The sequence below is a fragment of the Flavobacteriales bacterium genome (assembly GCA_016699575.1).
GTDB lineage: Bacteria > Bacteroidota > Bacteroidia > Flavobacteriales_F > PHOS-HE28 > PHOS-HE28.
In genome coordinates, this window is sequence record CP064979.1 from 172,019 (window position 1) to 287,361 (window position 115,343).

Sequence of the window (115,343 nt, forward strand, 5' to 3'; positions counted from 1 at the left end):
CGCTCGAACCGGGTGCTTCCGGTCATGAAGGCCTCCCGCTGCACGAAAACGATATCGAACTCCTTGAAGCGCTTGGCCTGGCCGACCCGCTTGCGCCAACTGCGCAGGAAGAACAAAGCCTTCTTGAGCAAGTGGCCGCGCTTGTAGAACCAGGTGTCGTCCTCTGCTTCGATGAGCCAGGCATGCTCATGCTGCCAGCCATGGGCGTTCCAGTAAGGAACGAACTGCTCCATGCGGTAACGCTGGCTGGGCGAGCGACCGGGCCGGTGCGCGGCGACGAACAGGATGCGGGGCATGCGCCGCAAATATGCCCACGCCCGTGCGGCCGGGCAGGCCGATACCTTCGCGCGCCATGGTCGGCAAGCGCTATATCCCCCGTTGGGCCATCCTGGTCATCGACCTGGTGATGTGCGCGGCAGCGCTGCTGGGCGCCTACCAACTCCGGTTCAACTTCAACGTACCAGCGCGCGAGTACGACCTATTGTGGCCGGTGCTGCCGGTTTTCATGTTGGTCCGCATCACATCGCTTTGGGGTGCCCGGATCCACATGGGATTGGTGAAGCACACCAGCACCGAGGACGCGAAGCGCATTTTCCTCACGGTGCTGATAGGCTCCCTGGTGATGGGCGCCATGGGCGTGGCGCGCTACTTCCTGCTCGACGGGGTGTATTTCCTTCCCACTTCCGTCCTCATCATTGACTTCATGGGCACGGCCATGTTGCTCATTACGGCGCGCATAGCCTGGAAACTGCTTTACCTCCGTGCCAAAGGCAGCGGCAAGGACGAGGTGCGGGTGGTGCTCTACGGGGCCGGTGCTGCCGGGCTCATCACCAAGCGCGCCTTGGAGCGTGATGGTGCACGCAAGCACGTCGTGGAGGCTTTTGTTGATGACGACATCCGCAGATCAGGACAACGGCTGGAAGGAGTGGCCATCGAGCACACCTCCAAACTTCCTTCACTTCTGGCCGATGGCGATATCGACCAGGTGATCATCACCGTTCAAAAGCCGGACGCGGAGAACCGACGCAAAGTGGTGGATGCCGCCATGGCCGCCAAGACGCATGTGCTCAGCGTACCACCGGTCACGGATTGGATCGGCGGTCAGCTCAGCAGCGGACAGATCCGCGAAGTGCGCATCGAAGATCTCCTGGGACGTGCTCCGATCAATCTGGACGATGCTGTGGTGCGCGAACACTTCGCCGGGAAGCGGGTCTTGGTGACCGGTGCCGCTGGGAGCATCGGGAGCGAGATCGCCAGGCAGGTCATTGCTCTGGGCGCCACTCACACCACGCTGGTGGACACGGCTGAGAGCGCCCTCTACGACGTTCAAATGGAACTGGTCGGCCGGAGTGCGAAGGGCTTCTCACCGGTGATCGGCGATGTGCGGGATGCACGTGCCATGGAAGCGCTGCTGGCAGCTGCTGAGCCCGACGTCGTATTCCACGCGGCGGCCTACAAACATGTGCCGCTCATGGAGGAACAGCCCGACCAAGCCGCGCGGACCAACGTAATGGGCACCACCATCATGGCCGAACTGTGCGGCCGCGCGGGTGTGGGCACCTTCGTGCTGATCAGCTCCGACAAGGCCGTGAACCCGACCAGCGTGATGGGCGCCAGCAAACGGACCGCGGAGATCGCCGTGCAGGGCATTGCCCAACGGAACCCGGGCACCGTGTTCATCACCACCCGGTTCGGCAACGTGCTGGGCAGCAACGGCAGCGTGATCCCGCTGTTCCGCAAGCAGATCGCCCAAGGAGGACCGGTTACGGTAACCGACCCTGAGGTGACGCGGTTCTTCATGACGATCCCCGAGGCGTGCAGGCTGGTGCTGGAAGCCGCCACCATGGGAAAGGGCGGCGAGATCTACGTCTTCGACATGGGGCAGCCGGTGCGCATAGCCGACCTTGCCGACAAGATGATCAGACTGAGCGGCAAGGAACCCGGAAGGGACATCGAAGTGGTGTACACCGGTCTGCGCCCAGGCGAAAAGCGCTTCGAGGAACTGCTCGCCACCGACGAGAACACGCAGCCCACCCATCATCCGCGCATCCTCATCGGCCGAACGCGCGCCACGGACCCCGGCACCGCGCAGGGACTGCTCGATGCCCTTGCCGGTGCGGCCGAACGGAACGACGGCGAAGCCTGCGTGCGCCTGATGAAACAACTGGTACCCGAATACAAGAGCGAACACTCGCCGCACGCGCTGTTCGACCGACACCCATCACAGACATGACCAAGGACAAGAACCTGGAGACCGCACGCCTGCAGAAAGAGATCGGTGGCTACATCGGCCTTGGGCCCGACAGTCTCGTGTTCAATTACGACGAGAAGGGCCATCGCACCAAGCTGCACCTCATCACCCTCAACCCCAACCACAACCAGAGCTTTCTCTTCCACGCCACCGAGGGCAGCGACAAACAAGACGCCTTGGAGGCGATGCTGGACTACGTGCGCACCTACAAGGACGCCACCAGCAGCTACACCATCCAATGGAGCGCCCGGGGCGAGAACATCCTCAACACGTCGTACTTCCGGGCGAAGAACATCCTCGAAGCACTGGACAAGCTCTTCTACGACCGTGACCCGAACAGCATCACCGTCTTCAGCGTGATGTTGAACCCGATCTCGTAAGGGCGATGCGCACCGCCATCCAGATCAGGTTCGGCGACGTGGACATGGCCCACCATGTGCACAATGCGGCGTACCTCCACTATTTCGAATTGGCGCGCATGGCGCTGCTCTCGGCCTTCATCAGCAAAGACCATGACTGGCGCAAGCAAGGGCTCATCCTGGCGCGCAACGAAATGGACTACCGCAAGCCTGTCCATCTCTCGGACCGCATCGAGGTGGACTGTTGGTGCAGCGACCTTGGCAACAAGAGCTTCACCCTGAGCTATGCGGTCGAACGGATCGCCCGCGCCGGACGTGAGCGATGCGCCGACGGTAAAAGCGTTCTGGTGTGCATGGACTACGACGCCGGAACTACGATCGGCCTGCCGCTAGCTTGGCGGGCGGCACTCGAACAACATCGAACGCCCACCGCATGAAGCTCAACATCACCATTGCAGTAGCCCTGCTCCTAGTGTTCGCGGGGTGCAGTACCCAAGACCTAACGAAAGTCCTGGAAGCCGCCGGACAAACCACCACCGGCACGGATCCGCTTACCAACGCCGAAGTGATCAACGGGTTGCGGGAAGCCTTGCGCACTGGTACTGAACGCTCGGTCCAACTCACATCGGCCGCTGACGGCTTCTGGAACAATACCCGTATCCGAGTGCCCTTTCCTGCGGAGGCCCTGAAGGTTAAAACAACCTTGGAGGACATCGGCATGAGGAAGCCGGTGGAGGACTTCGAGCGCACGCTGAACAAGGCTGCCGAAGAAGCCACCAAAGAGGCGGTACCCGTCTTCGTGGATGCCATCACGAGCATGAGCATCAGCGACGGCTTTGCCATCCTGAACGGGGGCGAACAGGCGGCCACCACCTTCCTGAAAGAGAAAACCACGGCAGCGCTGATGGCGAAGTTCAAGCCCGTGGTCGCGAAGGCGACGCAGAAAGTGGCGCTGACGAACTACTGGAAGCCACTGGCCAGCGCGTACAACACCGCTGGTCTGCTTACCGGGGCCAAAGCGGTCGATCCGGACCTGGACCAATACGTGACGCAGAAAGCCATCGACGGCCTTTTCGTGATGCTGGCCGATGAAGAGAAAAAGATCCGCAAGGATCCACTGGCCCGCACAACGGACCTGCTCCGCCGGGTGTTCGGTCAGCAGTGAACCAACGATCACCACATTTGCTGCTCACCCCTTTCTTGAGGCTTGGGCCTTGAGCCTTGGGACTTGAAGCTTGTTCTCCAATGCGCCCCATCACCCTAACCGAGCCCGGCACACCACTCGCACCCAGCGAGCTCATCCTGAACCCGGACGGCAGCGTTTACCATATTGCCCTGAAGCCCGAACAATTGGGCGACCTGGTCCTGGTCGTGGGCGACCCCGGGCGTGTCGCGCTCATCAGCAAGCGTTTCGACCGCGTGGAACACCAGGGGCAGAACCGCGAGTTCGTGGCACACACCGGTACGCTCCGTGGGAAACGCATAACGGCGCTGGCCACAGGTATCGGTACCGACAATATCGATATCGTGCTCACGGAACTGGATGCGTTGGTGAACATCGACCTGCAGGAACGCACACCGCGCAAACAGCAGCGATCGCTCACCATTGTCCGGATGGGTACTTGCGGCTCGTTACAGGAGCATATCCCGGTGGACAATTTCATCGTCAGCCACAGCGGTCTGGGCCTGGACAATGTGCTGCATTACTATGCCCACGAAAACGACGATCTCGAACACCGGTTGTTGCACGCCATCCTCCGCCATTGCGAGTGGCCCGACAACCTGCCTATCCCATACCTCGCCATGGGCCACGCACCACTGGTGCAACGGCTCGGCGAAGACAACCACGTGGGCATAACTGCGACTTCCGGCGGCTTCTATGGCCCACAGGGACGGCAAGTACGCGCGGTCCCCAGCGTTGAAGGATTGAACGAGGCCTTCACCGCCTTCCGCAGTGAAGTGGACGGTGCGATGGACCTCCGCATCACCAACTATGAGATGGAGACCAGCGCGCTCTACGGTCTGGCAGGATTGCTTGGGCACCGGGCGGCCACCGTCTGCACCGTGGTCGCCAACCGCCTGCGCGGCGAATACAGCAAAGACCACCATTCCGCCGTTGAACGGATGATCGACCAGGTGTTGGAGCGCTTGGCGTAGCACTCCGCTGTCTTCAACACGCAATTGCTTGGAACTGGGCCCTGCATGTCCGCAAGGACTTCCGCCCCCCGGTAGTTTTGGCTGGCCGTAACCCACAGGCGGCGCACACCAGCGTGTCGGACAGCGAGATCTCCGCGCTCATCAGCCTCATCGACGATCCCGACGAGGCCATTTACAGCCATGTGAAGGAACGCCTGATGGAGATCGGCGGGAAGGTGATCCCCGCGCTGGAGCGGGCCTGGGAAACCGACGAGCTCGGAGACCTGAGCCGAACACGTATTGAAGACCTCCTGCACGTGATCCATTTGGGCACCGTGCGCAAAGGGTTGGAGGCATGGGCCCAGGCCGGTGGCAACGACCTGCTCGAAGGCGCCATGCTGGTCGCGCGCTACCGCTATCCTGAACTGGAAGAGCACCGCATCAAAAGCAAGTTGGCCGCCATCCGTCAGGACATCTGGTTGGAACTGAACGACAACCTCACCGCCTTCGAAAAGGTCCGCGTGTTCAACCACATCCTCTTCCAAGTGCACGGGTTCAAGGGGAACAAACACAACTACCATGCGCCGCAGAACAGCTTCATCAACGATGTACTGGAAAGCCGCAAGGGCAACCCCCTCAGCCTGGCGATCATTTACCAAGTGCTTGCCGAAGACCTGGACCTGCCGTTGCGCGGCGTGAACTTGCCGAACCACTTCGTGCTGGCCTTCCTGGGTGGGCACGATGCTGCCGCAGTCGACGAACGCAACGTGCTCTTTTATGTGAACGCCTTCAGCCAAGGCGACATTCTCGGCCGGAGCGAGATCGATGAATTCCTGGAGAAGATCAAAGTGCCGCCCCAGCCTTCCTTCTACCAGCCCTGCACCAATGTGGATATCATCCGGCGCGTGCTGAACAACCTGGCCAATAGCTACGCCAAGCAGGGCGACCCGGATCGTGCATCCGACCTGGAACAATTAAGAACGGCATTGGGGCGGATGGGGTGATCATTCTCTCGGTCGGGATGGCTTTGATGCGATCTTCACCACTATGGAGCACTCTCATCTGATCGACCAGCTCGCAGGCCATGCCCCGCTGTTCGCACGTCTTTTCGGTTGCACTCACCGAACGGAACACCTTCACCGCGCCGCACCTGACAAGTGGTGCTTGCTGGAAGCCGCTTGCCACCTTCGGGATGAGGAAAAGGAGGACTTCCGCGCACGCGTGAAGCACGTGCTCGAAACACCGGACCAACCCATGCCGAAGATCGACCCTCAGGCATGGATCACTGAGCGGAAGTACCTGGAACAGGACTACACCGCGGTGCTCAACGACTTCCTTGCGGAGCGCGGGAAGTCGGTGGCCTGGCTTCGCGGCTTGCACGAACCCGCTTGGAAGAACTTCTACTTGCATCCCAAGGTGGGACCGATCACTGCCGAGTTCCTGCTGGCCAATTGGGTGGCGCACGATCTTCACCACATCCGCCAGGTGAACGCCATGCGCTACGCCTACCTGAAGGCCAGCTGTGGCGTTGGCCTCGACTACGCCGGACAGTGGTGAGCTTCAAGCAACGTTCACCGAGCATGGATGGTGGAAGCCGCATGATCCGACCACGGCAACGCACCGTTGTCGGCTGATGCCCACCTTTGTTCCATGCGCTTGTTCGTGCTCGCGTCCGCTTGCTTGATCACACCGCTCGTGGTCAGCCAAACCGTGGTGAGCGATCGAGCGGCCAAGGACGCAGTGTACCGCATCGTTCGGCACAGCGGATTGCCACCGAACTTCACGGTGCGTGAAGGGTCCGGTGTGCGGACAGCGATCGCCTATATCAAGGACAAGCAACGTGTCATCGCGTACAACCCGGCCTTCATTGCGCGCATCGTCGATTCAAGCGCCACCGATTGGAGCGCAGTGAGCGTGCTGGCCCACGAGGTAGGCCACCATTTGATGGGCCACACGCTCGACCCGGATGCGGTGCATCCCGGGGATGAACTCTCTTGCGACCGGTATTCGGGGTTCATCCTGGCCGCCATGGGCGTCAGCCTCCAAGATAGCCGCGCCGCCATGGCAGTGGCCGGGGATCCGCACGGTACCGAACGCCACCCTCCGCGCCACGCCCGTCTGGCCGCCATTGAGCAAGGCTGGAACGAGTGGCACCGGTTGCGCAATGCCACTGCACCGGGATCTTTCACGTTGCAGGACTCGTTGCACTATGTCGTGACGTTCCACGGCGACGACAACACCTACTACGTTGATGCCAGTGGCGAGGTGCTTTGGTACGATGAACGTGCCGCGCCCATCGCATTCGGGCGCTTCGGTCCCAGCCAGGACAAGAGCTACGCGTACGAGCTGCTGTGGAGCAACGAAGCCTACTTCGTGGACTCCAGGCTCACCATCTGGAAGCGCGCCGAAACGGGCATGGCCCTGCAAGTGGGCCGCATGCGCGCCTTCAGTGCTCCCTGACCTCCGTTCGGTCGGTTACTTTTCCGACAAACTTCCATCCGCATGACCCATCACACCTCCCTGATAATTGCAAGCCTTGCGATCAGCGCCTGTGTGCTCACCCCATTGGCCGCACAAGCGCAGTGCACCGCTACGGACAACCTGACGACGCTCTATGCCGAGACCAATGGCCTGGACGGTGCCATGTTCGACATCGTGGCCTCATCGGCCATCACCATCGAGTGCTTCGATGCCAACTTCGATGCAGGCACCATGGGCGTCGATATCTGGTACAAGATGGGTACGCATGTCGGCTTCGAAAGCGATAGCACGGCATGGACCTTCGTGGGCGCCGTTGACGGCATCACTTCCGCCGGACCCGACAATCCGACCATTATCCCGATCGACGTGGACGTGAACATCCCGGCTGGTGCCACCTATGCCTTCTACATCTCGAACCTGAACACCACCGACCCCAACGTCAAATACACCGACGGCACCACCTTGGGCGCCACACTTGCCTCGGATGCCAACCTTCAAGTGCTGGAAGGTTCGGGCGTGTTCATGCAGTTCGGAACAACGTTCTTCTCGCCCCGCCAATTCAACGGCACGGTGCACTACAGCGTGGGCGGCGTGGGGCTTGTGGAGCGCACAGCCAACAACGTGGCGGTGTTCCCCACCAACACCTCCGACGTTCTGAACATCGTTTACGCGTCAGTTTCCGGGCTGGTGGATGCCACCGCAGTGGATGCGACCGGTCGCGCAGTGCTCGTGCAACGCATCAATGGATCGGGCACGAGCGTTCTCGACGTTTCATCGTTGAGCGCCGGTGCGTACACGCTCATCCTGAACGGGGCCACCAGCTCGGTGCACCGCTTCGTGAAACATTGACACGCTCGGGCGGTTGCATGCGCGCTGAACGCTTCCTTTGAAGCCACTTCAAAGCGCATGCAACTCTTCCGCAATTTCAAGTCCGTCACCAAGACCTGCTACGGCCGCGGCAGCTTCGGCAAGCTGGCCGAGATCCTCGGTCCGCACCGAAAAACGGGCAAGGGGTTCGTGGTCTTCCTGGTGGACCACTACTTCGAGGGCAAGGCCGATTTCCTCGCGCGCATCCCCAAGCAAGAAGGGGACGAGTTGGTCTTCTGCAGCACGAAAAAGGAACCGAGCACCGAGCAGATCGATGGCCTGCGCGACGACATCCTGGCGCGCCGCGGGCTGCCCGCCGGCGTGGTGGGCATCGGCGGTGGCAACGTGATGGACGTGGCGAAGGCGCTCAGCCTCATGTTCACCAACGAAGGAAGCAGCGTGCAGTACCAGGGCCTCAACCTGATCAAGAAGCCCGGCATCTACCACTGCGGGGTGCCCACCATCAGCGGCACCGGCGCGGAGGTGAGCATGACCGCCGTGCTCACCGGACCCGTGAAGAAGCTCGGCCTCAAGTGCGACTGGACCGTCTTCGACCAGATCGTCCTCGACCCTGATCTGATCGCCACTGTGCCCACCGACCAATGGTTCTATACCGGTATGGACACTTACATCCACAGCGTGGAGGCCATCACCGGCACCAAGAAGAACACTTTTGCCGAGGCCTATAGCGAGAAGGCGCTCGACCTATGCCGCGAGGTGTACCTGAAGCGTGAACGCAGCGACCCCAAGAGCGACGAGCTGCTGATGGTGGCCAGCTACATGGGCGGCCTCAGCCTCACCTACAGTGAGGTGGGCGTGTGCCACGCGCTGAGCTACGGATTGGGCAAGGTGCTGGAGATGCACCACTGCTTCGCGAACTGCGTGGCCTTCAACCAGCTGGAGGACGTGTACGGCGCGTACGTGCAGGAGTTCAAGCACATGGTGAAGGAGCGCGGCGTGAACATCCCCGCCAACCTCGCCAAGGACTGGGACGAGACCACCCTTGATGCCATGGCCGAGGTGGCCTACAACCTGCCTCACATGTGGGACCATGCCTTCGGCCCCGACTGGCAGCAGGTACTGGACCGCGCGCGGATCAAGGGGTGGTACAGGAGGATGTGATGAAAAGTACGCGCCATACGTTCCTACTACTTCAGGTAGCGCTGTTGTTCGCCTGCGGGTCAGGCCTTCGTTTTAACCGCGAAGGATGGAAGGAACGCGGAGACCATGGGCAACACTTGTATAGGGAAAGGATGTTGGACGACCTGCTGGATAACCATCGATTGGATGGTGCATCGCAAGCGGAGATCTTGGAATTACTTGGAGCTCCAAACGGTTACGACAGGGATGAAATGTGGTACTTGGTGACGGTGAAGGTTATGGGTGGCGATACCAATGAACTCAGCAATCTGGTACTTTTCATGGATGCCGATTCGGTAATATTGAGCCACGAGGTTCGGACGTGGCATCGCTGATGATTTCGATCAACTCAAGAACTCCCCATCCACCACGATCAGCTTCACTGGCCCGTTCGTCCTCGAGCGGTGCGAACTGAGCCCATCGCTCACGTGGTAGGACATGCCGGGCTTCAGCACGTTCACCGTTCCATCCGCGTGCTCATTGATCAATTCGCCTTCGAGCACGAAGACCAGATGCCCCAACTGGCACCAATGGTCGGCGAGGTAGTTGGCTGAATACTCGACCATGCGCATGCGCAGGCCTTCGTGCTGGACGATGCGCATGGTGGCCTTACCGGTCGTGCCGTTCACGGTGGTGGCCGGCAGCTGCGACCAGTCGATGGTCTCGAAGGGGATCTTCATGGTTGAGCGATGGGTTCGGCAATGGCCAGCACGTGACCGTCCGGATCGGCGAAGTAGGCCACGCGGTGCCCCCAGTCCCTAGCCAGAAGAGAAGAGACCTCGATGGCATCGGCGGCTTGGAACCGCCCAATGAACTCTTCAGCGTTCGCCACGAGCAAGTAGAGTTCACACCGCGGAACGCCCTGGGATCGGCTTGGATGTGGCAGCGCAGGTGTGATGATGCGCGCGATACCGGCTTCGGGCATCAGTCCAAGTTTGCAGCCGCCCAGATCGAACTCCGTCATGCCGGGCACATCGAGCGTTGGCTCCGTGGCCAGCACGGTCCGGTAGAAGTCGCGGCTGCGGGCTTGGTCGGCAACGTAGAGGATGAACTCGGCTTGCATCTGCCGAAGATGCGATGTTCAATCGGCGAACCGATCGAAATCCCTTAGGTGCTCCGCCGCTCGCTGGGCCACGATGGCCATCAGTTGAGCACGCACGGGCTGTCCGCGCTGCACTTCCTTGCGCAAGGCCGTCACTTGCTGCGCCACGTGGATGCGGCCGGTAGAAGCATCAATGAGCGAGACGCGCAGATCGATGCGGTCGTCGTTCAGCACGAGCACTTCGCCGGTGAGCACGAACTGGGCACCGAGCAATTGGCCTGCTTGGGCGGCCGTGCCCTCCTGAACGCCGCCGTTCAAGGCGCGCAACTGCTCGGCCAGCAACGCTTCGGTGTGCTTGCGATCGATCAGCTTCACCAAGGGGTCCTTCAACTCCACGATGGCCTCTTCCATCGCACCGGCCAAAAGCAGTTCATCCTGACTGGGCTTCACCACACGCTTCTCGTTCCAGCGGCTGGGTTTCGCGCCGGGCACCACCAGGTAAACCAGGGTGTAACCGGCTTTTTCCTTGGCCGACTGGAGCAGCCGCGCACTGTCCTTGTAATTGGGGTCGAGCACGGCCACTTCGCGCAGGACACGGTAAGCCTGCCCGAAATTGCCTAGTTCATAAGCCCGCTTGCCATCCCTGTACTTCGGTTCGCAGCGCGCCATGCGCAGCAAGTGTTGCGCTTGTGAGCGCTCGGGGTCGTGCTGTAGAACGCGCCCCGCAAGATCCGCGGCCTCGCTGAAGCGATCGTCCTTGAACGCCTGCTCCGCTTTCATGTAAAGATCACCAAGCCACTCCGCACGTGCCTCTGTGCGCCGCATGGAGAAGAACCCGCTCCACTCCACGATCAATCCTTCGCGCGCGCACTCCTCCTTGAAGGCTTCAGCATCGATGCGCGCCTGTTCCCCTCCTGGGTAATCACCTGCCAAGTAGTAGGCCGAAGCCGCATCTTCCATCCGGTCGAACACCCGCTGCGCTGCAGACTGCATGCCCGCACGTACATCCGGTCTTCCAGGCCGACGTAGATCGATGGCTTTGTAGGCCGCCAAGGCTTCGCGCACGGCGCCGCGCTGGTTCAGTGCTTCGGCCTCGCGCACTTGAGTACGCACACCGGCGCAACCGTTGAGCAGCGCGAACAGGAGCATAAGGGCGAGGAGGCGGGACACCATCGGGTGGGCGAAGGAACGAGGCGCAAGACAAACCCCGCGCCACACGGTGAGGCCCCGTCTATGTTTGTCCGGTGAGCAAGCGGAAGACCTTGGTGGTGGCCTTACTGGCGGTGCTTGCGCTGCTGCTGTGCTTCGGCGACCTCTTGGTAGGCACCACAACCATCCCGGCCGGTGAAGTTCTTGGAGCCCTCTTCGGCAGTGCCTCTTCCCGGCAGCACGAGCTGATCGTGAACGGCGTGCGACTTCCACAGGCACTTACGGCCCTGCTTGCCGGCGGCGGACTTGCCTTGTGCGGCCTGATGATGCAGACGCTATTCCGCAATCCGCTGGCTGGTCCCAGCGTACTGGGGGTCACGAGCGGCGCGGGGTTGGGCGTAGCGGTGTTCATGCTGGCCGGTGGGGCCGTGGGCGGCATGTTCCTGGAAGCTGGTCTTGTGGGCGCTGCCTTCGTCGGAGCAATGGTGGTGTTGCTGTTGATCGCCCTAGCGGACCGCAGGATCGGGGATGGAGTGACACTGCTCATCGTGGGTTTGATGATCGGCTACCTGTGCGGAGCGCTCGTGAGCGTGCTGGAGGTGTATGGTACGTCCAGCGCGGTGAAAGGCTTCGTGCTCTGGGGCATGGGCTCCTTCAGCGGAACAACCACCAACGACCTGTTCTGGCTGGGGCCGCTGGTGGTCTTCTGTTCAGTGCTGGCTTTGTTCCAAGGGAAAGCTCTGAACGCCTTGCTGGCTGGCGAAGAACAGGCCGCTACGTTCGGGGTACGCGTTCGCCGTGTTCGGACATGGACCATTGTGCTGTGCGGCCTGCTTGCGAGCACAATCACGGCCTTCTGCGGACCGGTAGCCTTCATCGGTTTGGTGACCCCGCACATTGCGCGTGGCATCCTGCGCACTACCGATCATCTCGTGTTGCTGCCCGCATGCTTGCTGATCGGCTCTTCGTTGGCGTTGATGTGCGATCTGCTCACCCGCCTTCCGGGCGTGAGCGGGAACCTTCCACTGAACGCCGTCACCTCGTTGTTGGGCGCCCCCGTGGTGCTTTGGGTGCTTCTGCAAGGCCGCAACTTCTACCGCAGCGCATGAGCACCGTACTCTCCACCAGCGGGCTTGTCATCGGCTTCGGACATCGACGGCTGATCCATGCGCTCGACATGCACCTGAGAGCTGGCGAACTGGTGAGCATTCTCGGCCGCAACGGGAGCGGCAAGAGCACGCTGCTGCGCACATTGGTCGGGGCACTGGAACCGTTGGAGGGCAACATCCGGATCGTTGACCAAGACCTCACAGGGCTTTCGGCGCACCAGCGTGCGATGCTCGTTGCAGCAGTTTTCCCCGGACGGACAACGGCCGGACAGGTGACCGTGCACGAAGCACTGGCCATGGCGCGCTACGCCCGCACCGGATGGCGCGGCCAATTGAACAACGCGGACGAACAAGCCCTGCTCGTTGCAAGCCGCTCCACAGGCATCGACGGGTGGCAGCACCGCCCACTGAACACCTTGAGCGATGGCGAGTACCAGCGTGTTATGATCGCGCGGGCCATCGCACAGGAGACACCGTTGGTCTTGTTCGATGAACCCACGGCATTCCTTGACCTGTCGGCGCGGGTCTCCATCATGGGGGCCTTCTCTAAACTGACCAGGAACTTGGGCAAAGCCGTGCTCATTACTACCCACGATCTGGACAGTGCGCTCGGCCAAAGCGACCGCTTGCTCATCGTCCGCTCCGACGGAACATGTTGGCTCGGCACTCCCCGCGAAGCTCTGGTAAGCGGCATTATTGCCAGGGAGTTCAAGACCGACGGTGTCGTCTTCGACCCCGCGCGCCGCGCCTTCCGCCCGGAATGAACGAGGGCCGCCTTGCGGGCAGCCCTCATCCCTATCGGTGTCAGCTTTACTTCTTCAGGGCATCGCGGATCTCCATCAGGAGCTTCTCCTCGTTGCTGGGGCCAGCAGGCGGCGGAGCGGCTTCCGCTTTCTTCATCCTGTTCACGCCTTTGATGACCATGAACATGACGAAGGCCACGATGATGAAGTCTATCAGGGCGGTCAGGAACATACCGTGGGTGATAGCCACCTTGGCAGTGGTTACCGCACCTGCAGCATCCTTTACTTCTTCACGAAGGACCCACTCCATTTCATCGAATTTGAACTTCTCGGTGAGCAGGCTGATCAGCGGAGCAACGATTCCACCTGTGAAGGCGTTCACGACTTTGGTGAATGCAGCACCCATCACGAAGCCGACTGCAATGTCAACGAGGTTGCCCTTCATGGCAAACTCCTTGAACTCTTTCATCATTCCCATGGGAGGTAGGTTTTGGTTTTGAAGGCAGCGAAGCTAACCGGGTATCCGAATGATCCCCGTCAGCGACCGCTCTTTACGGGCAACAGCACTTCGTTGCTGAGCCCAACAAGGCGGATGTGCACAACCGGCACACCCGTACCACTGAAGGGCAGTTCGATCTCCTGCTCGATGAGCGGCGTGTCGCGCGAGCGGGGAGGCAACAACACAGGGCCGCAAGGAACAGCTTGGGCATTGCGTATTCCGATGGCGACGACTTCCACCGGAAGCGCGTGAAGGTTAGCGACGGCCAACCGGATGGTGCCCTCTCCCCTGCCCAGCACACCCGCGCTGATGTAGTTCGCAGGACGGAGGGTTTGCCGGGCCACGGTGCGACAATGCACGAACACATTGGTATCGACGCCTGCATTGGGGAACTCGTGCGTGATGAGTTCATCCTCAACCCTGAGTTCCGGCCCGACCGTGCCCAGGAAGTCTTCGAGCCATCCCTTTGTGGTGAATGTGTCCAGGTGCGCGATGTAGGCCTCGTGGAACCCGCGGTCGCTCCACAGGCGACCATAGAACGTCCGCAGGTGGGTTTCATCGAAGGTGATCGGTGGTTGCTCGCGCAACGCGCGGATGGCCTGGATGGGCTCGCCAGCGTTGGCATCGAAGGCGATGGGAACCAGCTTGCCGGTGGCCGCGTTCATCGCGAACCGCAGGTTGCGCCAATCATTGCAGTGCTGCGCACCGAAGACATCGCTCAAGGCGAACAGCTTGGCCAAAACGTCCGCATCGAACACTTCATGCGTTCGGAGCTGCCCGGCACGGAAACGTGTCAGCCGGTCCTTCAGCCGTGTGAAGCGCGCTGCCTTGGCGCTATCGGCCAGTACGTTGTCGAGCTGGAAAGCGGTGATGGGTGCGCTGAGCCACTCCCCTTGCAACGGCGCCTCGCTGTCGAAAGTGCGTTGGCCCATTTCAGCCAGCGTTGCAATGCGCAACTCATCATCGAACTTCATGACAGGCCCAACAAGGCCCATCGGTGCGAGCCGTTGTAACAGCGCATCGTCGAAGTGCTGTTCCACGGCATAGAGCCCACGGTTGTTCGTGTTGATGCGTACGCCCACAAAAGCGTAATGCAACGTCGGCAAACCTGCATACGCCACGGCCCGGTGGAACAACCATTCGTTGCCGAAGTTGCGCGTGTTGGGGTGCTGCAGGCTGAAGACCGTCATGCCCATCAACGTGTCTCCTTTGTCCAACTGCACACGGAAGCTCCATTTGTTGGTGCGCAGATGATCCGTCAGTCCACCCTTCAGGCGAAGACGCCCACTGAGCGTATCACCATCGAACACGAGCAAAGTCGGGAACCATGTGTCCTTGCCCTCGTTGAGCACCCCGGCTTTCAGGGCACGACCTCGAATGGCTGCCATACTGTCCATGGCCACTGTGCCGATGAGCAGGTCCAATTGAGGTGCTTCGGGTCCGTTGCCGCGAAAGGCGTTGAGCACGGGCAGTACGACGCTCTTGAGCCCTGGGTCGAGGACTTCCCTGACGAACCCGGTGCGCTCGCTATGGATGCCGAGGTAGAACACCCCTCCCAACAGTGCGAACAGGATGAATGGCCGCACCCAGCGCAACACCTTCAGGCCAACGCTGCGCAACCGCTCTTTCATTCGGCGGCCAGCGTGCCCTTCCTTGGGACGAAATCGAAACGGGCCTCACGCTCCATGTTCTTCTCCTTGCCGCTGACCACGGCGGTCCATCCGGTTGCCGTGCGCGTGTAGGCTATGGTTTGTGGCCAATCGTGCGTGGGGTTCTCGAAGATGAGGTTCCCCTCATCGCAACAGCCCTTGCGCAGCGTGAAATGCACTTGTTCGTTGCCGTTCTGCGATGGTGTTCGTACGGTGTAGGTCGGGATGCCGTCCCAATCCAGGGAGAGATGCTCAACGAACACCGTGTCGGGCCCGGTCATCACATATCCAATGCCCTTGAGCGAATGCTCCCCGGCCCGCTCCCATTGTTCATTGAAAACGGTGCGGCCGCTGTCCTGCACGCTTTCCCATTTGCCCAGCAATCCTTCAGCGCTCGTTCCCACGTGCGCCTCGGTGATCCGGACTGCGTCGAGGCGATCGGCGGTGGCCACATCGGCCAACGCGCGTTCCAAGTGATCGGAACCACCTGAGCAGGCCGCAACGGCGCTTGCAAAGAAGATGAAGAACAGTTGTTTCATGGTTCGATGCTGATCGTGGAGGACTGGACCCGCTCGATACGCTCGCGCACCGAGGCCGGTACGGGCGTCTTGGCGTTGGTATTGTAGTCGAACATCACTTGAACGCTCACGGCTGTCGCTGCCAGGCCAACGGCTTCGCTATGCACCTCATAGCGCATGCGGAAGCTGGTGTTGCCGATGTGGTCCAAGCCGGTGCGCACCGTTACCGTGTCCGGAAAGTGGAGCGGCTTCAGAAAGGTGCACGTCGTTTCCGCGAGCAGCAGGCCCAAGCCGTTCTGATCGTCGGGATGGGTGATGCCGATGGCGCGCAGGTAGTGCATGCGTGCGGTCTCCAACCAGCGGAAGTAAGCGACGTTGTTCACGTGGCCGAAGGCATCCATCTCGCCCCAGTGGAAGGGGAACCGGGCACTGAGGACCAGGTCGCCGAGGGCCATCTCAAGCGCCGGGCTTCGCCTCTTCCGCCGCTGGTGCGCGCAGTTCGGCCATCAGCACCTTGTGCTCTCCCTTCATGCGTTCCACGTCCTTCTTCATGCGCTCCACGTTCTTTTCCATCTCCTTGCGCATGGCTTCGCCCGCGGCGCTCTTGAAGTTGAACATGCCCATGTTGCGCTCCATCTGCTGAAGCTCCGCCACCTTCTCCTCGATCTTCCGCTTCAAGAAGCGGCTCTCGCGGTCAAGTTCGAACTTGCCGTCATCGCTGCCTTTCAAGGTGGAGATGTGCTCCTTGAACTGCATTTGGCGCCTTTCGGTCTGCGCAACGTCCAAACGGTTGTAGTGCCCGTCCAGCAGTGCCTTGTACTTGTCCCAAAGCAGTTGGTGCTGGGCTGGGTGCACGCGCCCGATGGCCATCCAGCGCTGGCTGAAATGGCGCAAGGCCTCCAGGTCCTGGCCCTTGTTGCCGGTGTGCTGGTACGCTTCGATCTCGGCAAGCAGCTCGTCCTTCTGCTTCTTGTTCACGTCCTGTGCGGCGTCCTTCTCGGCGAAGTGCTCCTTGCGCTTCGCGAAGAAACCGTCGCAGGCTTCCCGGAACTTCATCCACAGTTTGTGGTCATCGCGTGGACCGGCGAAAGCGCTTTCCTTCCACTGCTGTTGAAGGGTCTTCAGCTTGTCGGCCGCTTGTTTCCACTCGGTACTGTCCTTCAGCTTCAGCGCCTGTTCAACCAATGACTTCTTGGCCTCGAGCCCGGCCTTGTACTGCTCCTTGATCTGTGTGAAGTGGTCGCGCTTGGCGTTGAAGAACAGGTTGCACGCCTCGCGGAACTCCTTCCATATGCGCTCATTGTCTTTGCGGCTGGCGTAACCGATGGACTTCCATGCGGTCTGTGCCTCCAACACTTTGTTGGTCAGATCCTGCCACTCTTTGCCAGCGGCCAGCTTGGCCTGTTCAACCAGCTCAAGGACACGGTTCACCATGTCCTTCTTCGCCTGCAGGTTGGTGTCCTGCTCGGCCTTGCGGGCTTTGTAGTGCTCTTGGATCCGCTCGTACACCACCCGTGTTGCGCCCCAGAAACGGTCGCGGATGCTCTCCCACTCCTCCTTGATCACCGGGCCGACCTGGTGCCACTGCTCCTGGTATTGCTTCACCAGCAGTTCGGCCTCGCGCACGCTGTCCACGCGGCTCACCGCTTCCATGTCCGCGATGAGCGCCTGTTTGAGCGCAGTGTTCTTCTTCAGATCATGTTCGCGCAGCTCCTTGTAGATGCGCATGTGGTAGAAGAACTCATCGCGCAGGTGGCTGTAATCGCTCTGTAGTTCACGATAAGCGTGCTGGGGCACGTTGCCGATGCTCTTCCACTTCTCGTTGAGCTCGCTGAACCGCTGGAACGCACTTCCGATGTTCTCCTCGTGAGCGACCATCTGGCGCAACTCCTCCATCACGGCCTTCTTCGCCTCCAAGTTGTCCGCCTCATCCTTCTGGCGCCTGCGGTGCAGCTCGTTCACCTTGGTGTTGTAAGCGTCCACCAATTGCTTGAAGCGCTTGTCCTCCTCGCTCTGGGGGGCGAGGTTCTCCACCCCCTGCGGCTGCGGCTGGCCTTCTTCCGGCTGGCCCTCTTCGGGCTGAGCGGCTTCGGCAGCAGCGCGCTCCTCCGCCATCAGGGCCTCGTAGGTTTCCTTGATGTGGTCCACCGCTTCCGCGGCGAGTTCCGGATCGGGTTGTTCGATGATCGCTTCAAGCTTCGCGATCAAGTCCTGCTTACTGGCCATGCATTGATTCCCGCCAGCGTTCGTCACCCTGCGGAACGGCCAAATATAGACGGGGCTTCCGAGCGGAAAGCGGCCCTCTTCAGACCTGCAGACCCAGCACGCACACGTCGTCCACTTGTTCTTCGGGGCCTTTCCAAGCGGTGAAGGTCTCTTCGAAGCGCTCTTTCTGCATGCGCATGTCCAAGCCTTGATGCTCCAGCAACATACTGTTGAACCGCGCGATCATGAACTTCTTGCGGTCCGGCCCACCGAACTGGTCCGCGTAACCATCGCTGAAAAGGTAGATCCGGTCACCGGGGGCGTACACGATACGGTGTGTGCTGAACTTGCGCTCTGCGTCGTGGTGGTTGCCTCCAATTGGCTTGCGGTCGCCGTTGATGATGTTCAGTTCGCCGCCGTGCACCCAGTACATGGGCCTGTATGCCCCGGCGAAAAGTACTTCGCGTTGCTCGCGATCGATGCGGCACAGGGCGATGTCCATGCCGTCGCCGGCCCCTTTGCGCTGGCCGCTTTGGTGCATGGTGCGCGTAAGGCGTTCGCTCAATTGCGAAAGGATCGAGGCCGGGTCAGCTTCAGGCTGTTGCTGCACCACATCGTTGAGGATACTGCAACCGATCGCCGCCATCATGGCACCGGGCAAACCGTGGCCTGTGCAGTCGGCAGCGGCCACCCAGCAAACCTGTTCGCCAGCGCGGTGGAACCAATGGAAATCGCCGCTCACGGTATCCTTGGGCCGGTTCAGCACGAAGAAGTGCTCGAAGAGTTCACCGAACACCTCGGGGCTCGGGATCAGAGCATTCTGGATCTTGCCCGCATAGGCTATGCTGTCGGTGATACCTGCGTGCTTGCGGGCAAGTTCCATGCGATCGGCCTCAGCCTGCTTTATCCACTTCACTGCGCTTCGGAAGAGCACCAACGCCGCCAAAGCGAACACCGCCAGCATGATGGTGAGGTTGCCCCAGAGACCAGCGCGCGCCACCTCCTCGATCTCGGTCTTCGGTCGTTGGGCGAGCACAAGGCCGCTGATCTCGCCATGGCGATCGATGAGCGGTGCGGCCGACGAGAGATGTTCGCTCTCCCCACCAGTGTTGTGCGCAAGGCCCGGCACCAACATGGCCTCCACGAGTCCAGTAGGCTCACGGAACGGCGCCCTGTATTCCGGCATCGGGTCGCTGGTGACGATCACCTGCACCTGCTTGCGTGCATCATCGTAGGCGAGGATGCGCACCGGCGCGGTCAAATGATTCGCCTCCGCAACACGGGCCAATGAGCGCTGTGCAACGTAGTACCACGCATCCTGCGTGTTGCGGATGACGAGCCCGGGGTCGCGGTATTTCTGTGTGAGCATGGCGATGTGGTCCCCATCGGTCTGCGCCGCCAACAGCGCCGTTATGTTGCTGAGCTGGCTTGCGGTCTCGCGGTAGAGCTCCTGCCGCTGCTCGTAGTGCTGCCAACCGATCAACCCGGCGCATGCCAGGAATAGGGTGCCGTACATGGCGAGCAGCACCTTGTGCAAGGGACTGAACTGAGGCCGTTTGAGGAAGTGGGACACCCGCTATGGAATTGCGTGCGTTCCTACGGGATCAGGGTTCCCAATGTTCCGAGGAGGATTTACGGCCCTTCGAATACCGTGCACTTCCCGATGCCAGCGATCCGTTACCGAAGTTTGTCGGCAGCCGGACCACCGGCCCGCAACGATGCAAGACGGATATGTGAACCTCACCTCGACCGGCGGCGTGGCCACGGTCACCTTCCACCACCCCAAAAGCAACAGCCTGCCCGGGCATGTGCTACGCGGCATGGCGGAAGCCGTCCACAAAGCAGGACAGGACAAGGCCTCGCGAGTGATCGTGCTACGCAGCGATGGCGACAAAGCCTTCTGCGCGGGTGCAAGCTTCGATGAACTGCTGTCCATCGACAACATGGAGAAGGGCACCGCCTTTTTCAGCGGCTTTGCGGGTGTGATCAATGCGATCCGCACCTCGCCCTGCTTCGTCATCGGCCGCATCCACAGCAAAGCCGTTGGTGGCGGTGTCGGTTTGGCCGCAGCGTGCGACGCGAGCTATGCGCACTCAAGCAGTTCGGCACGGCTCAGCGAACTGGCCATCGGCATAGGGCCGTTCGTCGTGGGCCCTGCCGTGGAGCGCAAAGTGGGCACAAGCGCGTTCGGGCTCATGACCTTCACACCGGCTGCTTGGCGCGATGCCGAATGGTGCCGCGAGAAAGGTCTGTACAGCAGCGTGCACCCGACCTTGGAGGACCTGGATGCCGCGGTGAACGCGCATGCCGCGGAGCTGGCCGGTTACAGTCCTGAAGCCATGGCCGAACTCAAGCGCATCCTCTGGCAAGGGACCGAGCAATGGGATGCACTGCTCACGGAACGCGCGGCAATGAGCGGCCGTTTGGTGCTGAGCGAATTCACGGTGAACGCCATCAATAAATTCAAAACGGGCAAGTGAACTTGTCGCCTTCACTATGAACACAACACCGAACGCTCCTTCAGCACCTTCCATCGGCCAACGCTTCAAACGCATTGCCGTGCGCGCGGGGCTTATCATCCTCGGGCTCTTCGTGGCCTGGGTGCTTTTTCTCTACTACGCTTCGTATAGCGAGGGCACGCGTGCAGGCATGGTCATCAAACTGAGCAAGCGCGGCGTGGTGTTCAAGACGTGGGAGGGCCAGCTGAACCTGCAAACGTTCGGCGCGGTGACACCGAACGGCAACGCTTTGAACGAGGTGTTCAACTTCAGCGTCGAGAACGGTGAAGATTCCCTCTACCGCGTTCTTGAAGAAGCATCGCTCACCGGTGAACGCGTGAACCTCCATTACGTGGAACGCTACGCCAGGTTGCCTTGGCGGGGTGAAACGAAGTACTTCATCACCGCCGTGGAGCGCAGCGGCATCCCATCGAAGGACCAACGGCAGCCTACGTCACATTAGCGCGCGTGACCGACCGCCGCTCCTTCATCCAGCAAACCGCTGCGCTGCTCGGTGGTCTTGCATTCCACAAGTCATTGGACGCTGCGTTCCCGGAATTGCTTCCCGTCGCCGGCCCCGGCGGCAACGATGAGGACTTCTGGCGGCAGATCCGCGCAGCCTTCGCTTGCAGCCCAACGCTCATCAACCTGAACAATGGCGGCGTGAGTCCTACGCCGCGCGCGGCCATGGAGGCGTTGGACCACTACAACCGTATGTGCAACGAGGCGCCGAGCTATTACATGTGGCGCATCCTGGACCAGGACCGTGAGCCATTGCGGATGAACCTGGCGGCGTTGGCCGGTGTGCCGCACGATGAACTCGCCATTTGCCGCAACGCCACTGAGGCGCTCAACACCATCATTTTCGGATTACCACTGAAGGCCGGCGATGAAGTGGTCGTGAGCACATACGACTATCCCAACATGGCCAACGCATGGAAACAGAGGGCCTTGCGCGATGGGATAAAGCTGGTGCATGCCGATGCGCAATTGCCGAGCGAGGACGAGGAAGCCATGGCCCAGACGTTCATCAGCAGGTTCACGGAAAGGACCAAGCTGGTGCACATCACGCACATCGTGAACTGGAACGGGCAGATCCTCCCGGTCCGCCGTATTGCCGACGCAGCGCACGCGCGGGGCATTGAGGTGCTCGTGGATGCCGCACACTCTTTCGCGTTGCTCGACTACAAGATCCCCGACCTCGGTGCCGACTATTGGGGCACCAGCCTGCACAAGTTCCTCTGCGCGCCCTTCGGCAACGGGCTCATGTGGGTGAAAAAGGAGAAGATCGGCAAGGTGTGGCCGCTGTTGAGCAACGACAAGCCTCAGGGCGGGGACATCCGCAAATTCGAGACGCTCGGCACGCGGAGCTTCCCGATAGAGATGGCCACCGGCTACTCACTGGACCTGCACAACTTCATTGGCTCCGGCCGGAAGCAGGCACGCATCCACGAACTGAAGAACTACTGGATGGACCAGGCGGCCACCTTGCCCGGTGTCACGCTCAGGACCTCCACCGATCCCCGGTTCGGGTGCGCCATCGGGGTCTTCAGCATCGACGGCAAAAAGGCCACCGCCATCAGCGAGGAGCTCTTCGCGAAATGGAAGGTGCACACGGTTGCGATCGAACGCGAGGGCGCGCCGGGGGCAGAAGCGGGCTTCAATCACGTGCGTGTGACACCGAACGTGTACACGACCTTGGACGAACTCGACCGCCTGCTCGAAGGCGTTACCGCCATTGCAAAAGGCTGATCGGACGGGGGACTTGTCAAGCGTTCGGCCATGCACCTATGTTCGCGCCGCGCACGCCCTGACCTGACCCGCGCGCAGCTGATCGAATGGCCATCAACGGCAGTGGGACGAAGCTTGATCCCTGGGTACTGAAGACCGCGTCCGGCTCATCGGAGTACCAAGCCTACAAAGACCCCGAAGCGGTACCACCGCAATTGGTGTTCTTGGTTTCCAGCCATAAGATCACTTACCACATGCGCGCGGTTGAGGACCTTTACAACATGCTGCGCCGGCACCGCGATTGGATGGATCTGGGCGAGTGCGATGAAGACAAGAAGCCGAAGCCCAACACGGTGGAGGCATGGGGACGCGACACCCTCAATCCGATGAGGGGGTGGTACGGGCTGAAGCCGGGCGTGCGCGGGCGGTTCGCGGTATACCTGCCCCCATTGCTCGAGGCGCTCGGTATGGCTGAGTTGACGCATGAACCGCGGGGGAACCGCATGCGGGCGATCGTGGAGTGAGTGCTTTGGCGGTATATAAGTGCGCACGGTCCACGGATCTCCCAACACCCCACAGCCCGAAGGCTCGTGCTCACGTTAACCGATCATCAGCAGTTCCAGACCGCTGTTCCTGGAATCCAGCTACTTACTCTGTGGAGACTTGCTCCGTACGAACTGACCCGACGATGGTTGCCTCCCGTGGTGAAAACTTTTCCTGACCCTGACCGTGTTGTACTTCCTTACAATTGCAACGCACCTGTGCGATGCGCTACCGCATCAAAGTTTCCTATCGGATGCCAACAACACGATCCTGAAGAGCCGCTGAACAGGTTCCACACCCATCGACAAACCCAACACCAACACCTCAGCATGATGAAACGCATTACAACCGCGTTAGCGCTGGCCTTGGCATTCTGTTCCGGCGTCAGCGCGCAAACCGTTTCGCTGTACGCATACAGCCAATCGGTCGGGACCTATACGCCAATATCAGGCGGTTCCGTTCTAGGTACCGAAACGAACGGCGCCCAGAAGTTCGTTGATCCGGGCGTGCCTGCCGGTGGAACAACAAGCACGGGTGTAGGCTTGCCCATCGGTTTCGATTTCACGTTCCGCGGGGTGACGTTCGATCGGTTCGCTGTAAGCACTGATGGCTGGATCTCTTTGGGCCAATCAGCACTTGGTGCCACAGCGGTCAATATGCCGACGACAACGGTTCCTTTGAGCACCACAACGGCCGTTACTCCGGCACAGTTGCGGAGCCGCATTGCGGCGCTTGGACGCGACATTCGTGGCAAAGGTGTGGGCAGTGGTTCGGATCTGCGGTACCAGACCATAGGGTCCGCCCCCAACCGGACACTGGTGGTGCAATGGTCGAACTACGAGAGGGCCTCCGGCACGGTCGGGGCCAACGGGGACATCATCAACTTCCAGATCCGCCTCAATGAGACAACGAACGTCGTTGATGTGGTGTGGGGTTCCAACTTCTTCAGCCCTACGGTGGCCAGCACGGTTTACGCCCAAGTGGGACTAGGGGGGCATGCTGCTACCGATTTCAACAACCGGACCACCACCACGGATTGGAACAACACGACAGCTGGTACGCTGAACACCAATACATGCGCAATGGCGAACACTGCGCTTACCGGTGTCATCACACCTGCCAACGGCTTTACCATGACATGGACCGGCCCGAACTGCGCTCCGCCGGCAGCAACCGCAAGTACCACACTGGATTGTGCGAACGGTCAGTTCTCGGTAGTGGTGGACGTTACGGCGCTGGGAACGGGCAATACAAGTGTTGACCTTGTGCACACCGTGGGCGGCACGCCGACAACGCAATATTCCGGAGTTGTTGCTCCGGGCATGTTCGCTATGGGACCCTTTGCATTGGCCACAACTGCGACCATCACCATCGTCACCTCCCCTGATAACATCTGCACGCTGAACTTGGGGAACTTTACCCAAGCAGTTGCCAACTGCCCAATAACAAGCTATCCGTATTGCCAGACGTTCAACGCCTTTACGGATGGTACCGCCAGTACCAGTTGCACTTTCGTGCAGCCTTTGGAAGAAGGTTGGACCAACACCAGCACACCGGGGTGGTTGGTGGAAACGAGCGGCACGGCGAACAGCCTGAACACCGGCCCCGACACGGACAACCCGAACGGGCCAAGCACCGGCACTGGACGATATTTGTACATAGAGGCCTCTGGCAACTGCACGGAGCGCATTGCGGTCAGCAACACCTATGATATCAGTTCCATCACTGCCGGGAACGGAGCGGAGATGTCACTCTGGTACCACATGTTCGGTGCGCAGATCGGCACCTTCACCGTGGAGGTGGAAGACCTTACGAACAGCCCGGGCACCTACACCACACTGTTCACCCAGACGGGGACACAGGGCAACATTTGGTTGCACACTGGGTGGTTGGATGTTGACGCGGTTGTGGCTGGCCCTTTGGTCAGGTTCCGGGTGCGGGCGACCCAGAACGGCACGTTCGAGGGTGACGCCGCATTCGATGATTTCTGCGTGCGCGAAGCTTTGGCTTGTGTGCCACCAGTCGCTACGGCGCAGGTGAGCGGCTCCAGTTGTGCCAACAACGAGTACTTCGTGACGGTCGATCTGACCTTATTGGGCGACGCTGCTTCAGTGGATCTGGTTCCCTCGGCCGGCACACCGATCACTGGTGTTACGGCACCCGGGACTTATGTCCTTGGACCATTCACCATTGGCAGCCCGGTTTCGGTTACCGTGGTGCATGCAGGCGACCCGGCTTGCAACATTTCCCTGGGCAATTTCAACAGCACGCTTACCTGCGGAGCACACAACACCTGCGCTTTGGGCATTGCCGTTCCCGACAACGGATGCGCCACGCAGAACAATTTGAACCTGGGTGTGGTGGTAACAGCACCAGGTACCGCTCTCGGTACCGATGTTAACCTCCAGTCGGTTGAACTGATCACCTCCCACACGTTCAACAGCGACCTGCGCCTGACACTGATCAGTCCGGATGGCGATCAAGCCGCTCTGATCAGCACCGGGGTTTTCGGTGGAGGCGATAACCTTGGAGATCCGTTGAATTGCCCAACGGCTGTCTTCCGCTTGCAGGACGGTGGCACTGCCATGACCACTACCTTAACGAACAACGTCACGGGAACATTCAACCCGCACACGCCGATCAGCAACTTGAACAATGGCGGTCCAGCAAGTGGAACATGGATCTTCCGGTTCTGTGATGCCGCCAATGGCGACATCCCGACGATCCAATTCGTGAAGTTGAACTTCATCACCTGCACCCAATCCGCAGCTACGGCATCGGTCGTTCCGGCTTGTGCAACCAGCCAGTTCAACGTGGACGTTAACCTCACTGCATTGGGCAACTTGGCGACGGATGTGGATATCGTGGCCAGTGTGGACGGTGGTGTTCCTACCGTTTACCACGATAACGTTTCCGCCATCCAGGTTTATTCCGTTGGCCCTTTCAACTCAGGCGAAAACGTGGTGGTGTCCGTTCTGCACAACCAGGACCCCACCTGTGATCTTGCCCTGCCGGCCGTTACGTACAACTGCCCTATCAGCAGCTTTCCGGCTTGCGAGGACTTCGATACATGGACGAATTGTTCTACGTCAAGCACATGCACCACAGGATGCACGCTTGAAGAAGGGTGGTCGAACATCACCACTAGCACCTGGCGTACTTGGACCGGTTCGCGGCCTAGCTCGAACACGGGTCCGATCTTCGACCACACAAGCGGTACCGGCAAGTGGCTCTACATCGAAACGTCTACTGTGTGCCCTGACCGCATCGCCGAGACCCCACTGTACGATATCTCCAGCTTGAACGCCGGCAACGGTGCCGAGGTGTCCGTTTGGTACCACATGTGGGACAACGCGACCGGGGATATGGGTACCTTCTCCGTGGCGGTGGAGGATGTGACCAATGCTCCTGGGGTCTACAACACCATCTTCACCCAAACTGGTGATCAGGGTGATGTGTGGAACCACACGGGTTGGTTGAACCTGGATGCCTTCCCCGGACCGATCGTCAGGTTCCGCATTACCGGAACCAATACACTGACCTTCCAAGGCGACATGGCCATGGACGACTTCTGTGTGCGCGAGCAATTGCCCTGCGTACCGGTGGTGGCCACGGGCGCTGACGTGAGCGATTGCGCAACCAACACGTTCAGCGTGAATGTTGACCTCACCAGCCTTGGCGATGCCGCCACAGTTGATATTGTTGAGATCGTGAACGGGGGTGCCCCGACGGTGGTGCACGACGACGTCGCCGCATTGCAGGTCTATACCGTTGGCCCCTATGCCAACACTGCAAGCGTGCAGGTGCTGGTGGTACACCCCGCTTTCACCCAATGCACGGCCGACCTTGGGATCTTCACCTTCAACAACAGCCTCACGTGCGTACAATGTTCGCCGAGCGTACCCGTCAGCGAAACATATTGTTACGTGGCCAGCGATAACCAAGCGTGGACGTACGCTACCCAAGGTGCAGGTATCCTCCGTTTGCAGTTCGCCCGTGGAACCGTTGAATCAAGCTCATTCGACGACCTGATCATCTACGACGGCCCGGACAGTAATTCTCCGGTGCTGTTCGCCAACCCGGCCAACACTGGTAACCTGGGCCCGGCTGGTAGTGCCATTCTGAGCACCGACCCGGATTTCTTCAATGTGGACGTCTTCAGTTCGGGCGGCTTCATCCACATGGCCTTTACGTCTGACGGATCGGTGCAATGTGCCACAGCTACCAATTACGATCAATGGGAGTGGACCGTAACATGCATTGATTGTGTATCGCCCGTTGCAAGCACTTCCCAGAACCTGAACTGCGCCACGGGCGATTTCACGGTGGATGTGGACCTGACGAGCCTGGGCAACTCGGCCACGGTTGATATTGTTGAAGTGGTGAACGGCGGCGCGGCCAACGTGGTCCACAATGACGTCAGCGCACTTCAGACCTATCCCATGGGGCCCTACCTCGGTACCGATGTGGTTGACCTGTCGATCATACACGCCACGAACAGCAACTGCGATGTGGACTTGGGCACCTTCAGTGCGGACGTGGATTGCATTCTATGCGGTGCACCCGCAGAAAGCAGCACCTATTGCTATGTTGCAAACGACAACCAAAGCTGGACCTACTTCGCCAGTGGAACAGGCACGTTGCGCCTGCGTTTCTTGCGCGGAACACTGGAAACGAACTCGTTCGACGACCTGACCATTTATGACGGCCCGGACAACACCTACCCGATCCTCTTTGCCAACCCGGCCAACACCGGTAACCTTGGTCCGGCGGGCAGTGGCATTCTGACCACTGACCCTGACTTCTTCGCTGTGGACGTGCTTGCCACTGGGCAATATCTGCACATGACGTTCACCTCCGACGGTTCGGTGCAGTGTGCGACCTCCACCACCTACGATCCTTGGTTGTGGGAGGTTTTCTGCTTCGATTGCACGGCGCCTACGGCCACAGCCACCGTCGTGGAGGATTGCAACAATTATCAGTACTCCGTATCGGTTGACATCACCAGCCTCGGTGATGCAACGGATGTGGACATCGTTGGCTCGGTGAACGGCGGCGCACCTACAGTACTCGTTGACAATGTGAGCACCACGGGTGTTGTAACAGTTGGTCCGTTCGCAAGTGCAGCATCGGTGGCTCTGAACGTGGTGCACAATCAGGATGCTTTGTGCAATACTTCACTCGGCACTTTGTCGTTCGTCTGCCCGCCCACAGTGCAGTGCGGTGTTTACTCGAACGGTACCGTGACCGCGATACCGGATGCCGGTAACGTAATGAGCACCATTGTCACCGGACCGATGATGGGCGAACGGATCACCGATCTGGACTTGGTGATCAAGATCAACCACACGGATCTGGCCGATCTGGACATTACGCTTACCAGCCCGGGCGGCACGGTGATCGACATCATGAACGACCAGTGCGCGAGCAAGGACAGCATTAATGTCCGGTTCTCGGACGAGGCCGCTTCGACCATAGTGTGCGGGGCCGTCACCACGGTTCCGTTGATCGGTGAGTACCGGACCAGTGGAACACTGGCCGATGCGCTGAGCGGGTTCGATACCCAATTGTTCGAGGGGACATGGACCCTTAGCGTGACCGACGACGCCACAACCGACGTGGGGTCTCTTGTCCAGTGGTGCCTGATACCGACCCTGGTCACACCGGATTGCCCGGATGTACCAACGGGCTTGGCCGTTGCGTCGAACACGTTCAACAGCGTAACGTTGAACTGGACCCCTGGCGCGACCAACACAGGCTACGAGATCGAATACGGTCCAGTTGGATTCACACAGGGCACAGGCACTGTAGTATCCGGCGCACTGCCCCCACCAGCGGTGGTTGGTGGTTTGGCCAGTGGGGAGAGCTTCCAGTTCTATTTGACGGAAACCTGCCCGGCCGGCGACGCCGTGGCGGTTGGTCCGGTGACCGGGTCAACGCTCCTGTTGGTGAACAGCTACCCGTACTGCAACGATCTGGAGGGCTATACCACTAGTGGTGTTACCTGTGCTACCGTGAACACCCTTGCGCCGGCATTGGGCTGGTTCAACGTGAACGAAGGTGCTTCGGGGACGGACTGGCTCACGGATGAAAATGGTACCGGAAGTACGATTACCGGACCGAGCATTGACTATTTCCCTGGTACGACCACCGGCAATTACCTCTACATCGAAGCTTCAACTTGCGCCAGCCGCGAAGCCGAGTTGTACAGCCCTGCCTTTGATTTCAGCACATTGGCCAACCAGCCCGTGGTGTCCTTCTGGTACCACATGTGCGGGAACGATGGCGCAATGGGCACGCTGACCTTGGAGATGGAGTCTCCTGTGGGGGCAGGCAACTGGACCACCTTGTTCAGCCGGAGCGGCGAAGATCCCGACCAAACAACCGAGGCGAGCCCATGGAAGGAAGTGAGGGTAACGCTCACGAACCTTCCGGCCACCACCGGTAGCTTCCGGATAACCGGAACGACCGAGGCCACCGGCTTTGAAGGCGACATGGCGATCGATTACTTCTGTGTCACTGAAGCGCCATGCTTCATACCTCAGGCAACCGTTTCGCACACATGCCTCGACCTGTTCAACTTCTCCGTTGACGTGACCGTAACCAACATCGGATCGCACACCGGAGTGGACATCAGTGATGGGTTGGGGAACAACGTGCTGAACGTTGGGCCGGGTACCTACACCTTGGGGACCTACCCGAATGGAACCAACCTCAGTATCAGCCTCACAAGCGTGAATGACGGCAGTTGCGTTAACACTTACGCTTACACGGCAACTTGCATCGTTCCCACGGATGATTGCTCCCAAGCCCAACTGTTGGGCTGCGGCACAACTGTGCAAGGCAACACTTCAGGCATGGCCAACACCCTGCCCGTTAATGCCTGCCCGTTCCTGGGTGCCCCTTCTCTGGGTGGCGTCAACTGGTGGAAGTTCAGTTCGCCTGTTGACCAGGAGGTGAAGCTCAGCACATGCAACGTCGCTTCGTACAACACACGGATCTCCGTGTTCGAAGGGCCTGATTGCAACAACCTGAGCTGTATGACCTTCAATGATGACCTGGCCGGTTGCAGTGCGAACTCCTCCGAGGTTGACTTCCTCGCGTTGGCCAATGTGGAGTACTACATAGCCGTCCACGGTTCAGGAGCAGCATCAGGTGTTTACACACTTTCCATCATATGCACCGCTCCTTGCACACCGGTCACAGTGAACGATCGTTGCGCGGACGCGACCACGTTGGTCCCCGTTTTGAACGATGGCTTGAGCGTTCCAACAGCGGGCGACAACACATGCGCATTCACGGATGTCAACCCGACGTGCAACCTTGTCGGGACCGTCCAGGGCGTTTGGTACACGTTCAACAGCGGGGTGAATGCCACGGCCTACTTGAGCTTGTTGAACGATGATTTCGGTTACACCGCCCCCACTCTGAACTACGTGCTATACGACGGTGCATGCACACCGTTGGGAGCCACGAACGAGGTGGCGTGCGCTACTTCGGCTGAGGGCGAGGACCTCCTGTTGCCCGCACTTACACCGAACACGGACTACCGATTGCTTGTTTACAATGCCGGTGGAATCGGTACGGAAGGCACGTTCGGCGTTGAGGTCACCGTACCGGCACAGAACGATGCAGGCATAGACAGTGTGCATTACCCGAACGACCTGGTCTGCACATCGAACATTGCCGCCGTGGTTGAGATCAAGAACCATGGCGCAGCGCCGTTGACCACCGTTGACATTGTTTTCAGCTTCGATGGTGGTGCCCCGCAGACCTATGAGTGGACGGGGAACCTGGCTTTCAACGCAACAGAACTGGTCGAATTACCGGCGACTTTGCTTGCCCAGGGTCCGCATACATTGGACGTAGCAACCGCTAATCCCAATAGCTTACCTGATGAGATCCCGGCGAATGACGCTGATGGTTCCAGCTTCGATGCCTCCGGCGAGGCTGTCTCGATCCACATATTCCAAGACCGTTGGGGGTCGGAGACCACATGGGAGATCTACGATGCGCTCGAGATCGCAGCAATAGCCTCAGGAGGCCCATACAACGACTTGGCGGCCACCGGCACTTTACAAACGGTTGAACAGGCCTGCTTGCCAGTAACGTTCGGCAACTGCTTTACCTTGAGGATTTACGACGCGTTCGGGGATGGTATGTGCTGCCTCTACGGTGAAGGGCGCTGGGAAGTGAGGACACCCGGAGGTGCATTGCTGCTGCGCGATAATTTCCACGGTAGCGGAACACTGACGGGGTCGGCGATCTACGATGGTGACCAATCGCCTGCTGTTGGTGCGAACCCGACCTATGGTGGTCATGAATTCTGCTTGCCACAAGGCCCCTCGAACATTGAAAGCAGTGAGTGCGGTGTGTTCAACAACACGCTGTCGAACAAGGTGTTCACCACCTCCACACCCGGTACAGGTCTGTACATGTTCGAATTCGTGAACCCTGACCAAGCCTATCGCCGACGCATCACGGTTTCCAATCGTTTCGTGAAACTGAGCCAGCTGCAAACAAGTCCGCTCGTTGCCGGTGTCCACTATTTCGTTCGTGCCCGTCGCGATGCGGCCAACGATGGCTTCTTCAATGACAATTGGGGCAGCGGTTGCGAAATGGCGCTGGACGTCACTGTCGGACAGGGTTGTGTTCAGTTGATCGACGATACGGACCTTCCCACGCATAGCTGTGGTGTTACCCGTTCGTTCGGCTACAGCGACAAGGTTTGGGCTACTCCGGTGCTTGGTGCAACCCAGTACAGGTTCAAGTTCACAGGGGCCCTTGATCCTGATGGCCCCAATGGCCCCCTGGCTCCAGTCGTTGGCGATCGGGTGATCACCCAAACAAGCTACGTCCGCGTGTTGAATTGGGCCAGTTACACGCTGCTCGACGGCGAGACTTACAACGTCCAGGTCGAAGTGTTCGTGAACGGGGTATGGAGCGGATATTGCGGAAACATCTGCACCGTGACGATCGACAACCCGGCATTCGCCGGCAATAACCTGAACGTCACATTCGACCGCTCTCAGGAAGGTGTGGTGCTCTACCCGAACCCGGTTCGCGATGGTATTGTCAACCTATCGATCACTGGACTCTCGGGAACAGAACATGATGTCGAGATCGACGTGTACGACATGTTCGGCAAACGCGTCCACTCCCGTTCCATCGGCACCGAAGGCGCTACCGAGCTTCGTGCGGTCCTTGACCTGGGCAACTCACTGGCCAGCGGAATGTACATGGTGGACATCACCATGGGCGACCGCCACAGCGTGCAGCGCCTGAGCATCCAGTAAGCACTCCGGCATACCAAGGCGAAGGCCGATCCGAAAGGGTCGGCCTTCGTCATTCCCGGCTGCCGAAAGCGTAGGGCGCTCAGCAGGATCGTCAGGTGATTAACGCCCTTTAACGGGATCAGCGCACGGCACGGTCTTTTCAAAGCGTCTTCCATAAAAACGTAGGACCATGCCCCGCAAGAAGAAGCCCCTCATCCTCACCCAACAGGTGAAGGAGGGCCTGAAAGCGATCAAAGTGCAGTTGGATGCGCGCACGACCGTGACACTGGCCAGCCTCAAGGCGCTGGAGTTCTGGAAGCAACGCTATCCCAACGCCAAAGTGATCGGCTGATCAGGCGTTCCGGTATTCCGGTGGAACGGCCCGGTCCGAAGCGTGTTGCGCCGAAGGATCGGGCCGTGGTGCTTCCTTTGGACATCAAATCACCACATGCCCTCTTTCGACATCATCAGCAAGGTGGACGTCCAGACGCTGGACAACGCCATCAACACGGCCAAGCGCGAAGTGGAAACCCGCTACGACCTGCGCGGTTCCAATAGCAGCATCGAGTTCGATCGGAAGACCCTGGCCATCAAGCTCAGCACTGAGGACAACATGAAGCTCGATGCGATCGAGAAGATCGTATTGGAGCGGGCCACCAAGCAACGGATCGATGTTCAGGCGTTCGACCTGAGCAAGGAACCGCAGCCCAGCGGAAAACTGGTCATCAAGACCATTGCTGTTCAGCAAGGCATTGAACGTGAGAAGGCCAAGAAGATCGTGAAGGCCATCAAAGACAGCGGCTTGAAGGTGCAGCCCCAGATCATGGACGATATGATACGGGTCACAGCCAAGAAGATCGACGACCTTCAGGATGTCATCGCGTTGTGCAAGCAGAGCAACTTCGAAGTGCCGCTGCAGTACGAGAACATGAAAAGCTGATCGAGCGGGGCAGCACACCCGGCCCGGTCTGCGTCATCTTGGCAACAGATACGCACCATGCGACTACCGATCCTCCTCACCGGCCTGTTCACCGCCGGCACGCTGGCCTCCCAGACCTACTTCTACGTGGACAACATCGTTATATCGCCGACTTTTCCGAACACGACGGACAACATCTCCATCAGCTTGGTGGGGGGGCTTTCCAGTACGGGGGCGTACGTGGTGAGCGCGAACGCATCGATCCTTGGCAGTTCCGTCGAACTGACGGTGAACTGCGCCGACCCGGGCGGGTTGGCGGTGATCGTACCGCACAACGAGGTGATCCCGATCGGCCAGTTGCCTGCGGGAACATACACGATCAGTCTGAACGGGACCGGTCTTGGCGACTTCGCGCCAGCACCGGAGCATGTCTTTACCGTAAGCGGCGGCGGTAGCCCTTGTGACTCGCTGTTCATCATGGAACTCCAATACGGGGCGTTCGATGATTCAACCGTGAACGTGACGGTTGAGAATTACAGCAGCGCGCTGTTCGACTACCCGGGGTTCATACTGTTGGACGACAACGGCGATACCATTGCCATCGAAACCGTGAACTACTTCGGCATCGGGGTGGGTCCACAGCTCCATACGTTGTCCGTTCAGCCGGGGGCAATGCTCCCCACGGGCACCGTCATCGGCACGCTGCAACTGTGGACCGGTTTCTACACGGCTGAGGCATGTGCCTTCCCGGTGGATCAATCACTCTGCCCCCCCGGACCTTGCTCTCCACTCTCCATTTCCATAGGTAACATGGGCGGCGCAATGGTGAACTCCACATTCGCATGGGAAGTTCTGGACTCGCTGGGCGCCACAAGCTTGGGATCCGGGCAGATGACGCTTGGAGCGGCGCAGATGGACACGGCGAACCTCTGTCTCCCGCCAGGCATGTACCAACTGCAAATGAGCCAACCAGCACCCAGCGGGGGACAGCTGGTCATGGGCGCGGCTGATCAACCGTATGACACCCCGTCCCTTTCGCAGGCCTTTGTTCAAGGCACCACGAACACCTTGGCTTTGCCGTTCTACCCTCTTTGTGCGGACTTCTCCAATTCGATACCTGAGACCACGCCGGGCTCTGAGCTTACCGTTGTGCTGCGCGATAACCAATTGCTCGTTTCCGCTGGGGCTCACTTGGGCCGCTTGACAGTGCATGACATGCAGGGACGTGCTCTCATGAATGCCCAAGCCAACAACACGAGCCACTTGCTGGACATAAGCGGTCTAGCAGCCGGCGCTTACCTGCTGTGGTCGTCCTCTGGCGTGAATGCCCGGCAATTCGTGAAACCGTAAGTTCGGGCTTCGCGCCCGTGCCACATCAACGGACCTTCGGTCTCGACCTGCTTCGTGCGGTGGCCATTGCTTTGGTCATGTACGAGCATGGATATTTCTTCTTCGACCAGCTCGTCGACGAAGAACTCTGGCGTGCACCGATGCTTGTTGATGGGGTAACGCTCTTCTTCACGTTGAGCGGGTTCCTCATCGGCCGGATCTTGTTCGACCTCATCGAGCGCGGAAAGCTCAGCACCATCGGCAACCTATTATTGTTCTGGCGTAGGCGTTGGTGGCGTACGGTCCCGAACTACCTCCTGGTCCTTTCCATTGTCCTGTTCTGGCATTGGTCCAACGGGGCGCGCATACCAGATCACTGGTGGTCGTACTACCTGTTTTCCCAGAACCTCTTCCAACCCCAGGACAAGTTTTTCGCGGAAGCTTGGAGCCTTGGCGTAGAGGAATGGTTCTATGTGCTCCTGCCGATCGCTTTCCTGATCTGCCTGCGCATGCGTCGCGATGCCCGGACGACTGCTATGTGGCCCGTTCTACTGTTTTTCCTGGCCATACCAGCCATCTTGAGGGCCTGGAAGCTCCACCACGGCATCGACGTTCCGCACATCGATGCGCACGCACGCCGGATGGTATGTATGCGCTTGGACAATATCATCATCGGTGCTACGGCTGCTTGGTTGGCGTACGTGCGGCCTGCCTGGTGGCGATCGAACCGCAGGTGGCTGGCTGTTGCTGGCGTGGCGCTGCTGATCGCGTTCAAACTTCAGTTGGTGGTGCGGGGTGATTCCACCGCACGCGCAATGCTGTTCGAACACAACCTGGAGGCCATCGGCTGCGCCCTGCTCCTGCCGCTTCTATCCGGGTGGAACCCCGTCAAGCCACGCTGGCTTGTCGCCCCGGTGCAACAACTGGCCCGATTGTCCTATGCCATGTATTTGTTGAACCTCACGATCGTCTTGTTCAGCGTAATGCCCCTCCTGTCTGCTCCGTTCAGCGGGGCCGTTCAGGAGAGTTGGAGGATGTCGTTCCTGCCCCTTGCCGTGCATTGGATCCTCACCGTGGCCCTGGCGTTCCTTCTTTACCATGGATTCGAAAAGCACATGACCGCAATGCGGGAAAGGAAAGGGCTTGGGTCCGCCTGAAAAGCGGAAGCGCGCCTTACGGGGCGCGCTTCCGGTGGTGTTCCTGGTACTGGCTTACGGGCCGGCTCGGGACTTTCAGTGCCTGTTGGCGCTATCCCTCCAGGTGCTTCTTGAGATGAGGCCTTACGGGGCCTCGTGAACATTTCAACGCAAGCCTATCGGCTGATGTTACATGCATCACCAAAAAAGATGGCATCTTGAGCCAGTGACGCGACTGCTCGCATGGTTCTTCGGCACGGTGTTGTCCTGTTCGTGTGCTGCACAGCCCTATCTGGATGTGGGTGCGGCTTCGTTCACGCACAGTCCGGCCCGTCTTGATCGGGCCGAGCTCGCCCTCGCTCTTCCCCTTTCACTGGGCAAGGGGAAGATCATCCTGAGCCCGCTCTGGGAGAACTGGCAAGCTCAACTTCCGCAGCGGACCGCATTCCCCGAGAAGACCACGGAAAGCCTCACCGGCTTCATACTACCGGTGACGTGGCTCACGCCCATGCGCAACGCACGTTGGAAGTTCCTGCTGACCGGCTTGGTACGCTACAACACGCTGGACAACATGGAGCGCAGCAGTTTGCAACCCGGCGGGGCATTGCTCTTAACCTACGGCAAGAAACCATCGCTCACCTGGAAGGCAGGCTTCTATGCGAACCGCGATGCCTTCGGGATCTTCTGGCTGCCGCTCTTGGGCATCGATTGGCGGGTCGGGCCAAAGCTGAACGTATGGGGGATACTGCCAGGAAGCATGCACGCCGAACACAAGGTGCTGCGGTGGTTGCATTGGGGGTTCGTCTTCAAGGCCTTCACCAATAGCTATGGGGAACGCGGAGGCTTCTTCGCCCGGACCGACGAGAACCAGGTCGGTCTGTTCACCGATACGTACTTGATGGGCGCACGCGCGGTTCTTCGCCTGGAGGGCGGCCACACCGCCTTCAGCCAGTACCAAGGAGGGCCGGGCCATCCGCGCTACTCGTTCCATGGAAGCGATGGGTATGTGGACCACGAACTGGGCGACGGTCCGTACTTCAAGGTAATGCTTGCCTACCGCGTGCGGCTCGACGGGCAACACGGCCCCAACTAGCACCGCTCCTAGAAGACGCTGCCGCTCTTGAGGAAGAGGACGAAAACGAACGTCATCAGGAAGTGGTGGAACAACAACAGCACGGCGGCCAAGGTGAGCACACGCCTACCTTGGGTGTGAAGCTCCGGGAAGAGCTTTTTGTTGTTCATGGCAATGATGGGCAGCGGTATAGTTGCGAGGAGGAAAGTCACGGCAAGGGCCTTGAAAATGAATTCGTTGTTCAATACGCCCAAGAACAGGTGGGCGTAGTAGAAAATGAGGCCAACGAACGACAACAGGCCCAACCGAACGAAGAGACGTGCTTCAGCGACCATTTTGGAGCGTGGGTTCATGGCCAAGACGCCCGCTTCAACGCTTGGTGGTCCGCCCGGGTTACGGATTTTGTGAACGATCTCTGGATAGAACGACCTGGGCAACCGCAGGCCCCAAAGCCCGTCGCCCGGTGAGGGTGATGCCTACGACTGCGAGCGTAGTGCCTACGATGAACAGGGGCCAGGAGAATGCCGCTTCGAGGCCGGTTTCCTGAAGCCGGTATGCCGGTCCGTCGCTGAGGGTGTTGATGCCTTGATCAAGCGCATGCACGATATGAGCGCCCATGAACGACCACAATACCGCACCCGCACCTATCGCACAAAGGAACCATTCACCCCACTGCATACCGAACCGGCCATGGCGTTCCGCACCGACCAGCAGGAAGACGCCCAAGCAGATGATACCAAGAGAAACGAGGCTTGGCGCCAGGACGGGACCTACCCACGGCACGGGTACCAGAAAGAGGATATCCATGGCAAGAAGGGACTCCGGCCAGCCCAGCAGCACCTTCAACCACACGTAATAGAAAATGTCCCATACACCGAAGGCGATGAGAAACCAAGCGAACCGCTGCATACGCCGCCCAGCGAGCATGGCCGCTGGTGCGAGCAGCATGAGGATCGTCGCTGCCTCCCGCCCGATCTCTGTGCCGATGATGAGCGGTTGCAACGGCGGCAACGGAAAACTGAAACCGTTGGGGAAAAGCAGCGCCCGCAGGTAGACGACAACAGCGCTCTCCAGGTAAGCCATGCTCACTCCGAAAAGTGAAAGCCAGATCAGCTTGCTGCGGAGTTCTGCGCTCATCGTTCGTTCCAATGGAGGTCGGCAACCAACGCCTTATGGTCTGATCCCGGCAAGTGCTTCGTGGTCGTTGCGCCAACGCGCAGTTGCTTGGTGGAATAGATATGATCGATCGGGATCAGCGCCAGCCCGAACACACTGGGAAAGGTGGCGGGCTCGTACGCAGGCGCACCGGCCAGGCCTGTTTGCTGACGGAACCGAACAAGCGCATGATCCCATTCCACGGCGTTCAGGTCCCCGACGACGACCTGCGGCCCGCTCGCCTTCAGTATCCGAGATGCCAGTCTGTTCAACTGCGCGTTGCGCTTCAAGTAGGCCACATGCGGCAATGGTGAACGCGCGTGCACGGAAGTGAGCGTTACGATACCGGAAGGGGTTTTCACTCGAGCCTCGATAGCGGGAGCACCTAATAGGTCCACCTCCTCGAAATGCACTATTGGAAGCCGGCTAAAAACCGCTATGCCGTAACAATCCGTGCGTGGCACCACACGATGGAACGGATATGCTTCCGCAAGAGCGCAGGTAAGGATCGTCGCCCACGCCGGATCGACTTCCTGGAAGGAAAGAACGTCGGCATCCGAAGCATGCACGGCATCCAGCACACCAATGTTGCTTCTGTTCGGCTGTAGTACGTTGAATTGTGCCACCCGGAGCGCTTGTTGCGCCGTTGCTGGCACCTCGGGTCCCGCAGGCAGCCACGGGACCTGCAACGCAACCACAATGGTGGCGCCCATTGCGGCTGCCGCTTCGAACCACTGCCTGCGCCAGGCGAAGAGCACCACGAGCACCAGCACGACCAAAGCCCACTGCCGCATGAACGACCGCGCCAACATCAGCAGGAACCCTTCGTCACCCAGGACGAGCACAGCCGGGAGCGCGGCTAACCCGACGACCACCAAGGTGCGCACCGGTGCTGTTCGAGGCAGGCCTATGCTCATGCGCGCTCGAGTTTCCTGATATCGCGCAGCACGAGCCACAACGGCACGGCTCCGACAATACCGAAGGAAGCATCCACCATGCACCAGAAGAACGGGATGCCCCGCACCGGTGCCCAGGCGAAAGCAAGCACCAGGACGAGAGCACAGCACCAAAGCCCCCACTCGATCACCCATTTGTTGCGCACCGGATCGCGCAATGGCCCTACGAACGCCAACCCGATGACCACATGCGCGAACGCCAACCAATCCGTACCGTAGAACAGGAACGGGTACTTGGCACCGACTTCCGCGATCGCCGAAGCCACGGTCCGGGCCCACGAAAACAGTTCACCTCCCAATGGCTCCGTCCACTGGGCCAGCATTTCGGTGCCCCATTGCAAAGGCACAGCTGTGAGCCCGCTCAGAACGAGCATGATGATGAAAAAGATGATCCATCTGCGGATCCTTCGTCGTTCACGTTCCATGATCATGGTTTGTTCGGCGCGGCCAGTCCCACGAGTTCGTCGTAGGTGCGCTGTTCCGCCAGGGTCCAGCTTTGCCATCCGTTCGTTTGCCAGCGCCCCAGGAAGATGCGCGTCTTGGCGGCAAGCGCTTCATTGAAGACCAGAGGATCCTGCGTATCCGTCCAGCGGACATGGTTCGTCGCATGCTTGGCCATCTGTCGTTCCACATCGGCACGGTGCAGATGGAGCAAGGGCAGCACTTTGTCGCTCAATGCGAGGTAGTGGTCGGTGTCGATCTCCGCGGGGTTCGGGTGTCCGAGGTTGTACTTCACGATGACCCTGTCCCAATTGAAACATGAGAGCATTGTGAGCACGGCAACAGCCGCCCATGCGTTGACGCGCCAGAGGAAGAACGTGCTTCGCCGCGCGTGGATCTTCCACGCCAACGTTGCCAAGCCCGCCACGACGAGCGCGAGGAACACGATGACACCGATGCGCTTGTAGGCCAGCCCATGAAAACCGATGTAATGCATGTTCCGCAGGAAGACGCTCACCGCCAGCACGGCGTTCTGCGCAAGCCAAAGGAGCGCAAGGCGTTTCAACCAGAAGGCGCGTGGATGGAAGTTGAGATTGCGCCGGAACAACCGCAATAGGATGGCCATGCTCAGAAGAATACTGATGATGAGCAGCCAAGTGCCTTGGTGGACGAACTGCTTCAGGCTGAACCCCTCTTCCACCTGGAAACCGAACCATACCCAATCGATGTCGATCTTGTTCACGAGCAACAACAGGGCATTCACGAGCACAAGAAGGAGGAGACCGATGCGCCTCTCGCGCTCAAGGGCGTTCATGGGAAGCGGCGATTTCCAATGCGGTCGCTTGAGGCGAAGCCGCACCATGGCATCCGTGAGCCTCGCCTCAGCGGCGGCCACCGTGCCAGGAGCAAGCTTCAGCAAGAGCGCCCCGGAAGCGACAGCGCTCAGCAGCAAGAAAAGTGCATGGGCCGTGAAGAGCCCACGGACCAATGCATCGATGAAGTCCGCCAAGCGCACCATGATACCCTCGGTCATTGCACTGAACTTGGGATTGGCCGCGCGGTAGATCCAGTAGTACGCCATGAGCACCAACACAGGCAACAGGGACAGCTTCAACCAACTGAACCCCTTGCGGGAGGCGCCCTTTTCCGGCACCGCCTGCGCAAGCCCCTCCGCGAACGCGAGAGGCACGCTGGCGAGATTGTGCAGGGCTTGCCCGGTAGCACTGAGCACGTTGCGCAAGCCCGGGGCCAACATGAACCCGCTGAACACAACGAGCCAGAGGATGGTGAGCGTGATCGCCAGTGAGCTGCCGTGCACCACGATCATTGCGCTGCAAACAGCCATGGCCACGAGCATGGCCTTGGCCTCCATGGCGATGGCACCACCCGTGCGAACGAGCAATGCCGTTGTTATGGCCGCCGTGGCAATGACCACGTTAACGCCCAGTGCATGCTGCCAGAAGAGCGCGTCGCTCAGCACGGCCAGGGAAGCCAGCAACGCTGCGTTGCGCCAGATGAAGGGAGTTGCGAACTGTCGCAGGGACAACGTGATGGTGTTCATGGTCTCAGGTCTTTATTGAGCAATCGTTCAAGTGCGTCCAAGTGTGCTTGGAACGCCCGTTTGCCTACCGTAGTGCATTTGTAACTGGTGTTCGGGCGACGGCCCACAAAGCGCTTCCGGACTTCCACATAGGCAGCCTTCTCCAGTGCAGCAAGGTGGCTGGCCAGGTTGCCGTCAGTGACATTGAGCAGATCGCGCATCTGCGCATGGTCCACCCATGTGTTCACTGCAAGCACCGCCATGATGCCGATGCGCACGCGGCTCTCGAAGGTTTTGTCCAGATCGCCGATCATCGCTGCTCGTGGCGCAGGTACATCAACGTGCCGTATCCTATGTGGAGCACACCGAACCCGAGTGCCCAGCACAGGAGGCCGTGGCCCGGAAAGAATGTGGCGAACAGACCGATGGCCAATTGGCTCATGCCGAGCCAACGCACTTCCTCCAAGGTGAACTTCGATGCGTTCACCAGGGCAAGACCATAGAAAACGAGCGTGGCCGGCGCGACAAGTCCCGGAAGGCCGTGTGCCAAGAGCGCCAGACAGAACAGACCACCAACAACCAATGGAACCATCAAATGCAGCATCATCCTCGTCGCGGCACCATCCCACATGTGCTGCCCGGTGCGGCGCGCCCGGCGCCACGTGAACCACCATGCCGATGTGATGGCAATAGTGGCCGACGCCACCCCGAGCAACAACAGGGTAACGACCCTGTCCCACAACAAGGCGCCATCCCGACCCGGGGCTTGCAACGGCGAATAGGGGTCATCGCCCTGAACACCGAAAGAGCCCAGCCAAGCATGTGCGATGAAAGCGGTCGCCAATGCAACCACCCCTGCCGCCACACCGCTCAATCCGCTGAGGGACAAGAACCGCTGACTGCGGTCCATGATGCCCCTGATGCGCGCGAGTTCCTCCAATGATGGCACAGGGTCGGCTGAGTGCAGTGGTTGCGGCATGCTCAAAGTACTTTGTGCTACAAAGTAAATGAACGCTTGTTTATTGCACAAGCCCGAAAAGAAAGATCAGTGCACCATGGCAAGGGCCAACAAACAGCCGACCAGTACCGCAGCGAAGCGCGACCGATCGATGCGATGCTCCTTGCTGCTCTCGAAGATGATGGTGGTCGCGATGTGCAGGAACATCCCCAACGCCACGCCGAGTGCGGCAGAAAGCGCCTCCTCAAAGTGAGGGCCTATGAACATGCCGAAAGCGATCCCGGCGGGAGCAGCAGCACCAAAAACGGCCAAGTAGCCCCAGGTCATCGGCCCACCGGCATTTGCCGAACGCAGGACCAAAGCCAGGGCTATGGCCACCGGGAAGTGATGCAGCATGACACCCAGTGCGAAAGGCATATCGTTGGCAACCTCCGGCTCGGCGAAGGGCACACCCTCGATGAAGGCGTGCAAGCAGAGACTTACAAGAACAGCAGCGGGCAGCCGACTTCCAGCACCCAGGTGCATGTGCCCGTGCTCCAATCCGCGACTGAAGAACTCGAGAATGACCTGTAACAGGAAACCGGCCAACAACCAAACCCCGGCCTCCTCCCCTGCTTCAAGGATCAGCTCCGGGAGCATGTGCAGCAACGCCACGGCCAGCAGGAACGCTCCACTGAACGAAAGGCTCAGTTTCAGCAGTGCTCCCTGGGGACGCACCCAGAACATCAGCGCTCCGGCCAGCAATGGCACTGCAAAAAGTCCGATGGCGATCCAGGCGGTCATTCAAGTGGTCGTTGGGCCCACAGGATGGCCCGTTCAGAAGTTTCCGGCTCATAGGGTCCACCATCGAAATCGCCGAACACGCCCCGAAGATGAAAGCCTTCCTGTTCGAGAAGGTCCCTGATCTCCGCTGGTGTGAGGGCGATCACGCGCTCCATGAAATGCCGACGGGCATCTTCGTCCTCAACGCGTATGCTCTTTTCAATGAAGCCGTCGTGCACACGTCGGTTGATGACGAAGCGTGTATGGCCAATGGTGCACTCCTCACTTGCCACCAGCGCGCTGATGACCCGTGGCGTGTTCATGAAGTCGATGACCAGGGATCCTCCGGGGCGCAGCGCTTGGAACATGTTATGGACCGCGGCCGTGTCGTCACTTCTCTCATCGAAGTATCCGAAACTGGTAAAGAGGTTCACCACGAGGTCGAAGTCAGCACGGCCAAAGGCCTGACGCATGTCGTGCACTTTGAAAAGCGCCGTCGGAACACGCTCTGCTGCCTCCGCAACGGCCTCAGGGCATATGTCCAAACCCACGGTCACGAGCCCGTTCCCACTGAACCAATGGGCATGACGACCGCGGCCGCACCCTACGTCCAAAACCGCAGCACCTCGCGGCGTTCCGGTCAATCTCAAGATGGCCTCGACCTGGCGCCGGGCCTCACCCTCGTCACGCCGACCATACAGCATCGTGTAGTACGGCGTGCCGAACCAATCGTTGAACCAACCCTTGCGCATCGGGACCGCGAATGTAGGCGCGCACTGCCGAGGTACTTTTGCGCCATGCGCACATTGCTTTGTTGCTTGTTTGCCGGCTTGGTCATCGGTTGCGAGAACGATGATCAAACACCGCTCGCCGAGGATGTGTCCATGGTGGTGGACCATTCCGTGGTCAGTGCACCAGTGGTGTCGGTGTACCCGCTGCTGCGTGCCTTGCGCGCGGGGGAACTGCCGTGGGACTCGCTCCAGGCACATACCTGCGCCACGATCGACAGTATTACCGGCGATACGGCTGCTTTCCCGACCAACGGGCCGATTTCGCTGCATTTGCGCTATCCCGACGGGGGGTGCCTGGATATTGATGGTCGCGATCGCGCCGGCGCACTCACGATCACATTGGAGGAAGTCCTTGGAGAGGCTGCTGGGGCGTTCACTGCTTCGAGCAGTGGTCTTACGGTCACCGGGACCAAGATCCGGTTCGCGATGTCGGGTAATTCGTCCGGGGCCGGTCAAGCGGTGGAACTCGACAGCTGTTTCGTGTGGATCAGCGGCGCGTGGGCACTAAAGACCCAGGGTCTGCTTTCCTACACCATGACGGCAGGCAACACCACCACCGATCACACGGATGACGCATACGTGGTCAACCGCTCCGGCAATGGCCTTGACCGGGACGGCCGCGCTTATTCGGTCAGCACGTCCACGCCGTTGCGCTACGCGCTCGACTGCCCATGGGTGACCGAAGGCAAAGAACTGATCATGCCCAGTGGGCTCGAGCAGCGTGTCCTCGACCACGGCGCAGGCGCTTGTGATGGTTATTCGGGCATCATCCTGAACGGGGACACCATCGGGTTGACAATTCCGTGAATAACTGCCCGCACCCACGTCCAAGGCCCACCTCCCTCACGAGCCTAGCTTTACCCATTGCAAGCGGTATCCAGAAAACCGCCTTTCCATGACGCCCATCCAACTCGAAGGCACCCCGAAAACCCCGACCGTGAACTTCGATGCATCATCGGGTGAATTGGAGATCAGGGGGCGTTCCATCCCTGAGAACAGTCTCGAGTTCTACAAACCACTGATCGATTGGATCGACAAGTACGCCAAGAGCGCCCAGTCGAAAACAACGCTGCGGGTACAACTCGAGTACTTCAATACCAGTAGCAGCAAGTGCATCCTGGACGTCTTCAAGAAGCTGGAGCAGGTGCGTGCTGCCGGCAATGACGTATCCGTCCTTTGGCACTATGAAGCCGACGACGAAGACATGTTGGAAGCCGGCGAGGATTATCAGGCCATCATCAACATCCCCTTCAAGATGATCCAGATCGAGGAAGTGGATGACAAGTCTTGACTACGCCCCGTGCATTCCGGGGCTGCTGAACCGTTTGAGCAACTTGGGGAACAGGTCGGCTTGGAGGGCGGCGAAGAACAGCAGTGTCATCCCCCAAAGCACGAGGACGTTCGCGGCCAACGTGTTGATGCGCCAGCCCAGCAGCAGCTTGGTGGGTGCGTAGAAATGAGCCGAGAACAAGCCGTCTTCCCGGGGGTCTTGGTAGATCGGATCGCTCTTTTGCACCAGCCTTCCCTCAGATTCCACGATCACGTTCACCTCGTTCTTATTGGTCACCGCGTCCGCTAGGCTTTCGTTGCGATAGGAGTCCATCAGCGCGAAATAGGACGACCGCGCCTGTGGGGTTGAGGTCATTTCATGGATACGGCTCTCCTTGGCCCTTTCGGAGGTTTGGTACACGTGCCGGTAATGGCTCGTCAAGGTATTGAGCGCATCATCTACGGCGTCCAGGACGGCTAGGTCAACCCGACCTGGCTGGAGCCGATCCAGTTCAGGGATCTCGAAACCGCTCAACAGGCGTTGCTCCTGCTCCAATTCGCGATGCAGCAATCCAACGCTGTACGCGAGGTCCGTGGTTGATCCCTGCCCCTTCAGCTCCCGGCGGACCTCCTCCACATGGTTCCGCAGTTCGCGTACCCACAGGTCCTTCTTCCAATTGGCGTTCTTCATGCGCTGATCGAACGGGTAGAAATTGCGCTCGTAGTCGTTCACCGTGAACTGCGCCACGGCCATTGCTTCGTAAGCCCACCGACTGGCCATGATGTTACCTATCCAGGGCACGCTCCGTTCGTTGGAGAACCATGGGTGGAGCTTGTCGTACTTTACGATGATCCCGCTGAAGAGCAACTGCGGGATGATGAGCACGGGTATAAGGATGTAGATGACCTTCGCGCTGTTGAAGCTCGCGCTTACGTTCAGGCCAAGGACGTTCGCGAAACATGATGCACTGAAGAGCACCGCCCAGTGCACCAGCGTCATGCCTTGCACACCAAGGATGGTGTTGCCCACGAGCACGAAGAGCAGCGTCTGTATGGCGCTTATGCCGAACATGATGCCCACCTTGCTGAGGATGTAACTGGCACGGCTGAGGCTGAGGAAGCGCTCGCGTTGCAGGATACGCCTGTCCCGGATGATCTCCTCGGCGCTTACGGTAAGGCCGAGGAACAGCGCAACGATCACGGAAATGAACAGGTACTGCGGCAGATTGTCGTTGTGGCGGAACACGAACTCCCCTGCCGATGCATGGTCAGTGCGGAAATACCGAAGGAAGAAGGCCATTACGAAGGCGAGCACGGGCGCCTCCAACAGATTGATGAGAACGTACTGGCGGTTCGCGAGCTTGCTCAACACGTCGCGCTTCCAGAATACGCTGAACTGCTTCATCCATCCCGGTGGTGCGAAGGTGCTCTTGGGAACCTGTGGATTGTCCCTGATGGCCACGGCGTGCGCATCCACTTGCGCTCGGAAAACCTCGTTCCAAGCCTCCGGTCCGATGCGGCGCTGGTCCGTTTCATTGCCGTACTCATCCACCATGCGTGCTTCCAGGATGTCGAAGATCTGCTCCGGGTTCACGTTGCCGCAGACCGCGCATTGGCCTTCGTCGCTGTTCACTTGGCCGGTGACCCGCTTGAAGTACACGACGGCATCCACCGGATCGCCATAGTACACCGGATAGCCTTCCTGGTCCACCATCAACAGACGATCGAACAGTTTGAAGATGTCCGATGAAGGTTGGTGGATGACCACGAAGATCAAGCGGCCCTTCAGCGCAAGCTCCTTCAGAAGGTCCATGATGTTCTCACTATCGCGCGAGCTCAGGCCACTGGTTGGTTCGTCCACAAAAAGGACACTGGGCTCACGGATCAGCTCCAGGGCAATGTTCAGACGCTTGCGTTGTCCGCCGCTGATCGTCTTTTCAAGTGGATTGCCCACCTTCAGGTCTTTCGTGTCGTACAGCCCCAACGTGTGCAGCAGGCGATGCACGCGTTCGCTGACCTGGCCATCATGGAGATCGCCGAAACAGAGCTTGGCGTTGTAGAACAAGTTCTGGAACACGGTGAGTTCCTCGATCAGAAGGTCGTCCTGGCTGACATGGCCGATAACACCTCGGATCTTCTCGCGTTCTCCGTGCACGTCGACACCATTGATGGTGACTTTCCCCGACGACGGTTTCAGGCTCCCATTGAGGACACTGAGCAATGTGCTTTTGCCGCTTCCGCTCCCACCCATGATACCGATGAGCTTACCGCTCGTTTCGGCCAGGTGCAGGTTGTGCAGGCCTTTGCGCCCGTTCGGGAAGGCATAGTCGATGCCTTGGGCCTTGAACGTTATGGAAGGAAGGTCACCGTCCTCCATGAACGAGCCCAGGATATCGCTGTAGTAGATGGGCTTGCCGTGCGGGGGCCGGATGGAAGAACCATTGCCGAGCACATAGTGGTGTTCCCGGCCCATCAGTTGTCCGTTCAGCAGCATGCGGCTTTCGCCGTCGTAGCGGGCCAAGTACAACCCGACGCTCGGCAGGTTCAGGACGCGGAGTTCCCCGTCGATGCCATGGGCGTGGAGATGACGGGCCTTTCTTTCGGCCTTCCCGTGGCTACCATCGATGTACAGCAGCTGCGATTGGTCCTCCGATGCAGCACTGCTGCCTTCAACGAAGGCCGTACAGCGCACATAGTCCTCGTTGGCGATGGTGAAGGCATCGGCCACCGTGCTAACGAACTCCCGCTCCTGTTCTCCCACCTCCCCACCGGCATGTATGAACTCGATGAGGTGCACGAGCACAACGAACTTCTGACGGCGCTCGAGTTCCTCGTTCACCTGGGCGCAGATCTTGAGCACCTTAACGCTGTTGAGCGATGTGCGCTTACGACCGTTGCGGCTTTCACCTCCGCTGGACCGGTAGGCCTGGAAATAGGCGTCGAAACGAGCAAGATGGCCCGCTGCCACATCAGAACTGAACTGCTGCTTCAGGAAGCGCTCCACGATGCTCCGCCCGCTCACCCCGGCAGCAGAGGTACCCTCCACCTTGGCGATGATCGCGAACAGCTGCAGTAAAGCCTTGAGTATCTTCTCGCTCATACAGGACACCGCCGCGAACAGCACGCGGAAAGCGCCCTCTGTACGAAGGCTTCCAAGGAAAGTTCCGGGGCGCCTACTTCTTGAACCCGATCATGAGAACCGCACATCCGCTGCCTGCTTTGGCAGGGTCCAATTGTGCTTCAACGCTGACATCAATGGTATTCGCCACCGCAAGGTCCCAATACGGTTCGTTGGCGTGGTCGCGATTGCTGAACAGCACATTCCCCTTCTTGTCCACCACGGTGAAGACAAGGTTCCCATCGCCGGTCCCGCTGCAACCTGCCACCCGGTAGGTGGTGCCGCCGAACAAAGTCAGGTCGAATTCAGCGGTCTCGTCGCCATTGAGCAAAGTCCGATAGAACTGACCATCGGGTATGTACTGCTCAGTAATGTGCCGTTGGCAGTTCAAAGCAATGGGGTCGCAGATGGCCCCGGTCTGGGCTGAAGCTCCGAGGAGCAGCGCGGAAGCGGCAACTGTTAGGGTCGTGCGCATGTTCAAGCAAGCATGGTGTTCCGAAGTTGCGTCACCTTGGTCGCGATAGCGTTCAGCTGCTCACCGGTGATGGTAACGGTCCGGGTGGAATTGATGTAAGTGGTTCTCGCGGCCGCATCCGTCACTGGCTCAGCGTATTCATAGGTCAACGTGATCCCGGCGAACATTTCCTGGAGTTCTTTCAGCCCGGTAAGCAAGGTGCCGACTTCCTGTTGACCATCGATCGCACCGATGAGGTCCACCAGGTTGTTCAACGTGGTCTTTTGCTCCCCGATCCGATCGGCGATCCCTTGGTCCTTGAGGGCACCCGGGCTGGCCGTGGACAGATAAAGCGATTCGATGAAGCCACCCGTGAGCACCAGCACACTAATGTCGTCACTAGCATTGTTCTTCAGGTACTGATCCGCCGACCGATAGGCCGCGCTGCCTAACACCAACAAGCTATCCTCGTTGTTCAGGTTGTCCTTGAACCGTTTCAAAAGTGGTTGATCGAAGGCATTGCCCACATTGAGCGAACGGCCCAAGGTTTCAATGGCTTGGAGCGTGCTCACAGCCCGCTGGGCGTCCTTATATGTGGTCACATACGCGAGATCGGCACCGAAGACACCCATTGCCAAGGCCTTGCCTGACCGCGTGGCAACCTGCTGCGCCTTCTCCAACGGCATGGCGAGCCCTTGATCGTAGGGCAGTTCGAGCTTCCTGATCAACAACGCGGACTGCACCGGGCTAGGAACGCTGAACAGCTTTCCGTTCACCTTCAGCACGCTGGATACGGAATTGGTATCCACTGACAATGAATCAGAGCCCCCGATGTTTCCATTTGTCGGTCCGGGGTCACCGCAACCCGCCAAGGCAAACGGCAAGGCAACAGCAGCGCATTTCAGGTAAGGATGCAATGTCATGTGGAGGGGCTTTCCTTCGACGTTCGGCGACGAAAGTACCCGCCCCTATGCCCGTTACTGACACGGTATCCCGGCCGCGATCCACAGGGTTATCCACAACTCCCTACCAGTTCAGGGCCTTCTTGTAGTAACGAGGAAAGCGCACTGTTGCACGCAAGCGGTGGTAGTACAGCTGCCACCGCGGGGTGGAAAGGTCATATACCTCTTCAGGCAACTCAGTGGCCCTCGCCGGCGCCGGGGGGGTCTTGCTCTGCTTACTGGCCATGGTCAGTGGTATTGCCTTAATGACAATACCAAGCCGTTCGGCGCTGCCCAGCATCAGAACGAAAAGTACAATGCCCTATACGGGTCAGGCACTATCGCAGCAGGGTCACATGGCCCAGATGCTCCTGCACCTCACCACTGATCCCTTGCACGCGGAACCAATAGGTGTAAACCCCTTCGGGTGCTTCCACTCCTCCTGCCGTGCCGTCCCACTTGCCGAAGAGTTCATCGGTGTCATGAACCAGTTCGCCCCAGCGGTTGAAGATCCGCATGTGGTAAGTGGCAAAACCCACACCGGCACCGAAAAACGCCTCGTTCGTGCCATCACCATCGGGGGTGAATGCGTTGGGCGCGTAGAAATGCAGTTCAGGATCAATGAGGATGCTGCGGTAGGTCGTGTCCACACAACCCAGATCGTCGACGATGGCCAACATCACTTCGTACATGCCCGCAGCAGGGTACACAACAAGCGGGTTCTGCTCCGCACTGACCAGGTCGGGGTACTCGAAATCCCAGGACCATGCAGTCGCGCCCACGCTCTCATCAAGGAATTGCACGGGGAAGTTCTCCACATAAACGCTACCGGTGTAGCTGAAGGCCGCAACGGGCGCATTCACTCCAACGGTGACATCGTCGCTGGCACTGATACCGCATCCATCGGTGGCGATGACCGTGTACGAACCGTTGCCCGACGGAGCGATGGGGTTTTCCGGGCCAATGACCGTATTGTCCCAGATGTACGTATAGGCTCCTGTGCCGAACGATGCCAAGGCGCTCAAGAACGCCGTATCACCGCGACAGGTGCTCGTATCTGCGCTGGTTACGACCACAATGGTGTCGTATTGCACCACCACGCTTACATCGTCATTGGCGACAAGCCCGCAATTGTCAGTAACGACCACGGTCCATGATTGGGTAGTTGGCGGGGCCACGCTGACAGTTGGATCCGTGCCAAGGCCGCCGCTCCACATGTAGCTGTAGGGTACCGTTCCACCCGTGGTCGTTGTGCTCAGGTCCACGGGGCTTTCAGGGCAGAAAACCGTCGTATCAGGGGTGATAACCACCACCAATGGGTCCGGAACTGGCACGGTTACCGTCGCATCCCCGATCACAGTATGCACGCCACAAGCATCAGTAACCGTGAGCGTGTACGTGGTGGTGGCCGGTGGCGCTACCCAATCACCCGTTGTGCCGTCTGCAATGGTCTGGCCCCAATCGAGCATCAGCGCTCCAAAACCACCCGAGGCCACACCACTGACGAACACACTGTCGTTGCAGGGCAGTGTCGTGTCGTTGCTCATCACCAAATTGATGGGCGGCGCGTCGTCGATGTAGAAGTAAAGGAAGGTGCTATCCACCCCACAATTGCCGTTCGCGATAGCGATCAACTCAACAAGTTCGGGGCCTTCGGTGACGGCATCAAGCGTTGCGGTGATCACGACCAACAGGCTGTCTTCACCTGGCAGGAAGGTGAACTGGTTGGCCACGTTGTTGTAATCCGTGCCTTCAATTGCCGCTCCGCCCGTGATGAATTGAACATCTTCCTGCTGGGAAAGGTCACCAGCACGGGTGAGGTACAAGGTAGCTTGACCACAGCCTTCGTAAATGGTACTGTCCTGGCCACCGGCGTCGATCTGGGTGCTCAGGCTCACCGCGTTGCTCTGAAAGCTGCCAGCTTCAAGGAAAACTGCGCTGTCCCACCCCGTGTCACCTACGTCTGCAATGGCCAATTTGATGTGATAGGTCTGCCCGCATTGCACTTGAGCCTGCGCTGAAAGCACCACCGTGAACCCATCGTACTGAACCGTAGGCCCAATAGGGTTGTTCTGAACATAGTAGCTGCTGTTTGCCGTCCAGTTCGGGTCAAACGCATCACAATTGGTGGATGTGTACAAGCCGCCCGGCACGCCGATATTCACTGTGTTGATGGCCACGGGAACGTTGGTCCCTGGGACTAGTGCAATGTTGGCCGCGTTGTTGGAGTACGGTCCACTGATGCCTGGTCCGCTCAAAAAGAAAGCGAACACATCCGTGACGGTGCCGCACACGTACTCGTCGTACTCCTCACTGGCGAGCACGAAATTGAACGCGAGAGAATCACCCGTTGGAACGAAATCAAACTCAAGAATGGCCCGGTCGTGAGTGGTCCCTGGAACGGGAAGGATCGCGACAATACTGTCCAGGTCGGGGTCACCGATACCCCAATTCCCCCCACCCAATGTCATCCCGCCCGCATTGTTCGGGCCAGGAGCCACCGTGATACTGCCCGATGCCATGATCATCCCAGCACCCATTCCGATATTGCTCGCCGCACCATTGAAGGTGCCAAGTTGGTCGGGGTCGCCTAGAAAGGTGATGTTGCTTGCTGTTACCCCAGGGCCGAGCAACACGGTCTGCACGATCTGTTGGGGAGTGAGCGTGTTGTTGACGGTGAGCTGGGCACTGCCGACGGTGGTGACCACCAAGGCGGTCGAAACGAGGAATGGCCTGAGGGTCTGCTTGTTCACCGGCGGTGAATTTAGGCCGTGGGCCATGCAGTGGGAAACTGGTTCTCCACAAGCTTGCCAACCTAACGGCGTGCGCAGGACGCACTTCCGCCTTCCTTCGTGGCCCCGCCCATGAACCGGACGCCCCAAAGCCAGCAGGAACAGTTGTTCGCAGAGGTCGTACTGCCGCTACCGTTCGCGGGTGCGCTCACCTATTCCGTACCTGCAGATCTTGCATCGAAGGTTGCGACCGGGCACCGGTTGGTGGTGCCCTTCGGCAAAGGCGAGGGCCGTTTGCTAACTGGCGTCGTGCTGCGCACCCACCAGCAAGCGCCGGTGGGCCACCGTCCTCGCGCTGCCTTGGCCGCTCCTGACGACACGCCGCTTGTGCTCAGTGGTCAATTGAAGCACTGGTTCGACCTCGCCGATTACTACATGTGCAGCTTGGGCGAAGTGATGATGGCCGCCATACCGTCGGTGTTCATGATCAGTAGTGAAACGCGGATCACCACCACGGGCCGCCAACCGAACGAATTGGCGCTCAGCAACCACGCATTGCGGGCGTTGGACATGCTGGGGCAGCAACCGCTCACCACCCTCGACGCATTGCGCGATAGCCTTGGGCCAGCGCTCGCCGCTGCTGCCGTGAACGAATTGGTGCTTGCGGGGGCCGCCACCGTTGACGAAGAATTGAAGGACCGGTCGGCCAAACGCACCGAGCACTACTTGGAGCGCGGCGCACGTGCAGCTGAAGAGAGCACCCTGCACGAGTGGTTCACCGTGCTGGAGAAGAAGGGACTTGACGCGCAATTGCGGGCGCTGATGAAATTCGTTGAGCTGAGCGCATGTTTCACCCCACGTGAGCGTCCGGTGCGGCGAGGCGAACTGCAACGATCCAGTGGTACCGATGCAACCATAGTGAAGCAGCTTGTGGGCAAGGGTGTATTGCGTCTGGTGGAAAAGGAACCGGAGGAGACCGTGAAAGGCCAGGCACTTGAACCGCGTTTGGCCTTTTCCGGGACGCAACAGAAAGCGCTGAACGACCTGCGCGCGGCCTTGCGGGAACATCCTGTTTCGCTCCTGCACGGCGTAACGGCATCCGGCAAAACAGAGCTGTACGTTGAGCTGATGGCCGAAGCCATAGCGAAAGGCGGTCAGGTTCTTTATCTGCTGCCTGAGATCGCGTTGACCACCCAGATCATCGGTCGTTTGAAGAAGCACTTCGGTGAGCGCGTAGCGGTTTACCACTCGCGCCTATCCATGACGGAGCGGGCGGCGATCTGGCGACGGATGGTGGACTCTCCCGACCAAGTGCCCATCGTGCTTGGCGCCCGAAGTGCGGTGTTCCTTCCCTTCCACAACCTGCAATTGGTGGTGGTGGACGAGGAACACGAACCGAGCTACAAGCAACAGGACCCTGCACCACGCTACCACGCGAGGGAAACGGCCATCATGCTCGCGCACAACAGCGGAGGGCGCGTTGTGCTCGGCAGTGCCACGCCCAGTATGGAAAGCCTGTTCAATGCGAAGAACGGCAAGTACGGTTTCGCCGCACTGCTGGAGCGCTTCGGCGATGCCCCTCTGCCGACGATCAAGGTGGTGGACCTTGCCGAGGCCCGGCGCAAGCACCAACTCCGCGGCAGCTTCAGCGTGGATCTCTGCGAGGCCATCGAGGCATCGACCAAAGCGCGCGAGCAGACCATCCTGTTCCAGAACCGCAGGGGCTACGTTCCATTGTGGCAGTGCGAAACCTGCGATTGGACCCCGCAATGCGAGCGCTGCGATGTGAGCCTTACCTATCACAAACGCCGGCACCGGCTGAGCTGCCACTACTGCGGCCGCGAATACGAACCGCCCACGGCCTGCGCCAAATGCGGCAGCCGCCGATTGCGCATGCTGGGCTTGGGAACGGAGAAGGTGGAAGAAGAACTGGCACTTCTCTTCCCTGAGGCCCGCATTGCCCGCATGGACCAGGACACCACGCGCGGCAAACACACCTACCACAAGCTCCTGCGCGATCTGGAAGAAGGTGCGGTGGACGTGCTGGTGGGCACACAGATGGTGACCAAAGGGCTGGACTTCGACCACGTGAACCTTGTGGCCGTTGTGAGCGCCGATGCGCTACTGAAGTTCCCCGATCTACGGGCCCACGAAAGAGCGTTTCAGTTGATGGCGCAAGTGGCGGGCCGTGCAGGACGCCGGAACCGGTCTGGGTTGGTGATGCTCCAGACATTCGACCCCGGGCATCCGGTACTTGGCTTTGTGAAGAACCACGACGTGCTCGGATTCTACGAGCGCGAACTGGAACAGCGGCGCAAGCACCACTACCCGCCCTTCAGCCGCTTGGTGCGCATGACATTGAAACACGCCAAGGAGGACCGGGTGGCCAGCACTGCCGCAGCACTGATGGAAGCGCTGCGCCCGGTGTTCGGGGAGATGGTGATAGGGCCGGAAGTACCGGCCGTTGCGTGGGTGCGCAACCTGCACCTGCGCAACATCATGGTGAAACTGGGTCGTGGATCGCACAAGACCGGCAAAGATGCCCTGCGCGATGCCATCGACAGGGTGTTCGCCGATCGCAAGCACTCACCCGTGCGCATCACCATAGACGTGGATCCGATGTGATCCGAACCGGACCGGGAAGAGTTCACCTTTCTGGAACGTCGCTACCGGCCACGTCGAGCAACGCCTTCCACAAAGCCGTGGCTGGTGCAGGTGCTTCCACCGAAATGACCTTGCCAGAAACGGGATGCTCAAAGGAAAGTGAGCGCGCATGCAGGCCAATGCTCCTGTCCGGTTCTCCGCGCCGCGCGCCGTACTTAACGTCGCCCTTGATGGGAAAACCCGCTGCCGAGCACTGGGCCCGTAGTTGATGGAACATGCCGCCTAACGGTTGAAGGGCCAGCAATGCGTAGCGATCACCCTGGGCCAACTTCCGGTACAGCACGCGAACCTCGCGGCCTGCCGACGGTGCACACGGAACAGCCTTGTGCTTAACAGCATCCTGCTTGAAACGATGTAACCACTCTCCTCGCTCCGGCGGAACTCCGTGCACCACAGCCCAGTACTCCTTCCGAACTGAGCCGGAGGCGAAAGCACCGCTCAATCCGGTCAAGGCCTGCGGGGTCAGAGCAAGAAGCATCACTCCTGAAACGGGCCGGTCCAATCGATGAGGAAGCCCGATCTCCTGCGGTTGCGATGCAAAGCCGGGGACCTTTCCGACAAGTTCCAGAACTGAAGTGTCGCCTGTCTTGTCCGGCTGGGATGGTACACCCGCAGGTTTGAGCACTGCGGCCACATGATCATCGCGCCATAGCACCTCCAAGGGCTTCTCAGTACTGCTCATCCTTGCTTGGGAAGCTACCTGAGCGTACGTCCTCTATGTAGCCGGAAACTGCTCCTGTTATCGTGGTGTGCAGGTCAGCATAGCGCCTCAGGAAGCGAGGATTGAACTCCTTGTTGATGCCGAGCATGTCATGAAGCACGAGCACCTGACCATCAACGCCATTGCCTGCGCCGATGCCAATGATCGGAATACTGACCGAAGCAGCTACTTCCTTGGCGAGTACCGCCGGGATCTTCTCCAGGACAATGGCGAAACAGCCCGCCTCCTCCAACAGCTTGGCATCCTCCTTCAACCGCATGGCCTCGGCTTCTTCCTTGGCACGCACCACGTACGTCCCGAACTTGTAAATGCTCTGTGGAGTAAGCCCCAAATGCCCCATCACCGGGATCCCGGCCGTGAGGATCCTCTCTATTGAACCGATCACCTCACGCCCGCCTTCGAGCTTCACGGCATGTGCACCGCTCTCTTTCATGATGCGGATGGCACTGCTCAGCGCAAGTTTCGTGTTGCCTTGGTAGGTACCGAACGGCAGGTCCACAACGATGAGCGCCCGCTCGCAGCCCCGCACAACAGCGCTCGCGTGGTAGATCATCTGGTCCAGCGTTATGGGAAGTGTGGTCTCGTGGCCAGCCATCACGTTGCTCGCGCTGTCGCCAACCAAGATGACATCGATACCGGCGGCATCCACCAGCCGGGCCAACGAGTAGTCGTAAGCCGTCAGCATGGATATTCGCTTCCCGGCGGACTTCATCTCCAGCAGGACATGGGTGGTGACCCGTTTGGCTTCCTTGTGCGTGCTCATTCTTCCGATTGGGTGCCCAAAGCTATCCGAGGCAAGGCGCACTGCTCATCCCCGCGGGTACAGGAACGGTACAATAGCGACCATGTGCGGCACCTCAACCTATGGGCCCGCGCCTACTTTTGGCCACCTGCTCATGAACCGAATGAAGAAGCACCTTGTGTTGGGCCTATTGGTGGTTGGTAGCCTTGGCTGCAGTACGGAACTGGACGTGTTCGCACCCTACAAGGAGATCCCGATTGTATATGCCACGCTCAGTGTCTCCAAGAACGATCGGCCCACGACAGACCCTTGCCTCGGTACCCAGTTCGAGCCGGAGACGACGCACTACGTAAAGATCAACCGGGCCTTCCAAGGTGATGGGAATGCATTGGCTTACGCCGCCATCCCGGACAGCAACGAGTACAACGACGACCAGTTGATCGATGCCCGGGTTGAACGGTGGTTGAACGGCAGCTTGGTCCATACCTACCAATTGAGAGATACAACGATCCCTGATCGACTGCCAGGTACCTTTCACTACCCCGACCAAAAAGTATACTACTTCAACACGTTCCCACCCGACAAGCTCGATGAAAACAGCGAGTACCGATTTGCGGCAATGATCAAAGGGGTGGAAGTGAGTGCCTCAACTCCAATAGTCAACAACTTCGCAGTGTCCAGCAACGTGCAAAGCGGAACGTTCCGGCCACGGTTCCACAATGGAACGGCCTATCAGGACTATGAATTGATATGGACCAGCGCGCCCGACGGACGTCGCTACGAGGCTTACTACACCTTCTACTACAATGAAGTGCGCAACGGAGTCGGTGAGGTGAAGCAATTCACCAAGAAGATCGGTACGGAGATCACCACGAACACCAACGGGAGCGAGGAACTGGTGGTGACCGTTGTAGGTGAGGACTTCTACCGGACGGTAAAGGACAATGTGCCCGTGGATGCCGGGGTTGAACGTCGCGAGATCTTGGGCGTCCGGTTCCACTGGGCAGTAGCCAGCGACGACTTCCACACCTTTCTGCAGCTGAACGAACCCATTACAGGCATTGTGGAGGACCGCCCGGACTTCACCAACATTACCAACGGTTATGGCATGTTCGTAAGCCGCTACTTCGAGTGGGCCCCAGGCAGTTCGGACAACATTGTTCCGGGCTGTGGCTATCGCCTGCTTCACGACAACAGCCTTGAGGAGTTGGCGTTCGGGCAATACACAGGGGGGCTGGGATTCTGTTCAGCTTACAACGTGAGCGACGGAACACCCTACGAGTGTCCCTAAGCGGTTCTGGCACCGACGGCTGCCGATCTCACTGACCTTCTGGCAGATTTTCGGGGGCCTTCCAAGCAGGTTCTAGCTGTTCTGGCATGGATGTGCGCGTAGCAACCTAACGGCATAGGGGTTGACAACGGCGCTCGCCTGCGGAAAGGCACAACCAGACAACCCTGAACAATGAGCAAGATCATCGGTATCGACTTGGGCACCACCAATAGCTGCGTAGCCGTAATGGAAGGCAGTGAACCCGTGGTGATCGCCAACAGCGAGGGCAAGCGCACCACCCCCAGCATCGTGGCGTTCATCGAAGGCGGTGAGCGCAAAGTGGGCGACCCGGCCAAGCGCCAAGCCATCACGAACCCACGGAACACGATCTATTCCATCAAACGCTTCATGGGCAACTCGTTCGACGAGAGCTCCAAGGAGGCTGGCCGTGTTCCTTATGAAGTTGTTCGCGGTGAGAACAACACGCCCCGCGTGAAGATCGCTGACCGCCTGTACACACCACAGGAGATCAGCGCCATGGTCCTTCAGAAGATGAAGAAGACCGCCGAAGACTACCTGGGTACTTCGGTGAGCGAGGCGGTGATCACCGTTCCTGCCTACTTCAACGACGCACAGCGCCAAGCCACCAAGGAAGCCGGCGAGATCGCTGGTCTGAAGGTGCGCCGGATCATCAACGAACCCACTGCTGCTGCACTCGCCTACGGCTTGGACAAAAAGCACAAGGACATGAAGGTTGTGGTGTTCGATTGCGGCGGCGGCACCCACGACGTAAGCGTGCTTGAACTGGGCGATGGCGTGTTCGAGGTGAAAGCCACGGATGGCGATACGCACCTGGGCGGTGACGACTTCGATCAGTGCATCATCGATTGGTTGGCCGAGGAGTTCAAGAACGACGAAGGCATTGACCTGCGCAAAGACCCCATGGCCCTGCAGCGCCTGAAGGATGCCGCCGAGAAAGCGAAGATCGAACTCAGCAGCACCACCAGCAGCGAGATCAACCTGCCGTACATCATGCCGGTGAACGGCATCCCGAAACACTTGGTCCGCAGCCTGAGCCGCGCCAAGTTCGAGCAACTGGTGGACACCTTGGTGAAGCGCACCATCGCCCCGTGCGAAAGCGCATTGAAGAACGCAGGCCTTACCACAAGCCAGATCGATGAGGTGATCCTCGTTGGTGGCAGCACGCGCATCCCGGCAATCCAGGAAGCCGTGAAGAAGTTCTTCGGCAAGGAGCCCAGCAAAGGCGTGAACCCCGATGAGGTTGTGGCCGTGGGTGCCAGCATCCAAGGCGGTGTGCTCACCGGCGATGTGAAGGATGTGCTGCTGTTGGACGTTACTCCCTTGAGCCTCGGCATCGAGACCATGGGCGGTGTGATGACCAAGCTCATCGAGGCCAACACCACCATCCCGACCAAGAAGAGCGAAACGTTCAGCACGGCCAGTGACAACCAACCCAGCGTGGAGATCCATGTGCTACAGGGTGAACGGCCCATGGCAAGCGGCAACCGCACGATCGGTCGCTTCCATTTGGACGGTATTCCACCAGCTCCGCGTGGCATCCCTCAAGTAGAGGTCACCTTCGACATCGACGCCAATGGCATTCTTCACGTGGGGGCCAAGGACAAGGCCACTGGGAAAGAGCAGAGCATCCGCATTGAGGCTAGCAGCGGTTTGAGCAAGGACGATATCGAAAAGATGAAGAACGAGGCTGCCGCGAACGCCGATAGCGACCGCATGGCAAGGGAGAAAGCCGACAAACTGAACGCCGCCGACAGCCTCATTTTCCAAGTGGAGAAGCAGATGACGGAATTCGGCGACAAGCTTCCGGCCGACAAGAAAGCCCCGGTGGAAAACGCTTTGGCCGAATTGAAGAAGGCCCACAGTGCACAGGACCTCACTGGTATCGACGCCGCGATGAACCAGTTGAACACTGTTTTCCAAGCAGCTGGACAGGAAATGCATGCAGCCGCGCAACAAGCCCAACAGAACGGCGGTGCGGCGAACAGCAGTTCCACGGCCGATACTGAAGTCACCGATGTTGACTTCGAGGAGGTAAAGGACGGCAAGAACTGATCAGTGCGGACCAAGAGGAACGGCCGGTAGGTTCAACCTACCGGCCGTTGCATTGTGATGGTGCTCCCCGTGTTCGTTCAAAGGGTTCGCGTGCCATGGACCTTTCCGTCCACGTATGTGTCCTCTGAAACGGGTTTGCCGCTGGCGTCGAAGTGTTTCCAGATACCCACGCGCACGCAGTCCTGGCGATCGGGAACGAACCGTGATCGACCCACGGTACGCAGCACGCCGTTGGGCCAATACTCTTTGGCCTCCAGTTCATTGTTGCGCTTGTCCACGAGCATCAGCGTACTGATCGGCTTGCCGTCCGGTTGGTAGAGATTCATCTTCAGATACCAAGGCTCGCTCTTGTGCTTGGCCTGTTCGTAGCGGACCTGCCCGTTCGTGTAATGGTCTTCCCATTCCAGCACCTCACCCTTGAAGTACTTCACCAACGTCCTGACCTGCCCATTGGTGTGGTATGTGGTCAATGCCCCCCTGAACGTATCGGTGGTCCGGAACTCCCGCTCCAGTTTGCCATCCGGGTGGAAGTTCTTGTACACCAGCAGTTGGCCATCTTGATAGAATCCTCTGTGCTTCACCACCCCGTTGGGGTGCTTGTCCTCCACCCAACCGGAGCACGCATAGCCCTGGCAGAGCCTTACGCTGTCGCCCTTCGAAACAGGGTTCAACCGCTCATAGTCATTGATGACCGTCACGTCATCCAAGAACTCCGCTGCGACCGCCTGATAGTCGTCCGCAAGGAGCAATGAGTCGGGTTGACCTGCACATGCCAAGGCCACTGTTGCACAGCCAAGGGTCAATTGGAGCTTTACGAGCATGCCCGTTCTACGGACCAGGAAAGCGGGAGTTACGGCCACCACGGCGGTTCCACACCCCGGAAAAGGACTCTCACGGATCCCGGACGGTCACTCACACACCGAAAGTTATCAACAAGCCATTGTGTCCGTGTTGAACGGTTCTCTACTTTCCCGGCCGTTTACCACCAAACCGTTCAACCAAAACCTGACCTATGAGAAGAAAGTACCTAGCCCTAGGAACGCTGCTCGTTGCTGGATCACTTACGTGGTCGAGCACACTTCGAGCACAAGGCGAGACCTGTATCACGGCGGCTGTTGTGGCACCGGGTGTCGGAATCGTTGCTGATGGACCGGCCACAGGTGGTGGCAACAGCACTGTCTGCAATACCGGAGGCACCAATGCGGATTGGTACGTCTTCACCACCGGCACCGGTGGCATCATCAACGATATCAACTCTTGCGGCGGTGGGGGTGATACACGGGTATCGGTGTACAATGGCAACGGTGGTTGCGGCGCGTTGACCTGCCTTGGTTCCAATGATGATTTCTGCGACCGCGGCGATGGGAATTTCTTTGCCAGCCAGGTCACGAACATCAACGTACCGGCCGGAACCCATTATATCGAGTGGGACGACCGTTGGGAGGGTACGGGGTTCACTTGGAACTTCACCTTCACGCCTTTCGCCTGCGTGCAACCTGCAGCCACGGTTACCCTGATACCGAACTGTGGAGGCGGTACGTATGACCTTGAGGTGAACGTTACCAGCCTTGGTAGCGCCACATCAGTTGGGCTGGACATCAGCGTAGGCACCGATATCACGGGCATCTCCACGACGGGTATCCAGACATTCACCGGTATTCCTTTGGCCGCCACCCGCAGCATCACCTTGGTACACGAGCAGGATGGTACCTGTAACGTGGCCTTGGGTTCGTTCGTTGATTGCTGCTCGGCAAGCTGCGCTGACGCGGTTGTTGTAACAAGCTTGGGTGCTCAACCTGCTACCGGAACCCTCTATTGTTCTGCTGGCTATAATGCTGCCTGTTTTGCCGGCCCCTTTGCAAGCAAGTGGTACGTCTATACCCCTCCAAGCGACGGTCTGTTGAGCGTAAAGGCTTGCCCTGCCGGCGATACGCGCCTCAGCTTGTTCGACGGGACTGGTGGATGCGGTGCGCTGACGTGCCTGGCCAGCAACGATGATGATAACGATCTGGCATGCCAAGCAAACGGCTTTGCAAGCAGCGTCATCGATGTACCTGTAACGGGTGGAACTCCTTACTATATCCAGTGGGACGCCCGCTGGAGTACGGCGAGCGTGGCCAACTGGACAGTGAACTTCGCTGCGTGCACGCCACCAGCCGGTACGGTAACGCTGATCGAGAACTGTGGTGGTGGAACTTATGACCTGCAGGTGGACATCACCTCATTGGGCAGTTCGGTGGACGTGGATATTGATGTCACCCCTGGAACGGACATCCTGAACATCAACGCGACCGGGATCCAACTCATCTCCGGCATTCCCATTGGTACCGTCACGAACGTTGTTCTGCGCGCCGATGATCCGCTTTGCGATGTGGACCTCGGAAGCTTCACGGATTGCTGCAACGGAACTTGTGCGAACGCCGCAGTTGCGGTGGTAGGCACGAACACCACAGGCGCGCTGGATTGCGGTGCCGGTGCCTCGAACGCGGGTGGAATGGGTGGTGTGGCCACCGATGCACGTTGGTTCACCTTCGCTCCTCCCAGCACTGGTCAAATGACCGTTAGCAGTTGCGGATCCGGAATTGATACCCGGGTTTCCATATTCACCGGCCCCTGTGGCGGTCAGGCATTGGTTGGTGCGAACGACGATAGCGGTGTTTGTGCATTTACCCTGGAGTCGAACGTCGCGAATATCCCAGTGACGGGTGGCACAACCTACTACATTGAGTGGGATGACCGTTGGAGCAGCACCGGGTTCGACTGGGACCTCTCCTATGTTAGCTGCACCCCGCCCACGGCGACTGGCAGCAGCACGGACAACTGCGGCGCCGGAACCTTCACGGTGGATGTGGATGTGACGAGCCTCGGCAGCAGCGTTGAACTCCAGATCGAAAGCGACCTGAACGGTATTGAGGTAGCCAGCGTACTGGCCACCGGTATCGTCAGCATCCCGACGGCCTACACCGCTGGCACGCCAGTGACCATCACCCTGCGCTCCACGAGCGACGCGAACTGCTCTTTGGTAGTTGGCACCTTCGGTGATTGCTGCTCCGGTTCTTGCGTCGGGGCTGTTCCTGCCTCCCTCGGAACCAACACGAACTTGGCAATTGATTGCGGCGCTGGTGCCAGCAATGCACTCGCCACCGGCGCTGTTAACGCCCGCTGGTGGACTTGGACACCTGCATCGAACGGTTTGGCCGTCGTAAGTGCCTGCAACCCGCCGAACACCACCAACTTCGATACGCGTGTAACGGTTCACACCGGCACCTGCGGCTCATTGACCTTGGTCGGCGGCGATGACGATGCCTGCACCAACCCAGGGTTCGGATCGACGTTCGGCTGGTTGGCCAATGCAGGCACCACCTACTACATTGAGTGGGATGACCGCTGGGACGGCACCGGGCACGATTGGGACCTGAGCCTGACACCTTGCGTGGCACCTGCGAACGACGAATGTTCATTGGAGAACCCATCGGCCAACCAATTGAACATCGGCGGCAGCATCAATTATGCTGGCAACGCGAACTGCGCCAATGATGAACTTGGCATTGCCAACATCTTCGGTGTAACGGGTTATGTGTGGGCGAGCTTCGAGTTGATGGCCTGCTCTGATGTGGTGATCGACTATTGCGGTACCACACAGTTCACTACGGGTGCATTGAACATGTACACCGATTGCAGCGGCACGAACCCTGTGAACTCGCAGAGCTTCAACTTCACCACTTGCGGTGATGGCAACCCCAGCATTTTCTACAACAGCCTGAACCCGGGCGTGTACTACTATCCTGTGCTGTGGGCTGTTAGCTTCCCCAGCCCGACCTACAACATCAACATTTCAGCAAGCGCACCTGTGGTGCCCTGCACGCCGAACATCTGTGCAGTAGCTGAACCCATCACCTGCGGTGGTGCAGTAAGCGGTACCACGGTTAGCAACACGGCCACGCAAGGCCCCAGCGTTTGCCTGCCGAACCATACCGCACCTGGTGCTGATGCGTGGTACTACGTTGATGCATTGACCAGCGAGGTGTACAATGCGACCACGTGCCTTGGCACTGCCTATAACAGCATGATCACTGTCTATGACGGTGGTGCTTCGCCCGGCAACTGCGGCGCACTGGTTTGCCTGACCGGTAACGACGACAACTGCGGTGTTGGCACGAATACCCCGAGCGAAGTGAACTGGGCAGCCGTTGCCGGCAACCGCTACTACATCGCCGTGCACGGACCGAGCGGTTTCGTGAACAGCACGGGTGCGTTCACGCTGAACTTGACCTGCGCTCCTGCTACTTGTCCTGCTCCGATCAACGACGAGTGCGGCATCCTTGCCACCTCGCTCACCCCTGTTCTGGGCGACGGCAGTGGCCTTCCTGTGGCATCCACCAATTGTGGTGCATTCGCTGACGCCAACCCCAGCTGCGATGTTGACCTCAGCTTCGTACCGGCCGCGGGCCGTGCGCAAGGTGTTTGGTTCACCTTCAATACGGGTGTGAACGAGTACATGAACCTCACGCTGCAGGACGACGACCTGGGTCCCTACACGGCCACGGCGTTGAGCTATGCCCTGTACAGCGGTACGTGCGGTGCGCTCGTTGAAGTGGATTGCAACAATGCTGGCGAAGGCACGAATGCGTTCCCGCAATTGACCCAGAACACCGACTACTACCTCATGGTGCACAACCAAGGCGGTATCGGAACGGAGGGCACGTTCGGCATCCTGCTCGAGTTCCCCGCGCAGAATGATGCAGCCGTTACGGCTGTTCTCGCACCGAGCGGTAACCTCTGCACGACAACAGTGGCGCCCCAAGTAACCGTGCTCAACAATGGTCAACAACCGCTCACAAGCCTCACCGTCACCTACGACTTGGATGGTGGTACTCCCGTGGTGACGAACCTGACCTTTGCCCCTGCGCTCACCTACGGCCAGAGCCAGAACGTGAACCTGACATCGAGCATTACGACGGCCGGGCCGCACACGTTGAACGTTGCATCGAGCAACCCGAACGGTGTGCTTGACGAGATCACCAGCAACGACAGCAACACTGGAGCGTTCACGGTTGATGGCGAAGCGGTGCAGATCGTTATTGTCCAAGACCGTTGGGGCTCTGAGACCACATGGGAGATCTACGATGCTCTGGAGATCGCGCCGATCGCCAGCGGTGGTCCTTACACGGACCTTGGTGCCAATGGAACAGCGAACCAAGTTCATAACCTGTGCTTGCCCCTGACCTTCGGCAATTGCTTCACCATGCGCGTTATCGATGCGTTCGGTGATGGTATGTGCTGTTTGTACGGGATCGGTAACTGGCAAGTGCGTTCACCGAACGGCGACCTGCTCATCACGGATGTATTCCAAGGCAGTGGCACATTGGCGGGCAGCAGCGATAACGGTGGCAGCAATTCACCGAACGCGAACAACCCGACCTACACGGGCCATGAGTTCTGCCTGCCGAAAGGCCCGTCGGACATTGAAGCCGGTGAGTGCAACGTGTTCAACAACACGATGAACAACAAGGTATACACGACCGCAACGGCCGGTACGGGCAACTACATGTTCGAGTTCTTGAACCCGGACTTCGGCTACCGCCGCAGGATCAGTGTACCACAGCGTTACGTGAAGTTCAGCCAATTGCAAACCCAACCCCTCGTGGCCGGTACGCACTACTTCGTGCGCGCACGTCGCGATGCGGGCAACGACGGCTTCTTCAACGACAACTGGGGCAGTGGTTGCGACCTGGCCTTGGATCCGACCCAAGTTCCCGGTTGCGCTCAGCTGATCGACGATGTGGACCTGCCCACTCACAGCTGTGGCGTGACCCGTTCGTTCGGATACAGCGACAAGGTTTGGAGCACGCCGGTCCTCGGTGCTACGCAGTACCGGTTCAAGTTCACCGGCGCGCTCGATCCTGATGGCCCGAATGGTCCTCTCGGTCCTGTGAACGGTGACCGCGTGATCACGCAGGCCAGCTACGTGCGCGTATTGAACTGGACCAACTATGCGCTGATCGAGGGCGAGACGTACAACGTACAGGTGGAAGTGCTCGTTAGCGGAACGTGGAGCGGTTACTGTGGCAACGTGTGCACGGTGACTATCGACAACCCCGCTTTCGCCGGCAACAACCTGAACAGCGCAACGGTGAACGAGACAGGTATGGCCCTGTACCCGAACCCCGTTCGTGATGGCAACGTTACGCTCACCTTGGACGGCTTGACCGGTGAAGAAAACGTGGTGACAGTGGATGTGTTCGATGTGTTCGGTAAGCGCGTGTTCACGCAAACGATCGGCACGGAAGGCGCAACCGCGATCAACACGGTGCTTGAACTCGGTGGTCAGCTCGCGAGCGGCATGTACATGGTGGATGTGACCGCAGGCGAGCAGAAGTTCGTGCAGCGTTTGAGCATCCAATAACGCTGAGTTCCTTTGGGAAAAGCCCGGCCGATATCGGCCGGGCTTTTTTCTTGGGGATGTGTCACTGCTACATTTGACCACCTTTCCAGGTTCGCAAAGGTTCTTGGAACCGCCACGTGAGAAGCAAGGAGGAGATCGTGAACAACTGGCTACCGCGCTATACCGGTTTGCCTCTGAACGAATTCAAGCCGTACGTGCTGCTCACGAACTTCGACGGGTACTTGGACATTTTTTGCCGTCAGACCGGGGCGGTGATCAAGGACCAGAACAAGAGCATGCGTGTCGCGATCGGCGAGGACATGTGCATGGTGAACTTCGGGATGGGAAGTGCCAATGCGGCCACCATCATGGACCTGCTCAGCGCGATAGACCCCAAAGCCGTGCTGTTCCTCGGTAAGTGCGGCGGGCTGAAGAAGAAGAACCAGTTAGGTGACCTAATACTACCGATAGCTGCCATACGCGGGGAAGGCACAAGCAATGACTACTTCCCGCCTGAAGTTCCAGCACTACCAAGTTTCATGATCCACCGCGCGGTGAGCGGTGTTGCGCGTGACCATGACCTGGATTACTGGAGCGGGACGGTCTACACCACGAACCGCCGGGTTTGGGAACACGATGAGGATTTCAAGGACAAGCTGCGCACCATGCGCTGCATGGCGATCGACATGGAGACGGCAACGCTGTTCATGACCGGCTTTTCCAACGGAATACCGACCGGGGCACTCCTTCTGGTCAGCGACCAGCCCATGGTGCCTTGGGGCGTTAAAACGGAGGCGAGCGACGCCAAGGTGACCACCTCGTTCACCGAAAGCCACGTGAGAGTTGGTATTGCCAGTTTGCGCGAGATCATCAATGAGGGCCGCAGCGTAAAGCACCTGCGATTCGAATGAGCACGCTGGACGGCTACAAAGCCGTTATGAAAGAGATCCAATCAGGGAAGGTGGGCCCTATTTATGTGCTGCATGGTGAGGAAGGATTCTTCATCGATCGTGTGGAGCGCGAGATCGTGGACCGGGTACTGGAGGACCACGAAAGGGACTTCAACCTCACCGTCCTGTACGGCCGTGACTGCGATGCACAAGCCGTGAAGGATGCGTGCCTTCGTTACCCTATGATGGCGGAGCGGCAAGTGGTCGTGCTCCGTGAAGCCCAGGCATGGCGGCCCGACCAATGGGACAAACTGGAGCCGTACGCTGAAAAGCCGACGCCTACAACTGTGCTCGTGATCGCCCACAAGCACAAGAAGATGGACGGTCGCAAGGGATTCCCGAAGACCGTCGCGAAAAAAGGGACCGTCTTCCACAGTGAACCGCTCAGGGACCATGAGCTGCCGAAGTGGATCCAGGCATACGTGCAACATCACAAGAGGAAGATCGGGCAGCACGAGGCCTTGCTCTTGGCGGACCATCTCGGAAGCGACCTTGGGAAAACCGCCATGGAGGTCGAAAAACTGGCGCTCATCACGCCCGAAGGCTCGAACATCACCACCGATACCATCCAGCGCTATGTGGGCATCAGCAAGGATTACAACATCTTCGAGTTGCAGAAGGCGATAGGAGCGCGGGACCATTTGAAGGCGCAGAGGATCGCCCACTACTTTGCCAACGACCCGAAGGATCATCCTTTGGTGTTAACGCTCGGGCTTCTGAACGGCTGGTTCGGCAAAGTGGCCATGTTGCACGGCATGAGGGGGAAGCCGGACAGTGAGGTGGCCGCTACCCTGAAGATCCCGCCCTTTTTTGTAAAGGAGTACGCTCAGGCCGCACAGAACTTCGATCCCCGGGCGGTCGTGAACGCTCAGAACGTGCTGCGATCCACCGACCTCAAGAGCAAGGGTGTCGGCAACACCAGTGCAGGTGAAGGTGAACTACTGCGCGAGGCGATCGCCAGGATCCTTTCCTGACTTGTCGGCACCACTAATAGTCAGCGGGCACCACTGAACGGTGAGCGATCGTCAAAGGGACAATACGTCAACGGACAGGAAGCCCATGATGGTTCAAACTATGCACCTCCAGGACCTCGGGCCGAAGGGGACGGCGGTTACCTTGCACTCACCTGCCCCGGAACCCATACAAAGACCATGAGAAGGCTCAACGAACTGTTGCTTTCCACACTGTTGTTGCTGAATGCTGCCAATGGTGGGGCCCAAGTGGTGATCAATGAGGTGAGCGCGAGCAATTTGGGCACGCAGGCGGACAATTTCGGCGACTTCAGCGATTGGGTGGAATTGTACAATACCACGGGAGCCGCCTTCGACGTCAGCGGTTGGTGGTTGAGCGACAACCCCGGGAACCCCCAGAAATGGGAGTTCCCTGCTGGAACGATCGTGACCGCCAATGGCAGGCTGATCATCTGGTGCACAGGCCGGAACCTCGGCGCCCCGGCGATGCACACAAGTTTCAAGTTGAACCAGACCGCTCAAGAGACAGTAGTACTGAGCGACCCTGGAGGAGCATTAGTGGATGACTTCCAGCTGGCCCAGCCCACGCAAGAAGACCACAGCTGGGGGCGCAGCACTGATGGAGCCAACACTTGGAACATTTTCACCAGTCCCACTCCTGGCCTTGCCAACAGTGGAGGCTCGTCCTATTACGCAAGCAAACCCGTTATTGCACCAACTGCTGGCTTCTATTCAGGCGCGCAGAACGTGACCATCGCACCGGTGCCCGGTTGCGATGTCCGTTACACTACCAATGGCGACCTTCCCACATCTGCCAGCACGCTCTACACGGGCCCGATCCCGGTGAACACCACCACCGTTATCCGCGCTGCTGCCTTCCCCACCGCCCCCGGTGTACCCATGAGCTATGTTGAAACGAACACCTACTTCATCAATGCCACCCACTCCGTAGCCGTTCTGAGCATTGCTGGGAACGACCTCAACACCCTCCTTGAGAACGGCAATCAGATCGAGCCACTGGGCTCGTTCGAGTACTTCGGTCCCGATGGCACGTTGCGCGACGAAGCCGTCGGGGAATTCAACGAGCACGGACAGGACAGTTGGGCATATGACCAGCGCGGGTTCGATTACATCGTTCGTGATGAAACTGGGTACAATGACGCGTTGCATTATCCGATCTTCAGGACCAAACAGCGGGACCAATTCCAACGTGTTATCGTCAAGGCCCTCGCAGGTGACAACGTGGCCTATGGTCCGGGTCAACCTGCACACGTTCGCGACCCCTATGTCCAAGCCTTGAGCCAACTCGGCGACCTCTCGGTTGATGAACGGAGCTACGAGCCTGCCGTTTTGTACCTGAACGGCGATTTCTGGGGCGTGTACGACCTCCGCGAAAAGGTCGACGACCATGACTTCACCGATCATTACTACGACCAGGACGAGAACAACATCCAGTTCCTCAAGACCTGGGGTGGCACCTGGAGCGAGTACGGTGGAGCGCAGGCACAAGCGGACTGGGACGCATTGCGCAATTACATCGCCACGAACAACATGGGAAACGCGGCCAACTTCGCCTATGTGGACAGCCTTTACAACTGGCATAGCCTGATCGACTACTTCTGCTTGAACAGCTACACTGTCTGTGCAGACTGGCTCAATTGGAACACGGCTTGGTGGCGCGGCCTTGACCCCAACGGGGATAAGAAGAAATGGCGCTATGTGCTGTGGGACATGGACGCCACGTTCGGGCACTACGGCAATTTCACCGGCATCCCGGACCAAAGCCCGGATGCCGACCCATGCACAGTTGAACAACTTCCCAATCCCGGAGGCCAGGGCCACACGGAGATCTTGAGCAAGCTTTTGACCGAGAACCAAGACGTGTACAACTACTACGTCAATCGTTACATCGATCTGGGCAACACGGTCTTCAACTGCGACAACATGCTTGCGCTGCTGGACAGTTTCGTTGCTGTGATCGACCCGGAAATGCAAGCGCAATGCAATCGATGGCCCAATGCGTCCTATGCCACGTGGCAGGCAAACGTTCAAGTAATGCGGGACTTCATTGTAACCCGCTGCGTAACGATCGAAACCGGCTTGGTTGATTGCTACGATGTCACCGGACCGTTCGACGTCATGTTCAATGTGGACCCGCCACTAAGTGGTTCCATCCAAGTGAACAGCCAGGTGCTTCCGAGCTATCCATTTACGGGCACGTATTACGGTGGTATTACGACAACCATGGCCCCGATCCCGGCGACGGGGTGGGTGTTCAGTCATTGGACCATCCTCAACGACACCATCACTCCCAGCACGCTGGACTCCCTGGTCACGCTCGATTTCGATGTGCCCGATACGGTCATCGCGCATTTCATTCCTCCGATCCGGTATGATGTGCTCGTGGATGTTGATCCCCGCACGGGAGGTTACGTGCAATTGGGCAGCACGACCATCACCCAGTTCCCGCACATCGAGAACGTACCGCATGGTGTGCCACTGCAGCTGAAGATCTTCCCGGCTGAGTTCCACGATTGGGAGTACTGGGAGATCCTGCACAACGATATCACCCCGGATGATTCACTGGAGCAGGATGTGAGCATCACCTTCTTCAGCACCGATACCATCGTTGCCCACCTGGATCCGCAGGAGCACGGGTATTACCTGCCCAATGCCTTCACACCGAACGGCGACGGCATCAACGATGTGTGGTTCCCTGGCCAGCAGGTGGTGGAGGCGGAGAGCTACAGCTTGACGGTGTTCAACCGCTGGGGAGAGGTGATCTACAACAGCACCGACCCCACCGATGGTTGGGATGGATCAGCCAGTGGCTCCGAGGCCCCGAACGGTGTTTACGTTTTCAAGGCCCATGTGGTGGATGCCATCAGCAAGGAAAACCACGACTTCAATGGACATGTGACGTTGTTCCGCTGAGCGGACAGCCGTGATCTTGGGAAGGCGCACCTGCAGTGCGCCTTCTCCATTACCAGAGATCACGGCCGAAAAGCCGCAAGGTGAGTTTGCTCACCCCTACGAAAACACCACCGTGCCGTACCTCGATCGGATACACAGCAGCATTGCCTCCGTCAGGTTGTCGTCCCCTCCCGGTTACCAGGTCGTAGCGGTAACGATGTCTGGGGCACACAAGGCATCCATCATTCACTTCGCCCGCAATCATGCTGGCCCCGTGGTGCGGACACTGTTCCTCCAGCGCATACAAGTGATCGTTCCATCGAACCAACAGGAGCTTGCGCCCGCTGATCACTCCCGGGCAGACTGCCCCAATACCGGACGGGATCCTGCCCGGCCAACGGTACCAGACCATCCGTTCCACCAGCATGCTCAACGTTGAAGGATGAATGCACCTTGCCTCCGTATGTCGTGGTACGGCACATTGTGGTCTTGGCACCAGTACCGGACATGGCGCCGCACATCCATGGACATGTCAGCGCAAAGCACCACGGCGTTCGGAACACCGCCTTGGGTCATTTTGTCCATGTTCACCTTGCCCTCGCCGTGCAGGATCAGTACATCGGGCATCTCCAACGCATCGATCGAACAGCTTCCGGCTTTGAGCAAGGCTGCCGTTAGCTTCGGCATGGTCCACCGGACGATGCTATCCTGGACCTGATATCGATCGAGCACTTCCTGCAGCCCCCAGGCCCTTGCATGCTGGACGGTTTTGCGCTCTGCCATCGGATCAACTATGGAGGCGCTGTCCGCCTGCAGGTGCATCGAGCGACCGTGGACGAACGAACACAGGACCCCGTCCCGGAAATCGTACACGACAACCGCGCATCGGTCCTCTCCATTGTCCAAACGATCGTCCCACCTCAGCAAAATGACAACCAACGCAAGCGGAACCATCCAAAGCGCGACGCGCCAGCGCCATTTGATCGCAGCGGGCAACGCGAGGATCAGTACGTACAACATTGAACATTGCCATACGTCGATCCGCAAGGCCGGATAGGAAAACGGCAACGTCCCGAACCATTGGGCGGCATTCCCCATGAACGCGACAGCCCAACCCAACAGGAGCTCAACGAACTCACCGATGTACTGAAGTGCATGCACGAAAAGGGCGGCAATGCCCAGATAGATAGCGATGGTGCTGGCCAGCACAACAACAAGATTCGCAGGAAGGAACCACGTCGGGAAGGCCCCGAAAGCATGTATCGACACCGGGGTAGTAGCAATTTGAGCCGCCAGGGTCACGCACACGGCCGACCAGACGTAATGAGCAACGAACGTGCGCGGGGACCAGAGCTCCAATAGCGGTTTGTAGAACACGATTATCCCTAGAACCGCGAGGAACGAGAGCTGGAACCCCAGCTGCCAGAGCATCGATGGATCCCAGAGCAGCAGGACCAGTGCCGCAAAACCGATGCTGTTCAGTGGTTCACTTGGCCTACCGCTCGAATCGGCAACGGTGAACACCGAAAACATGATCGCTGCGCGCACAATGCTCGGTGAGCCACCGGCCAAGCCGGCAAAAAGCCACAAGCATGTGAGCACGAGCAAGCCGCGGCCCCAACGTGCCAACCTGCGGTTCCCGAGCCACACGAAGGACTTCGACAGGATCCAGTAGATGAGCCCTACATGCATGCCACTGACAGCAAGAACATGCGTGGTACCGCTTCGCGCGAACGCATCCCTCTGCTCCGTGCCAATGTCGTTCCGAACGCCCAGGACCAAAGCCTTCACCAGCCCCTTCTGGCGATCACCGATATGCATCCCATCGAACCAACCGGCGACTGATGTGCGCCAGTCATCAAAAAACCGGAGGAAGCGCTCTTCATGGCCTATGAGCGCCCAATTGTCCTGTTCAATGAACGCCTCATGCCCTAATCCCTGGGAGGCAGCCCACCGCGCCCGATCGAACCCGCCCGGGTCCGCGACCCGATCGATGGGCCCAATGGGAGCCTTGAACACGATCCTATCACCGGGAACGAGCCCGATCGATGCACTATCGTTACGGATCATCAGTAGCAAGCCTCCCTCAACAGGCTGTACCACCTCGTTCTGCCACCAACCCACGGCTGTTGCTTTGCATCTGACAACGTTCGCCGAAAGTCCCGTCACTTCAGTGATGTCCACCACCACCGGTTTGCGCTCACTGCCCTCAACACTGAGCAAGCCTGGTCGGTCAAGGGAACATTGTACGCAGTAGTAAAGCGACCCGAGGCCTGCCATGGCAACCATCATGGCCACGCCACGGGTCCAGCGCATCGGGTAGGTGGTGCGCCTGAACGCCGTCCACGCGAAAGCAAGCAACGAGCAAAACGCAAATGCCGCGTGAACCGCTAATCCCAATGGCCAGGCTTGGGCCATCCCAATACCGAGCACGAATGGCACCGCCATCTTCAGCATGGGTGCCCGTGCCAGGTCGCTCCATGGGCCAGTGCTCATCTCCGCCAAGGTAGAAACCTCCGTGGCACAGCCCTTGCCAAATGCCCTCGGCTACCTTCGCAGCACCATGATGAAAAGCACTCTCCTCTTTGTGGCTTCCACGCTCCTGTTGAACATGTCGTCGCACGCCCAGGACGACGCGCGCGGCCGTGCCATAGTGGACAAGCTGGTGGCCAAGAGCAAGACGTGGACAAGCTTCGAAGCGGAGTTCACCACCAGGCTGCAAAGCACGAAGGACAAGTTGGACGTGAAGCAGAACGGCGTTATCAAAAGCAAGGGCAAGAAGTTCCATCTGGTGCTGGGCACCAACACCATCATCAATGATGGGACAGCGCTCTACACCTACAATAAGGACAACAACGAGGTGACCATCAGCGACCCGGGCGAGATGGACCAGGAACTCGACCCCAGCAAACTCTTCACCCTCTATGAAAAGGGCTTCAAAAGCCAGTTCGTTGAGGAGAAAGCCGACGCAACCGGTGCAGTGCTGCAAACCATCAAGCTCTTCCCGATCGACGCTGCGAAGAAGCCCTACCACACCATCGTGCTCACGGTGGACAAGACCAAGGAAGAGGCACGGCAAGTACAGATCATGTACAAGGATGGCAACGTGGTGACCTATTCGTTGAAACGGTTCGTTGCGAACCCCGCATTGGCCGACGCTCTTTTCGCCTTCGACAAGACCAAGTTCCCTGGCGTGTCCATCGAGGACATGCGGTGACCAAGCGAACACTAGCAAAGGGCCCCTCCAGGGGGCTTTTTGCGTTCCGGACGTTACCCACGCTGGTCGACGTCATTGAACTCGTATGTTCTTGCTCGCCACACTGCTCTGCACACCCAGCCTCCCATACGCGGATCTGAAGGCTGCCATTGAGCGCGATCGCATCCACCTGGCTGCCGCGTACGCATCGGCCGGGCCCAGTTGTCGCGAGGAAGTGTTGGATCAGGCACGGTCCTACTTGTTCAACGCCGTTGCCGACGACCTCTTTGCCGCTTGGTACGGCACGCCATGGGACTTCAACGGGACCACGAGCGTTCCACGGCAAGGACACATCGCGTGCGGGTACTTCGTCACCACCATCCTCCAACATGCCGGGTTCAAGCTGCCTCGGTACAAGTGGGCCCAACTAGCCGCGGAACCGATGATCCGACGAATGGCACTGGAGCCCAGCAAGACGTACGACGCAAGCGTGAACGAGATCGAGGCGTGGCTGCGCGACCAAGGCGATGGGCTCTACGTGGTGGGATTGGACAACCACGTGGGGTTCATCTTTCGCCGCGATGGCAGTTCGCTCTTCGTCCACAGCGGCTACTACCGGCCTGAGGTAGGCGTTGTGGCCGAGCCCCTCGATGGTCCGACCCCCTTCGCTGTTTCGCGTTGCCGGGTGATCGGAAAACTGTTCGACGACGCCATGGTGGTGAAGTGGCTCACCGGCGAGCCGCTGGGCCAGGGCCGCTGATCATTTGCCCGTCAGATGCACATAGTCCTTCAGCACCCTGAGCAGGAAATCCTGTGGCCGCTGATCGGTGCGCACGTTGAGCAGCGCTTGTACTTTCTCTGACGCTTGCAGCAGGATGAGGGCCCTATTGTCGCCCCGGTTCTTGTACAACACTTCCTTGATCAGTTGCGCCTGACCGTCGGTGAGGCGCACGGCTTCTGGATAGAGCGGCACATGACCTTGCTCGACTTGCACCAGTAGGGTGTCATCCAAGGAAGTCCGCTTCCGCATGCTCACCACGCAGGTACCGGCTGCCAGATCCCCCAAACGCTGTCCGCGCCCGTTGATGAGGATGACCAGCGCTCCGAGATAGCTGATGCTGTCGATTGGCCGGAGCACCCAGCGCATGACATACTGCCCAAGGCTGGGGCGACCACCGTCCATACGGGCCACTTTGATCTTCCGCGCCCGCTTCCCGATGCTCTGGCCGTTCATCGTCACTTCGCTGATCAGATCGTACAAGAGGTAAGGCAATCCGATGATGATCGCCAGCAGCCACCCCGGATAATTCCAGTAGTTGAGTGTACCGAGGCCCAACAGAAGAAACACACCGATGACGTATCCCGCCAGGATCAGCCCATCGAAGAACCACGCTAGCCCCCGATCCCCGAGGCTGGCCACTTCATAGTCAACCCCCACGTTCTGGGCAGTGTCGATGCGAATGGCGTCCATGCGGTGAAGAAAAGGAAGGTTGGTCTATTGATCGTGCGAGGCGCTTGACGACCCCGTGATGGGAATGGCCGGGCCGGCGTGGTGTGCTTCCGAACGGAGCACAGCGTTCATAAAGGCTTTGATCCGGGCCAACGGTTCGCGCACCCCGGCTCTTGCACAAACGCTGCCATCTGGTGGGTCTGCAGCTATGCTCTGCGCGCGCAGTCCAACAGCAGATGCGAGGTATTGTGCCCGTGGCAGGTGGAACCCTTGGCTCACGATGATGGCGCTGTCAACTTGGAAGACATGTTTCGCACGCCACATGCTGTCGTATGTATCGAAACCGGCATGGTCCAGGAAGATGTGCTCCTTCGGAACCCCCATCTGAACCAGCCTCCGCAACATGGTGTTCACCTCGTCATAGTCGTTCCGCCCGTGGTCACCGGTAATGAGGAAGCGTTGACCCTTGGCACTACTGTACACCTCGAACGCCCGCTGCAACCGCTCCTCCACGCAGGCGCTCACTCCGTCATCCGTAACGAAACTGCCCAGCACGACAATGGTCCACGCCTTGTTGAGATGATCGGTGGACGCTACGATACCTGCTGAGGAACGGTGCAATACCCACGCGTTCACTCCGAACAACGCGGCAACCAGCAACACGAGCATCAGCAAATGGCGGCGCCAGTGCACACGCGGATCGAACCATCGTAACAGCCGTAGCACCGCGGATCAATGCTTCACGACCAATCTCGCCGTCCGGTCCGTTCCCGACAACCTTACGGTGTACAGGCCATTGGCCAATGCGCGCACATCGATGTCGGCGCTGGTCCTGGCGGAGGTCAGGGGCAATGTGATCACCGTGCGTCCGCTGAGGTCCAACACCTCCAACGAGCGATCTTCGCCTGCAACAAAGAGCACCTGGACGTGGTGGTCTGCGGGGTTGGGGAACAGATGGAACGCACCGATCGCTTCCGGGCCATTGAGACCGAGCGAAGTGGAGTCGTACCAGAAACGCACCGTGGTCGCAATGCCGGCTACCGTGTTCACCTGCAGCACGGGCACATCCATTCCTGCGGCCAACCACTTGTACTCGATGGTCTCGGGCTCGGGCAATGAGAAGCCGAACATGAACTGATCCACGTAAATGCTGTCTGTACGGTTGAGCACGCTTTTCACCCGCAGCACCTGGAACGTATCCGTGGGCAGATAGAGCGTTCCCCAGCCATCAACCGTGTTGTCCCGTACCTGCTCCTGTCGGAAGAAGAGCACACCCGGAACCTCCACTTCCCAGGTACTGGGACTGGTACTGGCATCGCTATAGTTCAGTGGCAACTCATACACATGGTCCACCGGAAGACGTTGCACACTGGCGGGAACCCCGTTGATGTTCGCACCGAAGCCGACGTTATCGAAGCCGTTCGCGTCGCGCTTGAAGTAGTCGTACACATCCGTGAGCTGCAGTACCTGGAAATCGAAGTCCTGCCCGCGCACGGCGTAGTCCGCATCGTGGTCGGGATAGATGAACGGGTTGTTGAAGAAGAACTGGTAGAGGATCGGTGTGCTGCTGACGGACACACAGGTGTCGGCTGTTTCCAACTGTGGCTGAAGCACGCTGAAGTCCCATACATGGTTCGGACCAGTATCCGCATCGTCGAACTGCGTCACGGTCGTGTTCCAACGCGCGGGGATGTCACCGGCACTGGGCATGTCGGCCTGGGTGATGGTGATCTGCGCTTGGGTGAAGCCAAAAAAGGTGAAGCCCACCAGCCCGGCCATGGCGCGGGTACGAGCCTTGTGGTGCAATACGTTCATGCGGTCCGTTGTTGTTGGCGAATGTCGATGATCGGCTCCACCTGACGAAAGGCACCTCCCCTTCCACCACGACGATACCTTTGGGCTTGTGAAGAACCCGCTGCGCTCCCTGCTCCTGCCTGCCATGGTGCTCATGGCCCTCAGTACCAGTGCCCAAACTGAACGAAAGCTGGTCCAGTTCAGCGGTATCGTGGTTTCCGGGGACAGCTTGGAAGGTGTGCCGTTCACGTATGTCGGGATCCGCAAAAGCTTCCGGGGCACCATGAGCGACGTCTTCGGTTACTTCAGCTTTGTTGCACAGGAGGGCGACACGGTCGAGTTCAAGGCCGTTGGTTTCAAGGTGGGACAGTATGTCGTGCCGGTGGGGCTGGAGGAGAGCAAGTACTCCATCATCCACCAGTTGGAAAGCAATGTGATCGACCTGCCTGAAGCCAAAGTTTACCCCTGGCCCAGCCGCGAAGAGTTCGACCAGGCGTTCCTGGCCTTGGACCTACCGGAGGACGACTACCAACGAAGCCTGAAAAACCTGAGCCCGGCCGAGATGCTCCAGCGCATGGAGAACCTGCCGCCTGACGCCTACGAGAGCTTCAGCTATGCGATGGCACAGGACCGAACCAAGCTGTACAACAGTGGCGGCGTGCCGAGCATCAACCTCTTCAACCCTGTCGCTTGGGCCCAGTTCATCCAAGCGTGGAAGAGCGGGAAGTTCAAGAACAAGGACAAGAAGTAGGTGACCGGTGTGGGGCATGGTGGGCATGTGTCCATGTGTCCATGTGTCCATGTGTCCATGTGACCATGTGCCGGGCGGTTCACAACCCTGTTGATGGCGCCGGTCGAAGCTCATGTTGCAGGAACCGATCGCGTGACTTTCTTTGGCCGTATGAGCAGCCACCGCATCCTCGTTTACGGTCCCAATGAGCAGCAAATGGACACGCTGCTCGGCGAACTCCGGAGCCACGGTTTCATCGCCATGGGCGTGAACGATGGCATTGAGGTGTTGGACCAATTGAACCGCACCACGTGGGACATGCTGGTCATTGAGGGCGAAGTGGACGAAAAGCCCCGCACCATCCTGAAGCACCACTTGGAACGCAGCCGGACGAAAGTGCTGGAACACCAGGGCTCGCCAACCGATCTGGTGGCCCACATCGGGCAGGCCATCGTCGGTTAAGGCCGGGCAGTTGGGCGGCCGCACAATGGGCGGCAAAAGGGCCCGTTACTTTAGCCGCTCATGAATTCGAGGCCCTGGTCCTTTCTCCTTCTTCTCGTTTTCGGTGCCGCCCAGGCACAACAGACAGCCACCGTTTCAGGTACCGTGCGTACCTCCGACCGCGAACTCGCGGAGTACGTCAACGTGGCCGTAGTGGGCACCAACACCGCGACGTCCACCGACGGTTTCGGCAAGTACTCCTTGGTGGTTCCGGCCGGAGAGACCATCCGCCTCCGGTTCAGTCAGGTGAGCTCCGATTCCGTGGTGGTATTGAACCTGAACCCGGGTGAACGACGTACGCTGAACATGGTGCTTGGCGGTCGGGACCTTGGTGAGTTCACCAAGCGCGGCAACGAGCGCGGCGGCGGCATCGAACGCATGAACCCGCGCGTGATCCCCTTCAACCCCAGCATCACCGGTGGCATCGAAAGCATGTTGGGCAGCATGGGCGCAATCACCCGCAATGAGCTTAGCAGCGGTTACAGCGTGCGCGGTGGCAACTACGACGAGAACCTCGTTTACGTGAACGACATCGAGGTGATGCGGCCCTTTCTGGTGCGCGCAGGCCAGCAAGAGGGCTTGTCGTTCCCCAACCCCGACATGGTGGAACGTATCCAGTTCAGCGCGGGCGGCTTCGATGCGCGCTACGGAGATAAGCTGAGCAGCGTGCTCGACATCCAGTACAAGCGACCAAAAAAGTTCGCGGCTACAGTGACGGCCAGTACGCTCGGTGGCGCGATCAGCGTAGAGAATGCCATGTTGAACAAGCGCCTACGGCAGGTGACGGGATTCCGCTACCGGAGCACAGAGCTCGTGCTGCGCGGCCTCGACACACAAGGCGAGTACGACCCAAGGTACACCGACCTGCAGAGCTATTGGACCTTCGACATCAGCGACAAGGTGGAAGCCACCTTCCTCGGGCTCTACAGTCGCAACAAGTACGTCTTTGAACCGCAGGACCGCGAAACCGAGCTGGGCAACTTCAACGAAGCATTGCGCTTCACCGTGTACTACGACGGCATTGAGCGTACCGAATACGAGACCTTCAGCGGAACGCTGGGCCTCAACGTGAAACCGCGCCCAGGCACCATCCTGAAGTTCTATGCCGGCGCCACGGACACGCGCGAGACCGAGCGCTTCGACATCCTGGGCCAATACCTGCTGAGCGAGTTGGAGCGCGATCTGGGCAGCGACCAGTTCGGTGAAGCGGTGCGCAATCTGGGCATCGGCACCTTCCTGGACCACGCACGCAACGAGCTGAACGCGCGCATGTACACCGTGGCCCACAAGGGTGTGCGCACCGGCGGTCGCAGCATCCTTCAGTGGGGCATCGATGCGCGGAGCGAACGCATCAACGACCGCCTGAGCGAGTGGAGCATGGTGGACAGTGCCGATTACAGCATCCCTTACAGCGGCGGCGAGAACCTGGAACTCCAATACAGCCTTAAGACACGGCTGAACATCGAGAGCATTCGTTCCAGCGCCTACTTGCAGAACAGCTGGGAGTGGCGCTCGGGCGCGGACAGCAGTGGAACACTGGGTGCCACGCTGGGCGTGCGTGCCCAGAACTGGAGCTACAACGGCCAAACCGTGGTGAGCCCGCGCGGCCGCATCAAATGGCAGCCGGGCTGGAAACGCGTTACCGCCAAGGGCGACACCGTCTCGAACCGCAACACGTTCTGGTTCGCCACCGGCTACTACTACCAGCCACCGTTCTACCGCGAACTGCGCGGCATCGATGGCCAACTGAACCCCGACCTGAAAGCACAGGAGAGCATTCACTTCGTGCTCGGCTGGGACCGCAACTTCACGTTCTGGGACCGCCCCTTCAAGTTCAGCGCCGAGGCCTATTACAAAGTCCTCAACAACCTCATCCCGTACGAGGTGGACAACGTGCGCATCCGGTACTACGCCACCAACAATAGCAAGGGCCATGCGACCGGCCTGGACCTGAAACTGAACGGCGAGTTCATCGAGGGCATCGAAAGCTGGGTGTCGTTGGGTTTGCTGAACGTGGAAGAGGACATCACCGACGACTTCTACTACGACCGTTACAACGCCGATGGCGATCTGATCGTACCGGGCTACACCTTCGACCAAGTAGCCGTGGACAGCGTGCGGCGCGAACCGGGCTCCATCCCCCGCCCCACCGACCAGATCTTCAATTTTTCGTTGTTTTTCCAGGATGAAATGCCCCGCTGGCCCACTTGGAAGGTTCACGTGAACATGGTGCTCGGCAGCGGCCTACCGTTCGGTCCACCAACGTTCGAGCGCTACAAGGACACGCTCCGCACCAGCTTCTACCGGCGTGTGGACATCGGCTTCAGCAAGCAGTTCGTTGGTGGTGAAGGCCAGCGCGAAAAGTGGATGGGCACCCACGACCTGTGGCTGTCTTTGGAGGTCTTCAACCTGCTGAACGTGAACAACGTGGTGGACCACACCTGGGTGCAGGACGTGCGCGGCAGGTACTACGCCATCCCCGACTTCCTCAGCCCGCGCCGCTTCAACCTGAAGCTGGTGGCGTGGTTTTGACCGGGGCCAGAGGCCAAGGGCCAAAGCCCAAGTGGCAAGTGTCAAGGTTGAAGGACTGGGGCTGCTCTACTTGGGTATTGGCACTTGCCACTTGAACCTTGTCACTTGAAACTCCTCCCGATCCGGCCTTCCTCTATTTTCGGGCGCCCTGACCTCCCCCATGCGCCCGCTCCTGCTCCTGCCCCTTCTGTTGCTCTTTAGCTCATGCGGCACGAAGAAGTTCGTCGCCAGCAGCCACCCCAATGGCAAACCCGAAGTAGTGATCTACATGAAAGGCGATGGCGAGGAGGCGGAGAAAGTGATGGAGAAGGTGTACTACCCGAGCGGCCGGTTGGAGTACATCGGCCGCTTCGCGAACGGCGTGGAGCACGGTGAATGGACCTACTACTACGAAGACGGAACGAAGAAGTACACCGAGAACTGGGAGAACGGCCTGGAGCACGGCATCCACTACGACTACAGCCCCGATGGACAGGTTTACCGCGAGCTGCACTACGAGAAAGGCAAGCTCATCAAGGAGGTGAACAAGAGCAAGCAGTAGGCCTTCATGTGTTCATGGGCCCATGTGGCCATGTGACCATATCAATTACGCGAACTGCCTTACGCTGAGCCCGATGATGCTCACGCACTCCATCAACTGCTCCTCGGTGATGACAAGCGGCGGCGCGAACCGGATGATATCGCCGTGCGTGGGCTTGGCAAGAAGTCCATTGTCGCGAAGCAACAGGCAGAGTTCCCATGCGGTCTTCGGTGAGCCATCGGCGGCTTTGCGCGGCTCGATGATCAACGCGTTCAGCAAACCACGGCCTCGCACGAGCTTCACGAAGTCGTAGGTGTCCACGAGCTTCTGCATCTCGGCGCGGAACAGACGGCCCAGGCGGTCGGCGTTGGCCACCAGATCCTCGTCCTTCACAATGGACAAGGCCTCGATGGCGAGGCGTGCGCCCATGGGGTTGCCTCCGTAGGTGCTTCCGTGCGTTCCGGGCGTGAAGACGTCCATGATGTGCTCGTCAGCCAGGACAGCGCTCACCGGGTACATGCCACCGCTCAGCGCCTTGGCCAGGATGACCACATCCGGGCGTTTGGCCGGGTCGGTCTCTTCATCGGGCACGCTGCACAACAAGCGACCAGTACGCGCAATGCCCGTTTGGATCTCGTCGGCGATGAAGAGCACGTTCCGCGACTTGCACAACGCTATGGCCTTGGGGAAATAATCCTCTGCCGGGGTGTACACGCCCTTCTCGCCTTGGACGGGCTCTACTAAGAACGCGCACACGGTTGGATCAGCCAAAGCGAGCTCCAGCGCAGCCAGGTCATCATAGTCGATGGTGATGAAGCCCGGTGTGAAAGGCCCGAAGCCCCCATAACTGTCCGGGTCGGTGCTCATGCTCACGATGCTGATGGTGCGGCCGTGGAAGTTGCCTTCGCACACGATCACCTTGGCTTGGTCCTTCGGGATGCCCTTCTTCTCATAGCCCCACTTGCGCGCCATCTTCAGCGCGGTCTCCACTGCTTCGGCGCCGGTGTTCATCGGCAGCATCTTGCCGTAGCCGAACGTATTGCAAAGCACCTTGGCATACTCACCCAGCAAACTGTTGTAGAAAGCCCGGCTGGTAAGCGTCATCCGCGCGGCTTGGTCCTGCATGGCCTTCACCAAACGAGGGTGGCAGTGGCCTTGGTTCACAGCGCTGTACGCACTGAGGAAGTCGAAGTACCGCTTGCCTTCCACGTCCCACACGTGTACACCCTTGCCGCTGTCGAGCACCACGGGCAGCGGGTGGTAGTTGTGCGCACCGAATTGGTCTTCCAGGGCAATGGCCCGTTGCGTCTTGGTGCGTTGGTCAGTGCGTGTCTCTTGCATGGTGCTTTCAGAAAGGCCGCCGAAGATACCCGGGTGCCGATGAGGCGTCGCAGACGCCCACCTCGAACGAGCGCGTTACAAACGCGCTCTGGCACACAAGCCCGGCCCTTTCGCTGGTTTCTGCGCTTCTTTGCCGCATGGCCCGCAACAAAAAGCCGCTGCCCGTTTGGGAAGCCGTGCCCATCACCGGCTATGGCGCGCATGGCAAGGCCATCGCCAAGCACGAAGGATTGGTGGTGATCGTGGATGGTGCTGTGCCCGGCGATGTGGCCGACCTGCGCATCACCAAGAAGAAGAGCAAGTGGGCGGAAGGAACAGCCGTGCGCATCGTTGAAGCCTCCGCCGACCGGGTGCAGCCGTTCTGCAAGCATTTCGGAACATGCGGCGGCTGCAAGTGGCAACACCTCGACTACGCCAAGCAACTGCATTACAAGCAGCAACAGGTGGTGGACAACTTGGTGCGGATCGGCGGTCTGGAATTGCCGCCCGTCTCCCCCATTCTGGGATCAGAGCGCACCATCCACTACCGCAACAAACTCGAATACACGGCCAGCGCCTTCCGTTGGTTCACCACCGAGGAACTGCGCAGCATGGGCGACATCACCGATCGTAACGCGTTGGGCTTCCATGTACCGGGCGGCTTCGACAAAGTGCTGCAGATCGATGAGTGCCACCTGCAACCAGCGCCCAGCGATGCCATCCGCAACTTCATCCGGCAGCGCGCGGCGGAACTAGGACCGCCGTTCTACGACATCCGCAACCACACAGGCTGGCTGCGCACGGTGATGGTGCGCACCACTACCGATGGCCAGTGCATGGTACTGGTTGCGTTCGGTGAAGAACACGAAGATTCGCGTGAGCAACTTCTCGGAGATCTGCGGTCCGCGTTCCCGGGCATCACCTCCTTGCTCTGGACCATCAACCCGAAGAAGAACGACACTATCTGGGACCTGGACATCCGGACCTACGCCGGCACAGAGCATCTAATGCAGGAGCTCGTGGATGAAGGACATCCCAACTTGAAGTTCCGCATCGGGGCCAAGAGCTTCTTCCAAACGAATCCGGAACAAACACAGCGGCTGTATGAGGTGGTGCGGGCCTATGCTGGTCTAACTGGCAGCGAGCACGTTTACGACCTCTACTGCGGCGCCGGGAGCATTTCGCTCTTCATGGCCCGGCACTGTGCACACGTTACTGGGGCCGAGATCGTCCCCGAAGCCATTGCCGATGCGCATTCGAACGCCGCCTTGAACGGGATCACCAACGTGGCCTTCGAAGCCGGCGACCTCAAAGACCTGCTGAACGCGGATTTCATCGCACGGCACGGCAAACCCGATGTCCTCGTGACCGATCCGCCGCGGGCCGGCATGCACGCCGATGTGGTGGCCCGCATCCGCGAGCTGGCCCCCCAGCGCATCGTTTACGTGAGCTGCGACCCCGCCACGCAAGCACGCGACCTTGCCCTGCTGAAGGACATGTACCGCATCACGCACGTGCAACCAGTGGACATGTTCCCGCACACCTACCATGTGGAGAACGTGGTGCGGCTGGAGTTGATCGACTGGACATAGGCTACTACATTCACCATCGATGGACGACTACAGCCCCATCGATTGCAACTTCTACGACCGTTTGGAAGAAGCCGCCACGTTGAAGCAACGCGTGCGGCTCTTCCTCGGTGCCGAAGAGCAAGTGGACGGTGTGATCGCCGACCTCTGGCAGCACGACGGCGCCGAGTGGGTGCGCTTGGCCGATGGCCGCGAGATCCGGCTGGACCATGTGGAAGGGATAACGCTCCTGGTCCAGCACCCATGATCCCCACTTGTACTTTGGCGGCATGACGGCCGGGAAGACCATCGTACTGGACCACGAGCGTGTGCAACGAAAACTCGCGCGCATTGCCCATCAACTGCACGAAGAGCATCACGGCGAGAAACGCATTGTGCTCATCGGCATCGCGCCGCGCGGCATTCAACTGGCAGAGCGCTTGGCAAGCCTGCTGAAGGAGATCTCACCGCTTGATGCTGTGGTGATGGCACTGCACCTGGACAAGGACGACCCGATGAACAAGCCGTTCGAACTGAAAGGCGATGCCGGGCAACTGAAGAAAACGACCGTGGTGCTCGTGGACGATGTGCTGGAAAGCGGCCGAACGTTGATGCATGCTGCTGCCCAGCTCGTCAAGCACCCCTTGAAGCGCCTGACGACCGTGGTGCTAGTGGACCGGCGCCACCGCACCTTCCCTATCCGCGCCGACATCGTGGGGCTCACGCTAAGCACCACGCTGCAAGAGCGGATACACGTAGAACTCGGCAAACGGGACGCCGTCTACCTGGCCTGACCGATCGCGTTAGCGATGGCCTGCACCACAACGGTTGGCGGGCCATCGGCCGGGACGGAAGCGTGCGCACGTCGGTAGATCGGCAAGCGCTCGCCAAGGAGTTGCCGAACCCTTCCCTCAAGTTCCTCCCCCTTCAGGCCAAGCAGCAATGGGCGGTCGCCGCCGCTACACGCAATGCGCTGTTGGAGTACCCGTTCTTGGACGTCGAGGAACACCACCGTGCCGAAGGTGAGCATAGCCTCCATATTGGCCTCATCCAGCGGGGTTCCGCCGCCAGTGGAGATCACCACATCGCGATCCTCGATCACATCCAGCAGCACTTCGCGCTCCAGTTCCCGGAAGGCCGCTTCGCCCTGCTTGGCGAAGAAGGGCTGCAACGGTCCCACCCGCTCCTCAATGCGCCGATCAATGTCGATGTGCCGAACACCCAGGTGCTGTGCGAGTTCCCGCCCGACGCGTGTCTTTCCGCTGCACATGAAACCGATGAGGAAGATGGGCGCCTGCGGCATGCGCCAATGTTAGCGAGCAAGCATCTTTGCGGCACAGCCCAAGAGCCGCATGCAACTGAAGGAAGTCACCGACCGCCGCACGGAGAAGGACTGGATGGACCTACCGTGGTCCATCTACGCCAACGACAAGAACTGGATCCCGCACCTGCGCCAGGACATCGCCAAGGTGTTCGATCCAGAGAAGAACAAGCTGCTGCGCCCGCATCCCGAGACAGGCAAGAAAGGTGAAGCTGCCCGATGGGTACTCTATGATCACCAAGGCAAGGCCGTCGGTCGCGTAGCTGCCTTCATCAACCCAGAGACAGCCCACCAGGAAGACCAACCTACGGGCGGCATGGGCTTCTTCGAGTGCATCGATGATCAGAACGCCGCGAACATGCTCTTCGATACCTGCCGCGAATGGCTGAAGGCACGGGGCATGGAAGCCATGGACGGCCCCATCAATCTCGGCGACAAGAACCTCTTCTGGGGCCTGCTCATCGAGAACTTCCATGACATGCCGGTATACGGCAACAACTACAACCCGGAGTACTACGTGAAGCTCTTCAGCACGTACGGGTTCCAGTTGTACTTCAAGCAGCTCTTCTACAAGCGGAGCGTTCGCGTGCGGGCGCAACCCATCTTCCACCGCAAGTACCAGCAGTTGATGCGCGACCCCGACTTCAAGGTGCGCAACGCGGTGGGTTGCAGCATCGAGAAGATCGCTGAGGACTTCAGGACCGTGTACAACGCGGCATGGGTGGACCACGAGAACTTCAAGCCCATGAAGCCGGAGGCCGCGCTGAAGATCATGAAGGCCATGAAGCCTGCCATGGACAAGCGCATCATGCTCTTCATTGATTACAAGGGGAAGGCCGTGGGCTTCTACCTGAGCCTCCCGGAACTCAACGAGATCTTCCGGTATGTGAACGGCAACATGAACCTTATCGGCAAGCTCAAGTTCCTCTACCACAAATGGAAGGGTACCGTACGCAACATGACCGGCATCGTCTTCGGCGTTGCCAAGGAGTGGCAGGGCAAAGGCATGGAAGGTGCACTCATCGTGTATGCCGAATCGCAAGTGACGGACAAGGGCATTTACGACGATACCATCATGACCTGGATAGGCGACTTCAATCCGCGCATGATCAAGATGTGCGAAACACTGGGCGCCGAGAACTACCGCAACCTGGCCACCTATCGTTACCTCTTCGACCGGACGAAGCCCTTCGAGCGCAAGCCCATCATGGAAAGGAAGGATTGAAAGTTGCAGGTTCAAGTGCGCGGCTATATTTGCCGCCCCGTTCGCAAGAACGGTGGTTGGAAGATCCTGTAGCTCAGTCGGTAGAGCACGACACTTTTAATGTCGGGGTCCTGGGTTCGAGCCCCAGCGGGATCACAAAATGAAGCCTCTCGAAAACGAGAGGCTTCGTTCTTCCGTGACGTGTCCCGTCGTCCCTTGCAGGCGGTTCAGAACTACCCACAGCTGGGTATGGACGGGGCCTTTGTGCGGCGATAGGTTCGTCCCGAAGAAAGTCGCACGCCATGTCACGCGTTCCAGCCCAACATGTTCCCCCTGGCAACTGGGCCATCGACTACGTGTGGGCCTTGTTGGCCATGCAGGAGGAAGCCGAACGCGACCGGCCGGAGGATGAAGGCCCGGACCCGGAGCACCTGCGCAAGCTGGCTTCTGCACGCACGGAACTGCTGATGCGGCAGAAGGAACTCCTGAAGAGCGCTGCCAAACAGGGTGCCGGGCGGCACTAGCGATCCCCATATGCAGCGGCCTCTATATTTGCCGCCCCTTCAATGGAACGCATCCCCTGCCCAGGTGGTGAAATTGGTAGACACGCTACTTTGAGGGGGTAGTGGCCGAAAGGCTGTGCTGGTTCGAGTCCAGTCCTGGGCACCCATGAACGGAGACCTTTTGGTCTCCGTTTCCTTTGGTGCCCTACGGTACCAAGGTGTTCCAGAGGTTCAGGGGTTCCGATCCCAGATCCCGAAAAAAGACGGAGGGGAGAATTAGGGGAGAATGGTTTCGACAGGCAACAACCTGTCAGACAGGCGCTCAACCTTGTCAGGATCGTGTGTTGGTCGTGGCTTGGGCAAGGTTCTTGGAATCCTGCCCGAAGAAGGCCACGCACATTTATTTCCACCACCCCAACTCGTGAAGAAGCTCCTTCGCACCGCAAGGAAGGTCAGGCGTGAGTTGAACCTCCTCTTGGGTCTATTCCTTGCGCTCTACCTGATCACCGAGTTCGGGTTGAGGCGTCTGCCGCCCTTCATGGGGTGGGCAGACGCCTATCGCGTTGCAGACCTCACCTCGAACCTCTGCTTGGCCTACGTCGGCTCGTGGATCTTCTTCTTCGTTGCCGACCACTTCGACAAGATCGAAGGCGAGGAAACGATGTCCACGTACATCGAGAGGCATCTGTACACCATCCTTGAGGGCTACTTCATGCTATCGTTCAGGATGGCGAAGTTCCCGATCGGTGATGGCGGCGAGGCCCGCAGCCTCTTCAGGTCGCAAGCCTTCCATTCTGAACCGTTCCAGCCGCTGGACGAGGGTGGTCCGTTCAAGGACGAGTTCAGAGGACTACTGGCGGATATCCACGCCGAGTTCGAGCGGTCCATGGAGGCTGTCGAGGCATTGCTGACTTTCAAGGAGTACTTGGACAGCCGCACAATTCGCCTCCTGCTGGAGATAAAGGCACGCATGAGGTATCCGATGTCTCACATCGAGAGTCTGGACGACAGCGCCCTCATTCTGAAAAGAGGCGTGATGGGGTACGCTCGACTGCAACACTTCCCGACCAAACTGGGTCTACTCGCGGATTGGGTGCGCTATAGCGAAGCCATCAAAGACCTCTTTGAGCAGGTCAGCAAATTGAAAGCCCGTGGGCAGAATGAGCGCATGACCGTCCTGCTTGATCGCATGAAGGACTTCTCTGGGTGGTGCGAGCAAATGGAGTCTCCTAACTCTGGCCATTCGAGCGCTGGCCCCACCTAGGACTGGCTCGGAGCCCAGCCTACTTTCACACGCCAAGAGCAATAGCCATGGATGCACCGACAACCGCCATCATTTCCTCCTTGATCACGGCTGGAGTGACCTCCCCTCTCACCATTTGGTTCTTCAAGCGTTGGCTGGAAAAGAAGGATGCTCGGGAATTGGCCCAGTACAAGACTCAACTTGCTATCGAACAGGATCAGCGACAAGCGCAGTTCGTCGCACTTCATTCGCAACGAACCGAGATTATGAACAAGCTCAGCGGCGACTGCTGGGACTTTAGGATCTTCCTGATCAAGCTCAGCGGTGCGGTCTGGGGCGCTCACCCCAAGAGCTACAAGATGGAAGTAGCGGAAACCGCCATGCCGAAGGTGAACGAGGTCTTCATCTTCTACGCCAAGAACAGGATCCACTTCACCGAGGAGGTATGCGACAAGATCGAGGCGCTCATCAATGTCTATCGCGGCCTGATCGACCGCTGCATGCTCTTCGCCTACGACGACAACCGTCGCCCGACGCAGGAAGAGTTTGAAGGGTTCTGGTTGACACTGCACAGGGAGGCGATGCAGGCATACCTCGACCTCCAGAATGAGTTCAGGAGGATGAACGGCATCGCGGTCGCGGCCTGACCAAAAGGTCCGAGTCAACCTAGGACTCAAACCTTTTCAGCATTGACGGGCATTTCAGGAGGTCAGCGCACCCACAGGGGAGAATACGGGCCGAAAACCACTATAGGTGGGGACCCATACGTTCTCCTTACCTGCCCATGGACATGCCTAGTGAATTCCGACCGCGACTTGGCGATACGTCCCTCGTCTTCGAGATTGAAGGCAAGGGCAACATCGCGGATCTGAAACGTGGCATTCGACGCTTCATCGCTCTGCATCACCCCGCTGGTGTTGCACTGCTGATGACGCAGTCGCTCAATTTCAACTGCATGCACAGTCGAGATCGCTTGGATATGGTCATTATCGTGACTGCCGACACCTCTCTCGCCGATTGCGTACTCATCGACCTTTACGCCCGCCTGCTCCAGTACAATAGCGCCATCGAAACCGCGCTGGCGAAATACACTGTCACTATCCATGGAGGTTCCGACACACAAAAGGTGTCCATCCTCTCGATGCACTACTTCTGGCTGTCATCGGCCTTCAGGGAGCAGAAAGGCCGCAGCGGTGAGCGCTTCCATCTTAACTGAGGATTTCAAGGACAAGTCCCGCCGATAGGAGTCAACGATGTCTAGCGGGGCACATCAGGTTCTTCGACAATGCAGATCGCGTGAACAACTGTCAATCCTTGACGCAACGTACCGATAGTCCCGAAACCTTTGCACGGTAACTCCGACGCAAGGCTGCACTGTTGTGGTTCAAATCTCGGCACCAAGCGTTCTTCTCACCATAGCTCTGAGCACTCCACCAGCTTCCGGTGATGCCGAGGTCTACGAAGTCTCCCTCCATCCAGTAGCGGCTGCCGCTAGGAAGGCCTGAAAAGCCACTTTCGTTGGTGGCACCGGTGTTCGGCCCCTTCCAGTACTTCGTGTCTGTGCTTTTCATCTTGCCACCGGCTCCTTCAAACTGATCGGGATCTAGTCGATCTGCTACACCGCCCAAACTGGACGTCAGGATGCTCCACTCTAATTCAGTTGGGACGTGCCAACCTGCTGGGCATACATTTCGCGGGTCGCTCACAGTGTACCAGTTGTACAACATGCCATAAGGTGCGGCGTTCAACGGATTGTTCTGATAGGTCGTCCAAGCGCCGCTGAGCAGATCACTCCACTGCTCACCATCACTCACGCGCGGAATTGGGTCCCCATTTTGGTATTTGGTAGCACGCAGGTTCTGCGCCATCCACTCTTGATCCCCAATCTTGACAGTTGAATAAGCGATGCCTTCGATATCCGTGACGCTTCCGTGAGACGGTTGTGCGACAGGGAAGAGCGTAGAATCTCCCTCGGTCCCTTCATCACTGAACTCATATTCTCCTTCCAAGTACTCCTCATCCACCACTTCACCGTGTTCATTCGAGAACTCGATATTGCCTTGATCGGTGATCCGTAACGCCAGCTCCTGACCATCGGGCCTCTTGACGGCCCAACTGTCTTTCATCTCGGATAGCCCATACCGGCATGGAACGACGAGTTCGCCCTTCTTGTCAATGAATCCCCACAACTCGTCTGCCCCGTTCCGCAAACGCACTGGTGCCAACCCTTTCCTGAAACCGCAGAAATCGTAGGTGTCAAACTCGGCCGGAATACGCACTTTCCCTTCTTTGTCGATGAAGCCCCACGACTCCGTGTTGTTGTTGTCCACAGCGAAAAGCGCTAGGCCCTCGTGAAAATCTCCTGCTCTATAGAGCGTTAGCGGAATAACGACTTTTCCCGAGGGGTCTATGAACCCATTTTGGAAGACCATCATTCCATTTGCATCGCCCGTTCCAACGCTTGCCAATCCCTCACTGAAACCATTGGCTCTGTCGTAGATGGCGGGAATGACCAATTCCCCTGTGGCATCAATGAAGCCGTACTTCCCGTGCGGATCCTTCCCCATCTTGATCACCGCACGTCCTTCGCTGAATGGATAGGCATAGTCAAACTGCGGCTCGATCACGGTCTGACCGAGGCTATCGACAAAGCCATACTTGCCGCCAACCTCTTTCGGTGAAAGGTGATCCGATCTTTCAACAGATGTAGTAGCGCTGTCACTCGACCCACCTCCACATCCGAGGCCGATCAGGAGAACGATTGATAATGTGGTGAGGGAGATCCGACGGCTCATCTAAACAAGAAGGATTTTGGGTTGCTGTGCGGTGAAAGTACCTGAAACCGATCCACGATTTCGGACTCGGAGAACCCGTCTCAAGACGCAGATGGACCCACCCCTACAGATCCATCCCCGCCCCGTTCGTCCGCAGCCATTCCTTGCGGTCGCGGTAGTCGGGCATCACCTTGTCCACGGTGCCCCAGAAGGCTTGGGTGTGGTGCTCATGGAGCAGGTGGGCCAGCTCGTGGACCACGATGTAGTCGAGGATGCGCATGGGTGCCATCAGGCACTTCCAATGGAAGTTGATCTTGTGATCGGCGGAACAGGAAGCCCAGCGGTTCTTCAACTCCATCACGCGCACGCCGGTGGCCTCTACGCCCATCTTCACTTGGTAGTAGGTCACACGCTTCGGTAGTCGCTCCAAGCCCTTGGCGCGGTAGAACTCCTTGAAACGTTCGGGTGCGCTGGCCACCTCATCGGCTCGCAGTCGGAACCAGCCGTCTTTCAACGTCAATGGTTCGCTCTGGCGCTCCACCAGCGTCAGCCGGTAGGAAGAGCCGAGGTAAAGGAAGCCTTCACCGCTCACGAACTCGCGCTCGACCCGCGTGGCATTGAGGTCCTCCCATTCGGCCAGACCGCGATAGATCCACGGCCGCTTGCGCTCCAGCACATGCTGCACCTGTTCATCGGACCACTGGTCAGGTGCCATAACCGAAATGCGGCCGTCGCGCTCGATGTAGATGCTCGCTGTCTTTCGCTGGCTGCGGCTGAGGTCGTATTGGATGTCCTTGTAGCGCAAACTCATGCGAGCAGGTCCTTGTGGCGGGCCTTGGCCAGCGCCGTCAGTTCGGTAACGATCTTGTCGCTGTTGGCGATCAGCTTGGGGTGGTGCGAAGCCAGCACCACGTCGCTCAACTCGCCCTTCAGCCGCTTGATCTGGAAGCCGTTGTCCCAGAAGTCCACGATGTGGATGGTGCCGCGCAACTTGTCCATGGCACCGGTGGTGACGAATTCCAGCGCCATCAGGTCGGTCTCGCCGAGGTTGTCCCCGTTGAAGGCGAGATCGGCCACCATATCCCTGAAGGTGGCGGTGATGGTACCCACTGCATCACCACGACCGCGCTGGGTCTCGTCGGTCAATCCCTCCAGCGCGTTGGCCAGCGCGTCCCAGTCCTCCTTGTGTTGCAGGATCAGTGCGTCGAGCTTATCGCTGAGCCGCTTGTAGAGCGCGGGGTCCTCTTGGAAATGGACCTTGCAGTGCTTGCGGATGGCGTGCTCCATCTCGCTCGCCTTCGCGCGGCTGCTCTTGTTCTGCTCCAAATTCTTGATGAAGGTGGGCGAGATCAGCTCCACCGGCGGGATCTTCGGATCGATGCCGAGGCTGATCAGGTGGTCGTTCACCAGCTTCTTCACCTTCTCCCCTGCACTGGCGATGTTCATCGACTCATCCTTGTAGCGCTCCTTCACCCTGCTCATGAGGTAGCCGAACCGCCACATGGGGATCTTGAACGCTTGCGCCAAGGGGCTGGGCAGGATGATGTCCATGCTCTGGAGGAACTTCTTGTAGAAGACCGCGAACGACTCACGGAGCTTGATATCCTCCATGATCTCCACCGCCTGCTCCAGCACGGCGTATTGACGGCGCTCGTCCTTCAGCTTCTGCTCCACGAAGTCCTGAATGTCGGCCACCCCATTGTCGCGGAACAGGTTGATGAGCCGTTGGTAGCGCGTTTCAAGTACCGGCAACTCATCCTTCACGTTGCGCAGCGAATTCAGGATCTCGTTCCGATCCTCCTCCGAGTAGATGGACAAGGCCTCCTTCAGGTGACTGGTCAGGCCGATGTAGTCCACCACGTACCCGCGCGTCTTCCCCTCGGCCACGCGGTTCACGCGAGCGATCGCTTGCAAGAGCGTATGCTCGCGGATCCGCTTGTCGATGTACATGACCTGCTCCACGGGCGCGTCGAAGCCGGTGAGCAGCATGTCGCACACGATCATGAACGCGATGCCCGTCTCGGGCTTGGCGTGGTCGAAGGCCTTCTTGAAGTTGTCGATGGCCCCCACCTCCTGTGCATGCTTGCGGGCAGCCACGATCACGGCCTTCTCGTTGGTGCCGTCCGAGGACACGACCACTGCGGTCTGGAGGAAGGCGACTTTCTGCAATAGCTCTTCATCGGGCTGTGTCTTGGCCCTTTCACGCTCCAGCCATCCCTTCAGGGCCAGATCGATCTTATCCTTGTAACGTACCGCCGCGATCTTGCTGTGACAGACCACCTGTGCCTTGAAGCCGTTGGGCAGGATGTTGCCGATGTAGTGCTCCACGATGTCGCGGGCGACCTCGGCGATGCGTTCCTCGGCTTCCAGAATATCCCCGCTGGCACCGTACTTCTTTTTGATGGCCTCCAGTTCCTGCGGGGTGCGCTCCTTGAAGAGGTCCTCGAAGGTCTGGTCGAAGACATGCCGGTCTTTCAGCGCGGTCTCCGGTGTACGGCCCTCGTACAGGATCTGCACCGTAGTGCCGTCCTCCACGGCGTCCTGCAACTTGTACTTGTCGATGTAGGATCCGAAACGATCCTTGGTCTTCTGGGCGTGGCGGTCGGCGATGAGCGGCGTACCGGTGAACGCGATGCGGGTGGCGTTCGGGAAGGCCTCGAAGAGGTTGTCCCCGAGCGTGCTGCCTTGGGTACGGTGCGCCTCATCCACCATGATCACGATGCGGTCACTGGTATTCACTACACCGAACAGCCCGTATTCGGGGATCGGGTCATTGGTGAACTGCCCCGTTGGTTGTGGCCGCAGCACGTCGCTCACATAGTCAGGTAACTGGTCCTTGGCCTCACGGAACTTGTGGACCATCACGATGCTCAGGTTGCTGCGGTCGTCGGCCAGCTCCTTCTTCAAATCGGCACTACTGTCGATGTGGTTCACGCGCTCCTCGGTCAACGCTGCGGTATCGCCCAACTGGTCCTCAAGATCGATGCGGTCGATGACCATCATCACCTTCAGGTCTTGCAGGTCGGGGCATCGGCGCAGCTTGCGCACGAGGAAGACCATCGTGAGGCTCTTCCCGCTTCCCTGCGTGTGCCAGACCGTGCCTGAGCGAGCGTCGGGATCCGCGCCCGTCCTCAACCGCTGCACGATCTTGCTCACCGCGCGGTACTGCTGGTAACGCGCCATCACCTTCACCAGCCGCTCGCTGGTGCTCATGAAGATGTTGAAGTTGCGCACCAGATCAAGGAGCACCTCCTTGTTCAGCATGCCCTGCACCAGCACCTCTTGGCTGCGCTCCTTGCCCAATGGCGGGGTGTAGCTGGCGTACTTCTCAGGGTGGATGCTCTTCCACTCATAGAAGTGCTCTGGACCACTTGTGATCGTGCCGAAGCGGGCTTGCTCCCCCGTGGTCGCGATGAGCAACTGATTGACATGGAACAGGCGCTCCTCGCCTTCTCTTAGACCCGCTGCGATGGTCTCCTCCCGTTGCTCGCTGTAGCGTTGGAGTTGCTTCACCGCCTCGGCCATTGGATCGCTGGTGAAGGCATTGGCATCCTTGGCCTCCACCACCACCAAGGGCAGCCCGTTCACGAAGAGCACGATGTCCGGCCGGATGTGATCCTTCACGCGACCTGGTGTGTCGATGCGGAACTGGTTGATGGCGGTGAACTTGTTCTGCTCGGGCTCTTGGAAGTCGATGAGCTTCACCACGGGGAATTCCTCTCCCGTCAGCTCGTTGCAGTCAACTGTGCATTTGTACAGCAGTTGCAGCACGTCGCGGTTCACCTCGATCAATGAGCGGCCGGTCTGACCAGTCACCTCGGCAAGGAGTTCTTCCAATTGCCGATCGGTGAGCCACGTTCTACCGTCGCTCGTGCGGTTCATGGACCGCACGGCCTCCTTGAACTCTCCCTTCAGCGCCACTTCGCGGAAACTCTCCCTCAGGCTCACCTTCGGATCCCTCGGAATGCCTTCGCCTTGATCGATGACCGTCCAGCCCAGTGTTTCAAGCTGGGTAAGGAGGGGGCGTTCGACGAAGGCGTATTCGGACATGGCTCAGTTGCTCACGAAGAAACCACTTCACGATTGAACGGGCACCGTCCCGTTCGCGGTCTGGAAGGATGTAAGATGGAGCAACTTGATCTTGTCATCAGGTCCTCCGAGCGAGATCTCCCATCGCTGCTCCATGAACTTCAGCATGCGCAGCCCACGTTCTTGGATGGCCGCAACGTCCCAGTCAGTGAATGTGCTCACCTCGATCTCTGAATAGCAGCCTTCGCGATAACCCGTGCGCACTTTCTCACCCTTGGCATTCAGCTTCGGATCGACCTTGTCCGTGAACCCATCGTTCTGGTAACTGGAATTGATCGATCGGCTCAGGGGAAGGAGATTTCCCAAGCAATGCGTCAGCCGATTCAGATCCACAGGGTCTAGGTGCTTCACACGGCTATCCCAATAGGGCTCCGTGGGGGTTTGAGGCAGAACGTGCTCGATGCTCAACTTCTTCTTGTCCTGCCTGCGAACAAGATCATTCCAGTCCAGCTTACGCTCTTCCCGTCTCCCGCGCAGATGCTCCTCGTACTCGTATAGGAAGTACTGGAGTCCTGACCATTTATAGAACCCCGCCGAACTCTTGATGCTGTAACGGTTCTCGATCTCCTTGGTGAACAGCTCGTGCCTGAACTTCCCTCCATCCATCGCCCAGCTCAACTGCTTTTCCACTTGCTCCAGAATGGCCTTGGTGCCTGCCCGTTTGTGGTGAACATCCCGCGACAGGTTGTAGAACTCGCTGCTACCAAAGTTGGCCTTCGTACCGGACAGGCGGAAGAGCAGGAAAAAGCACCGTTCGATCGCCTTCAGACATGTGATCCGCTCGGCTTTCGGGATATCGTTCCGCAGCAGAAGGGTCGTCACCATGGGGCGTGCATAGAACATGGGTAGCCGGTTAAGCCGATCCACCCAATCCGCCATTTCGCGGTCCACTTCTTCATGGGCGTGGGGGAACCACGAGAGATACCAGCCATGACTGGTCTCTCGGAGGTTGCCAGCATAGTCCTTCAGCTCCTTAGGCGTCAACTGTGCCTCCATGCGAGATTCCACCTCCGTATCGTCGGCACCATTCTCATCATCATCCACTGCATCCTCCTTCAATTCCTCGAAGGACTCAAGCTCCACTTCCACAGGAACCTTCTCATGGATGCGCTTGCTGGTGAAGAACTCCTTCAGCAGGAAGTCAATATGGTCATCGCCTTTCCGTCTGGAGTACATGAAGTACAGGATCCAATGCGCACGCAAGAACTCGTCGTCGTTCAAGGGGTGCTGCCTGTTCCTGCCCAGTTCGTGATAGACGCCCTTCCAAGCATCGTTGATCGCGGTGCGCAAGGCCTCCTTTTCACTGGCATCCGCTTCCTCCCCTTTGTATAGCGTGCTGAGATAGATGAGCCGGTTCTTCAGCAGTTCCAGCGTACTGAGGCGCTTGCCGCGATTGTTCATCGTCTCGAACGCGACATACTCATCGAAGCCCGCAGGGATCACGTACTCATTGAACAAGAAGCCGACGGTCAGCTTCTTGAACAACCGCTCCACGGCGCTGAGGCCCTCAGTGAGGAGCGAACGCACCTGATCCGTGAAGTAGGTCTGGGCGTTGTGCAGGTTCAGCGTGTAGAAAGTCTGCTCCACATCTCCCCCATGTTCCTCCTTCAGGATGGCGTGGCGGTAGTATCGGTCGGAAGGGTTGTCCGTATGGTAGCCGAACTTGTACGTGCGCATGAAGCTGCCCGCACGATCGGCATACAGGTATCGATCCACGTAGACTTTGAGGTATTGGTCCGCAAAGGCGATCTCCGAGTCAGTGGCCTTCGGGTTGTTCTTTCGCGCATGGAGCCTCACTTGCTCGATGATGATCTGGATCAGGATCATGCAAGACGTAAGGCGCTGCTGACCATCGATGATGTGGTAGAGCTTGTGCCCGCCGGTGATCAGCCAATGCTCGTTGTCCGTTTCCTTGACTTTGTCGGCCGTGATCTCCTTCAAGGTCAACACGCCCGTGTAGTGCTGACCGCCTTGCGACAGATTCACAAGATCGGACCATAGGTCCTCTAGCTGCTCTTGAGTCCATGCGTAGCCACGTTGATAGTCCGGCACCCTGAAGAGCGCCTGATTGAATAGACTGCTGAGTGGTTTCAGATCGGCCATGTCTCAAGACTGTTTAGGCAGAGGTGTTCCGTCGTCCTTCGTCTCTGGTCATTTCATAGACCTCTCTCGCAAAGGCCCATGGATCCATCCCGAACTCCATTGGGGTGGGATCGGGGTATATGAAACGATGGGTGATGCCCGCCTCATTGAGCTTCTTCCGGATGTGACCTTCCAGTTTCTTGTTGATGTTGAAGCAGCGACAGAACTTGTAACCCGCATCGCTATCGTTGTTCGCCAAGTGCAACTCCCTGCCGACTTGCTCCGTGGGCAGAGCTTCGTGATGATTCCAGAGGAACACGCCCCTCTGGTTACGAATGTTCAGGCTGTTGTTCATCGAGAAGCTCAGCCAAGGGAAGTCCTCTCGGTCGGAAAAGAAGTTCAATGGGGCATTGTCGGCCATTCGCATCAGGCTGGCAACAGATGCCATATCCCTGACCATGTTGGGGCCCATCTTCTGAAGTATGTAGTCCGCGAAAAAGCCCCCGTTCCTCGCTCGCTCAATTTGCGCCTCCTCAACTCCATTCTTCCGAGCCCACTCTTCCGAGCGCTCGCTGAGATCCGGTAAAGCCGCCTCGATCGCTTCACGGAAGATCTGTTGCAGATCCGCAGAGGCGAAGCCGCTATCCTCAATGTGATACACGCTGAAATAGTGGTCGGCCTCGGCATCCCCCTCCTTGCGAATGCCGTCCATCGCGAAGAACACTGCGTTACCAAAGCTGAAGGTCCAATCCTGCAATGGCGTGGGTCCTCCGTAGTGCTGTAGGAAGCTCAACACGGCGATGTCCGATTGCGGGTCCATCCCGATACGCTCCAAGTATTTCACCAAAAGCCCACCATACATCGTTCGCGCGTTAGCCACCATGCGCTGCATGAATGCGCCATAGCTCTCTTCACTCTCGTGGAGTCGATCATCGATCCACTTACGCTGCCCCGTGGTGTACAGTTGCCAGACAGCCTCTCGCTGTCCACGATAGAAGTGGTTGGACTTGTCCACATGCTCGTCCCAAACTTGATCGAACTCCTGCTCCGTCTCGATCTGTTGGGGGGCGATGAAGATGCTCTTGTTGAACAGGCTGTCGTATGTGGTCTGATCCTTTCCCGAGTAAGGCGGCGGGTGCAGATTCCCGTTGAACATGGCCAGCATGAAGGCGTTGATCGGTCCGCGCACACTGGCCAACTGCACGTTGCCCTGTTCATCGATCTGCACTCGTTCCAGATCTTCCTCAAGTCCCATCATCTGGATCTGGGCTGCACCTCCCTTGTGATCATACCAGTCTTTGAAGAGCTTCCAGCGAAGGTTCAATTCCTCCTGTTGCTGCTGGCCATCCATCACAGCGCACTCGGTTCAACAGTCGTCCTCTTCAACTTCTTGCAGAGCATCATCGCCACGCTCACGCCAGCAACGAACGCGGCTGCCATGCGCGTGACCTCCTTGCGAACGCCGTTCTCGTGGGCTTCCTCGTTGCGGATCTCCCGCAGCACGGAGAGCAGGTGGTAGTCCTCCTTGGACACGACCTTCTTGGCATAGGCGTGGTCGAGGTAGTCGGCGAAGACGGGCTTGCGGCGCTTTGTCTCCTTCATCTTGGCAAGGAACTCCTCGTCCTTCTCGTAAAGCTCCTTGAGCAGGTTCTCGATCACCTTGGCCAGCTTCATCAGGGCCGTAGTGTCCTGTTGCACGCTCAACAGCGTGATGATCTGGGTGAGTTCATTGGCCAAGGCAGGGTTCACCGTCTTGTTCTGCTCGATCAGGTCCAGCAGCATCTTCTGCAACTGCTTACCCAACTCCTTATTCCGTTCGATCTCGCGACGCAGTGCTGCCAGCTTCTTCTCCTTCTCCACGTTATCAATGGCGAGGAAGAAGATGATCACACCCGCCACGATGAGAAGCCCTGTGAGAACCTTGTTGCTCATGTTCGTTGCGCTTTAGCTCGGGTTGGCGACCGTGGCCACCTTCTCGTTCATGGATTCAACGAGATGATCCACCGGCACGCGACCAGTTAAGAGGTCTTGCATGAGGCCTGCTTTCATGGATAGGAGCTTGCTATGGTTCGCTGTCTCCTCAGCTATGAGCGCATCCTGAGCATCGATGAGGCCCACGATATGGTCACGTTCATCGCGGGGTGGATTCGCGAAGCGCAGCGCTCCTACTGTCGGAAGATTGAGCCCTGCCTTGGTTCCCGCATCGTTCAGCCGCTGGAACTGTGTGACGCCATTCTCACCGGCCAAGTACATACCGACCCACCGAGGATTCGTCGCACTCGGGTCCAGACGTACCAATGCGATGTGCTGGTTCACATAAGCCTCACCCATGCCCGCAGGAACAACGGCGGTTATTCCTAGATCGGCAGTGATTGAAATGAGCAAGTCACCTGCCTCGACCGCCGTGCGACTTCCCTCACTGCCCATGGGCGGAACCACGTACTGGACATCCTCCCAGCGGAAGTTGATGTGGTCACGGCTGAGGTTGCCGATGCGAATGAACAAAGCGCCTTCATCGGCATAGTAGGCCGCCCAGCCACGCGATCCACTCGTGATGAATTGCTTGACCTCGTTCAGTGTCTTCTGCTCCCAATCCTTCGGCACCCACCCCAGCTTGGTCTCTTTGTAGAGTTCCGGTGCCTCGTGCTGAGGTGGCCGCAACTGGCCGCTGGCATCCACGCCACGGGTGAAGAGGTCATGCAGCATGCCCTGCTTGATCTGGCGCTGCTTCTCGATCAGTGCTTCGGTCTGCTCGATGAGGGCATCCATGGTTCCGAGGATGCGAGCGATGGTGCGCTGTATGTCACGGTCACTCGGGTACTCGAACCTGATAGCGCGGAGGTCTGATTGGTTCAGCTTGGTTCGTGTTCCCCCCTTGATGAACGATCTGATGTCCTTGTGCTGTAGTGCGTAGAAGACAAAGTCCTGCTCGAACTCGGACTTGGCCCGCAACACGTGAGCATGATTGTTAACCCAGCTCTTTCCATCAATGCGATAGGCAATAGGTCGTGTCTCATGTTCATCAAAGTTGCCTCCGTCCTCCGCCAACAATATCAGCGGCTCGTTGAACATGAAGCGGTCGATGTGGTCCACCACACCGTTGGCTCCATAGTAGGGTACATCACCTACCATCGAAAAGCGTTGCTCATCGTTTAACGGCACACGCTGGTTGTCAAGAATGTCACACGCCTGCCCGAGCAGAATGGATTCCCAGTTACTCATAGCCCAATGCCACCAAGTAGTCGTTGAGTTTCTCTACTAGCTCATCCCGAGTCTTGATAGTTGAATGAGCGGTGACATTATACTTCGCCAGTAGCTTCTGGACCGCAGCGGTGCAGGCTTGTCGATACTGGCGCACGTATGTGTCGTATTCCTCGATCAGCACAACCTCCAGTCGTTCCAAGATCAACCGCTTGGCCTCGGCGTCGTTGATCTTCGCCCGTGCAGCTTCGACAAGTTCATCGGTCTGCTTCTCGGTGGCCTTAATGCCAGACTTCAGTTCCTTCAACTCCTGCTCAAGCGCTTTGTGGCGTTCCAATTGGGTCTCGATCTCGTTCACACGTCGGTAGCTGACGCTCACCTCTTTCGTGAGCCGCTCCAAGTCATCCACCAACGGTTTCAGCACGGGTGGGTCCTCGGGGCTGGGCTCCAACGTAGCGCCAAAGGCATGGTCAAGGAAGCGTGACACGACCGCAGCGCTGAACCCTTCGGCTGTAAAGTCGCGGTGGTAGCTGGTGATCCGGTTCGGAAGCGGCCGTCCGAGTTCGGCCAGCAGCTTGTGCAAGCCGCTCAATGCTTCCTTCACCTTCTTCACATCCTTGGCATCGCCCTTGGCCGTCTTCAGCTCGGCCTTCAGGTCCTTCACACTAGCGCTGGGCAACACGCCACTTTCCTCATCCACCTCAGCCTCCTCGTCATCGGCCGCAGCGAACAAGGCGTTCAACTCCGCCACCCGCGCACGGTCCACTTCCAACTTGGTGAGGATGTCGGGGAACTGGCTCTTCAGGATGTCGTCCTCAGGGATGAGTTCAGCGCCCCATCCACTGGCGGCAACGCTCTTCAGATCAGCCTCCAGCTTCTTGGTATAGCTGGCCAAGGCTCCCCGCACCTTGTGGATGTCGAGGAAGTCGAGCGGCACCAGCGCTTGGGCGATGCTATCCATGAAGGCCCGCCGCAACTCGAACACGTTGCCGGTGGTGGGCAATGCTTCGAGCTTGGGCCGGTGCTTCGTCCACCAAGCGTTCAACGCATCGCGCAACTCCTTCGCCCGCGCCTGCACGCCAGCCGCCTCCTCAATGGTCCGTTTGATCCCAGACTTGTCCGTGATCGCTGGCACGAAGTCCATGTATTTGCCATCGGGACGTGCGATGAAGAGGGCCTCCTTCAGTCCCGCGTAGTTGCTCCAGTAGTGCTGGAGAGCTTCCACCTCGGCCACTGGAATGCCACCGTGGAGGTGGGCCCGCACATCATGTGGCTCGGGTGGAGGACTGTTGTCCACGTACCGACGGATGTTGAGGTTGAAGTCCTCGATCTCCAGTTCGGTAATGGGCACCACCCGACTGTATTTCGTCACGGGGACACGACCGGCGACCACTTGCGTGATCTTCTCGATGTCCTCTGGGCGAAGACTGTTCTGGGCCTTGCCTTCGCGGTATTCGCGGTCGGCGTTCACGAAGAGCACGCCATCCCGCTCTTGCGCACCAGCCTTGTTCACCACGAGGATGCAAGCGGGGATGCCTGTCCCATAGAATAGACCTGGCGGTAGACCGATCACTGCTTCGAGCAGGCCACGGCGCACGAACCGTTCACGGGCATTCCTCTCTTCTCCGCCACGGAAGAGCACACCGTGCGGCATAACCACCGCCATGCGCCCATCGGCTTTCAGGCTGCTCATCATGTGCTGCACGAACATCAGGTCGGCCTTCTTGCCGCTTTCGGGCATCCACGTATGGAAGCGGCCCGTGTGCTTCATGCCCTCGCGCTTGTAGTTCTGCGAGAAGGGCGGATTGGCGATCACACGATCGAAGCTCCGCAGCTCGCCATTGGGCTCGATGTGCTTCGGTTCCTTGAGCGTATCTCCCTGTTCAATGCTGCTGCTCAACACGCCGTGCAGGATCATGTTCATCTTGCAGATGGACCATGTCCCGCCATTGTCCTCCTGTCCTGCGAGTGAGAGATTGCGCGGATCACCACCGACCTCCTGCACATACTGCCAGCTTTGGATGAGCATGCCACCAGATCCGCAGGTGGGGTCGTAAACGCTCATGCCTTCCTGCGGTTCCAGCAACTGGACCATCAGGCGCACGACCTCGGCTGGTGTGTAGAATTCGCCGCCCTTCTTTCCTGCGGAGTCAGCGAAGTACTTGATGAGGTACTCGTAGCTGGCTCCGAGCAGATCAGGGAACTCGAAGTCGGCGTTGGTCAACCTGATCTTGGCGAAGTGATCGATGAAGTCCACCAAAACCTCATCCGTCAACGTCCGCTGACCGATGCGCCGGTTGAAGTTGATGCGGTCCTTCAACACGAACTGGAGCGTATCCGGATTGGCTTCCTCGATAGCAGCCAAAGCGATGTTCAGGCCGCTACCAACGTTCGTCTTCAGGTGCTTCACCTTGTCCCAGTGACCGTCCTCGGGGATGTAGAAGTCGTACTTGTCGGGATTGGTCAGTTGCTGTTCGATGAGGTCCTTGGAAAGTCCCTGCTTCTCGTACTTCGCCCGCAGCGCATCGCGATCAGCATCAAACTGATCGCTGAGGCGCTTGAGGAAGAGCATCCCGAAGATGAATTCCTTGTACTCGCTGGCATCCATCTTCCCCCGCAGGATGTCGCAGGCGGTGAAGAGGAGGCGTTCGAGACGCGGAAGGGTGAGTTTCTTGTCAGACATGCGGGCTCAAAGTACCGCCGGTTGTCCCTAAGTCTCAAACCCTCCCGACATGTCACGCCAAAGCCGCCAACCGTCTTGGGAACGGAGGCGGCCTCGGCCTCAACAGGATGCAGCGCTGAGGTACCCTTGGGTACGCTCGGTCAGTTGGCTGCCCCAGCGCGAAGCATGGGCAGATCCCCGAACGAGAACACATACATGTCCTCTGCGTCTGCTACCGTTACCACAGCCTTCGGGTTCTCCTCGATATGATCCAAACACATATGCCAGATGTCCTCCATCATGCTGGACAGCGATGCAGTTTTGGTCTCCCAGAACCTTGCGAAGTCAAAGGCGAATGGCATCTCCGCAGTGTCTCGTCCGATCATGGCTATGTTCTGTGTCATCGCAACGTAGTGTGGTGTTCTCACGGCCAGAAGGAACTGATGGAGATAGATCTCCGTTATCGTGTTCGTCTTGAGTTGTTTGTTGTTCATGTGGCAATTCTGAAGTGTTCCCTGCCGTTGCTGGAGACACAAGAGCGGGCAGGTGTAACGCTCATGCGCCTTGTTGAATGCAGCGGTCCGTGTCCCTCCAGCATTCGATGGAGTAGACGGGGGTGTTCTCCCCGATAACACGGCTTCACAGTACTGCCCGCCTGTGGTGGCGATGCTGCGGACGGGCGGTGTTTCATCCCCAACATCGGCGTACCGTAACCCTTGTCCCGATGATCACGTTGCAACTTGTATAAGCTGCATTGGTGACTCCATCGATGCGGCGAGCACGCTTTTTATCGTACGTGATCCGCGCGAAAAGGTTTCAAGGGCTTTGCAGCGAGTGCTGCGATAGGACCTTGATTTAGGCCCAGATCACGGGGCCTAATCAAGGGCTTGATCTGCCCGTATCGATAATAAGCCGGTAAACCAAGGCCCTATCCAAGGAAGCCCCTACCCGTCGCAAATTTTTCGCTCCAGTTTTTCGGGATCGGATCCAACCCATGGGTGGAAGTGGGACTATTTAGAGTGGAGAACGATGAAGCCACAAATGCCCCCAGATGATGATGACCGCTGCTTGAACGGAAGGTGCTGGAGCGGGCCCATGATGCTCGTGGAGTCCGAGAAGGGCACTATCCCAGATCTGCGCAACGCGGTCAGGCTCTTTCTCTCCAAGATCTACCGGAAGGAGATGGCCGATCTGATGGCCCGTACCCTCACGCTTGCTCACATTCCCGAGCAGAACACAATCATCGCATTCGCGATGGGCAGAGATCCACATGCCACCATCCTTCGCGAGATCTGTGCGTTGGTCAGCGTCCATGGCAACGGTTCGTTACGGACGAGTTCAGCCAACTATCTGTTCAAGCTCCACGAGCAAGAGGATTCCGCGTACAGCACCATATTGGCCCACTATCGGTGGATGAAAACCGTGGACAGTCGCAGCACACCGACCAAGCCAAAGGCTGCTTGAACTCAATAGGGGCTTCGTACTGCCATGGGCCGCGCCATCGCTATGGCAGTGAGACAGAGGCTGAAGGGCATCAGATCATCGCTTCCCACGCTCGCATGCGCATGAACTAGGGGCTTGTTTGAAGCGTGATCAACCAGCCCCTTCACGTTCAACCCACGATAGTTTGCGTTGTCAAGGGTAGGACGGGCATCGCATCGCCCAACGTCTGCATGCCGATCCCATCAGGACAAACTCAGCCGCGTGATCGCTGACGATATTTTTTCTCCGAACCATAGGTTCTCGCATCGCGTCTTCGTATATTCGCACCAAGGAGGTGATTGTGCATCATCGGAATCCACTGGATTCCGCGCCGATCACACAAGGGCTGCGGCTCTTGTCATACAACTGATTCAGGAGCACGAGTAACGGTCGATCCGTTGGCTTTCCCCTTTGGCGGGGACGCCAACGCCCGACCTCATCTCGAACAAACACTTTGTATGGAAGATCGCCATGACGCCGCCCGTATGACGATCAATTCACCGCAGTAATCCCACGGAGGGTGAAAGCGAGAAAGGAGGGGCGGCCTCCCGACTCGCGATCACCCTTCGCCGTTTATTGCGATGAAAGATTCACAGATCCAGTACTACAACTCAGTAACGAGAACGCACAGCACAGAAACGATCGCCCTTGGTGACTTCCTCAGGATGTCCCATCTAAGGGACACGATCGATGAACTACGGCTCCATGAGCAGGGATCAGTCGAGTACAATACGCTCAAGAAGACTCTCCCGATAGTTCTGTTCAACGTCCGCACGAATGGCGGAAAGAAGAATAGGGATGTCATCTCATTCAACCCCTTCCTGTTCCTTGATGTGGACAAGATCCATCCGGATCACTTCGATGTCGTGAAACAGGAAATCCTGATGTCCTTCCCTTCGGTGCTGATGTGCTGGAGATCATCCGGAGGTAGGGGCCTTGGAATCCTGATACATACAAGGGGCATTGAGGACCGCAACTGGTCTTCGTTGCGGGACCACTTTGCCCCCTTCAGCTTTCATGGTTATCGCTTTGATCCAAGTTGCTTCACCCGCACGAGACCAACGTTCATCTCGATCGATGATGACGCATTCGTGAATTGGGAAGCTCCGCCCCTTGACCTCTCTCACCTCACCGCCACTCAGTCCTATGCAACACCGCCACCCACTCCTAAAAAAAAGAACTCAGAAAAAGCAGGTATGGGGAAGGACGGCGGTCTCCGATTCTCCGACATCGACAGATTCTTCACGAATGAGGATCAGGATACACCCTATCTCTACTTCCCGAACGGGGTGATGCTCGTTCAGGTCGAGCGTTCGTACAGAAAGATCAAGGCAGGTGACAGGAATGCGTTCGTGTTCCGGAACCTGATCAGGATCCTTCACCTCAATCCCTTTCTATCCCTCCCCAGCCTGAACGCCCTTGGTCGGAAGCTCGATGAACGCTGCGAACCTCGCATGGGAGCGGAGGAGATTACCGCCATCACCAAGAAGGTGTTCTTGAATCGGTACCCCGCTTACCCAAACGTGAAGCGCACGTTCCTGTTCAATCCACGGATCAAGAAGTCTCCAAGGGAGAAACAGAGCGAGGCTCGGAGAAAGATGAACCAAGCCAAGGGTGAACAGACCGCAGCGCGGATCTACCAGTTCATCGAGGGGTATACGAGCGAGAAGAAGCTCACGAACAGGATGATCATGGAAGGCACAGGGATCCCGCTCAGGACCGTTGAAAGACACGCGAGGCAGTTCAGGGGCATCATCGATCACAATCACCGAACGAGGGCGGAAGCGCGGCCCATACAGGCCGAAGCGACCGTCCTCCCAGAGGATAGGCTGGCCAGCGGCAAAATCCTCGCTGGAAGGATCGAGCGCTTCATGTTCCCACTCCCTGCGGTGCGTGTCGTTCTCCTTGCACGGTGCATTTCGTGACCATCGCCATCAAGCAATACCAATCGAACATCCAACACATACAGAACCATGGAAAGAAAAGAGAAACAACTGCTCAAGATCGTCAAGGTCCAAGTAATCGGCTCCGTCAACTTAAATGGAGGCAAGATCAAAGGCCTACGATGCGAGGCAGAAACGGCCGAAGGCCTAAAAGGTCAAATATGGGCAAGGGACCAACGCAGCCTCGAAAAGAACTACCCCTTGAATGTAGTGCGACACTATGACCTTGTTCCCAAAGAGTGCCACGGAAAAATGATCTGGAAGATCGAGGTCACTCCGCCCCAGAACATAACCCCTCAGGATTTAGAGCGTCGGCGAGAGGTCATTGCCACTAATCAACCCGTGTCTCTTGAACGTGTCGCTGCCCGTTCAACCCAATCGCCAAATCCGGACCTAAGCAGCACCATCGTTTGTGCCACATCATACCTCGCGGCCACCCTACTCGCCGCAAATGGCAAGGAACACGTCGATGAGATTCTGCTCCGCGCATTGCTGATGAAGAAGGATATCGAATACATGATCAACGGGGAAAGCAAAGAAGCTATGACAGCCAAGAAGGACGAGGAGGTTGCAGAGGTCGCGGATGACGATATCCCCTTCTAAGTAGAAGCAGGGTTAGAAATCACAGACCGCCGGTGAGAGCAACTCGATACCTGCGGTCTGCTTCTGATCGACCAGTCGCAGCATCTGGATCATGGTGCGCTGAGCGATCGTCATTCCGCCATGATTGTAGCTGTGGAGCATGCCTCGACCTCCACCGCCGCCCAGTTCGCCCTTCAGCACATGCCCCGTATTGCACTTCATGAGCAAGTGATCGTGGATACCCAGTGCAAGGAAGTTGGAGACGAACGAACGGCGCAATGAATGAACCTGAATAGCCTTCTGGATGCCCGCCTTTTGCACGAAGTCCTTGGTAGACGACCGAATGTGCTTCTCGCTAATCCGAGCAGGCTCCCCGTATTGCTGGAGCAGCGCTCGCACGGGCTCGAACACGATCGGCCCTACTGTGACTGGGTGCCTCTTGGCGTTCTTGGAACAGATGAAATCAGCACAGAGGATCCCGTTACGCTTCGCCATGCTGCGGAAGTACAAGTAGGTATCCGATATCCTGACCCCACTCGTCAGAAGTCCAATCAAAATGAGCTTGGCTGTGACCTCGGTACGGCTATCAGGTTCGCAGGCTTGGATCCGTGCAACCTCATTCCAGTCAAGGACCTCAACCTTCGGCGTTACGAAGGAGTGCATCTTGACGCTCTTGGGAACGGCCACACCGTGGTCCCTCATTTCTCGCAGGGCCATGTTCACGAACTTGTTCTGCGTGGCCATTGTATTTGGCGAGAGGCTATAGGTGCTCTGCACCCACTTGAGAAAGCGCACGAGGTCATCCGCAGTTAAATCAGCCAGATCAAGGCGTGTCCCTTGGTTACGCTCGTATTCTTCGACCTTCCTCCCGAAGACCGTGTAAGTGTGAATCGTGTGGGCATCGCGGTCATCCCGCTTCCTCCAGCCTTCTACCACGTCGAGCAGCAGCGTGCTCTTCCGTTGCACAAGTACACCCTTGCCAAGCAGTTCATCATATCGCTTGCGGACAGCGGCGGCCGTCTTCATGGGCGTCTCAGCGTAGGCCCTCTGAAGGTTCAGGCAGATGAAGTCGATGGAGCGGTGAAGGGTTCCCCCATCCCGTTTGGAAAAGGCAGCGGATGGACGGCACAGGATCGGGTCCCAGTTCTTGGCGGGGATCATCCCTGCATTGAAGCGCAAACGCTGGTATTTCATCCTGTTGCCTTCGCGGATCGGCGAGAGCCCGTTGAGGTAGACCTTCACCATGGCCATCCCGTCCTGCCGAGGTTCCAGAGACACCGTGAGTATGTGCATGCCTGCTCCTGAGGTTTGATTGACGAACGCGAAAGAGCCCCTCTTCGGGGGAGAATCAGGGGAGAATCTTGGCCCATTCGGGGCTTTCTGCGACCTGATCCAGACACCCCCCACTATAGGGGAAGCGCAGATGGGATAAGGGTTCTCGGGTTCCCTTGGGAAAAGTCCTTAACATTGGCAGGCCCTTCACGCGGTAAGGTCTTCGGAAACCCTACGGAAACGCGGGGCGTGTGGCCGAAAGGCTGTGCTGGTTCGAGTCCAGTCCTGGGCACTTGATGATGGAAGCCCTGCCGCAATGCGGCGGGGCTTTTTCGTGGACGACCGAGCCGAGCGCAGTTCTAGCGAGGGCGTCCACGAAAAAGCCCAAGGACCGCGAAGCGGACCGGGCTTCGATCCACGTCACGCCCCAACCTGGTCCGGCGAAGCCAATCCAGTCCTGGGCACTTGAGTGAAAGAAGGCTCTGCGAAAGCGGGGCCTTCTCTGTTCATACGATCATCCGGAGCCTGCCATCAGGACCGTTCTTGGTCCTTCATCTTTCCTATCCACCCCAAGTGGGTGTGGTGGAAGTTGTCGCCGAACTTGAGTCCATAGCCGAAGATGCGGTCCATGCTCGCGTGGCCGTAGAGGATGATACCTGCGATGAACAGGTCCAGCTCATTCATCCACCAGGAAATCGGGTGCCAGACACCGAAGATCTGTGGCAGGGCGATGAGCAAAAAGGCGATGGCGACACCTTTATGGTGCAAGAGGTTGTAGCTGAATGCGCCGACGCGTGGGCTCACCAAGTACCCAAGCATGCCAACGTCGGGTCCGATGAGAAGCAACGGATAGTTCCACCAGGGAGCGTTGAACAAGGTCAGCAAGACCAGGCAGATCAGGAACTGCGCTGCCTCTTCGAGCTTCAGAAGTGTTTTCATGGCCGCTTTGATCAATGTCCATGCTTGTTCCGCGATCCCGAGTCAAAACCCGGTATGACATTACCATTCGATCCCCACTGGACAGTGATCGCTCCCCATCACCTCATTGAGGATGAACGCATCCTTCACCTTCTTCTCGAAGCCTTTGCTCACCAGCACGTAATCGATTCGCCAACCCACGTTCTTCTCGCGCGCGCCGAAGCGCTGGCTCCACCAGCTGTACTTCACCACTTCGGGGTGCATATGCCGGAAGGTGTCCACATAACCCGCATCCAAAAGCGCAGCGATCCCGTCGATCTCGCTCTGCATGTAACCCGCGGTCTTGTTGTAATTGGGCTTGGGCCGTGCAATGTCGATGGGCTGGTGGGCCACATTGAGATCACCGGTGAAAATGACGGGCTTCTTGCCGCTGGCGAGTTTCACCAGGTAGTTGCGCAAGGCCTCGTCCCAAGTTGCCCGATAGCCAAGGCGCTTCAGATCCTGGCCGCTGTTGGGCACGTAGGTGTTCACCACGATGTGATCCTTGAACGTGGCCGTGATGACGCGTCCTTCTTTGTCGTGCTCCCCGATGCCGACGCCGAAAGCCACGCTCTGCGGCGCTTCCTTGCACATGATCGCTGTGCCACTGTAGCCGGGTTTCTCCGCGCCGATGGCGTGCACGTGGTAACCGTTGACGCCCTTGAGCGCTTCGGCCACTTGCTCGGGCGTGGCTTTGGTTTCCTGGAAGCAGAAGATGTCGGCCGCCATGAGCTTGAGGCTGTTGTGCAGGCCCTTGCCCACGGAACCGCGGATGCCATTGACGTTGAAGGAGACGAGTTTCATGGGAGCCGAATGTAGCCGCCGGACAGGTCGCGGAACACGGGGGCAACGCAGGCAGCGCTGTGCAAAACCCGCAACGTCCGGTAACGTGCAGCACACGTTAGGCCTTCTAATTTGCGTTCATCGGTTCACCCGATCGAACCTTACAAGACCGATCGTGTCGCACCGACCAACCCACGCCGCATGCCACTGACCCCCTACGCCGGGCCCTTCGGAAGGCCTGAACTCATCCACCTGCTGCGTCGCACGCTCTTCGGCGTGTCGCCGGCCGACCTGGCCCACTTCAATGGGATGACCCTACAGCAGGTAGTGGACGAGCTGCTCACCTTCACCAACAACACAACGCCGCCGCTGAAGGCCTACAGTGCCGATGACGGCAACGGCAACTTGGACCCGGCCTTGCTCGACACACCGGTTCAGTACGGCACCACGTGGGTGAACACACCGCGCGACCCTAACGAAGTGAACCCGGATCCGGCCATCTCGCGCATGATCAGTTTCATCGAGTGGTGGAGCGGGCTCATGATCCACCAGGACCGCAACCTGCGCGAAAAGCTGACATTGTTCTGGCACAACACGCTGGTTACCCAGATCAGTGTCGCCTTTCTTCCCGAGGCCAACTACCGGTACAGTCAACTGTTGCGCACGCACGCGAAGGGGAACTTCAGGCAGATGATGTACGACATGTCGGTGGACACTTGCATGCTCTACTACCTGAACGGCTACCTCAACAATGCCTTCGCACCCGACGAGAACTACGCACGCGAACTCATGGAGCTCTTCACCCTTGGCGAGGGGAGCGGCTACACGGAGAGCGATGTGCAGCAAGCCGCACGCGTGCTGACAGGATGGACCATCCTGGTGGAATCGGGCGGCAACCCCATCGTGCCCATCACCACGTATTTCCCGTTCCTGCACGATACGGGCAACAAGCAGTTCAGCAGCTTCTTCAACAACACAGTGATCGTGGGTGATGCCGGACCCAACGGTGGACAAACGGAACTGAACGCTTTGCTGGACATGATCTTCCTGAAGGAGGAAGTGAGCCTGCACATCTGCCGGGAGCTTTACCGCTTCTTCGTGCACAGCGATATCGATGCAACGGTGGAGGCCGACGTGATCGAACCGCTGGCGCAGATCTTCCGGGACAACAGCGCCGACCCGGAGCAGATGAGCTTCGTGCTGAACGCGCTCTTCACCAGCGCGCAGTTCTTCGACACCAACATCCGCGGCTGCATGGTGAAGAGCCCGATCGACTACACCTATGGCATGGTGCGGCAATTAGGCCTCCCCTTCCCGAACAACACGCAGTTGGAGGCACAGTACAGCACCTGGTTCGACATCCGCAACATCGCGGCATACGCCGGGCAAGCCCTGGGCGACCCACCGAACGTGGCGGGTTGGCCGGCTTACCACCAGTTCCCGCAGTACGACACGCTGTGGATGGACGCCGCGAACTACGCCCTGCGCAAGTTCATCAGCGACTACGTGTGCTTCGCCGGCCTATCCACGCCCAGCACCACTTACGAACCGCAGAGCGCCAACCTCACCTTCAAGATCCACTTCCCCGACTTCGTTGCGCAGTTCCAGAACCCCACGGACCCCAACGCGCTCATCGCGGAAGCCTGCGAACTGCTCTTCGCCACGCCGATCTCGCAAGCCGTGCGGGATCAGATGAAGACCAACTTCCTGCTCTTCGGGCAGCAGACCGATCTCTACTGGATGCAGGCATGGACGGTGTACAGTGCGGACCCCAACACCACTGACCCTTACGGCATGCTGGTACCTCTGATCCTCTTGCAGTTGTTCCTTGACATGCAGACCGCGGCCGAATACCACCTCCACTAACCACTGACGCAACACATGGATCGCAGATCATTCCTCCGCGCCGGTGGCGCAGTTACCGTGGGCGGCATGGCCGTGCGCGGCTTCAGCAACCCTATGCTGGCATCGCTGGCGAAAAGCAACACCGAAGACCGGGTGCTGGTGGTGGTGCAGCTCTATGGTGGCAACGACGGCCTCAACACCGTCATCCCCATCGACCAGTACAGCCTGTTGAGCCAATTCCGCAACAACGTGCTCATTGACCAGGCCGATGTGCTCGTGCTGAGCGGTACTGGCGGTGCGACCGGTCTGCACCCGAGCATGACCGGCATGAAAAACCTCTGGGACGATGGCAAGCTGAGCATCATCCAAGGTGTCAGCTACCCCGACCCCAACTACTCGCACTTCCGCGCCACCGACATCTGGGAAACCGGCAGCGGCAGCAGCACCGTGCTGGACAGCGGCTGGGCTGGTCGTTACTTGAACAACGAATGGCCGAACTACCCCAACGGATTCCCCAACGTGGACATGCCCGACCCGCTGGCTATCCGCATCGGCGGTCCGGTGGGGCCGGCGCTCAATCACTTGGGCATCCCAATGGCCGTGGCGATCAACAACACGCAGGATCCGTTGAGCCTGGTGGGGAACATCTACCAGGATCCCATTACCCCGGACTGCAAAGGGGCCAAGCTGGACTTCCTGCGCACGGTGCAGCGCCAAGCCGATGAATACGGCGATGTGATCGAAGCGGCCGCGCAGAGCGGTTGCAATTTGAGCACGCTTTATCCGACCGGCATACAGCCCGGGGCCGCTTTGGGCCAAGCGCTGAAGATCGTGGCACAGCTCATCTGCGGCGGATTAAAAACGAAGATCTATTGGGTGAGCGAGCAAGGGTTCGACACCCATGCACAGCAGGTGAACGACAACGACCACAGCATCGGTGTGCACGCCAACCTGCTCAAGGGCGTGAGCGATGCCATCCATGCGTTCCAGGACGACCTGAACCTGCTGGGCCTCGAAGACCGGGTGCTCGGGATGACGTTCAGCGAGTTCGGGCGGCGCATCATGAGCAACGGCAGCGGTGGCACCGATCACGGCAGCGCACTGCCCATGTTCATGTTCGGCACACAGGTGCTGCCCGGCATGCTGGGCACCAATCCGGTGATACCTGCGAACACCGGAGTGAACACCAACCTGGCCATGCAGTACGACTTCCGCAGCGTCTACGCCAGCGTGCTCACCGATTGGTTCTGCCTGCCGCCCGCCGAGGTGGACGCTATCCTGCTGAACACCTACCAGCCATTGGCCGTGGTGGATCCCGCGGGCTGCTTGGGCGTGGGCATACACGAGGCCAACCAGCAAGCAGGCACCAGTGTGCTCGATGTGTACCCCAATCCGTTCACCGATCGCACATCGGTCACCTTCACCACCAATGGCGGCCGCGCCATGGTGCAGGTGTACAACGAACAAGGCCAGGTGCTGGCAACGTTGAAGAACGAGACCATGCCGCCCGGCCGCTACACCATCGATTGCGACCTCGGCCCACTTCCTGCCGGAGTGTACTACTGTCGCCTGCAGAACGAGCGCGTGCAGCAGGTGAAGAACATGGTGAAGGTGAGGTGATGCTACCCTAGTCGATCACGAGGATCAGCTCCGTTCGATCGGCGATCGTGCTGACCCGTTCCCAATCCTCGTTACGAACGCCACTGTACAGCACGCTTGCGTTCCCCATGCTGTCCACGAAAGTCACAGCGAAACCCCGGTAGAAATTGCTCGGAAGCACATGGCCGCCGGAGCCTTGTACGACGTCGTCAATGGCCGTGATGCTCTGCGCTTGTAGGGAATCGGTGAGCAGGTCCGCTTGACCGTACAGCGCTTCGGCGCTGACAACCAGTGCGCTGTCCGTACGGTTGTCGACGTAATACCGGCCATAAGCCATCGGTTCAACGATCACCGGTCGGCAAGCCGAAAGGCAGAGCAGCAACACCGCGGCAACGACCGTTGTGCAATGAACGGACTTCATGCCTTCTTCAGGTAGCGCGCCGGGAACATCACTTTCAGTGGATCCCAGTAGTAGCGTTTCCAGCCGTCCTTGAACTCCTTCACCATGGGCGTGGGCACTTGCCGGTGCGCGAAACTGATGGCGCACTTGTCCTTGGCCAAACGCGTGAAGTCGAAGGTCACCTCGGAGAAGTGGCGCTCGGGCCACTCGGCCTCCCGAGCACGCCAGCTCTGCACGATGCGCCGACCGGGAAATAGCTCCAGGTTCTTGCCGTAAGCATACCCATCGTACACGGCGAATTCTCCACCGACCGTCTTACTGACCTTCGCGGGTGCTCCGGTGAGCAACGTGTGGCTCTTCGAATCCATGAGCACATCGTAGACGGCCTGCGCCGATGCGTACACGGTCACCCTTTGCACGAAGTTCGAGAATTGCTTGTCCATGAGGATCGGGGATGGGCGCATGAAAGTAGGGGAAGCGATAGACCCGGGGACATCGTTGACCGGTCACCTTTTGCCACATCGGGCATTCAAGGTGCAAGCAACACGAACGAACGACCATGGAACGCATCGCCCTCATCATCGTCCTCCTGCTGGCCTTCGTCAGCGGCCGTGCAGTAACCACGCAACGCGACACACTATTGCACTTCGCCAGCGATCAGCATGATCTGACGGCCGAAGCGCTCATCACCCTGGAAGCCTTCGTGAATTCCACGATCGCGCAAGGCGAAGCGGAATTCACCATCACCGGCCACACCGACAGCGATGCGGACAACAACTACAACGAGCGGCTGGCCCAGCTCCGCGCGAAGGAGGTCCGGGAGTTCCTATTGCAACGTGGTGTTCCCGAGGCCTCCATCCGCATCAATGCGTTCGGCGAGCGCATGGCCGTGGCCACGAACGAAAACGAAGAGGGCCAGGCGTTGAACCGTCGAGTGCAGATCACCGCAACCGTGCACCGGTGGGAAAGCACGGCCGACCTCACTGCGCGCTTGCGGCAAGGCTCCGAACAAGTCTTCCGCATCGACCCCACGTTGGAGCAATCGCTCACTACGGCCGCGGGCGCCACGGTGCAGCTAGGCTCCTTGAGCTTGGTCGCCGAGAACGGAAGGCCCGCGACAGGTCCCGTCGACCTTCACATCACTGACGCGCTCGGCCTGGAGTCCATCATAGGTCACCGGCTGAGCACCGTGAGCGGGGATCAGCTTTTGGAAACCGGGGGCATGCTGAAGATCGAAGCGGTCGATGCCGCTGGCAATGCCTTGGTCCTCGACCCTACCAAACCCATGACCATCACACTGCCCACCGAAGTG

The 115,343-nt window shown here is 58.8% G+C and carries 99 protein-coding genes and 2 tRNA genes (2 of these 101 running past the window's edge); 54 read left to right on the plus strand and 47 right to left on the minus strand.

Going from position 1 to position 115,343, the window contains the following annotated elements:
* On the minus strand, positions 1-296 hold the 5' portion of the coding sequence (locus IPJ76_00800; protein QQR86796.1) for a glycosyltransferase family 4 protein. 793 nt of this gene lie to the left of the window's left edge; only the first 296 of its 1,089 coding nucleotides appear in the window; it begins with the start codon at positions 294-296; its stop codon lies off the left edge, out of view.
* 56 nt (positions 297-352) lie between these two features.
* Between IPJ76_00800 and IPJ76_00805 the strand changes: the two genes are divergently transcribed.
* From IPJ76_00805 to IPJ76_00855, 11 genes are all read left to right on the plus strand, one after another.
* Positions 353-2,233, plus strand: a complete 1,881-nt coding sequence (locus IPJ76_00805; protein ID QQR86797.1) for a polysaccharide biosynthesis protein — start codon at positions 353-355, stop codon at positions 2,231-2,233.
* Entirely contained in the window at positions 2,230-2,631 is a 402-nt protein-coding gene (locus IPJ76_00810; protein QQR86798.1) for a hypothetical protein, read from the plus strand. Before IPJ76_00805 ends, IPJ76_00810 begins: the two co-directional genes overlap by 4 nt.
* A 5-nt stretch (positions 2,632-2,636) precedes the next feature.
* Entirely contained in the window at positions 2,637-3,047 is a 411-nt protein-coding gene (locus IPJ76_00815) for an acyl-CoA thioesterase (GenBank protein QQR86799.1), read from the plus strand.
* Positions 3,044-3,775, plus strand: a complete 732-nt coding sequence (locus IPJ76_00820) for a DUF4197 domain-containing protein (GenBank protein ID QQR86800.1) — start codon at positions 3,044-3,046, stop codon at positions 3,773-3,775. The genes IPJ76_00815 and IPJ76_00820 overlap by 4 nt, the downstream gene beginning before the upstream one ends.
* Before the next feature lie 80 nt (positions 3,776-3,855).
* On the plus strand, positions 3,856-4,767 hold the full coding sequence (locus IPJ76_00825; protein QQR86801.1) for a nucleoside phosphorylase: 912 nt from the start codon (positions 3,856-3,858) through the stop codon (positions 4,765-4,767).
* Between the two features lie 197 nt (positions 4,768-4,964).
* A complete protein-coding gene (locus IPJ76_00830; protein QQR88369.1) occupies positions 4,965-5,750 on the plus strand; it encodes a transglutaminase family protein in 786 nt (261 codons plus the stop codon).
* A 43-nt stretch (positions 5,751-5,793) separates the two neighbouring features.
* A complete protein-coding gene (locus IPJ76_00835) occupies positions 5,794-6,303 on the plus strand; it encodes a DinB family protein (protein ID QQR86802.1) in 510 nt (169 codons plus the stop codon).
* 93 nt (positions 6,304-6,396) lie between these two features.
* Positions 6,397-7,206, plus strand: a complete 810-nt coding sequence (locus IPJ76_00840; GenBank protein ID QQR86803.1) for a hypothetical protein — start codon at positions 6,397-6,399, stop codon at positions 7,204-7,206.
* Positions 7,207-7,248: 42 nt separating this feature from the next.
* Entirely contained in the window at positions 7,249-8,076 is an 828-nt protein-coding gene (locus tag IPJ76_00845) for a T9SS type A sorting domain-containing protein (GenBank protein ID QQR86804.1), read from the plus strand.
* A gap of 57 nt (positions 8,077-8,133) precedes the next feature.
* Complete coding sequence (locus IPJ76_00850) at positions 8,134-9,216, plus strand: iron-containing alcohol dehydrogenase (protein ID QQR86805.1); 1,083 nt, start codon at positions 8,134-8,136, stop codon at positions 9,214-9,216.
* 131 nt (positions 9,217-9,347) lie between these two features.
* A complete protein-coding gene (locus IPJ76_00855; GenBank protein ID QQR86806.1) occupies positions 9,348-9,569 on the plus strand; it encodes a hypothetical protein in 222 nt (73 codons plus the stop codon).
* Positions 9,570-9,578: 9 nt separating this feature from the next.
* Here IPJ76_00855 and IPJ76_00860 read toward each other — a convergent pair whose 3' ends face one another.
* Genes IPJ76_00860 through IPJ76_00870 form a run of 3 tightly spaced genes read right to left on the minus strand, consistent with a single transcriptional unit; the run spans position 9,579 to position 11,449 of the window.
* Positions 9,579-9,914: a DHCW motif cupin fold protein gene (locus IPJ76_00860; protein ID QQR86807.1), complete on the minus strand. Its 336-nt coding sequence runs from the start codon at positions 9,912-9,914 to the stop codon at positions 9,579-9,581.
* Positions 9,911-10,297: a lactoylglutathione lyase gene (locus tag IPJ76_00865; protein ID QQR86808.1), complete on the minus strand. Its 387-nt coding sequence runs from the start codon at positions 10,295-10,297 to the stop codon at positions 9,911-9,913. The genes IPJ76_00860 and IPJ76_00865 overlap by 4 nt, the downstream gene beginning before the upstream one ends.
* An 18-nt stretch (positions 10,298-10,315) precedes the next feature.
* Positions 10,316-11,449 (minus strand): hypothetical protein, encoded by a 1,134-nt coding sequence (locus IPJ76_00870; GenBank protein ID QQR86809.1) that lies wholly within the window; start codon positions 11,447-11,449, stop codon positions 10,316-10,318.
* Positions 11,450-11,520: 71 nt separating this feature from the next.
* Here IPJ76_00870 and IPJ76_00875 point away from each other — a divergent pair, with 71 nt between their 5' ends.
* Both IPJ76_00875 and IPJ76_00880 read left to right on the plus strand, forming a co-directional pair.
* Positions 11,521-12,534, plus strand: a complete 1,014-nt coding sequence (locus tag IPJ76_00875; GenBank protein QQR86810.1) for an iron ABC transporter permease — start codon at positions 11,521-11,523, stop codon at positions 12,532-12,534.
* Positions 12,531-13,298, plus strand: coding sequence for an ABC transporter ATP-binding protein (locus IPJ76_00880; GenBank protein ID QQR86811.1), 768 nt, complete (start codon positions 12,531-12,533; stop codon positions 13,296-13,298). The genes IPJ76_00875 and IPJ76_00880 overlap by 4 nt, the downstream gene beginning before the upstream one ends.
* 46 nt (positions 13,299-13,344) lie before the next feature.
* Here the strand turns inward: IPJ76_00880 and mscL are convergent, their stop codons facing one another.
* From mscL to IPJ76_00910, 6 genes are all read right to left on the minus strand, one after another.
* The gene (mscL, locus tag IPJ76_00885; protein ID QQR86812.1) at positions 13,345-13,749 is read right to left on the minus strand and encodes a large conductance mechanosensitive channel protein MscL; all 405 of its coding nucleotides are present in this window, start codon (positions 13,747-13,749) and stop codon (positions 13,345-13,347) included.
* A gap of 65 nt (positions 13,750-13,814) precedes the next feature.
* A complete protein-coding gene (locus IPJ76_00890) occupies positions 13,815-15,407 on the minus strand; it encodes a hypothetical protein (GenBank protein QQR86813.1) in 1,593 nt (530 codons plus the stop codon).
* Positions 15,404-15,964, minus strand: a complete 561-nt coding sequence (locus tag IPJ76_00895) for a hypothetical protein (GenBank protein QQR86814.1) — start codon at positions 15,962-15,964, stop codon at positions 15,404-15,406. Before IPJ76_00895 ends, IPJ76_00890 begins: the two co-directional genes overlap by 4 nt.
* Positions 15,961-16,398 (minus strand): acyl-CoA thioesterase, encoded by a 438-nt coding sequence (locus IPJ76_00900; protein ID QQR86815.1) that lies wholly within the window; start codon positions 16,396-16,398, stop codon positions 15,961-15,963. Before IPJ76_00900 ends, IPJ76_00895 begins: the two co-directional genes overlap by 4 nt.
* Position 16,399: 1 nt before the next feature.
* Positions 16,400-18,169, minus strand: a complete 1,770-nt coding sequence (locus tag IPJ76_00905) for a DUF349 domain-containing protein (GenBank protein QQR86816.1) — start codon at positions 18,167-18,169, stop codon at positions 16,400-16,402.
* A gap of 79 nt (positions 18,170-18,248) precedes the next feature.
* On the minus strand, positions 18,249-19,721 hold the full coding sequence (locus IPJ76_00910) for a SpoIIE family protein phosphatase (GenBank protein ID QQR86817.1): 1,473 nt from the start codon (positions 19,719-19,721) through the stop codon (positions 18,249-18,251).
* Between the two features lie 145 nt (positions 19,722-19,866).
* Between IPJ76_00910 and IPJ76_00915 the strand changes: the two genes are divergently transcribed.
* The 10 genes from IPJ76_00915 to IPJ76_00960 all read left to right on the plus strand — a co-directional run bounded on the left by IPJ76_00915 (position 19,867) and on the right by IPJ76_00960 (position 36,672).
* Positions 19,867-20,628 carry an enoyl-CoA hydratase/isomerase family protein gene (locus IPJ76_00915; GenBank protein QQR86818.1) on the plus strand — a complete coding sequence of 254 codons (762 nt, stop codon included), beginning with the start codon at positions 19,867-19,869 and terminating at the stop codon, positions 20,626-20,628.
* 73 nt (positions 20,629-20,701) lie between these two features.
* Positions 20,702-21,109, plus strand: coding sequence for a 6-phosphogluconate dehydrogenase (locus tag IPJ76_00920; GenBank protein QQR88370.1), 408 nt, complete (start codon positions 20,702-20,704; stop codon positions 21,107-21,109).
* A 5-nt stretch (positions 21,110-21,114) separates the two neighbouring features.
* Positions 21,115-22,398, plus strand: a complete 1,284-nt coding sequence (locus IPJ76_00925) for an aminotransferase class V-fold PLP-dependent enzyme (protein QQR86819.1) — start codon at positions 21,115-21,117, stop codon at positions 22,396-22,398.
* Positions 22,399-22,484: 86 nt separating this feature from the next.
* Positions 22,485-22,901, plus strand: coding sequence for a hypothetical protein (locus tag IPJ76_00930; GenBank protein QQR86820.1), 417 nt, complete (start codon positions 22,485-22,487; stop codon positions 22,899-22,901).
* 348 nt (positions 22,902-23,249) lie between these two features.
* On the plus strand, positions 23,250-32,216 hold the full coding sequence (locus IPJ76_00935) for a proprotein convertase P-domain-containing protein (protein QQR86821.1): 8,967 nt from the start codon (positions 23,250-23,252) through the stop codon (positions 32,214-32,216).
* Between the two features lie 169 nt (positions 32,217-32,385).
* A complete protein-coding gene (locus IPJ76_00940) occupies positions 32,386-32,547 on the plus strand; it encodes a hypothetical protein (GenBank protein ID QQR86822.1) in 162 nt (53 codons plus the stop codon).
* Positions 32,548-32,643: 96 nt separating this feature from the next.
* A complete protein-coding gene (locus IPJ76_00945; protein ID QQR86823.1) occupies positions 32,644-33,135 on the plus strand; it encodes a YajQ family cyclic di-GMP-binding protein in 492 nt (163 codons plus the stop codon).
* Positions 33,136-33,192: 57 nt separating this feature from the next.
* Entirely contained in the window at positions 33,193-34,464 is a 1,272-nt protein-coding gene (locus tag IPJ76_00950) for a T9SS type A sorting domain-containing protein (protein QQR86824.1), read from the plus strand.
* Positions 34,465-34,481: 17 nt separating this feature from the next.
* Positions 34,482-35,600, plus strand: a complete 1,119-nt coding sequence (locus tag IPJ76_00955; GenBank protein ID QQR86825.1) for an acyltransferase — start codon at positions 34,482-34,484, stop codon at positions 35,598-35,600.
* A 205-nt stretch (positions 35,601-35,805) separates the two neighbouring features.
* Positions 35,806-36,672, plus strand: a complete 867-nt coding sequence (locus tag IPJ76_00960; GenBank protein QQR86826.1) for a hypothetical protein — start codon at positions 35,806-35,808, stop codon at positions 36,670-36,672.
* Positions 36,673-36,680: 8 nt separating this feature from the next.
* Here IPJ76_00960 and IPJ76_00965 read toward each other — a convergent pair whose 3' ends face one another.
* The 9 genes from IPJ76_00965 to IPJ76_01005 form a co-directional block, all read right to left on the minus strand.
* A complete protein-coding gene (locus IPJ76_00965; GenBank protein QQR86827.1) occupies positions 36,681-37,004 on the minus strand; it encodes a hypothetical protein in 324 nt (107 codons plus the stop codon).
* 40 nt (positions 37,005-37,044) lie between these two features.
* Positions 37,045-37,788: a hypothetical protein gene (locus IPJ76_00970; GenBank protein ID QQR86828.1), complete on the minus strand. Its 744-nt coding sequence runs from the start codon at positions 37,786-37,788 to the stop codon at positions 37,045-37,047.
* A complete protein-coding gene (locus IPJ76_00975; GenBank protein QQR86829.1) occupies positions 37,785-38,723 on the minus strand; it encodes an endonuclease/exonuclease/phosphatase family protein in 939 nt (312 codons plus the stop codon). Before IPJ76_00975 ends, IPJ76_00970 begins: the two co-directional genes overlap by 4 nt.
* Positions 38,720-39,190 (minus strand): hypothetical protein, encoded by a 471-nt coding sequence (locus IPJ76_00980; GenBank protein QQR88371.1) that lies wholly within the window; start codon positions 39,188-39,190, stop codon positions 38,720-38,722. The genes IPJ76_00975 and IPJ76_00980 overlap by 4 nt, the downstream gene beginning before the upstream one ends.
* Positions 39,190-40,764, minus strand: coding sequence for a DUF4173 domain-containing protein (locus tag IPJ76_00985; protein QQR86830.1), 1,575 nt, complete (start codon positions 40,762-40,764; stop codon positions 39,190-39,192). Before IPJ76_00985 ends, IPJ76_00980 begins: the two co-directional genes overlap by 1 nt.
* The gene (locus IPJ76_00990) at positions 40,761-41,057 is read right to left on the minus strand and encodes a transcriptional regulator (GenBank protein QQR86831.1); all 297 of its coding nucleotides are present in this window, start codon (positions 41,055-41,057) and stop codon (positions 40,761-40,763) included. Before IPJ76_00990 ends, IPJ76_00985 begins: the two co-directional genes overlap by 4 nt.
* On the minus strand, positions 41,054-41,722 hold the full coding sequence (locus IPJ76_00995; protein ID QQR86832.1) for a hypothetical protein: 669 nt from the start codon (positions 41,720-41,722) through the stop codon (positions 41,054-41,056). Before IPJ76_00995 ends, IPJ76_00990 begins: the two co-directional genes overlap by 4 nt.
* 66 nt (positions 41,723-41,788) lie before the next feature.
* Positions 41,789-42,484 (minus strand): ZIP family metal transporter, encoded by a 696-nt coding sequence (locus IPJ76_01000; GenBank protein QQR86833.1) that lies wholly within the window; start codon positions 42,482-42,484, stop codon positions 41,789-41,791.
* Entirely contained in the window at positions 42,481-43,215 is a 735-nt protein-coding gene (locus IPJ76_01005; protein ID QQR86834.1) for a class I SAM-dependent methyltransferase, read from the minus strand. The genes IPJ76_01000 and IPJ76_01005 overlap by 4 nt, the downstream gene beginning before the upstream one ends.
* A gap of 45 nt (positions 43,216-43,260) precedes the next feature.
* Between IPJ76_01005 and IPJ76_01010 the strand changes: the two genes are divergently transcribed.
* Together IPJ76_01010 and IPJ76_01015 are read left to right on the plus strand one after the other, a co-directional pair.
* A complete protein-coding gene (locus IPJ76_01010; GenBank protein QQR86835.1) occupies positions 43,261-44,061 on the plus strand; it encodes a hypothetical protein in 801 nt (266 codons plus the stop codon).
* A gap of 88 nt (positions 44,062-44,149) precedes the next feature.
* Complete coding sequence (locus IPJ76_01015; protein ID QQR86836.1) at positions 44,150-44,545, plus strand: DUF1987 domain-containing protein; 396 nt, start codon at positions 44,150-44,152, stop codon at positions 44,543-44,545.
* Here IPJ76_01015 and IPJ76_01020 read toward each other — a convergent pair whose 3' ends face one another.
* The 4 genes from IPJ76_01020 to IPJ76_01035 all read right to left on the minus strand — a co-directional run bounded on the left by IPJ76_01020 (position 44,546) and on the right by IPJ76_01035 (position 51,816).
* A complete protein-coding gene (locus tag IPJ76_01020) occupies positions 44,546-47,623 on the minus strand; it encodes an ATP-binding cassette domain-containing protein (protein QQR86837.1) in 3,078 nt (1,025 codons plus the stop codon).
* A 73-nt stretch (positions 47,624-47,696) separates the two neighbouring features.
* Positions 47,697-48,116: a hypothetical protein gene (locus tag IPJ76_01025; GenBank protein QQR86838.1), complete on the minus strand. Its 420-nt coding sequence runs from the start codon at positions 48,114-48,116 to the stop codon at positions 47,697-47,699.
* A 2-nt stretch (positions 48,117-48,118) separates the two neighbouring features.
* Positions 48,119-48,904 carry a hypothetical protein gene (locus tag IPJ76_01030; GenBank protein QQR86839.1) on the minus strand — a complete coding sequence of 262 codons (786 nt, stop codon included), beginning with the start codon at positions 48,902-48,904 and terminating at the stop codon, positions 48,119-48,121.
* A 470-nt stretch (positions 48,905-49,374) separates the two neighbouring features.
* Complete coding sequence (locus IPJ76_01035; protein QQR86840.1) at positions 49,375-51,816, minus strand: choice-of-anchor L domain-containing protein; 2,442 nt, start codon at positions 51,814-51,816, stop codon at positions 49,375-49,377.
* An 84-nt stretch (positions 51,817-51,900) separates the two neighbouring features.
* Between IPJ76_01035 and priA the strand changes: the two genes are divergently transcribed.
* Positions 51,901-54,393, plus strand: a complete 2,493-nt coding sequence (priA, locus tag IPJ76_01040) for a primosomal protein N' (protein ID QQR86841.1) — start codon at positions 51,901-51,903, stop codon at positions 54,391-54,393.
* 22 nt (positions 54,394-54,415) lie between these two features.
* Here the strand turns inward: priA and IPJ76_01045 are convergent, their stop codons facing one another.
* Positions 54,416-55,114 carry an RluA family pseudouridine synthase gene (locus IPJ76_01045; GenBank protein ID QQR86842.1) on the minus strand — a complete coding sequence of 233 codons (699 nt, stop codon included), beginning with the start codon at positions 55,112-55,114 and terminating at the stop codon, positions 54,416-54,418.
* Positions 55,101-55,916, minus strand: coding sequence for a 3-methyl-2-oxobutanoate hydroxymethyltransferase (gene panB, locus IPJ76_01050; GenBank protein ID QQR86843.1), 816 nt, complete (start codon positions 55,914-55,916; stop codon positions 55,101-55,103). The genes IPJ76_01045 and panB overlap by 14 nt, the downstream gene beginning before the upstream one ends.
* A gap of 142 nt (positions 55,917-56,058) precedes the next feature.
* Here panB and IPJ76_01055 point away from each other — a divergent pair, with 142 nt between their 5' ends.
* Complete coding sequence (locus tag IPJ76_01055) at positions 56,059-57,186, plus strand: hypothetical protein (GenBank protein QQR86844.1); 1,128 nt, start codon at positions 56,059-56,061, stop codon at positions 57,184-57,186.
* 171 nt (positions 57,187-57,357) lie between these two features.
* Positions 57,358-59,259, plus strand: a complete 1,902-nt coding sequence (gene dnaK, locus IPJ76_01060; GenBank protein ID QQR86845.1) for a molecular chaperone DnaK — start codon at positions 57,358-57,360, stop codon at positions 59,257-59,259.
* A gap of 77 nt (positions 59,260-59,336) precedes the next feature.
* On the opposite strand, the gene IPJ76_01065 is transcribed toward dnaK, so the two are convergent.
* Positions 59,337-60,080: a hypothetical protein gene (locus tag IPJ76_01065; GenBank protein QQR86846.1), complete on the minus strand. Its 744-nt coding sequence runs from the start codon at positions 60,078-60,080 to the stop codon at positions 59,337-59,339.
* A gap of 191 nt (positions 60,081-60,271) precedes the next feature.
* Between IPJ76_01065 and IPJ76_01070 the strand changes: the two genes are divergently transcribed.
* The 4 genes from IPJ76_01070 to IPJ76_01085 all read left to right on the plus strand — a co-directional run bounded on the left by IPJ76_01070 (position 60,272) and on the right by IPJ76_01085 (position 70,499).
* Positions 60,272-65,665, plus strand: coding sequence for a T9SS type A sorting domain-containing protein (locus IPJ76_01070; GenBank protein ID QQR86847.1), 5,394 nt, complete (start codon positions 60,272-60,274; stop codon positions 65,663-65,665).
* Between the two features lie 116 nt (positions 65,666-65,781).
* Positions 65,782-66,555 carry an AMP nucleosidase gene (locus tag IPJ76_01075; protein ID QQR86848.1) on the plus strand — a complete coding sequence of 258 codons (774 nt, stop codon included), beginning with the start codon at positions 65,782-65,784 and terminating at the stop codon, positions 66,553-66,555.
* Complete coding sequence (gene holA, locus IPJ76_01080) at positions 66,552-67,568, plus strand: DNA polymerase III subunit delta (protein ID QQR86849.1); 1,017 nt, start codon at positions 66,552-66,554, stop codon at positions 67,566-67,568. The genes IPJ76_01075 and holA overlap by 4 nt, the downstream gene beginning before the upstream one ends.
* A gap of 177 nt (positions 67,569-67,745) precedes the next feature.
* A complete protein-coding gene (locus tag IPJ76_01085; protein ID QQR86850.1) occupies positions 67,746-70,499 on the plus strand; it encodes a CotH kinase family protein in 2,754 nt (917 codons plus the stop codon).
* 49 nt (positions 70,500-70,548) lie between these two features.
* Here the strand turns inward: IPJ76_01085 and IPJ76_01090 are convergent, their stop codons facing one another.
* Together IPJ76_01090 and IPJ76_01095 are read right to left on the minus strand one after the other, a co-directional pair.
* The gene (locus IPJ76_01090; protein ID QQR86851.1) at positions 70,549-70,905 is read right to left on the minus strand and encodes a Rieske (2Fe-2S) protein; all 357 of its coding nucleotides are present in this window, start codon (positions 70,903-70,905) and stop codon (positions 70,549-70,551) included.
* 2 nt (positions 70,906-70,907) lie between these two features.
* A complete protein-coding gene (locus tag IPJ76_01095; protein ID QQR86852.1) occupies positions 70,908-72,974 on the minus strand; it encodes a ComEC/Rec2 family competence protein in 2,067 nt (688 codons plus the stop codon).
* Positions 72,975-73,041: 67 nt separating this feature from the next.
* On the opposite strand from IPJ76_01095, the gene IPJ76_01100 reads away from it, so the two are divergent.
* Entirely contained in the window at positions 73,042-73,695 is a 654-nt protein-coding gene (locus tag IPJ76_01100; GenBank protein ID QQR86853.1) for an outer membrane lipoprotein carrier protein LolA, read from the plus strand.
* Positions 73,696-73,780: 85 nt separating this feature from the next.
* Entirely contained in the window at positions 73,781-74,434 is a 654-nt protein-coding gene (locus tag IPJ76_01105; GenBank protein QQR86854.1) for a hypothetical protein, read from the plus strand.
* Here IPJ76_01105 and IPJ76_01110 read toward each other — a convergent pair whose 3' ends face one another.
* The 3 genes from IPJ76_01110 to IPJ76_01120 all read right to left on the minus strand — a co-directional run bounded on the left by IPJ76_01110 (position 74,435) and on the right by IPJ76_01120 (position 76,939).
* A complete protein-coding gene (locus IPJ76_01110) occupies positions 74,435-75,145 on the minus strand; it encodes an RDD family protein (GenBank protein ID QQR86855.1) in 711 nt (236 codons plus the stop codon). It abuts the gene before it with no gap.
* Positions 75,146-75,169: 24 nt separating this feature from the next.
* Positions 75,170-75,793: a YdcF family protein gene (locus IPJ76_01115; GenBank protein ID QQR86856.1), complete on the minus strand. Its 624-nt coding sequence runs from the start codon at positions 75,791-75,793 to the stop codon at positions 75,170-75,172.
* 63 nt (positions 75,794-75,856) lie between these two features.
* On the minus strand, positions 75,857-76,939 hold the full coding sequence (locus IPJ76_01120) for a T9SS type A sorting domain-containing protein (protein ID QQR86857.1): 1,083 nt from the start codon (positions 76,937-76,939) through the stop codon (positions 75,857-75,859).
* Between the two features lie 88 nt (positions 76,940-77,027).
* Here IPJ76_01120 and IPJ76_01125 point away from each other — a divergent pair, with 88 nt between their 5' ends.
* From IPJ76_01125 to IPJ76_01140, 4 genes are all read left to right on the plus strand, one after another.
* Positions 77,028-77,669, plus strand: coding sequence for a carboxypeptidase-like regulatory domain-containing protein (locus IPJ76_01125; GenBank protein QQR86858.1), 642 nt, complete (start codon positions 77,028-77,030; stop codon positions 77,667-77,669).
* Positions 77,670-77,819: 150 nt separating this feature from the next.
* Positions 77,820-78,110: a hypothetical protein gene (locus tag IPJ76_01130; GenBank protein QQR86859.1), complete on the plus strand. Its 291-nt coding sequence runs from the start codon at positions 77,820-77,822 to the stop codon at positions 78,108-78,110.
* Positions 78,111-78,170: 60 nt separating this feature from the next.
* Positions 78,171-80,681, plus strand: coding sequence for a TonB-dependent receptor (locus IPJ76_01135; GenBank protein QQR86860.1), 2,511 nt, complete (start codon positions 78,171-78,173; stop codon positions 80,679-80,681).
* Positions 80,682-80,841: 160 nt separating this feature from the next.
* Positions 80,842-81,222, plus strand: coding sequence for a hypothetical protein (locus IPJ76_01140; GenBank protein ID QQR88372.1), 381 nt, complete (start codon positions 80,842-80,844; stop codon positions 81,220-81,222).
* 45 nt (positions 81,223-81,267) lie between these two features.
* Here the strand turns inward: IPJ76_01140 and rocD are convergent, their stop codons facing one another.
* Positions 81,268-82,542 carry an ornithine--oxo-acid transaminase gene (gene rocD, locus IPJ76_01145; protein ID QQR86861.1) on the minus strand — a complete coding sequence of 425 codons (1,275 nt, stop codon included), beginning with the start codon at positions 82,540-82,542 and terminating at the stop codon, positions 81,268-81,270.
* A gap of 137 nt (positions 82,543-82,679) precedes the next feature.
* On the opposite strand from rocD, the gene rlmD reads away from it, so the two are divergent.
* Genes rlmD through IPJ76_01160 form a run of 3 tightly spaced genes read left to right on the plus strand, consistent with a single transcriptional unit; the run spans position 82,680 to position 84,883 of the window.
* Complete coding sequence (rlmD, locus tag IPJ76_01150; GenBank protein QQR86862.1) at positions 82,680-84,113, plus strand: 23S rRNA (uracil(1939)-C(5))-methyltransferase RlmD; 1,434 nt, start codon at positions 82,680-82,682, stop codon at positions 84,111-84,113.
* 19 nt (positions 84,114-84,132) lie between these two features.
* The gene (locus IPJ76_01155; protein QQR86863.1) at positions 84,133-84,357 is read left to right on the plus strand and encodes a hypothetical protein; all 225 of its coding nucleotides are present in this window, start codon (positions 84,133-84,135) and stop codon (positions 84,355-84,357) included.
* Positions 84,358-84,379: 22 nt separating this feature from the next.
* Entirely contained in the window at positions 84,380-84,883 is a 504-nt protein-coding gene (locus IPJ76_01160; protein QQR86864.1) for a phosphoribosyltransferase, read from the plus strand.
* Here IPJ76_01160 and IPJ76_01165 read toward each other — a convergent pair.
* Positions 84,871-85,392 carry a shikimate kinase gene (locus tag IPJ76_01165; protein QQR86865.1) on the minus strand — a complete coding sequence of 174 codons (522 nt, stop codon included), beginning with the start codon at positions 85,390-85,392 and terminating at the stop codon, positions 84,871-84,873. The genes IPJ76_01160 and IPJ76_01165 overlap by 13 nt on opposite strands.
* A gap of 49 nt (positions 85,393-85,441) precedes the next feature.
* Between IPJ76_01165 and IPJ76_01170 the strand changes: the two genes are divergently transcribed.
* From IPJ76_01170 to IPJ76_01200, 7 genes are all read left to right on the plus strand, one after another.
* Positions 85,442-86,635, plus strand: coding sequence for a hypothetical protein (locus IPJ76_01170; protein QQR86866.1), 1,194 nt, complete (start codon positions 85,442-85,444; stop codon positions 86,633-86,635).
* A gap of 62 nt (positions 86,636-86,697) precedes the next feature.
* A tRNA-Lys gene (locus tag IPJ76_01175) sits at positions 86,698-86,770 on the plus strand.
* Positions 86,771-86,916: 146 nt separating this feature from the next.
* Complete coding sequence (locus IPJ76_01180) at positions 86,917-87,138, plus strand: hypothetical protein (GenBank protein ID QQR86867.1); 222 nt, start codon at positions 86,917-86,919, stop codon at positions 87,136-87,138.
* A 58-nt stretch (positions 87,139-87,196) separates the two neighbouring features.
* Positions 87,197-87,280: transfer RNA gene (locus IPJ76_01185), tRNA-Leu, on the plus strand.
* Positions 87,281-87,538: 258 nt separating this feature from the next.
* Positions 87,539-88,381, plus strand: a complete 843-nt coding sequence (locus IPJ76_01190) for a hypothetical protein (protein QQR86868.1) — start codon at positions 87,539-87,541, stop codon at positions 88,379-88,381.
* 245 nt (positions 88,382-88,626) lie between these two features.
* Positions 88,627-89,007 (plus strand): hypothetical protein, encoded by a 381-nt coding sequence (locus IPJ76_01195; GenBank protein ID QQR86869.1) that lies wholly within the window; start codon positions 88,627-88,629, stop codon positions 89,005-89,007.
* 137 nt (positions 89,008-89,144) lie between these two features.
* A complete protein-coding gene (locus IPJ76_01200) occupies positions 89,145-89,576 on the plus strand; it encodes a hypothetical protein (protein ID QQR86870.1) in 432 nt (143 codons plus the stop codon).
* 91 nt (positions 89,577-89,667) lie between these two features.
* Here IPJ76_01200 and IPJ76_01205 read toward each other — a convergent pair whose 3' ends face one another.
* From IPJ76_01205 to IPJ76_01245, 9 genes are all read right to left on the minus strand, one after another.
* Positions 89,668-91,155, minus strand: a complete 1,488-nt coding sequence (locus IPJ76_01205) for a WG repeat-containing protein (GenBank protein QQR86871.1) — start codon at positions 91,153-91,155, stop codon at positions 89,668-89,670.
* A gap of 103 nt (positions 91,156-91,258) precedes the next feature.
* Positions 91,259-91,945 (minus strand): M48 family metallopeptidase, encoded by a 687-nt coding sequence (locus tag IPJ76_01210; protein ID QQR86872.1) that lies wholly within the window; start codon positions 91,943-91,945, stop codon positions 91,259-91,261.
* Positions 91,942-95,184: a type I restriction endonuclease subunit R gene (locus tag IPJ76_01215; protein QQR86873.1), complete on the minus strand. Its 3,243-nt coding sequence runs from the start codon at positions 95,182-95,184 to the stop codon at positions 91,942-91,944. The genes IPJ76_01210 and IPJ76_01215 overlap by 4 nt, the downstream gene beginning before the upstream one ends.
* A 27-nt stretch (positions 95,185-95,211) precedes the next feature.
* Positions 95,212-97,326, minus strand: coding sequence for a DUF262 domain-containing protein (locus tag IPJ76_01220; protein QQR86874.1), 2,115 nt, complete (start codon positions 97,324-97,326; stop codon positions 95,212-95,214).
* Positions 97,327-97,339: 13 nt separating this feature from the next.
* Positions 97,340-98,470, minus strand: a complete 1,131-nt coding sequence (locus tag IPJ76_01225) for an FRG domain-containing protein (GenBank protein QQR86875.1) — start codon at positions 98,468-98,470, stop codon at positions 97,340-97,342.
* A gap of 185 nt (positions 98,471-98,655) precedes the next feature.
* Positions 98,656-99,237 (minus strand): hypothetical protein, encoded by a 582-nt coding sequence (locus IPJ76_01230; GenBank protein QQR86876.1) that lies wholly within the window; start codon positions 99,235-99,237, stop codon positions 98,656-98,658.
* Between the two features lie 12 nt (positions 99,238-99,249).
* Positions 99,250-100,527, minus strand: coding sequence for a restriction endonuclease subunit S (locus tag IPJ76_01235; protein ID QQR86877.1), 1,278 nt, complete (start codon positions 100,525-100,527; stop codon positions 99,250-99,252).
* Complete coding sequence (locus IPJ76_01240) at positions 100,520-103,189, minus strand: N-6 DNA methylase (protein QQR86878.1); 2,670 nt, start codon at positions 103,187-103,189, stop codon at positions 100,520-100,522. The genes IPJ76_01235 and IPJ76_01240 overlap by 8 nt, the downstream gene beginning before the upstream one ends.
* Before the next feature lie 140 nt (positions 103,190-103,329).
* Positions 103,330-103,662, minus strand: a complete 333-nt coding sequence (locus IPJ76_01245) for a hypothetical protein (GenBank protein QQR86879.1) — start codon at positions 103,660-103,662, stop codon at positions 103,330-103,332.
* A gap of 547 nt (positions 103,663-104,209) precedes the next feature.
* Here IPJ76_01245 and IPJ76_01250 point away from each other — a divergent pair.
* The 3 genes from IPJ76_01250 (at position 104,210) to IPJ76_01260 (ending at position 107,196) form a co-directional block, all read left to right on the plus strand.
* Positions 104,210-104,632 (plus strand): hypothetical protein, encoded by a 423-nt coding sequence (locus IPJ76_01250; protein ID QQR86880.1) that lies wholly within the window; start codon positions 104,210-104,212, stop codon positions 104,630-104,632.
* A 599-nt stretch (positions 104,633-105,231) separates the two neighbouring features.
* The gene (locus IPJ76_01255; GenBank protein QQR86881.1) at positions 105,232-106,575 is read left to right on the plus strand and encodes a hypothetical protein; all 1,344 of its coding nucleotides are present in this window, start codon (positions 105,232-105,234) and stop codon (positions 106,573-106,575) included.
* A gap of 48 nt (positions 106,576-106,623) precedes the next feature.
* Positions 106,624-107,196, plus strand: a complete 573-nt coding sequence (locus IPJ76_01260; protein QQR86882.1) for a hypothetical protein — start codon at positions 106,624-106,626, stop codon at positions 107,194-107,196.
* 12 nt (positions 107,197-107,208) lie between these two features.
* Here the strand turns inward: IPJ76_01260 and IPJ76_01265 are convergent, their stop codons facing one another.
* The 3 genes from IPJ76_01265 to xth form a co-directional block, all read right to left on the minus strand.
* Positions 107,209-108,426, minus strand: a complete 1,218-nt coding sequence (locus IPJ76_01265; GenBank protein ID QQR86883.1) for a hypothetical protein — start codon at positions 108,424-108,426, stop codon at positions 107,209-107,211.
* 552 nt (positions 108,427-108,978) lie between these two features.
* On the minus strand, positions 108,979-109,386 hold the full coding sequence (locus tag IPJ76_01270) for a DUF4260 domain-containing protein (protein ID QQR86884.1): 408 nt from the start codon (positions 109,384-109,386) through the stop codon (positions 108,979-108,981).
* A 60-nt stretch (positions 109,387-109,446) separates the two neighbouring features.
* Positions 109,447-110,208, minus strand: coding sequence for an exodeoxyribonuclease III (gene xth, locus IPJ76_01275; GenBank protein QQR86885.1), 762 nt, complete (start codon positions 110,206-110,208; stop codon positions 109,447-109,449).
* A 180-nt stretch (positions 110,209-110,388) separates the two neighbouring features.
* Between xth and IPJ76_01280 the strand changes: the two genes are divergently transcribed.
* Together IPJ76_01280 and IPJ76_01285 are read left to right on the plus strand one after the other, a co-directional pair.
* Positions 110,389-112,053 carry a DUF1800 domain-containing protein gene (locus IPJ76_01280; GenBank protein QQR86886.1) on the plus strand — a complete coding sequence of 555 codons (1,665 nt, stop codon included), beginning with the start codon at positions 110,389-110,391 and terminating at the stop codon, positions 112,051-112,053.
* Between the two features lie 15 nt (positions 112,054-112,068).
* Positions 112,069-113,652 carry a DUF1501 domain-containing protein gene (locus IPJ76_01285; protein QQR86887.1) on the plus strand — a complete coding sequence of 528 codons (1,584 nt, stop codon included), beginning with the start codon at positions 112,069-112,071 and terminating at the stop codon, positions 113,650-113,652.
* A 7-nt stretch (positions 113,653-113,659) separates the two neighbouring features.
* Here IPJ76_01285 and IPJ76_01290 read toward each other — a convergent pair whose 3' ends face one another.
* Both IPJ76_01290 and IPJ76_01295 read right to left on the minus strand, forming a co-directional pair.
* The gene (locus tag IPJ76_01290) at positions 113,660-114,052 is read right to left on the minus strand and encodes a hypothetical protein (protein ID QQR86888.1); all 393 of its coding nucleotides are present in this window, start codon (positions 114,050-114,052) and stop codon (positions 113,660-113,662) included.
* Complete coding sequence (locus tag IPJ76_01295) at positions 114,049-114,495, minus strand: SRPBCC domain-containing protein (GenBank protein QQR86889.1); 447 nt, start codon at positions 114,493-114,495, stop codon at positions 114,049-114,051. The genes IPJ76_01290 and IPJ76_01295 overlap by 4 nt, the downstream gene beginning before the upstream one ends.
* Positions 114,496-114,590: 95 nt before the next feature.
* Between IPJ76_01295 and IPJ76_01300 the strand changes: the two genes are divergently transcribed.
* Positions 114,591-115,343, plus strand: partial view of an OmpA family protein gene (locus IPJ76_01300; protein QQR86890.1) — the start only. It continues 1,011 nt past the right edge of the window; 753 of the gene's 1,764 nt are visible here — the first part of the coding sequence; its start codon is at positions 114,591-114,593; its stop codon lies off the right edge, out of view.

Bases quoted from the DNA above. Each gene is read 5' to 3' on its own strand.
- IPJ76_00805 (QQR86797.1), top strand. From the start codon at position 353: ATGGTCGGCAAGCGCTATATCCCCCGTTGGGCCATCCTGGTCATCGAC.
- IPJ76_00810 (QQR86798.1), top strand. From the start codon at position 2,230: ATGACCAAGGACAAGAACCTGGAGACCGCACGCCTGCAGAAAGAGATC.
- IPJ76_00815 (QQR86799.1), top strand. From the start codon at position 2,637: ATGCGCACCGCCATCCAGATCAGGTTCGGCGACGTGGACATGGCCCAC.
- IPJ76_00820 (QQR86800.1), top strand. From the start codon at position 3,044: ATGAAGCTCAACATCACCATTGCAGTAGCCCTGCTCCTAGTGTTCGCG.
- IPJ76_00825 (QQR86801.1), top strand. From the start codon at position 3,856: ATGCGCCCCATCACCCTAACCGAGCCCGGCACACCACTCGCACCCAGC.
- IPJ76_00830 (QQR88369.1), top strand. From the start codon at position 4,965: ATGGAGATCGGCGGGAAGGTGATCCCCGCGCTGGAGCGGGCCTGGGAA.
- IPJ76_00835 (QQR86802.1), top strand. From the start codon at position 5,794: ATGGAGCACTCTCATCTGATCGACCAGCTCGCAGGCCATGCCCCGCTG.
- IPJ76_00840 (QQR86803.1), top strand. From the start codon at position 6,397: ATGCGCTTGTTCGTGCTCGCGTCCGCTTGCTTGATCACACCGCTCGTG.
- IPJ76_00845 (QQR86804.1), top strand. From the start codon at position 7,249: ATGACCCATCACACCTCCCTGATAATTGCAAGCCTTGCGATCAGCGCC.
- IPJ76_00850 (QQR86805.1), top strand. From the start codon at position 8,134: ATGCAACTCTTCCGCAATTTCAAGTCCGTCACCAAGACCTGCTACGGC.
- IPJ76_00855 (QQR86806.1), top strand. From the start codon at position 9,348: ATGTTGGACGACCTGCTGGATAACCATCGATTGGATGGTGCATCGCAA.
- IPJ76_00860 (QQR86807.1), bottom strand. From the start codon at position 9,914: ATGAAGATCCCCTTCGAGACCATCGACTGGTCGCAGCTGCCGGCCACC.
- IPJ76_00865 (QQR86808.1), bottom strand. From the start codon at position 10,297: ATGCAAGCCGAGTTCATCCTCTACGTTGCCGACCAAGCCCGCAGCCGC.
- IPJ76_00870 (QQR86809.1), bottom strand. From the start codon at position 11,449: ATGGTGTCCCGCCTCCTCGCCCTTATGCTCCTGTTCGCGCTGCTCAAC.
- IPJ76_00880 (QQR86811.1), top strand. From the start codon at position 12,531: ATGAGCACCGTACTCTCCACCAGCGGGCTTGTCATCGGCTTCGGACAT.
- mscL (QQR86812.1), bottom strand. From the start codon at position 13,749: ATGATGAAAGAGTTCAAGGAGTTTGCCATGAAGGGCAACCTCGTTGAC.
- IPJ76_00890 (QQR86813.1), bottom strand. From the start codon at position 15,407: ATGAAAGAGCGGTTGCGCAGCGTTGGCCTGAAGGTGTTGCGCTGGGTG.
- IPJ76_00895 (QQR86814.1), bottom strand. From the start codon at position 15,964: ATGAAACAACTGTTCTTCATCTTCTTTGCAAGCGCCGTTGCGGCCTGC.
- IPJ76_00900 (QQR86815.1), bottom strand. From the start codon at position 16,398: ATGGCCCTCGGCGACCTGGTCCTCAGTGCCCGGTTCCCCTTCCACTGG.
- IPJ76_00905 (QQR86816.1), bottom strand. From the start codon at position 18,169: ATGGCCAGTAAGCAGGACTTGATCGCGAAGCTTGAAGCGATCATCGAA.
- IPJ76_00915 (QQR86818.1), top strand. From the start codon at position 19,867: ATGCAAGACGGATATGTGAACCTCACCTCGACCGGCGGCGTGGCCACG.
- IPJ76_00930 (QQR86820.1), top strand. From the start codon at position 22,485: ATGGCCATCAACGGCAGTGGGACGAAGCTTGATCCCTGGGTACTGAAG.
- IPJ76_00935 (QQR86821.1), top strand. From the start codon at position 23,250: ATGATGAAACGCATTACAACCGCGTTAGCGCTGGCCTTGGCATTCTGT.
- IPJ76_00940 (QQR86822.1), top strand. From the start codon at position 32,386: ATGCCCCGCAAGAAGAAGCCCCTCATCCTCACCCAACAGGTGAAGGAG.
- IPJ76_00945 (QQR86823.1), top strand. From the start codon at position 32,644: ATGCCCTCTTTCGACATCATCAGCAAGGTGGACGTCCAGACGCTGGAC.
- IPJ76_00950 (QQR86824.1), top strand. From the start codon at position 33,193: ATGCGACTACCGATCCTCCTCACCGGCCTGTTCACCGCCGGCACGCTG.
- IPJ76_00965 (QQR86827.1), bottom strand. From the start codon at position 37,004: ATGAACCCACGCTCCAAAATGGTCGCTGAAGCACGTCTCTTCGTTCGG.
- IPJ76_00970 (QQR86828.1), bottom strand. From the start codon at position 37,788: ATGAGCGCAGAACTCCGCAGCAAGCTGATCTGGCTTTCACTTTTCGGA.
- IPJ76_00975 (QQR86829.1), bottom strand. From the start codon at position 38,723: ATGAGCATAGGCCTGCCTCGAACAGCACCGGTGCGCACCTTGGTGGTC.
- IPJ76_00985 (QQR86830.1), bottom strand. From the start codon at position 40,764: ATGAACACCATCACGTTGTCCCTGCGACAGTTCGCAACTCCCTTCATC.
- IPJ76_00990 (QQR86831.1), bottom strand. From the start codon at position 41,057: ATGATCGGCGATCTGGACAAAACCTTCGAGAGCCGCGTGCGCATCGGC.
- IPJ76_00995 (QQR86832.1), bottom strand. From the start codon at position 41,722: ATGCCGCAACCACTGCACTCAGCCGACCCTGTGCCATCATTGGAGGAA.
- IPJ76_01000 (QQR86833.1), bottom strand. From the start codon at position 42,484: ATGACCGCCTGGATCGCCATCGGACTTTTTGCAGTGCCATTGCTGGCC.
- IPJ76_01005 (QQR86834.1), bottom strand. From the start codon at position 43,215: ATGCGCAAGGGTTGGTTCAACGATTGGTTCGGCACGCCGTACTACACG.
- IPJ76_01010 (QQR86835.1), top strand. From the start codon at position 43,261: ATGCGCACATTGCTTTGTTGCTTGTTTGCCGGCTTGGTCATCGGTTGC.
- IPJ76_01015 (QQR86836.1), top strand. From the start codon at position 44,150: ATGACGCCCATCCAACTCGAAGGCACCCCGAAAACCCCGACCGTGAAC.
- IPJ76_01020 (QQR86837.1), bottom strand. From the start codon at position 47,623: ATGAGCGAGAAGATACTCAAGGCTTTACTGCAGCTGTTCGCGATCATC.
- IPJ76_01025 (QQR86838.1), bottom strand. From the start codon at position 48,116: ATGCGCACGACCCTAACAGTTGCCGCTTCCGCGCTGCTCCTCGGAGCT.
- IPJ76_01035 (QQR86840.1), bottom strand. From the start codon at position 51,816: ATGGCCCACGGCCTAAATTCACCGCCGGTGAACAAGCAGACCCTCAGG.
- priA (QQR86841.1), top strand. From the start codon at position 51,901: ATGAACCGGACGCCCCAAAGCCAGCAGGAACAGTTGTTCGCAGAGGTC.
- IPJ76_01045 (QQR86842.1), bottom strand. From the start codon at position 55,114: ATGAGCAGTACTGAGAAGCCCTTGGAGGTGCTATGGCGCGATGATCAT.
- panB (QQR86843.1), bottom strand. From the start codon at position 55,916: ATGAGCACGCACAAGGAAGCCAAACGGGTCACCACCCATGTCCTGCTG.
- IPJ76_01055 (QQR86844.1), top strand. From the start codon at position 56,059: ATGAAGAAGCACCTTGTGTTGGGCCTATTGGTGGTTGGTAGCCTTGGC.
- dnaK (QQR86845.1), top strand. From the start codon at position 57,358: ATGAGCAAGATCATCGGTATCGACTTGGGCACCACCAATAGCTGCGTA.
- IPJ76_01065 (QQR86846.1), bottom strand. From the start codon at position 60,080: ATGCTCGTAAAGCTCCAATTGACCCTTGGCTGTGCAACAGTGGCCTTG.
- IPJ76_01070 (QQR86847.1), top strand. From the start codon at position 60,272: ATGAGAAGAAAGTACCTAGCCCTAGGAACGCTGCTCGTTGCTGGATCA.
- holA (QQR86849.1), top strand. From the start codon at position 66,552: ATGAGCACGCTGGACGGCTACAAAGCCGTTATGAAAGAGATCCAATCA.
- IPJ76_01085 (QQR86850.1), top strand. From the start codon at position 67,746: ATGAGAAGGCTCAACGAACTGTTGCTTTCCACACTGTTGTTGCTGAAT.
- IPJ76_01090 (QQR86851.1), bottom strand. From the start codon at position 70,905: ATGCTGGTGGAACGGATGGTCTGGTACCGTTGGCCGGGCAGGATCCCG.
- IPJ76_01095 (QQR86852.1), bottom strand. From the start codon at position 72,974: ATGAGCACTGGCCCATGGAGCGACCTGGCACGGGCACCCATGCTGAAG.
- IPJ76_01100 (QQR86853.1), top strand. From the start codon at position 73,042: ATGATGAAAAGCACTCTCCTCTTTGTGGCTTCCACGCTCCTGTTGAAC.
- IPJ76_01105 (QQR86854.1), top strand. From the start codon at position 73,781: ATGTTCTTGCTCGCCACACTGCTCTGCACACCCAGCCTCCCATACGCG.
- IPJ76_01110 (QQR86855.1), bottom strand. From the start codon at position 75,145: ATGGACGCCATTCGCATCGACACTGCCCAGAACGTGGGGGTTGACTAT.
- IPJ76_01115 (QQR86856.1), bottom strand. From the start codon at position 75,793: ATGCTCGTGTTGCTGGTTGCCGCGTTGTTCGGAGTGAACGCGTGGGTA.
- IPJ76_01120 (QQR86857.1), bottom strand. From the start codon at position 76,939: ATGAACGTATTGCACCACAAGGCTCGTACCCGCGCCATGGCCGGGCTG.
- IPJ76_01130 (QQR86859.1), top strand. From the start codon at position 77,820: ATGAGCAGCCACCGCATCCTCGTTTACGGTCCCAATGAGCAGCAAATG.
- IPJ76_01135 (QQR86860.1), top strand. From the start codon at position 78,171: ATGAATTCGAGGCCCTGGTCCTTTCTCCTTCTTCTCGTTTTCGGTGCC.
- IPJ76_01140 (QQR88372.1), top strand. From the start codon at position 80,842: ATGCGCCCGCTCCTGCTCCTGCCCCTTCTGTTGCTCTTTAGCTCATGC.
- rocD (QQR86861.1), bottom strand. From the start codon at position 82,542: ATGCAAGAGACACGCACTGACCAACGCACCAAGACGCAACGGGCCATT.
- rlmD (QQR86862.1), top strand. From the start codon at position 82,680: ATGGCCCGCAACAAAAAGCCGCTGCCCGTTTGGGAAGCCGTGCCCATC.
- IPJ76_01155 (QQR86863.1), top strand. From the start codon at position 84,133: ATGGACGACTACAGCCCCATCGATTGCAACTTCTACGACCGTTTGGAA.
- IPJ76_01160 (QQR86864.1), top strand. From the start codon at position 84,380: ATGACGGCCGGGAAGACCATCGTACTGGACCACGAGCGTGTGCAACGA.
- IPJ76_01165 (QQR86865.1), bottom strand. From the start codon at position 85,392: ATGCCGCAGGCGCCCATCTTCCTCATCGGTTTCATGTGCAGCGGAAAG.
- IPJ76_01170 (QQR86866.1), top strand. From the start codon at position 85,442: ATGCAACTGAAGGAAGTCACCGACCGCCGCACGGAGAAGGACTGGATG.
- IPJ76_01180 (QQR86867.1), top strand. From the start codon at position 86,917: ATGTCACGCGTTCCAGCCCAACATGTTCCCCCTGGCAACTGGGCCATC.
- IPJ76_01195 (QQR86869.1), top strand. From the start codon at position 88,627: ATGAACAAGCTCAGCGGCGACTGCTGGGACTTTAGGATCTTCCTGATC.
- IPJ76_01200 (QQR86870.1), top strand. From the start codon at position 89,145: ATGGACATGCCTAGTGAATTCCGACCGCGACTTGGCGATACGTCCCTC.
- IPJ76_01205 (QQR86871.1), bottom strand. From the start codon at position 91,155: ATGAGCCGTCGGATCTCCCTCACCACATTATCAATCGTTCTCCTGATC.
- IPJ76_01210 (QQR86872.1), bottom strand. From the start codon at position 91,945: ATGAGTTTGCGCTACAAGGACATCCAATACGACCTCAGCCGCAGCCAG.
- IPJ76_01215 (QQR86873.1), bottom strand. From the start codon at position 95,184: ATGTCCGAATACGCCTTCGTCGAACGCCCCCTCCTTACCCAGCTTGAA.
- IPJ76_01220 (QQR86874.1), bottom strand. From the start codon at position 97,326: ATGGCCGATCTGAAACCACTCAGCAGTCTATTCAATCAGGCGCTCTTC.
- IPJ76_01225 (QQR86875.1), bottom strand. From the start codon at position 98,470: ATGCTGGCCATGTTCAACGGGAATCTGCACCCGCCGCCTTACTCGGGA.
- IPJ76_01230 (QQR86876.1), bottom strand. From the start codon at position 99,237: ATGAGCAACAAGGTTCTCACAGGGCTTCTCATCGTGGCGGGTGTGATC.
- IPJ76_01235 (QQR86877.1), bottom strand. From the start codon at position 100,527: ATGAGTAACTGGGAATCCATTCTGCTCGGGCAGGCGTGTGACATTCTT.
- IPJ76_01240 (QQR86878.1), bottom strand. From the start codon at position 103,189: ATGTCTGACAAGAAACTCACCCTTCCGCGTCTCGAACGCCTCCTCTTC.
- IPJ76_01245 (QQR86879.1), bottom strand. From the start codon at position 103,662: ATGAACAACAAACAACTCAAGACGAACACGATAACGGAGATCTATCTC.
- IPJ76_01250 (QQR86880.1), top strand. From the start codon at position 104,210: ATGCCCCCAGATGATGATGACCGCTGCTTGAACGGAAGGTGCTGGAGC.
- IPJ76_01255 (QQR86881.1), top strand. From the start codon at position 105,232: ATGAAAGATTCACAGATCCAGTACTACAACTCAGTAACGAGAACGCAC.
- IPJ76_01260 (QQR86882.1), top strand. From the start codon at position 106,624: ATGGAAAGAAAAGAGAAACAACTGCTCAAGATCGTCAAGGTCCAAGTA.
- IPJ76_01265 (QQR86883.1), bottom strand. From the start codon at position 108,426: ATGGCCATGGTGAAGGTCTACCTCAACGGGCTCTCGCCGATCCGCGAA.
- IPJ76_01270 (QQR86884.1), bottom strand. From the start codon at position 109,386: ATGAAAACACTTCTGAAGCTCGAAGAGGCAGCGCAGTTCCTGATCTGC.
- xth (QQR86885.1), bottom strand. From the start codon at position 110,208: ATGAAACTCGTCTCCTTCAACGTCAATGGCATCCGCGGTTCCGTGGGC.
- IPJ76_01280 (QQR86886.1), top strand. From the start codon at position 110,389: ATGCCACTGACCCCCTACGCCGGGCCCTTCGGAAGGCCTGAACTCATC.
- IPJ76_01285 (QQR86887.1), top strand. From the start codon at position 112,069: ATGGATCGCAGATCATTCCTCCGCGCCGGTGGCGCAGTTACCGTGGGC.
- IPJ76_01290 (QQR86888.1), bottom strand. From the start codon at position 114,052: ATGAAGTCCGTTCATTGCACAACGGTCGTTGCCGCGGTGTTGCTGCTC.
- IPJ76_01295 (QQR86889.1), bottom strand. From the start codon at position 114,495: ATGCGCCCATCCCCGATCCTCATGGACAAGCAATTCTCGAACTTCGTG.